Raw genomic sequence first — 115,343 nt, 5'->3', positions numbered from 1 at the left:
ACTTCGAGTCAGCACAGCTGGTACCGCTCTTTACCGGTGCGACCATCCTCTGCTTCTCGTTCCTGGGCTTTGACGGTCTGAGTTCCCTCTCCGAAGAGACTCCGAACGCTGGCAAGGTGATCCCCAAGGCGATCGTGCTGACTGCCCTTATCGGCGGCATCATCTTCGTGGTGGTCTCTTACTGCCTGCAGCTCTACTTCCCGAGCCTCGCCCGCTTCCAGCATCCGGATGCGGTATTGCCGGAGATCGCCCTCTACGTTGGCGGCACCTTCTTCCAGTCCGTGGTTCTGGTCTGCACCACGGTCGCGGTACTGGCCTCCGGCATGGCGGCTCACGCCGGTGTGTCGCGCATCCTCTACGTGATGGGGCGTGACCGCATGATCCCGGAGCGGGTGTTTGGCTACATCCACCCGAAATACCGCACCCCGGCCATCAACGTGCTGATGGTGGGCGGTCTGGCCCTCTCCGCCGTGTCGTTTGATCTGGATACCGCGCTGGCGCTGGTCAACTTCGGCGCACTGGTGGCGTTCAGCTTCGTCAACCTGTCGGTGATCGGTCAGTTCTGGGTGCGCGAGAAGCGCAACAAGACCCTCAAGGATCACGTCATCTACCTGTTGATGCCGCTGCTCGGTGCCGCCACCATCGGCGCTCTGTGGATCAACCTGGAGCAGAGCTCGCTGGAGCTGGGCCTGATCTGGGCGGGCCTCGGCGCAACCTATCTGTTCCTGCGTCTGGCGGTGTTCCGTATCCCGTTCCGTCAGTACGAGGAAGCGGCTGACGCCTGATCCTTTGCGGATAACGGATAGACAGAAGGGGAGCCATGGCTCCCCTTTTGCTATTTGACGGGCTGAATATGGGGCTCGACTATTGCCACTCTCCCGCACTTGCTTGGTCGGCAAGGAACAGACAGGGCGGATGGCGTCACCAGCCATATTTCTCGCCATCCCCATCATCTATTAGCGAGCAAACCACCAAAGCAAGTCATAAAACCATCATAAAAGTGTCACCTTGTCATATTTCTGTCATTAACCACTGATTAAATGCGCGGGTCATCAACAACCCAAGACGGAACGACCGTCTCAAGAGGCTTTATGCAACACCATCACTCCTTGTCACAGCCGCCCGCGACCCGCGCCCTGTTCAACTGGATGAGTGTCATCGTACTGGTCTACCTGATCCTGGTTGCCGTGGGCGCCATCTCCCACGGCTTCAAAGATTTCTCCGGCGGCGCCGAGGGCGCAGCCCAGATCTTCGCCTTTGCCAACAACCCCTTTGTCGCCCTGCTGCTGGGTATTCTCGCTACCGCGCTGGTGCATCCTCCAGCACCGTCACCTCGGTGATCGTTGGTCTGGTGGCTGGCGGCCTGCCCATCGGCATGGCCATCCCCATGGTCATGGGTGCCAACCTCGGCACCACCATCACCAACACCATCGTCTCCATGGGCCATGTACGGGATCGCGCCGAGTTCCGCCGCGCCTTCGCCGCCGCCACCGTGCACGACTTTTTCAACCTGCTGGCGGTGTTCATCTTCCTGCCGCTGGAACTGATGTTCGGTCTGCTGCAACATAGCGCCGAGTGGCTGGCCAACCTGCTGGTAGGCTCCGCCAACATGTCGATGAAGGGCATGGATTTCATGAAGCCGCTGACCGCACCGGCCCAGCAGCTGATTGACAGTGCTGTTGCCTTCCTGCCGGGCAAGGGTGCCGCCATCGCGACCATCGTCATTGGTATCCTGCTGATCCTCGCCTGCGTCACGTATCTCGGCAAAGTGCTGCAACAGGTACTGGTTGGCCGCGCCAAAGAGGTGCTGCACAAGGCGCTGGGCCGTGGCCCGCTGACCGGCATTACCTCCGGTGCGCTGGTGACCATCATGGTGCAATCCTCCTCCACCACCACCAGCCTGATGATCCCGCTGGCCGGCGGCGGCGTGTTCAGCACCCGTCAGCTCTACCCCTTCACCCTGGGGGCCAATATCGGTACCACCATCACCGCCCTGCTGGCTGCCACCGCCATCAGCGGAGCCGGTGCCCAGCTGGCCCTGACCATCGCGCTGGTCCACGTGCTGTTCAACCTCTTTGCCGTGGTCATCATCTATGGCATCCCCTTCCTGCGCGACCTGCCGGTGCGCGCCGCCGAGGGGCTGGCCCGGGTAGGCAGCGAGAACAAGCTGCTGGCTCTGGGTTATGTGACGGGTCTCTTCTTCGCCCTGCCCGCCCTGATGATGGTGGCCGCCAAGTAAGCGCCGCCGCCATGACGAGGGGCGAGTCACCGACTCGCCCCTTTTTCCGTCTGCGTCTCCGAGCTTTGCCTGCCCGCTCACATCCTCCCGCCCTGTGGCTCGCCATCAGGGGCGGTGCGCGATAAGATGGCGCCCTCATTGCACTTTTTACATTTCATGGAACAGGAAAAACCGATGAAATTCATACTGATCGCGCTGCTGGTTGCCGGTGTCGCCTACTACTTCTACTCCAGCAGCAACAACAAGAAGCTGGCCGAAGATAATGTTCGCAAGGGGGCCGAGTTCCTCGCCAGCAACAAGGAGAAACCGCTGGTGACCACCACCGCCTCCGGCCTGCAGTACGAAGTGCTGACTCCGGGTACCGGCACCGTTCACCCCACCGCCACCAGCAAGGTGAAGGTGCACTACGAGGGCAAGCTGCTTGACGGCACCATCTTTGACAGCTCGGTCGCCCGTGGCGAGCCCATCGAGTTTGGCCTTAATCAGGTGATCAAGGGGTGGACCGAAGGGGTTCAGCTGATGGTAGAAGGGGAGAAGACCCGCTTCTATATCCCGGCCAACCTCGCCTACGGTGACCGCGCCGCCGGCAAAATTCCGCCGGGATCCGTACTGATCTTTGATGTGGAGCTGTTGGGTATCCAGTAAGCGCTCCGTCACGCTCCATCAACAACAAGGCCAGCATTATGCTGGCCTTGTTGTTATGGGAACCTTACTCCCCCTTGGCGATCCCTTCCCGGCGCGGATCCGCTGCACCAAACCAGCCGCCAGCGTTGCGCTCAACCCCCTGCAGGCCGGAGGTCTGCTCGTTCAGCACCACCTCATGTCCCCTCGCCTTCAATCCCTCGACCACCGACATGGGGGTGCGTCCCGCTTCCAGCTCGGTGGGGCCGTTGCGGCTGCCAAAGTTGGGCAGGTTGATAGCCTGTTGCAGGTTCAGGCCCCAATCCTGGGTGCCGAGCAGGGTCTTGCCCACGTAGTTGATGATGGCGGAGCCCCCCGGAGAGCCCAGCGTCATGGTTAGCTCGCCGCTTGGCTTGTCAAACACCAGCAGGGGTGACATGGAGGATCGGGGCCGCTTGCCCGGCTCCACCCGATTTGCCACCGGCAGACCGGCAGCATCCACCGAGGTGAAGGAGAAATCGGTGAGCTGGTTGTTGAGCAGGTAGCCGTTGACCATCTGACGCGATCCGAAACCATCCTCGATGGAGCTGGTCATGGAGATGGCCATCCCCGCCTTGTCGACGATCGAGACATGGCTGGTAGAGGGGAGTTCGGGGGTCGCATCCTTGCCGCGTGCCAGCGCCAGTGGCGGCGTACCGGGCTTGGCAATCCCCATGGAGTGCTGACCGACAAGCTTGCCCCGCTCGGCCAGATAGTCCTTGTCCAGCAACCCCAGCACCGGCACGCTGACAAAATCGCTGTCGGCGACGTACTGGTTGCGATCGGCGAAGGCCAGACGCGCCGCTTCACTGTAGAGGTGGATAGCCTCGCTGGAGGCAGCCAGCCCCCCCTCTTTCGTGGTGATCGGCTTGAGGGCCGCCATATCACGGCTCTCCAGCATGCCGAAGATCTGGCCGAGCGCCAGGGTGCCGGACGAGGGAGTGGGAAAGCCGCAGATCTTGCTCTGGCGATAGTCAAAGCAGAGGCCATCACGCACTTTGGCCTGATAGCTGGCCAGATCGGTGGCCGCCAGTACTCCGGGATTGGTGGGATGCTGGCGAACCTTGGCCACCATGGCATCCGCCAGCGGCCCCCGATAGAAGGCATCCGCCCCCTCTGTGGCCAGAGTGCGCAACACCCTGGCCAACGCTGGGTTGGTCAGCCGGGTGCCCGCCGTTTTGGGGCTGCCATCCGCCTGATAGAAGTAGGCACGCGCCTGCGGATCCCGTGCCAGATAGGGATCCTTGGCCAGCAATGTGGCCAGCCGTGGACTTATCACAAATCCTTGTTCTGCCAGCATGATGGCGGGCTCGAACAGCACAGCCCAGGGCAGCTTGCCATAACGCTGATGGGCCAGTGCCAGAGCGCGCAGGGTGCCGGGAACGCCGACCGAGCGGCCCCCCACCACCCCGTCATAAAACGCCAGCGGCTTGCCATCTTGCATAAACAGCTGGTCGGTGGCAGCAGTCGGCGCCGTCTCGCGGCCATCCACCGCACTCACCTTGCGGCCATCCCACACCAGCAGCAGCGTCCCGCCACCGATCCCGGAAGATTGCGGCTCCACCAGCGTCAATACCAGCTGCACCGCAATGGCAGCATCGACGGCACTGCCACCGGCATTGATGATCTGGTAGCCCGCATCCACCGCCAGCGGGTTGGCGGCCGCCACCATGAAGTCATGGCCCTGCCAACCCTGTTTGTCGGTCCAGCCACTGGCGGCTTCCGGCGCGATCAGGGTCTGGGCTGGCGGGGTGTAGTGAAAGCCGTTGTCACTGGCACAACCGGCCAGCAGGGCAAGGGCGACAGCCAGCCCCAGAGGTTTGCGCAACATGACACTCTCCTTGTCTGTTTTATGACCATGAAGAGGGACTATGTCACGATTGGCGCTGACAGCTCAAGTTATTGAACCAGATCAATATCTTACTCATCTATCAATAATGGCAATCCGCAATAGATATAAAAAAACCGCCCGAAGGCGGCTTTTACGATGGGATGGCAGAGGCCAAACAGGCGCAAGTCCGGTTAGATGGACTGCTCTTCGCCACCCAGGGCGGCAAACAGCGCCGGGATAAACTGGGACAGCTCGGCGGTCACCAGCGCGAAATCGGCATCCAGACGGGCGGCCGGATCTTCGCTGGTGACGTCGTCGTTCTGCTCGCGCAGCTCTTCGCTGAATTTCAGACGCTTGATGGAGAGATCATCCCCCAGCACGAAGCTGACGGTCTCGCCCCAGTTGAGGGCCAGCTTGGTCACCAGCTTGTCGTTGGCCAGGTGGTTCTTGATTTCATCCGTCATCAGATCCTGCTGCTTGCAGCGGATGATGCCGCCGTGCTCCATGGCACTGCGCAGCTCGGCTTCATCTTCCAGCGTGAAGGAGGCAGGCAGGTTGCCCTCGTTCAACCACTCGGTCATGGTGATCTCGGGCGGGTTCTTGAGAGCCACCGGCACCACAGGCAGGGAGCCGATGGATTTGCGCAACAGTGCCAGCAGATCATCCGCCTTCTTGGCAGAACCTGCGTCCACCACCATCAAATTGTCGGCCGGATTGATCCAGGCGAAGGTCTGGCTGGTACGACTGAAGGCACGGGGCAGCAGGGTGTGGAGGATCTCCTCTTTCAGCGCTTCCTTCTCTTTCTTCTTGAGGGCGCGACCCTGTTCGAACTCGATCGCCTCTACCTTCTCGGCCAGCATCTCCTTGACCACGGTACCGGGCAGCATCTTCTCCTCTTTGCGGGCGCAGATGAGGATGTGACCGGAGGCAGAGTGAGTCAGGGTTGAGCCGAATTTGCCAAGGGGCTTGACCCACCCGAAACGGGAGATGTCCTGACTGCCGCAAGGGGTGAAGGCACAGGCTTCCAGCTGGGTTTCCAGCAGATCCACGGTCAGGTCAAAGGGGCGGGTAAAGCGATAAATCTGCAGGTTTTTAAACCACATGGCGTCCTCGGTCTCTAGATTGTCCGGCGGGCATTGTACTAGAGAGGCGCTTTGTGATCAGCCAATCATTCTCGCTAAATAAAGGGCGATCGACCTCACAGGGTCTCATTTATGTCACCTGTTTGTTCATCAAGTTCTCCTAGACTGCGAAAGTAAATTGTTAATAAGGATGAAGGTATGTTGCGGCCCAGTCGCCCGGAAGACATGGAAGAGATCGTCGAAATCTGGTTGCTGGCCTCCCTGCAGGCCCACGATTTCGTCGATGCCTCCTGCTGGTGGCAGGCACAGGAGGATCTGCGTACCCGCTATCTCGATCGTGCCGCCATCTGGGTGTTCGAGGAGCGCGGCGATCTGCTCGGTTTCATGGCGATGGTGGACAACTATCTCGCCGCCCTCTTTGTGCGTCCCGACCGTCAGGGTCGCGGTGTCGGCCACGCCCTGCTGCAGGAGGCCAAGCGTCAGGGGGCGTCGCTCTACGCCTGGGTCTTCGTCGAGAACGATCAGGCGGTACGTTTCTATCGTCGCCACGGTTTCGTCATCAAGGGTGAAGAGTCCGATCCCCTCACCGGTCACCCCCAGTACAAGATGTGCTGCGAACCCGCATGAACTGATGACAGACCGCTGTTTTACTTGAAAAAAGCACGGGGCATCCTCATCTTGTCTCCATCGGGTGCCCTAGGCACCGTCCCTGCAACCGGGCTGCTTTCCAATGAAAATCCTCCATACCGCCGACTGGCATCTTGGCCATCAACTCCATGGTCATGACCGCCGTTTTGAACACGATGCCTTCCTCGACTGGCTGAGCGACACCCTCAAGGCGTGCGAGATCGACGCCCTGTTGGTGGCGGGCGATCTGTTTGATACCGCCAATCCGCCCGCCAGCGCCTGGCAACAACTCTACCGTTTTCTGGCGCGGCTGCGCGCCGAGATGCCCCACCTCAACATGGTGCTGATCGGCGGCAACCACGACTCTCCCTCCAAGCTGGATGCCCCCCACGAGCTGCTGCGCGCCTTTGATCTGCATCTGGTGGGCAGCATCAGTCGCGACAGTGAGGGCAAGCTCGAGGCCGACCGCCTGCTGGTACCGCTGCAAGACAAGGAGGGCAACATTGCCGCCTGGTGCGCCGCCGTGCCGTTCCTGCGCAGCAGCGATCTGCGGGTGGAGCCTTTGGAAGAAGGGCAGGACCGGCTGATCGAAGGGGTACGCCAAATCTACGCCGAGGTATTGGCCGAAGGGCGCGCCCGCTGCGGGGAGGGTCTGCCGCTCATCGCCATGGGCCATGCCTATCTGGCGGCGGGCCAGCTCTCGGAGCTGTCGGAGCGGCGGGTGCTCGGCGGCAACCAACACGCACTGCCTGCCGAACTCTTTGCCGGTGCCGACTACACGGCGCTCGGTCACCTCCATCTGGCCCAGAGCCCGGCCGAGGGGGTGCACTACAGCGGCTCGCCGCTGCCGCTTTCGCTGGCCGAAGCCAACTACAACCATCAGGTGCTGGAAGTGACCTTTTCAGAGGGGAAACTGGCCGGGCTGGAGCGGATCCCGGTACCCCGCGCGGTGGAGATGATCCGCCTGCCCCAGAGCAGCCTCGACGACGCACTCAAAGCCATCGCATCGCTCGAGCTGCCTGATTGTCCACAAGAGGCACAGCCTTTCCTCGAAGTACGGCTGCTGCTGCCCAAGCCAGAAGCCCGCATCCGCGAGCGTATTCTGGCGGCCATCGCAGACAAGCCGGTGCGTCTGGCCCGCATCAGCACCCAGTATCAGGGCTCGGGCGAAGGGCTGGCCGATGGTCGCGAGCGGCGCAGGCTCGATGAGCTCTCCCCCACCGAGGTATTTCGCCTCTGCTATCAGCGCCAGTTTGAAGGGGAGCCCGAGGCTGGGCTGGTTGCCTCGTTTGAAGAGATCCTGGAGCAGGTGAAGGAGTCAAACCAATGAAAATCTTGTCTCTGTCAGGTGAGAATCTGGCCAGTCTGACCGGCCCCTTCACCATCGACTTTACCCAGGGGGCGCTCGGCGCTGCAGGCCTGTTTGCCATCACCGGCAATACCGGTGCGGGCAAGAGCACATTGCTCGACGCCATTTGTCTGGCCTTATACGACGAGATGCCGCGCTTTATCGCCAATCGCAAGAACGTGGCCGAAGTGGGCCGCATGGATGACGAGGAAAAGCTCAAGGCCAACGACGTGCGCGGCATCCTCAGCCGCGGTCACGCCAGCGGCTTTGCCGAGGTGCAATTTCGCGGCTGTGATGGCCGCATCTGGCTGGCCCGCTGGGCGGTACGCCGGGCACGCAACCGCTCGGAAGGGCGCTTTCAGGCGCAGGAGCGCACCCTGACCGATGTGGCGTCGGGGCAGGTTTTCTCCGGCAGCAAGCGGGAGCTGCAGGATCGCATCGACGAGCTGGTGGGTCTCTCTTGGGAGCAGTTCCGCCGCGCGGTGATCCTGCCGCAGGGGGAATTTGCCGCCTTTCTCAAATCGGATGCCAACGAGCGCTCCGCCCTGCTCGAACGGATGACCGGCACCGAGCTCTACTCCGCCATCTCCATCCAGACCTATGAGCGGGCGCGGGAAGAGCAGCATAAGCTGGCCACCATAGCCCAGCGCCTCGGCGACGTGGCACAGATGGATGAAGCGACCCGCGAACAGTGGGTAAGCCAGCAGATGAGCCTCTCCACCACCCTCAAGCACGAGCAGCAGCAACAGCAGCTGATGCAGGATCTGCGCGACCTCAACAGCCGCATTGCCGCCCAGCTGCTGGGCTGCGCCGAGGGACAGGCGGCGCTCGATGCCGCCCTGCAGGCCCACAGCGCCGCTGCCCCCGAGCGCGACGAGTTTGCCCGTGCCGAGCAGGCCCAGGTGGCCCGCGCCGATCACGACGAGCTGGCCCGCCTCACTCTGGAAGTGCAGCAGCAGGAGAAGGTGATCGCAGAACTGGGGCCTGAGCTGGCCAAGCTCGAGGAGCAGACCCAGCAGAGTGCGCTGACCGAGCAGCAGCTGCTGGCGGAGAAGATCGCCGCCGAACGGGAATGGGGCGCCCTGCAACCCGAACTCAAGCGGGCGCAGGAGCTCGATACCCGTATCAGGGAGAAAGTGCAGCAGTTGCAGAAGATCCAGCAGGAGGGGGCACAGGAGCGAGAAGTGCAACTCACGCTGGAGCAGGGCTGGCGCGAGCAAAGCCGACAGGTGGAGCTGCTCAAGCAGCAGCACCAGCAGTGGGGCCTTTGGCTCGAAGAGCACAAAGAGCTGGCACCGGTAGCCCGCCAGTGGCAGCCCCTGCTCACCGCCATGCAGGATTGGGCCGAGGATGCCGACAAGCTGCAACAGCTGCTCACCCTGCGGGATCACAAGCTGCGCGCCCTGCAGCAGTTGCAGCGCCAGCTGGAGCAAGGCCAGCAGGAGCGAGACTATTGGCAACATGAACAAGCTCGGCTGCAACAGCAACAGAACGAGTTGCAGGAGCAGCAGTGGGAGAGCCGCCTCGCCAAGGCGCAGGAGCAGTGGCAGCAGCAAACCGAACAGCTGGGTCAGCTGCGCCAGCTGCTGGAGCTGGCCGATTACGGCCGCAACCACGGCGAGCAGCATACCCGCCTGCAACAGGAGATTGCCCAGCTGGAGCAGGCGCTGGGCAAGCTCGCCACCCTAAGCGAAGAGCTGGCCCCCGCCCGCGAGCGGCTCGCCCTGCAGCGGGATGAGGCGCGCCATGCGCTGGAGCAGTCCCGCGCCATCGCCAGCTTCGAGCAGTATCGCCATATCCTGAGCGATGGCGAACCTTGCCCGCTGTGCGGTTCCGGGGAGCACCCCTACAGCCAGAGCCAGCCGCAGGTGGCGGGGCTCCTAGGTCAGCTGGCGGAGCGGGTCAGAAGCCTCGAACTCGAATGGGAGCGGCTCAACCACCAATACATTCAGTGCGAGAGCGAGCGTCAGGAGCTGGCCCGCCAGCTGGCGGTGCGCCAGCAACATCTGCCAGAGCTGGAGGCACGCGCCGAGCAGCTGACCCAGCGCTGGCAACAGCTGGGGGGCGATACCCTGCTCGGCCATCCGCTGCCGCTGCGCCAGAGCCCCATCGAGTGGAACGAGCTGATGAGCACCCTGCTTGGCCGTGGCCAAGCGCTGGAGCAGGGGTTGGCCCAAAGCCAGCAGCAGCTGCGTCAGGCCCAGCTTGGCCAACAACAGCTGCAAGGGGTGCGTCAACAACTGAGCCAACTGGCTGCCCAGCACCAGCAGTTTGACCAGCAGTGGCAAGAGGCCGACCGCCAGCGCATCGCACTGGAAGGGGAAGTGAAGGGGATGGGCGAGCAGGAGGCGACCCTGCGCCAGCGCCTTGAGCAAGGCGCCCACCGCCTCGACGAGCAGATGGGCGGCCAACCGTGGCGCCAATGGCTCGGCAGCCAGCAGTGGCACGAGTGGCAGCGAGCCTGCGAAGCCTGGCTGCACGGCCAGAGCGAGTGGGAGCGTCTGGCCAGCGAGATCGCCAGCCTCACCCCGGCACTAAGTGCGCAGGAGGCACGCCTGCAGACCCAGCGCGAGCTGCTGCACAAACTCGAGCGGGACTACAAGGAGCACGAACAGCAACGGCAGGGGCTGCTCACCAGCCGCAGCGGTTGTCTCGGTGGCGAGGAGATCCCGCTGGTCGAGAGCCGCTGGCAACAGCGTCTGCAACAACTCGCCAGCGAACTGGAGCTGATGCAAAGCGGCGGCCGTGCTCTGCGGGAGCGGCAGACTGAACTCAAGACCCGCCTCACCCATGTGGAGCAGGAAAAGCAGACCAGCAGCCGCCGCAAGCGGGAGGTGCTAGGCCGCTGGGCCGCCCACGCCAGTACCCTTGGCATTGCCGAGTACGACCTTCGCCGCCTGCTCGCCATCAGCCCCGATGAACTCAAGGCTCGCCGCTCTGCCCTGCAAGGGTTGGAAGATGCCCTTGGCGAGGCGCGCACCCGCCTTGCCGAGCGGCAACGGGCGCTGGCACTGGAGGAGAGCAAGCGGGATCGCTATCGCGAGCATCACCCCGAGCTGGCTGCCCTGCCGGATGCAGAGCTGAGCGAGCAGCTGGTGGCGCTCGATGCCCGCTGTCGCGCCCTTGAAGAGCAGCTGTTCGAGTGCAAGAGCAAGCTGGCACAGGCCGAAGCAGCCGCTCTCAAGGCAGGCAGCCTGCAACAGGAGCTGGCCGCCCAGCAGGCGGTGGCCGACCACTGGCAGCAGCTGTGCGATCTGATCGGGCAGGCCAACGGCGCCAAGTTCCGCACCTTCGCCCAGAGCCTCACCCTCGAGCGTCTGCTGCTGGAGGCCAACGCCCAGCTCGCCGAGCTATCGCCGCGCTACCGGCTGGAGCGGGTACCCGGCACCGATCTGGCGCTACAAGTGGTGGATCTCGACATGGGGGACGAGGTGCGTTCGGTGGACTCCCTCTCCGGTGGCGAGAGTTTTCTGGTGTCGCTGGCGCTGGCGCTGGCCCTCTCCAGCCTCTCGTCACGGCAGACCCAGGTCGAGTCGCTGTTTATTGACGAAGGGTTTGGCACGCTCGATCCAGACAGTCTGGATCTGGCGCTTTCCAGCCTCGACTCCCTGCAGGCCGCCGGTCGCCAGATCGGGGTCATCTCCCACGTCCAGACGCTGGTGGAGCGGATCGGCGTGCAGATCAGGATCGAAGCCCTCGGCGGTGGCGAGAGCCGGGTAGTGGTCCCCTGAGTAGCATCAGCTCAATCACCAGTACCATCGGCTAAATCACTACACCGTAAATAACAAGACCCCGCCAATTGGCGGGGTCTTGTTGAGAGGCTATCAGCCGAAGCGGTAGGCGCCCATATAGAGGCTGCCGCCATCCCAGCTCTCGTGCAGCCGGGTCGGTGCCACACCATCGGCCGCCCCCAACGCCACAAAGAGCGGGCGCAGGTGGTCATCGTGGGGATGGGACTCCACTGCTCCGGGAGCCAGCCGACGATAATCGAGCAGCGCCAGCCGATCCTCGTCGGCCATCTTCTGCTCCAGCCAGTCGACAAACTGGCTGGCCCACTCCGGCACTGGCGAGCCTTCCGGTGCCAGCGCCCGCAGGTTGTGGGTAATGGCGCCAGAGGCGAGGATGCCAATCCCCTGACTGCGCAGCGCCCCCAATACCTCTCCCAGTTGCCACAACTGGGCCGGGGTGAAGCTGGCGGGAATGGAGATCTGCACCAGCGGGATCTCGCTGTTTGGGTCGATCAGGGAGAGCGGCGACCAGACCCCGTGATCCAGCTCGCGCCGCACCGGGGTGGAGGTCAGTCCGGCCAGTGCCAGCTGGTCGCTCACCCCTTGTTGCAGCCACTCGGGGCTGCTGGCAGGCCAGCGCATCCGGTAGAGGGGCTCGGGAAAGCCGTAAAAGTCGTACATCAAGGCCGGTTTGGGCTCGACGTTGATCTGCAACTCGCGGCTTAACCAGTGGGCGGAGATGACCACCAGCCCCTTGAGCTCACCCAGACGCAGGGTTCGCAGAAAGCGGGTGGCGGGTTGCTCACGCAGCACCAGATCCGGTGCGCCGTGAGAGATAAACCAGACGGGGGCGAGGGACATAAAGCGGACTCCAACAAAGTATCAAGGGGCGGTACCGGAGGGGATATCGCTGTTGGAATCGATTATCCCCCTGCCATGAAAGGTGGACAATCCAGCAAGATAGATAAGAACTATCAACTAATGGTTGATAATTTCACGCTTTCACGACCGATAAGCAGCAATAGATATCAAGGCTGAGGAGCATCCGGCAGCGATCGGGCTGCACGAAGCGCCATTCGGGTCGCTGCACTGTGATCCTGCCACTCTCGCCACGCCAATCCCTCGGCGGCCACCTCCCCTTTCACTGGGAGGGAGAAAATTGCCAGCAGTCGCGCATTATCAGGCCAGTAGCGGGCTGGCAGTGTCTGAACCAGCAGCAGGGCGGCGCCCAGCAAGAGCAGAGTCCATCCGGTTTCATGGCTGTTTTTCATCCCGACCTCCTTCACCCTTGCGCCAATGAACTAACATTTTTGCGCAAGCCGGTGACAAGACGGTGACAGCGGACGGGTGGTCATTTTACAACATCTGAACCTCAACCCGGCCAAACAACCACAGATGGCAACATTTGTATCCCTTAAGCCCGAACCTGTGGCCGTATGCTCTAAAATGTGACTCACAGGAAAACGTTATCCCTGAAAAGAAAACGTTATCTGGTCAAAACGTTGTTTCTGGATCATAAAAAGATTCCAAAAACTGGTGTATATTGCTCGGCGGAAATTCCTTAACCATGAAGATTGACATGAAAAAGACCAAAATTGTCTGCACCATCGGTCCGAAGACCGAATCCAAAGAAATGCTGGCCAAAATGCTGGACGCCGGCATGAACGTCATGCGCCTGAACTTCTCCCACGGTGACTACGCCGAGCACGGCAGCCGCATCAGCAACCTGCGCGCTGTGATGGCCGAGACCGGCAAGCACGCAGCTATCCTGCTGGACACCAAGGGTCCGGAAATCCGTACCATGAAGCTGGAAGGCGGCAACGACGTCGCGCTGGTCGCTGGCCAGACTTTCACCTTCACCACCGACCAGACCGTGGTTGGCAACAAAGACAAAGTGGCGGTGACCTATGCAGGTTTCGCCAACGATCTGCGCGTCGGCAACCGCATCCTGGTTGATGACGGCCTGATCGGTCTGGACGTTATCGAAATCACCGAGCGCGAAGTTATCTGTAAAGTGCTGAACAACGGTGACCTGGGCGAGAACAAAGGCGTTAACCTGCCGGGCGTCTCCATCAAGCTGCCGGCCCTGGCCGAGAAAGACAAGCGCGACCTGATCTTCGGTTGCGAGCAAGGCGTTGATTTCGTTGCTGCTTCTTTCATCCGTAAGAAAGAAGACGTTCTGGAAATCCGTGAGCACCTGAAAGCCCACGGCGGCGAGAACATCCAGATCATCTCCAAGATCGAAAACCAGGAAGGTCTGGACAACTTCGACGAGATCCTGGCTGTTTCCGACGGCATCATGGTTGCTCGTGGCGACATGGGTGTAGAGATCCCGGTTGAAGAGGTTATCTTCGCCCAGAAGATGATCATCGCCAAGTGCAACAAAGCCCGCAAAGTGGTTATCACTGCCACCCAGATGCTGGACTCCATGATCAAGAACCCGCGTCCGACCCGCGCCGAAGCTGGTGACGTGGCCAACGCCATCCTGGACGGTACCGACGCAGTGATGCTGTCCGGTGAATCCGCCAAGGGTAAGTACCCGCTGGAAGCCGTGACCATCATGGCCACCATCTGCGAGCGTACCGATGCCGTGATGCCGTCCAACCTGTCTGCTGCCAACGACAGCAACAAGCTGCGCATCACCGAAGCCGTATGTAAAGGCGCCGTAGAGACCTCCGAGAAGCTGGACGCCCCGCTGATCGTGGTCGCTACCGAAGGCGGTAAGTCTGCCAAGGCCATTCGCAAGTACTTCCCGAAAGCCTGGATCCTGGCTATCACCACCAACAAGAAAACTGCTGCCCAGCTGGTTCTGACCAAGGGTGTGGTTGCTCACGTGGTTGACAGCATCGCCTCTACCGACGATTTCTATCGCATCGGTAAAGAAGCCGCACTGGAAATCGGCATGGGTCTGAAAGGTGACGTAGTTGTGATGGTCTCCGGTGCTCTGGTACCGAGCGGCACCACCAACACCGCTTCTGTTCACGTTCTTTAATCAGAGCTGAACGAGTTGAAAACGGCGCCTGCGGGCGCCGTTTTTTTTGTCCCTCCCCCCTGCTTACCTGACAAGCCCGGTGTTAGAATCCACGCGAATTTAATCTATGCGGGAAATCTCCCGAATATCGCGTAATAACCCGGAAGTTATATGCCCTCAATACGTTTTAAAAGAGTCTCGGCCACACTGTTGCCGCTGCTCTGTCTCCTCGCCAGCCTCTGCGTCCCGCAAGCCATGGCGCAAGATGTCCCCTCTCGCAACGCAGTTCAGCGAGCGCTGGATGGTCTGGGTAAATCAGAAACCCTGACCGTCAGTCAGCAAGCGGATCAGAAGTTGCTGACCGAAACCCTCGGCCTGCTCGACAGCATCGACAAGGAAGAGGGGAAGGCCAAGACCCAGGCCCAGCGGATCCGCAACCTGCCCACCGAACTCAGAGAGATCAGTGCCAAGCTCGATGCCCTGACCAAGGGCAAGAGTGCCGAGCAGATCAAGAGCGAATACGCCAGCATGAGTCTGGCAGAGCTCGATAGCCGTCAGCCGGAAGTGCTGGCCAACATGCAGGCGGCCCAGGAGGCCCTCGGCGCCATCGGCAGCCAGCTCACCAGCTTGCAGACCCTGCCGGAGAGGGCCCAGGCCAGCATGAGCCGTGCCTACCAGCGCAGTCAGGAGATCCGTACCCGCCTCAACGCCGGTGAAAGCGTCTCCAGCGCCGAGAAGATGAAGCTCGGTGCCGAACTGGCCCTGCTCGACCTGCAACTGGCCCACCTGCAAAAGGAGCTGGATAACCGTACCAGCATGCAGGATCTGGCGATCAAGCAGCGCGACTACCAGAGTGCCCGTCTCGCCAGCGAAGAGCAGAAACTGCAGCTGTTGCAGGATCAGAGCAGCGCCAAGCGCCTCGGCGACACAGAGAAAACCGCCGAGCAGACCGGTGAACTGGTGGCGACCGAAGACAGCCCGCTGGTGCAAAAAGAGCAGGAGCTCAACCACCAGCTCAGCCAGCAGCTCATCGGTGCCACCACCAGCCTCAACTCGCTGGTACAGAAAAACCTGCAAGCCAAGAGCTGGCTGGAGCGCGGCATCCAGACCGAGCGCAACCTCAATGAACAGGTGCAGATGCTCAAGGGCAATCTGCTGCTGTCACGCATCCTCTATCAGCTCTACCAGCAGCTGGAAGCGGCGCCCACCATCGCCGTCAAAAACCTGGAAGAGCAGATCGCCGATCTGCATCTGGCCCAGTTTGAACTGAGCCAGCAGCGTGACCAGCTGTTCCAGAAGAACCTCTATCTGGACAATCTGATCGCCGGCAGCAAGGATCCGGTCAGCGAGGAGGACAAGGAGAGCCTTGCCAAGCTGCTCGACACCCGCATCAATCTGCTCGATCAGCTCAACCGCCAACTCGACAGCCAGCTCACCAACGCCATCAGCCTGCAGCTGACCCAGCAGCAGCTGGCGCGGGTCTATGCCTCTATCGAATTTACCCTGCAGCAACACATCTTCTGGGTAAGCAGCAACAAGCCCATCGACAGCAAGTGGTTTATCAGCTGGCCCGCCCAGGCCTACAAACAGGCCTCCGACTGGGTATTGAAACCGGACTGGAAACGCTGGCGCGAAGAGCTGCTGGGGATCTCTCTGCTCGCCTTCCCGCTGCTGCTGATCGGCGGCCTGCTGGTCTGGAAACGTCCGGCGCTGGTTGAGCGCGAGAAGAAGATCACCAAGGACCTTGGCCGTTTCCGTCAGGACAGCCAGTGGCACACCCCGCGCGCCCTGCTCTATACCGTGCTGCAACGCCTGCCGGGCAGCATGTTCATTCTGGCTGGCGGTCTGCTGCTCACCTACTGCGGTCTGCTCAGTCCCAAGCTGATGTTCCAAATCACCCTGAACCTCGCCCTCGGCTATCTGGTGTTCAGCGTCTATCTGGCGGTGATGCGCCCGGGTGGCATCGCCGAAACCCACTTCCGGATCCCGAAAGCGGAGCTGCAGGCCAAGCGCAACAGCATGCGCTACATCTGGTTGCCACTGCTGCCGCTCATCATGCTCGCGACCAAGGCGGTGGTTGAACCCTCCACCCTGGGCAACGACGTGATCGGCCAGGCCATGACCCTGACCCTGCTGGGGCTGGCCGCCTATCTGGTGTTCCCCATCTCCCGCGCCCGCATCAAGGGCGAGGCGAGCATGCAGAAGTCGCTGATCGCCATCGCCCTGGCGCTGGCGCTGGCGCCGGTGGCGCTGATCGTGCTGGCGGTGCTCGGTTACTACTACACCGCGCTGAAGCTGACCGGTCGCCTGATCGAATCCTTCTACCTCATCATCATCTGGAGCCTGGTCTACCGCACCGCCCTGCGTGGTCTGGAGCTGGCGGCCCGTCGTCTGGCCTACCGCCGTGCGGTGGCCAAGCGTGAGCACAAATCTTCGGAAGATGCGGAAGGGGGCGAGTCCATCGAAGAGCAGCCCATGGATCTGGAGGATGTCAGCCAGCAGTCCCTGCGTCTGACCCGTACCGTGCTGATGCTGATCTTCGGCGTCGCCTTCTACTGGCTCTGGTCCGATCTGGTCGCGGTCTTCTCCTACCTCGACAGCATGGTGCTGTGGCACCGCAGTGAAGGCACCGGCGCCAACGCCGTGCTGTTCCCCATCAGCCTCAGTGACGTGCTGATCGGCTTCCTGCTGCTCGGCGGTGCCTGGTCACTGGCGCGCAACCTGCCGGGCTTGCTGGAGGTGCTGGTGCTCTCCAAGCTCAATCTGGCTCAGGGTACCGCCTACGCTATCACCACCATGCTCAACTACGTGCTGATCGGCTTTGGCTCCCTCACCGCTCTCTCCATGATGGGCGTGCAGTGGGACAAGCTGCAGTGGGTAGCGGGTGGTCTGTCAGTCGGTATCGGTTTCGGCATGAAGGAGATCCTCTCCAACTTCGTCTCCGGCATCATCATCCTGTTCGAGCGTCCGGTGCGGATCGGTGACACCGTCACCATCGGCTCCTTCTCCGGTACCGTCTCTCGGATCCGCATTCGTGCCACCACCCTGACCGACTTCGACCGCAAAGAGGTGATCATCCCCAACCAGCAGCTGATGACAGAACGGCTCATCAACTGGTCGCTGAGTGACACCGTCACCCGGGTGATCGTGAGGGTGGGCGTGGCGTATGGCTCGGATCTGGAGCTGACCCGCACCCTGCTCAAACAGGCGGCCGACGAAAACAGTCGGGTGCTGAAAGACCCGGCCCCCATCGTCTACTTCCTCACCTTTGGCGCCAGCACCCTGGATCACGAGCTGCGCTTCTTCGTGAGCGAACTGGGGGATCGCAACCCGGCGGTGGACGAGCTGAACCGCAAGATCGACCAGCTGTTCCGCGAGAACGGCATCGAGATCGCCTTCAACCAGATGGATGTCTACATCAAGAACATGCAGGGCGAAGAGCAGAAGGTGGAGTCCAACTCCGCCGCTCTGCCGCCGCCCGCAGAAGATGGCAAGCAGCCAGCCTGATAGCGAACTGCATGAATCTGATGGCAACAGCCGCTCACCCTGGTGAGCGGCTTTTTTATGCCCTGTCTATGGCGATAGAGACAGTTATCCATTGCCAGCATCAGTGAAAACCACGCAACAGTGCGACCATCATCCTTGATAAAATATAAAGAGAAATAAAAGTCTAAAAACAAACACTTGCCCCACACCACTACTTACCGCATGGATGAAACCTGCGCCCTTCTCCCCTCACCGCGCCCCCCATACCGCGCTCGCTCCGGCTCCCGGACTTTTATAACTTTTTTTAATTTTATTTGAGTGTCCTCTTCATCCTGACCATTGCAAAGTGGCGCCATTCCAGCGCCGGGCCCTGTGACCACCGTCCGGCTGACACCGACTTGCTCATTTGATAATTGAAAGGATCCGAGAGATGAAACACCCCTTGATGGTAATGGGAATAGCCGCCTGTCTTGCATTGAGTGGCTGCCAGAATATGGATACCAAGAAAGTCCTGATAGGTGCAGCTGCGCTGGGTGCCATCGGCGCCGCTGGCTATTACGCCGGGAAAAAGCACAGCGATAACAAACACGAGCATGATGGCCAGCATGACGATAGCGATGACCAGCATATGGCCACCAGCAAGATGCCCCGTTACAGCTCGGGGGAAGCAGCCAGCAAATTCCATGTCTCCCCGCGCGATATCACCACCGAGTCGGCAGAAGAGAGTGGCCACAGATACAAGGTCTATGGCCAGTACGAGACCGACGATGATGCGGTCGACTTTACCTGCACCTTCAATCACGACGGTCGCTTCCTCTCGGTCGTTCGCAGCTGATTGGCCAGCGGTTACAGCCAATTCACCACCGACTCCCCATACAGGACACTCACGATGAAACAGCAACGCAGCATGATCGCCAGCCTCATTGCGCTGGCCTTGCTTGGCCTCGCTCCATGCGCCTGTGCCACCAGCGGCCACTCCGGGGTGGATCTGGCCAGTATGGATAACAGCGTGCGCGCGGCGGACGATCTGTTTCGCCACGTCAACGGCAACTGGCTGGCACAGACCCGGATACCGGATGACATGCCGGGGCAGACCATCGGCAATCTGCTGGCGGACAAGTCGCTGGAGGATCGCAAGGTGTTGCTGGAGGAGCTGCTCAAGCGCCCGCAACAAGCCGGAACCCCTCGCCAGCAGATAGCCGACCTCTACGCCAGCTATCTGGATCAGGCCGGGCGGGATGCCAAAGGGCTGACCCCCATTCAGCCACTACGTGACGAGATCATGGCCATCCATGATGGCGCCTCGCTGGCCACCTACTTTGCCCGGGTTAACAAGCTGGGGGGCGGCGCTCCCTTTGGTATCGGGTTCATGGCCGACAAGAAACAGCCTGACAGCTACGGGATCTATCTGCAGCAATCCGGTCTCGGTCTGCCGGGTCGGGAGTACTACCTGAAAGCAGATGCCGCCAGCAAGGCTCTGCGGGCCAGCTACGAGCAGTTCATTACCGCCCTGCTCAACCATGCCAGCGTCGAGGGGGCGAGCGAACAGGCCCATCGCATTCTGGCGCTGGAAACCCGCCTCGCCAGCCTGCAGTGGGACAGAGTCAAGCTGCGGGATGACAACCTCACCTACAACAAACTGCCCATCGCCCGCCTCAGTCAGTTGCTGCACACCCTGGATTGGCAACGCTACCTGACAGAGGCCGGTATCGCCGGGGAAACGGAGATCATCGTCAGTGAGCCGGACTATCTGGAGAAGCTGACCGCCGTGATGCAGGAGACCAGCATCGCGCAGTGGCAATCCTACTGCCTGTTCCATCTGCTACGCACTTATGCGCCCTATCTCGACAGCCAGAGCAATGCCCTGCACTTCGCTTTCTACGGCACGACCCTGAGCGGCATCCCCCGTCAGCGGGAGCCCTGGAAGCAGGCCATGGAGGTGCTGGACGACTATCTGGGTCAGGCGGTGGGCAAACTCTACGTGGAGCGCTACTTCCCGGCCGAAGCCAAGGCACAGATGGCGACCATGGTACGCAATCTGATCGCTGCCTATCGCCAGGAGATCGGTGGGCTCGACTGGATGTCTGCCCCGACCAAACAGCAGGCGCTGGCGAAACTGGAGAAGGTACGGGTCAAGATCGGCTATCCCGACCAGTGGCAGGATTACAGCGCAATCGAGATCCGTCCCGATGATCTGGTCGGCAATGTCCAGCGAGCGGCCACGGTGCGTTACAACGAGCACCTTGCCCGCCTCCATCAACCGGTGGATCGGGAGGAGTGGTTCGACAATCCGCAGACGGTGAACGCCTACTACAACCCGAACAACAACGAGATCGTCTTCCCGGCAGCCATACTTCAACCGCCCTACTTCGATCTGAAGGCGGATGATGCGGTCAACTATGGCGCCATCGGCGCGGTCATCGGTCACGAGCTGAGCCATGGTTTCGATGATCAGGGGGCCAAATTCGATGGCAGCGGTGCCTTGCACAACTGGTGGGCTCCGGCCGATCTCAAGGAGTTCACCGCCAGAGCGCAAAAACTGGCGAAACAGTACGACCGTTTCGAGCCAATCAAGGGGGAGCATGTCAACGGCCAGCTGACCCTTGGCGAGAACATCGGCGATCTCGGCGGCCTGACCATCGCCCACAAGGCGTACCGGCTCACCCTGGGCAACCGCCAGCCAGCGGTGCTCGATGGCTTCACCGGCGAGCAGCGTTTCTTTATCGGCTGGGCGCAGGTGTGGAAAGGAAAGTACCGGCCCGAGCTCGCGGCCGTTCTGCTCAAGACAGATCCCCACTCGCCGCTGGAGTACCGGGTCAATGGCGTCGTCGCGAATATGCCGGCCTTCTACAGTGCCTTTGCTATCAAGCCGGGAGACAAGCTCTATCTGCCACCTTCCGAGCGCGTGAAGATTTGGTGACCACCAGCAGGGGCCCTGGCCCGAAAAGCTCCAGCAGATGGACCACCTCCACCTGAGCTGAAGATGAGCGACACAGGGAGTGTCTGTTTTACCCCGCCTGGTTTTTCCCGACCCACATGTGCCTGACCATGTGGGTTTTTTTGACCCTTTTGCTCTGCCCCTTCTCCTCAACCTGCCCAGCTTTCACCCGATACGGCCACGGCAAACAACCCCGCCATTTTCTCGCCTTTGCCATTGGCTGAAAAACCGGCGGCGGAACCGCTATAAATCGGTTTACCACCAAACAGGTCTGACCTATGGTAAAGCATGTAAAAGATGCATCGTGGAGCCGCTTTTCCTATGAATGACCGAGAACTGCAACAGATCCTGTTTCGCTCCTTCGATGTGATCCCGCTGCCTATTCTGGTGTCCGAATCCATTGCCCGTCACGATGGCTGCTCACCCGACATGATCCCGCAGCGGCGCCACCGCTTCTTGAATAAAGCCTTTATTGAGCAGCTGGGCTACAACCTTGACGATCTGCCGGACATGGCCTCCTGGTTTCAGGTCGCCTACCCGGATGAAGGGTATCGCCGCACCATCATCGACTCCTGGCACTCCCAGGTGGAACAGAGCTTGTCTCAAGGGCTGGAGGTTGCCGAAATGCCTGCGCTGATCCGCTGCAAGAGCGGTCAGTCGCGCTGGTTTATCGTCACTGCCCAGCTGGGAGCCGATGCCATCCCGGATGGCCATATCGTCACCTTTCGCGATATCCACGACCTGCAGTGCATGGTGGAAGAGGTGAGCCGCCTCTCCTGCACCGATCCGCTCACCGAACTGACCAACCGGCGTGGCGCCCAGCAACAGTTGCAGGCCCTTTGGTTGCAGGGTGAGCCCCTCTCGGTGGTACTGGGAGATATCGACCATTTCAAGCAGGTCAATGACCGCTACGGTCACCCTGCGGGTGATGCCGCGCTGTGCGCCGTCGCCCACGCCATGGCGGGCCAGCTGTTGCCGGGGGAGAGTCTGGCACGTTGGGGCGGGGAGGAGTTCCTGCTGATCCTGCCTGGTTGCGATATTGAACAGGCAGCACGGCGCGCCGAACAGCTGCGCCAGCATGTCAGTTCCACCCACTTGCCATGGCAGGGGAAGCAGCTATCCCTCACCATCAGTCTGGGGTGTGCCAGCATGAAGGGGCAGGAGAGCATCGACTATCTGCTGATGATGGCCGACCGGGCCCTTTATCAGGCCAAGGATCAGGGCCGTAACCGGGTTGTCATCTCGACGGAATAGAGTGGTAACCAGAACGGAAAGCCGACTCGCAGCCATAAAAAAACCGAAGCACAAGGCTTCGGTTTTTTACTGCGCAACTGGCGTGAGCCAGCCGGGCATTACTTCTTGATACGGATAACCGGGGTCTCGCCTACAGTCACGGCACCAGTCATTTTGATCAGCTCTTTGATCTCGTCCATGTTGGAGATGACAACCGGAGTCAGGGTAGACTTGGCTTTCGCTTCCAGAACGGCCAGATCGAACTCGATGATGGTGTCGCCGCGCTTGACCTGTTGACCTTCCTGAGCGATACGCTTGAAGCCTTCGCCTTTCAGTTCAACGGTGTCGATACCGAAGTGAACGAACAGCTCGATACCGGAGTCGGATTCCAGAGAGAACGCGTGGTTGGTCTCGAAAATCTTGCCGATGGTACCATCGCACGGCGCAACCATCTTGTTGCCAGCCGGCTTGATGGCGATACCGTCACCAACGATCTTCTCGGCGAAGACAACGTCAGGCACATCTTCGATCGGCACGATTTCGCCAGACAGCGGAGCAAAGATTTCGATGCCGCCGGTGTCAGAGCTATCGTCGGAAACCAGTTTCTTCAGTTTATCAAACAGACCCATATAAAGCTCCTAGAGATGATTTGTCGCTGTTTGCAGCCGATCTTAGCAGACTGCTTTCTGCTTAATAAAGTTATCTACGCACGCTTCGATTTCAGCAGCGGTGGCAAAGCTCAGTGCTTGATCAGCCATTGCCTTCACATCTTCGAAGTTGGTGTTGCGGATAAGCTTCTTGATACGCGGTACAGAGATGGCGCTCATGGAGAACTCATCCAGACCCATACCCAGCAGCAGCAGGGTAGCGCGCTCGTCACCAGCCAGTTCACCACACATACCGGTCCACTTGCCTTCGGCGTGGGACGCATCGATAACCATCTTGATCAGGGTCAGGACGGAGGGTGACAGCGGGTTGTACATGGCGGAGATCATCTCGTTACCACGATCGACAGCCAGGGTGTACTGGGTCAGGTCGTTGGTACCGATACTGAAGAAATCCACTTCCTTGGCCAGATGATGAGCCATCACGGCAGCGGCCGGGGTCTCGATCATGATACCCACTTCGATGGATTCATCAAAGGCTTTGCCTTCGGCACGCAGTTCGGCTTTCAGCGTCTCTACGGTAGCTTTCAGGCTACGGAACTCTTCGACAGAGATGATCATCGGGAACATGATGCGCAGTTTGCCGAAGGCAGAGGCGCGCAGAATGGCCCGCAGCTGAGCGTGCATAATGTCTTCGCGGTCGAAGAAAATACGCACGGCACGCCAGCCCAGGAAGGGGTTCATCTCTTTCGGGAAATTCATGTAGGGCAGCTCTTTGTCGCCGCCAATGTCCATGGTACGCACGATGATCGGCTGATCCGGCATCGCTTCGGCCACTTCTTTGTAGGCTTTGAACTGCTCGTCTTCGGTCGGCAGCGCGTCACGGTCCATGAACAGGAACTCGGTACGGTACAGACCCACGCCTTCGGCGCCATTGCGGATGGCACCTTCGGTATCCTTGACGGTACCGATGTTGGCGCACACTTCGACCTGGTGACCATCCAGCGTGATGGCAGGTAGATCTTTCAGCTTGGCCAGCTCATCTTTCTCGGCCTGGAACTGAGCCTGGAACTTCTTGGCTTCGGTCAACTGTTCAGCGGTCGGATTGATGATGATCTGGTTGTTGATCGCATCCAGCACCAGCATGTCACCGTTCTTGACGCGCTCGGTGATGTCGTTGGTGCCTACCACGGCCGGCAGCTCCAGGGAGCGAGCCATGATGGAGGTGTGAGAGGTACGGCCACCGATATCGGTGACGAAACCCAGCACATATTTCAGATTGATTTGAGCGGTTTCAGACGGGGTCAGGTCTTTGGCGACCAGGATCACCTCTTCGTCGATGGTGCTCAGGTTGACAACGGCGATGCCCAGTACGTTCTTGACCAGACGGGTACCGATGTCACGGAAGTCGGTAGCGCGTTCGCGCAGATAAGGGTCATCCAGCTCGGCCATCATCTTGGCGTACTGTTCGATCACCTCATAGATGGCTTTGTCAGCGGAAGCCTTGTTGTCTTTGATGAAGGATTTGATATCCCCTTCCAGCTCCTCATCTTCGAGCAGCATGATGTGGCCTTCGAAGATGGCCTCTTTTTCCTCACCGAAGGTGCGACCGGCCATCTCTTTGATGGCTTCCAGCTGGGTAGCTGACTTGGTACGAGCTTCGAGGAAACGGTTGATCTCGGCATCAATCTGGTCAGCAGAGATTTTGCCCTGATTGATAACGATTTCATCTTCTTTCAGAAGAAGCGCCTTACCGAATGCGATACCGGGGGACGCAAGAATGCCAGATATCATAATCCTTCCTATTAAAACGACTGTGGGGGAGGAATCTAAAGCTGGATTACTCCAGCTCGTCCATCAGGGCAACCAGCTTCTCAACAGCTTGCTGAGCATCCGGGCCGTCAGCCTGGATAGTTACGTTGGTACCCTTGGTCAGGCCCAGGGTCTGCAGCTTGAACAGGCTCTTGGCGCTGGCGGACTTGCCACCGGAGACCACAGTGATCTCGCTTTGGAATTCTTTGGCTTCTTTCACGAACTGAGCTGCCGGACGGGTGTGCAGGCCGTTTTCAGCAGTAATAACAACAGACTTCTCGTACATGGTTTCACCCCATATTATTGATATTTTTTGGTGGATTGGTCGTTTTTGAAGCAACCTGACCCACCGTGTCAGTATGGATATGTTGTAAAGTAACGAAAGCAGACCCGCAATGGTTTAATCCAGGTCAAGTTTCTGTGCAGTAATCGGCGCGCTGGTTGGCAATTTTCAGTTATTGGGCTACAAGCCGCATCAGGACTGGCCTGAAATTATTTTATAACGAAAAATAACACTTTGTTACTTTGTGATACCCAGCCAGCAAACACCGCGTGACGCCGCACAGGATATGAGATTTAGAGCAGAATGTCTGCTTTTTTTCTCACTCCGGAACTTGTTATTTTACCCCAAAAAATAAGGATCAAGTGACACTAACAGGGGTTGAGTCTAGCCCATAAAGAAGCGGCGCTCCTGGGAGCGCCGCTGTTTTGAAAGATTCCGATCAGTTACTGCTGCAGCTCCTGCTCGCTGAACACCCCGGCAAACAGGGCGCTGGAGAGGTAACGCTCCGCCGCACTCGGCAGGATGACCACAATGGTTTTGCCCGCAAATTCCGGCAGCTCGGCCAGACGGCTGGCAGCCACAACCGCAGCACCGGAGCTGATACCGGCCAGGATCCCCTCCTCCTCCATCAGGCGACGGGCCATCTCGATGGCTTCATCGCTGGTCACCTTCTCCACCCGATCGATAAGGGAGAGGTCCAGGTTGCCCGGGATAAAGCCGGCGCCGATCCCCTGGATCTTGTGGGGGCCCGGTTTGATCTCTTCCCCGGCCAGCTTCTGGCTGATGACCGGCGACTCGGCCGGTTCGACCGCAACAGAGACCACCGCCTTGCCTTTCGTCTGCTTCAGATAGCGGGAGACACCGGTAATGGTACCGCCGGTACCGACCCCGGCCACGAACACATCCACTTCGCCGTCAGTGGCATCCCAAATCTCGGGGCCGGTGGTCTTTTCGTGGATCTCCGGGTTGGCCGGGTTTTCAAACTGTTGCAGCAACACATACTTGCCCGGCTCGGACTCGAGGATCTCGTTGGCCTTGGCAATGGCCCCCTTCATGCCAAGCGGCCCTTCGGTCAGCACCAGATTGGCACCGAGCGCCTTGAGCAGCTTGCGGCGCTCCAGGCTCATAGTGGCCGGCATGGTCAGGGTGATGGGATAGCCGCGAGCCGCCGCGACAAAGGCCAGAGCAATACCCGTGTTGCCGCTGGTGGGCTCGATGATCTCCTTACCCTTGGTCAGGATGCCGCGCTTCTCGGCATCCCAGATCAGGTTGGCACCGATCCGGCACTTGACGCTGAAGCTGGGGTTGCGGCTCTCGATCTTGGCCAGCACGCGACCTTTGGTAACACGGTTGAGACGAACCAGCGGGGTGTGACCGATAGTCTGGCTGTTGTCCTCAAAAATTTTGCTCATGGCGCTATCCCTGTGTTTGTTACGACGATGAAACAAGATTACCCTGTGGTTTCTGAATGAGAAGTGACTATTCGTTATAACCATATGGTATTACAACATATAGAGCTTATTCTCTCTGGCCCCTGACTCCAGGCGCCAATCGTCAAAGGAACCGACGTTATGGGATTTTCAGGAAGCAGCCAGTATCTCGCCTCCGATGCATTGAAGATGGCGGTCAATGCCGCCATCACCCTCGAAAAACCGCTGCTGATCAAAGGGGAGCCGGGCACCGGCAAGACGGTGCTGGCAGAAGCGGTCGCCGACCATCTTGGCACCGATCTCATTGCCTGGCATATCAAGTCCACCACCAAGGCTCAACAGGGTCTCTACGAATATGATGCGGTGGCCCGGCTGCGCGACTCCCAGCTCGGCGACCCCAGAGTGGCCGATATCAGCCACTACATTCGCCAGGGCAAACTGTGGCAGGCTTTTAGCGCCGAGCAGCGACCTGTGCTGCTGATCGACGAGATAGACAAAGCCGACATCGAATTCCCCAACGATCTGCTGCTGGAGCTGGACCGGATGGAGTTCGACGTCTACGAGACCGGCGAGCGAGTCAAGGCGCGCCAGCGGCCGGTGGTCATCATCACCTCCAACAACGAAAAAGAGCTGCCGGACGCCTTCCTGCGCCGCTGTTTCTTCCACTATATCCGCTTCCCCGACAAGGCCGAGATGCAGGCCATCGTCAAACTCCACTACCCCGACCTCAAGGAGAGCCTGCTTGGCGAAGCGATGGAGCTCTTCTTCGAGCTGCGCGAGGTAGAGGGGCTGCGCAAGAAACCCTCCACCTCAGAGCTGCTGGACTGGATCCGCCTGCTCTTGGCCGACGATATCGCCCCCGAGGCGATGCGCGCCCGCGAGCCAGGCAAGCTGGTGCCCGCGCTATATGGCGCCCTGCTCAAGACCGAGCAGGATTTGCATCTCTTCGAGAAGCTCGCCTTTCTGGCCCGGCGCGGCAGCTGACCCATGCTGATCGACTTTTTTACCCATCTGCGCCGCCACAAGCTCCCCTGCAGCCTGCGTGAGCTGCTGGACTTGCACGCCGCACTGGCGGCCCGGCTGGTCACCATCGATATGGACGAGTTCTACCAACTCTCCCGCTGCCTGCTGGTAAAAGACGAGGCTCACTACGATCGCTTCGATCGCGCCTTCGCCGAGTACTACGAGGGGCTGGAAGCCATTCTCCTGCTGCCGGAGAACCTGCCGGATGAGTGGCTGCGCAAGGAGTTCGAACGGCTGTTGAGCCCAGAGGAGAAGGCGCTGCTCAAATCCCTCGGCGGACTCGACAAGCTGCTGGAGACCCTCAACCAGCGATTACGCGAGCAGAAAGAGCGCCACGCCGGCGGCAACAAGTGGGTGGGGACTGGTGGCAGCAGCCCGTTTGGCCACGGCGGTTTTCACCCCGAGGGCGTTCGTATGGGTGGAGAGGGGCAGCACGGCAAGGCGGCCAAGGTGTGGGAGGCCCGTCACTATCGCAACTTCAGCGACGACTCACCGCTCGGCCAGCGTGCCATTCAGCTCGCGCTGCGCAAGCTCAGGCGCTGGGTGCGCAAAGGCAATCCCGACGAGCTGGATCTCGACGACACCATAAAAAGTTCGGCCCGCCAGGGCTGGCTCGATGTGAAGCTGCGGCCCGAGCGCCACAACGGGGTCAAACTGTTGGTCTTTTTCGATGTCGGAGGCTCCATGGATGCCCACGTGGCCGAGGTGCAGCGCCTCTTCTCCGCGTTGCGCCACGAGTTCAAGCATCTGGAGTACTTCTATTTTCACAACTGCCTCTACGACTTCGTCTGGAAGGATAACGCCCGCCGCTTTGAGGAGCGGTTCGATACCCTGCGGCTGCTGCGCACCTACGGCAGCGACTACCGGGTGATCCTGGTAGGTGATGCCACCATGGGCCCCTACGAGATCACCTGGCCCGGCGGCAGTGTCGAGCAGTGGAACGAGGAGTCGGGTCAGGTGTGGCTCACCCGATTGCAGCAACACTTTCCCAAACTGGTGTGGATCAACCCCACCCCGCGGCGGGAGTGGCTCTGGCACCCCTCCATCAAGCTAATGAATGACGTGGTTGGCGGGCGGATGCATCCGCTGACCCTGGCGGGTCTTGCTGCGGCGATCGATCAGCTGTAACCCTCTCACCCCTATAAACCGACAAGCCGGGAACGCACCCGGCGAGGAGCAAAGATGACCTCTATCGTGATCAGTGGCTCAGGCCTCTATACCCCACCCTTTGCCGTCAGCAATGAAGAGCTGGTGGCCGCCTTCAACCAGTATGTGGATCTCTACAACGAGGAGAATGCCTCCGCCATCGATGCCGGCCAGCACCCCGCCAAGCAGCACTCCAGCTGCGAATTCATCGAGAAGGCATCCGGCATCAAGAGCCGTTATCTGGTGAGTCGCGAAGGGGTGCTCAACCCCGACATCATGCAGCCGCTGCTGGCGGAACGGCCCGATGAGATGCCCTCCATCATGGTGGAGATGGCGGTGGCTGCCGCCGAGCAGGCACTGATCGCCGCCGGTCGCGAGCCGGGAGAGATCGATCTGGTGATCGTGGCCGCCTCCAACATGCCGCGCCCCTACCCGGCGCTGGCCATCGAGCTGCAGCACTATCTGGGGGCGAGCGGCATGGCCTTTGATATGAACGTGGCCTGCTCCTCCGCCACCTTCGGCATCAAGACAGCCGCAGACATGCTGGCGGCAGACACAGCCAAACTGGCGCTGGTAGTCAATCCGGAGATCTGTTCGGGGCATCTCAATTTTCGCGATCGTGATAGCCACTTTATCTTCGGCGATGCCTGCACCGCGGTGCTGCTGGAGCGGGAGGCCGATTGCAAGGTGGCCAATCCGTGGCAACTGGTAGCCAGCAAGCTGGTGACCCAGTACTCCAACAACATCCGCAACAACTTCGGCTTTTTGAACCGGCTGAGCCCGCGTACCCGCTACGGCGACGACAAGCTGTTTCGCCAGCAGGGGCGCAAGGTGTTCAAGGAGGTATTGCCGCTGGTGTGCGACCAGATAGCCAACCAGCTCGACGAGCAGGGCTGGCCTGCCGAGAGCCTGAACCGGCTCTGGCTCCATCAGGCCAACCTCACCATGAACCAGTTCATCAGTCGCAAGCTGCTGGGCCACGATGCCAGCCAGCAGGAGGCGCCGGTCATTCTTGATAGCTATGGTAATACCAGCTCGGCGGGTTCCATCATCGCGTTTCATCTGTACAATCGCGACCTTCCTGCGGGGGCCCTCGGCGTACTTTGCTCCTTTGGCGCTGGCTACTCCATCGGTAGCTTGCTGCTGCGGCGCCTGTAATGGCGGGCCTCCCGCCGACATAACAATAACCAGCAACATGGGTGGGAATATGCAGAGGATCACGGGGCGCTGCGCCCTGCACTACGGGGTAACCCTGTCACTATTTTGTCTCTATGGCTGGCAGGTTTGCCCGTTTCTCGAGAGTCTCACCCTGCCCCAACTGCTGGGGCCAACCCTGGTGACGTTCGCCATCATGTTCGCCGTGCGCAATTGGCTGCTCTCAAGGCGGCCCTTGGCGCGCAACGGGCTGGACGGGTTTGGACTGGAGGTGGGTTTCTATCTGCTGGGAGCACTGCTGCTCTCGGGCTACAACGCACTGGCTCACGACTTTCCGCTGGAGAGTCACCTCAAGGTGCTGCTGGGGATGACCACCCTCGGCTTTCTGGTGGCGGCCGATCTGACCCTGGAGCGAGATTGGCATCGGGCCAGAGCACGGCAAGCCGAGCAGAGCCTGGCACTGAGCCACCCGCTGGCCATGCCGCTGCCACGCAAGTTCACCCTCTTTACCCTAGCGACCCTCACCCTGCTGGGAGGCGTCTTCTTCTTGCTGTTCAACAAGGATCTGGAGTGGCTGGTGACGGTGGAGCGCAGTCTGCCGAGGGTCGATGCCCAGCACTACATCCTGTGGGAGATCGCCTTCGTGATGACGGTGACCTTCTGTTATCTCGCTCTCATTATTCACGGTTATGGTCGTAATCTCGGCCTCTCCCTGCGCCAGCAGACCCGCACCATGGCCAGAGTGCAGTGTGGTGACTTCGACGCCCGGGTGCCGGTCACCCGGGATGACGAGTTCGGCCTTATCGCCGCCAGCACCAATCAGATGATCGGTGAGCTGAAATCCCGCAGCGACGAGCTCAACCTGACCCGCGACGTGGCTATCCTTGGCCTCGCCTCGCTGGCGGAGACCCGGGACAACGAAACCGGCGCCCATATCATTCGCACCCAGCACTACGTCAAGGCGCTGGCGCAATACCTCAGTCGCAGCGATTGGGATCGCTATCCGCTCGATGACGCCACCATCGACCTGCTGTTCAAGTCGGCTCCCCTGCACGATGTGGGCAAGGTGGGCATTCCCGATGCCATCCTGCTCAAACCGGGCAAGCTGACCGACGAGGAGTTCGCCATCATGAAGCGCCACCCGCAGATCGGCGCCGATGCGCTGGCGAGCGCCGAGGCGCAGCTGGGCTCCAACTCCTTCTTGCGGCTGGCCCGGGAGATCTCCCTCACCCACCACGAAAAGTGGGATGGCAGCGGCTATCCGGCTGGGCTGGCGGGTGAGGACATTCCCCTCTCCGGGCGTTTGATGGCGGTAGCGGATGTCTACGATGCCCTCATCTCGAAACGGGTCTACAAACCTGCTTTCAGCCATGAGGAAGCGAAGGAAATCATCGTGAAGGGGAGCGGCAGCCATTTTGATCCCGGCATTGTCGCGGCGTTTCTCGCCTGTGAAACGCAGTTCAGAGAGATTGCCGCGCAGTTTCAGGATCACCACTGAGCAAGTACATGCCGACCAGCTTGCCCTGATGGCTGACAGGGCAACCGGTGTCATAAATTGTACACAAACAGGTCTGGCCATTGCCGGTTCAGCGCCATGCTGACAGCCTTTGCCACGCCGCGCCCATATTGATATTTCCCTTTATTTACAGCTATTTTTTGTCATTTTGTGATCCGGGTTCGTGCCAATGACGCAACCGGGATCACAAGATGGCAGGAAAAGGCCGCAATTTGCCCTCCGGCGCCAATGATGGCTTTCAATGAAAGCGAGGTTTGCTATCATCCGGAGACATTTTTCATCTGTCGCCGGCTACAAAAGAATACCCTCATGTACACACAGTTCTTCGGCCTCTCGGAACACCCGTTTTCCATCTCGCCCAATCCCAAGTACCTCTATATGAGCGAGCGCCACGGCGAAGCCCTTGCTCATCTCAACTATGGATTGCAGGATGGCGGCGGCTTTGTGCTGCTGACCGGCGAAGTGGGCACCGGCAAGACCACCGTCTCCCGCTGCCTGCTGCAACAGCTCCCCGCCGAGACCGAGATCGCCTATATCCTCAACCCCTCCCTGACCGAACGGGATCTGCTGGCTGCCATCTGCGACGAGTTTCAACTCCCCTATCCCGAAGATGCCGGGATCAAGCGGCTGTTCGACCTTATTCGCGATCACCTGCTGGCCAACCTGGCGGCAGGCAAGCGCAGCGTGGTACTGGTGGATGAGGCGCAGCACCTGCTGCCCGGCGTACTGGAGCAGCTGCGTCTGCTCACCAACCTCGAAACCGACGAACGAAAACTGCTGCAAGTGGTGCTGATCGGTCAGCCCGAGCTGCAACAGATGCTGCGCCAACCCCTGCTGCGTCAGCTGGCCCAGCGCATTACCGCCCGCTATCACCTGCTGCCGCTCTCTCATAGCGATGTGGATGCCTACGTCCGCTTCCGGCTGCAAGTCGCAGGCTGCGTACAACCCATCTTCACCCCGCGCGCCATCAAGACGCTTCATCGCCTGAGTGGCGGCATCCCCCGTTTCATCAACCTCATCTGCGACCGCGCTCTGATCGCCGCTTTCGCCCGTGGCAGCTACAAGATTGTCCACAGCGATATCAGCCAGGCAGCCTTCGAGGTCAATGGCGTGCGGGACGAAGGAAGCTGGGCCTCCGGTCTGATGGTGACGCTGGCGGGCGCCCTGCTGGTGGCCGCAGGCTGGTGGGGCTGGCAATTTTTCGGCGTGTTCCCCACCCGTCCGGTAGTCAAGGTCGAGGTGCCGGTCACCATCGACGAGACCGCCGAGCAGCAGGAGCAGCTGACCGAGGCGATCAATCAGGCCATCGACCCCGACAGCGCCATGCAGAATCTCTATCGGGTCTGGGGTTATGAACCGGAACCGTTCGAGGCAACCTGTGACAACGCACCCCGTGCCGGTCTGCGCTGCCAGGAGGGAGAGGCAAGCCTCGATGAGCTGCGCGCCCTGCAGTATCCCGCCATGATCACGCTCACTGACCAGACTGGCGGCCTCTACTATGCGACCCTGGTCAATCTGGGGCCGAACAAGGCCAGCCTGATGATAGGTGACCAGAGCTGGCAGGTGGATCGCCAGTGGCTCAGCGACAACTGGGGCGGCAGCTACACCCTGCTCTGGCGCATGCCGAAAGGGGGCGTCAGCCTGATCGCCAGCAATGCCGGTCAGACCCAGATCCAGTGGCTCGACAATGCCCTGAGCCGTGCGCTGCAGCAACCCGAGCGCAAGGTGCGCCGTTTCGATGGCGAGCTCAAGAACAAGCTACAGCAGTTCCAGCGAGATCAGGGGCTCACCCCTGATGGCATCGCGGGCAGCAACACCCTGCTGCGTCTCAACGCCCTCTCCGGTGAACCCATGCCCAGACTGGAGGAGGCCTCCTGATGTCTACCCTGCTCAAGGCGCTGCGCCGTGCGCAGCAACCGCAACTCTCCGCCCATATTCCGGCTATGGGCTTGCCCATACCCCGGGAAGAGGAGCGCAGCCCACGCCGCATCGGCTGGCTGCTGGCTCCCCTGGCCTTGCTGCTGGGGGTGGGCGCCAACTATGGCTGGCATCTGATCCACCTGCGCCCCATCGAGGAGAAGGTGGAGGTGAAAGAGGTGATCACCCCGCCCTTCGTGCGGGTCGAACCCAAGGCAATGGCTACCCGTCCGCTCCCCCCGCCCCTGCCGAAGCCGGTGGCCCAACCCAGAGCAGTGGCCAAAAACGAAGGGACCAGTCAGGAGAATGCCCCCGCGCTGAGTCTGGCCGAGCAGCTGATGAAAGCCCTCAATGAAACCCCATTGCAGGAGACGCCACACGCCGCCAGCCAGAACGTGCAACCAGCCCAGTTGATGGCGCTGGGCTCGGCACCCCAGTCGGTGCGCCAGCAGGTGCCGCAATTGAGCTACGGCTCTCATGTGTTCTCCTCCAACCCCGCCAAGCGGGCCGTAGTGCTCAATGGCCGGGAATACCGGGAAGGGAGCGAAATCGCCCCGGGAGTCGTGCTCGCCACCATTGACCAGCAATACATAGTGCTGCAGGTCGCCGGACAGAGCGTGACCCTCAAGGCGCTGCAGGATTGGCGAGAGTGAGTACGCACCGTACCCTGATGTTCACTGGCAAGCAGGATGCACCTCACCTGAGCGCCACTTTTGTTAGCATTCAAAGGTTTACGGTGTGATGAAATATCCATTTTTACGGTTTGGCGCGCCCCGACCCGTTGTGTCACAGCCACCGGCCGTACACAATACGCAGCCGCCCCAGAGCCTGGAATTTGTTGATTAATATGACGCTACGATTCAGGGATGACATTTTGACCATGCTGCTGGCCCAGTGCCGGCGGCTTCCCATGACCAGAGTCACCCAGGTGGCCTTTCTGGCGCTGCTGATCATGCTGGCCCAGCAGAGCGCCGCCCTCACCTGGCGTCTGCTCACCCTGGCAAGTCCGCAAACCAGCCAACCGTGGCAACCCTCCGCCGTGGCGGTCAGCGGCCAGCGCACCCCGCGCCTTGAACTAGGCGAGGTAAGCCGACTGGCGCTGTTTGGCAAAGCGATCCCCAAGGCGCAGGCCAAAGCCGCCGTGGCCGCCAATGCGCCGCGTACCCAACTCAATGCCCAGCTCAACGGGGTGTTGGCGAGCTCGGATCCCGCCAAATCCATCGCCATCATCGCCATGTCCGGCATCCAGAACTCCTACGGGATCGGTGACATGATTGACGGCACCCAGGCGCGGATCCGGCAGGTCTATCCGGATCGGGTGATCATCGAGCGGGATGGCCGCGACGAGACCCTGATGCTGGATGGCGAGGAGTATGGCAAGCCGCTGCCACAGACCAACGCAGCCCCCCTTGGCTCCCTGCGCAGCGAGCTGATGGCCGATCCGGGCAAGATCACCGATTACCTCAATATTTCACCGGTTCAGGTGGATGGCCGCATGACCGGCTATCGCCTCAATCCGGGCAGCAATCCTGAGTTTTTCAACCAGAGCGGGCTGCAGGCCAATGACCTGGCCATCAGCATCAACGGGCTGGATTTACGGGACAACATGCAAGCCATGCAGGCGATGCAGCAGATGGCTGGCGCAACGGAAATGACAGTGACCGTCGAGCGACAGGGCGAACAGTTCGACATCTATGTGCGCTTGTCAGAATAATGATTTGGAGTCGAACCAATAATGACCACTAAAGGGAAAAGCTGGCGTCTGGCCACTATCGCAGCGGCACTGATGATGGCGGGCTCAGCCTGGGCCACCGAATACTCTGCCAGTTTCAAGAACGCCGACATTGAAGAGTTCATCAATACGGTGGGCAAGAACCTCAATAAAACCATCATCATAGAGCCCTCGGTGCGCGGCAAGATCAACGTGCGCAGCTACGACCTGCTCAATGAGGAGCAGTACTACCAGTTCTTCCTGAGCGTGCTCGACGTCTACGGCTTTGCCGTGGTGCCGATGGACAACGGAGTGCTCAAGGTGCTGCGCTCGCGGGATGCCAAGACCTCCGCCATTCCGGTGGTGGATGGCAGCAACCCGGGCATGGGCGACGAGATGGTGACTCGGGTCGTGCCGGTGCGCAACGTCTCGGTCCGTGAACTGGCGCCACTGCTGCGCCAGCTCAACGACAACGCCGGTGGTGGCAACGTGGTGCACTACGAGCCCTCCAACGTGCTGCTGATCACCGGCCGCGCCGCCGTGGTCAACCGCCTGGTGGAGGTGGTGAACCGGGTCGACCGCGCAGGCGATCAGGATGTGGACATCATCAAGCTCAAGTTCGCCTCGGCGGGGGAAATGGTGCGGCTGGTGACCAACCTCAACAAGGATGGCAACCCGCAGGGCGGCACCGCCTCCCTGCTGCTCTCCCCCAAGGTGGTGGCCGACGAGCGCACCAACTCTGTGGTGGTGAGTGGTGAGCCGAAAGCGCGCGCCCGCATCATCCAGATGGTGCGCCAGCTCGACCGCGACCTGCAAAGCCAGGGCAACACCCGGGTCTTCTACCTCAAATATGGCAAGGCCAAAGATATGGTCGAGGTGCTCAAGGGCGTCAGCTCCAGCATCGAGGCCGACAAGAAGGGCGGCGGCGCAACCACAGGTGGCGCAAGCATCGGCGGTGGCAAGCTGGCCATCTCAGCCGACGAGACCACCAATGCGCTGGTCATCACCGCCCAGCCGGACGTGATGTCCGAACTGGAGCAGGTGGTGGCCAAGCTCGATATCCGCCGCGCCCAGGTGCTGGTGGAGGCGATCATCGTCGAAATAGCTGACAGCGATGGTCTGAACCTCGGGGTACAGTGGAATCATGCCGACTATGGTTCGATTCAATATCCAGATACCGGAGTCCCCATTACCTCGAAAGTCACAGCAGACAAACTCAAAGATAACGGGAATCCGGAACCCATTACCAAACTCATGTCGACCGTAAATGGCATGGCCGCCGGTTTCTATCACGGCGACTGGGCCATGCTGACGACAGCGCTGGCTTCCAATACCAAGAACGATATTCTCTCGACCCCGAGTATCGTCACCATGGACAACAAGGAAGCCTCTTTCAATGCAGGCAAGGAAGTACCTGTCCAGACCGGCACTCAAAGTTCGACCAGTAGTGACAGCGTCTTCAATACCATTGAGCGCAAAACGGTCGGAACCAAGTTAACCGTCACCCCTCAGATCAACGAAGGGGATTCGGTGCTGCTGAATATCGAGCAGGAGGTCTCCAGTGTTGGCAAACAGGCTGAAGGTACCTCAGGCCTGGGTCCAACATTTGATACCCGTACAGTGAAAAACTCGGTATTGGTGAAGAGCGGTGAAACAGTCGTGCTTGGCGGTTTGATGGATGAACAGACCAAAGAAGAAATCTCCAAGGTACCGCTGCTCGGTGATATCCCGGTGCTGGGTTATCTGTTCCGCTCTACCTCCAACACCACCTCCAAGCGCAACCTGATGGTCTTTATCCGGCCGACCATCTTGCGCGATGCGGACGTCTATACCGGTGTCTCCAGCAACAAGTACTCCCTGTTCCGCGCCGAGCAGCTCAATGCCGCCTCGCAGGAGGGGTATCTCACCTCCCCCGCCCGTCAGGTATTACCTGCCTATGGCCAGGATGTGATGGTGTCGCCCGAGCTGCAAAAAGAGATCCAGAAGCAGATCAACGAGATGCGGAGCAGACAGCAAAGCACTGTCGAGACCACCACCCCGTTTGTGCAGAGTAAGCCCTGATGAGTGCCTACCATCTGGATGGAAGCGCCGGGCCTGCGCCACTGCCCGAGCTCCCCTTTGTCTTTGCCCGCAATTTCGGGGTGATCCTGATTGAGCGGGAGGGCGCCCCCGTGCTGCAGTGCCGCCCCGGTGTCACCCCGCAGGCCCTGCTGGAGGTGCGGCGGGTCGCGGGTTGCAGCTTCGCGGTGGAGCAGCTCGATAACGAAGCCTTCGAAGAGCTGCTGATGGCCCACTACCAGCGCGACTCCTCCGAGGCGCGCCAGCTGATGGAAGATCTCGGCAACGAGATGGACTTCTTCGCCTTGGCCGAAGAGCTGCCGCAAAGTGAAGATCTGCTGGATGCCGATGACGACGCCCCCATCATTCGCCTCATCAACGCCATGTTGAGCGAGGCGATCAAGGAGGAGGCCTCCGATATCCATATCGAGACCTTCGAGCGGGCGCTGGTGATTCGTTTTCGCATCGACGGGGTACTGCGGGAGATCCTGCGCCCCCATCGCAAGCTGGCATCGCTCCTGGTCTCGCGGATCAAGGTCATGTCACGAATGGATATCGCCGAGAAGCGGGTACCGCAGGATGGCCGTATCTCGTTGCGTATCGGCGGCCGCGCCGTCGACGTGCGGGTCTCCACCATGCCGTCCAGCTACGGCGAGCGGGTGGTACTGCGTCTGCTCGACAAAAACAACGTGCGCCTCGAGCTCAAGCAGCTGGGGATGACCGCGGCCAACCGCACCATCATCAGCGAGCTTATTCGCAAGCCCCACGGCATTATTCTGGTCACCGGCCCGACCGGTTCAGGTAAATCCACCACCCTCTATGCGGCGCTCTCCGAGATCAACTCGCGGGATCGCAACATTTTGACGGTGGAAGATCCCATCGAATATGACCTCGAAGGGGTGGGCCAGACCCAGGTCAACAGCAAGGTAGACATGACCTTCGCCCGCGGCCTGCGCGCCATCCTGCGCCAGGATCCGGATGTGGTGATGGTGGGGGAAATCCGAGATCTGGAAACCGCCCAGATTGCGGTACAGGCATCGCTCACCGGTCATCTGGTGATGTCGACCCTGCACACCAACACCGCCATCGGCGCCATCACCCGGATGCGGGACATGGGGATCGAGCCCTTCCTGCTCTCCTCCTCCCTGCTGGCGGTGCTGGCCCAGCGGCTGGTGCGCACCCTCTGCCCCGATTGCCGCGCCTCGCGTCCGGCCACCGAGCAGGAGCGCCTCTCCATGGGGATCAAACTGGAGCCTGATCAGCATATCTGGCATGCGGTGGGCTGCGAGCAGTGCAACCACACCGGTTATCGCGGTCGGACCGGTATTCATGAGCTGGTAGTGGTCGATGAGGCGGTGCGCGAGGCAATCCACGGCGCCAGCGGCGAGATGGCCATCGAGCGGCTGATCCGCGGCCACACCCCCAGTATTCGCCGCGACGGCATCGACAAGGTGCTCAAGGGGCAGACCAGCCTCGAAGAGGTGCTGCGCGTGACCCGGGAAGATTGAGATGGCGGCATTCGAATACAAGGCCCTCGACGGCAAGGGGCGCAGCAAGAGCGGCGTGATGGAGGGCGATTCGGCCCGTCAGGTACGCCAGCTGCTGCGCGAGCAGGGGCTCACCCCGCTCGAGGTAAACGAGACCACCGAGAAGGCGAAACGGGAGGCGACCCGCTTCGCCCTGTTTCGTCGTGGCGCCTCCACCGCCGAGCTGGCCCTGATCACTCGCCAGCTGGCGACCCTGGTCGGTGCCGGCCTAACCATCGAAGAGGCGCTCAAAGCGGTGGCCGAGCAGTGCGAAAAAGCCCACTTGCGCAGTCTGGTGGCAACCGTGCGCAGCAAGGTAGTGGAGGGTTATTCGCTGGCCGACTCGCTGGGGGCTTTTCCCCATGTGTTCGACCAGTTGTTTCGCTCCATGGTAGCGGCCGGTGAAAAGTCGGGCCATCTGGAGAAGGTGCTCAACCGTCTCGCCGACTACACCGAGCAGCGCCAGCATATGCGCACCAAGCTGCTGCAGGCGATGATCTACCCCATCGTGCTCACCTGCGTCGCCATCGGGGTTATATCGATCCTGCTCACCGCCGTGGTGCCCAAGGTGGTGGCCCAGTTTGAACACATGGGCCAGCAGCTGCCGGGCACCACCCGTTTTCTCATCGGTACCAGCGAGCTGATGCAGGCCTATGGCCTCTGGTTCCTGCTGCTGCTCTTTATCGCCAGCTTTGTCTGGCGCTGGTGGCTCACCGACGAGAAGCGCCGTCGGCGCTGGCATCAGGTGCTGCTCGGCCTGCCGGTGATTGGCCGGGTCAGCCGCGGTCTCAACACCGCCCGCTTCGCCCGTACTTTAAGCATCCTCAACGCCAGTGCGGTGCCGCTGCTGGAGGGGATGAAGATCGCCGGTGAAGTGCTCTCCAACGACTTTGCCAGAATGCGCATTCTCGAGGCCGCCGAACGGGTGCGCGAGGGGACCAGTCTGCGCAAGTCGCTGACCGAGACCAAGATTTTCCCGCCCATGATGCTGCACATGATCGCCTCCGGCGAGCAGAGCGGCGAGCTCGACAGCATGCTGGAGCGGGCGGCAGACAACCAGGATCGGGAGTTTGAATCCCAGGTCAACATCGCCCTCGGGGTGTTCGAACCCATGCTGGTGGTCTCCATGGCCGGGGTGGTGCTGTTTATCGTGATGTCGATCCTGCAGCCGATCCTCGAGCTCAACAATATGGTGAATATGTAAGTTTCCGGTGTTCGGTGGCGCCGCTGGCGGCCCGTCGAACCCACCCAGTGATCACTCTCTGATGGGCCATCCCATCTCATTCGTTACGGAGCAACTCATGAACAAACGTCGTCAATCCGGTTTTACCCTGCTGGAAGTCATGGTGGTCATCGTGATCCTCGGCATTCTGGCCAGTCTGGTGGTGCCCAACCTGATGGGCAACAAGGAGAAAGCTGACCAGCAGAAAGCGGTCTCCGATATCGTGGCGCTGGAAAACGCCCTCGACATGTACAAGCTGGACAACAACCGCTACCCGACCACAGAACAGGGTCTGGACGCGCTGGTGACCAAGCCCTCAATCGATCCGGCGCCGCGCAGCTACCGCGATGGCGGCTACATCAAGCGCCTGCCGCAAGATCCCTGGGGCAACCCGTACCAGCTGCTGAGCCCGGGCCAGTTCGGCAAGATCGACATCTTCTCCATGGGTCTGGATGGCGAAGCCGGTACCGATGACGACATCGGCAACTGGAACCTGAAGGATTTCCAATAAGTGATGTGCCGCCAGCGCATTCACTCCGCCTTGCTGGAGCAGCCTGAATGAGGGCTGCGCCATCTGCTCGTCGCCAAGCCGGCTTTACCCTGCTGGAGGAGCTGCTCGTTGCCATGTTGATGGGTCGGCTTGAGGCTACCGCTATGCAGTTGAGGCTGGCGCCATGAAACAGAGTCGCCAGGCTGGTTTTACTCTGCTGGAAGTGTTGCTGGTCGCCATGCTGATGGGGCTGGTGGCCACCGCCGTCACCCTCAGCATGGGAGGCGCCAGAGGGGATAGGGAGCTGGACAAGCAGGCGCGTCGCCTGATGGCGACCCTGCAGCTGGCGCAGGAGTATGCGGTGATGGATGGTCGGCTGGTGGGCATTCGTATCGAGGATAACGGCTGGCAGTTTATGCAGCGTCAGGCCAAGGATCGCAAGTGGCTGGCCCTGACTGGCGACAAGCAGCTGGGGCCGGTACAACTGGCCGAGAACATGACGCTGGCGCTGGAGCTGGAAGGCTTTGGCTGGCAGCCCGATCCCGACGAGAAAACCGAACAGAAGCGCGACGAGAAGGAGCGCACGCCGCAGTTGCTCATCTTCCCGGGCGGTGAGCTGAGCCCGTTCGTGCTCACCTTCACCCAGCAGGATGAGGATGCCCACTACACCCGCATCGTCAAAGGGGACGAGTTCGGCCGCCTCACCCTGCTCACCGGCGATGAAGATGAAGAGGTGAGCGAATGAACGCTCGGGGCATGACACTACTCGAAGTCATGGTCGCACTGGCGGTCTTTGCCATCGCGGGTCTCGCGGTAATGAAAACCGCCAGCGAACACCTCTCGGCCCTGAACTATCTGGAGCAAAAGACCCTCGCCACCTGGGTGGTAGAGAACCAGCTGGTGCAACAGAAGCTCGAGAACAAGTGGCCAGGTGACAGCTGGATGGAAGGGGATGAGCAGATGGCGGGCAGCACCTGGTACTGGCGCTATCGCGGCGTCGCCACCGCCGACAACAACTTCCGGGCGCTCGATATGGAAGTGCGTACCGAGGCCAAGGCCGAGAACCCGGTCGCCATGATGCGGACCTATATCAGCCGATGACCCAGCACTCCGCCCGCACGCCTCGCCCCGTCCGCCATGCCGGTTTCACCCTGCTCGAAATGCTGGTGGCGATCGCCATCTTCGCCAGCCTCAGCATGGGCGCTTATCAGGTGCTTCAGGGGGTGCTCACCAGCGACGAGGTGGCCAAGCGCAAGGAGGCCCGCCTCAACGAACTGCAACTCGCCTTCACCCTGCTGGAGCGAGACATCACCCAGATGGTGCCGCGCAGCGGTCGCATCGAGGGGGAAAACAACAAGGTGCTGCTAGCGGCTTCCCGGTTCGGCCAGCAGAGCGATGACTGGGGCATGGCCTTTATGCGCAGTGGCTGGCTCAACCCGGACGGCATGCTGCCACGCTCCCATCTGCAGCGGGTCGGCTGGCGCCTCAAGGATCAGAAGCTGGAGCGCCTGAGCTACCTCTATCCAGATCCGGTGATCGGCACCGAGCCACGCATCCAGCCGGTGCTGGCGGGAGTCACGGCGTTTCGCCTCTACTTCTTCGACAAGGGCAACTGGAAGGAGGAGTGGACCCAGCGCAGCGTGCTGCCCCACGGGCTGGCAGTGGAGCTGGATCTCGAGGATTACGGCACCATTCGTCGTCAGTTCCTGATTGGCGCCGGTGGCCAGCGCGCCGAAGAGAACAGCCAGAGCAGCAACCCCGACCAGGGGGGCGGCAACAACAGCAATAACGGGAACAACGGCGGCAACGGCAATACCAATGGCGGTAATGGTGACAGCCAGAACGGAGGGGGCGCCAATGCGGGCTAATCTCGCCGCTCCCGGTCGCCAGCGCGGCATGGCGCTGCTGGTGGTGCTGCTGATCCTCTCGGTGATGGTGATCATCGCCAGCAATATGAGCGGCCGCCTGCAGCTTGAGCTGCGCCGCACCGCCAACATCACCACCGGCAAACAGGCGTGGTGGTATGCCCTCTCGGCAGAAGCGCTGGTGAGCAAGGTGCTGACGCAGGATTTCAAGGACAACCCCGAGGTGGTCAACCTCAGCCAGAACTGGGCCCGCAAGAACACTGTGTTTCCGGTGGACGATGGCCAGCTCAAGGGCGAGGTGACCGACCTGCAATCCTGCTTCAACCTCAACAGCCTGAGCGTGGCCTCCAAGGCGGGGAGCGGCGAGGAGCTGGCGCAGCAACCCTATCCGGTGCAGGTGTTTCGCGAACTGCTCAAGCAGCTGGCGATGGATGATTACGAGGCGGCCCAGCTCACCGATGCCATCCGTGACTGGACCGACAAGGATACTGTGCTGGTCTCCAGCCTTGGCGCAGAGGACGCCTATTACGAGGGGCTCAAGCCACCCTATCTGACCGCCAACCAGTGGATGCTGGGCAAGGATGAGCTGAGGGCGGTGCGCGGGGTGACGGCCAGGGTCTATGCCAAACTGGCCCCCTATGTCTGCACCCTGCCCAGCGACAAGTTGAAGATCAATATCAATACCCTTGCCCCCCAGCGCCCCGAGCTGCTGGTCGCCCTCTATCTGGGCACTATCGGGCTGGATGACGCCAAGCGGGTGCTGAACGAGCGGCCACAGAAGGGGTGGAAAGAGAGCAAGCTGATGACAGACATGCTCGCTCCGGTCGATTCGGTGAAAGGGCTGAAAGAGGCGCTGGTGGTCAAGAGCGACTTCTTCGAAGCCCGAGTCGTGGCAGAGGTCGGCGATAACCGGGCCTGGCTCGAAACCCTGTTCCAGCGGGGCAAGGACAATAAACTGGTGATGCTGCGCCGCCTCAGTAGCGGCGCCGAATAAACAGCGCACCTGCAGGCCATCGCCCGCGGGTACGAGAGATGTTGGATGCAGCCTGCGGGCTGCGCACCGGTTGCCAGGGCGCACAACGCCCTTTGCAAACCGGTATCGCAGGAGAGAGATGCGTGAGCGAAAGTCTGGTCATCCGACTGGGGACCAATAAACAACAACCCGTGGCCTGGCTGGTCTGGTCCGGTCAGGAGCAGGAGATCATCGCCTCCGGCACCCTGCCCTCGGCCGATGCTCTGGGCGAGCTGCAGGAGCGGGCCGGTGGCCGCCCCGTGGTCACCCTGGTGCCGGGCAGCGATCTGATCTTCCGGCGCGTCACCCTGCCGGGTCGCTACAACCGCCAGTCGGCGGCGGCCCTCCCCTACCTGCTGGAGGAGCAGATCGCCTCCGATGTGGACGAGCTCCATCTGGTGGTGCTGGCCCACGAAGGGCAACAGGTCGACCTGATGGCGGTGGATCGGCAGAAGATGGCCGAGTGGCTCGGCTGGCTCGATGCCGCTGGCCTCAAGAGCCTGCAACTGCTGCCCGATGTGCTGGCGCTGCCACAGGCCGCTGATGGCTGGTCTGCCCTGCAGCTCGGCAGCGAGTGGCTGGTACGCCAGGGCCCCTGTCAGGGGATCGTAGCCGACGAGCCGCTGCTGGCCATCTTGCTGGCAACCGAAGTAGAGCCGATCACCATCCACAGCCACACACCGGTGCCCGCCATTGCCGCCGCCAACTGGCAGGCGGCGGAGCCCGAGCTGCCCATGCTGCTGCTGGCCAAGGGGGCCCTCACCTGCCGGGCCAACCTGCTGACCGGCCCCTACCGGCCGCAGACCGAATATGCCCGCTACTGGTTGCAGTGGCGCAAGGTAGCCATCACCGCCGGTCTGTTGCTGCTGGTGGCCCTCGGCCAGCGCGGCGTGCAACTCTATCAGCTCACCGAGCAGGACAAGACGCTGAAAGCGGAGATCCGTGCCGTCTATACCCGCATCTTCCCGGGTGAGAGCCGCATCGTGAACGTGCGCAGCCAGATGAACCAGCATCTGCAACAGATGGGACAGGCCCCGCAAAACGGCGTGCTGCTGATGCTCACCGAGCTGGCCCCCACCTTTGCCGAAGTCCCCGGCCTGAAACCACAGGTGATGCGCTTTGATGCCAGTCGCCGCGAGCTGCGGCTGCAGGTGACCGCTCCCGGCTTCGCCGAGATCGAGCGGTTCCGTGAGCTGGCTGGCAAGCAATTCGAGGTACAGCAAGGCGAGGTGCGCAGCACCGAGGGCAAGGTAGAGGGCGCACTGGTGCTCAAGGGTAAATCATCATGATGGAAAAATTGCAGAGCTGGTGGCACGGCATCACAGCACGGGAACAGCGGCTGGTGGTCGCAGGCGGCGTTCTGCTGCTGGTCGGTCTCTTCTACTGGAGCGTCTGGCAGCCCATCGCCAACCGCATCGCAGAGCGGGAGCGGCAGGTGCAGAACCAGCAGCAGACCCTCGCCTGGCTCAAGGAGAAAGGTGAAGAGGTGCTGGCCATGCAGGGGGGTCAGGGGCGCCAGATAGACACCAGCGGCACCCTGGAAGGGGTGGTCAACCGCACCGCCTTCAACCACAAGATCAAGATTGCCCGGCTGCAACCCCAGGCGCAGGAGCTGCAAGTGTGGATCGACACGGTCCAGTTCGATGACTTGCTGCTCTGGCTCTCCACGCTGGTGGAGCAGCACGGCATTCAGGTTCAAATCATCGAGATCGCCCGCGAGGATCTGGCCCCGGGTCTGGTCAAGGTCAGACGTTTGCAGTTGAGTCGTCCACAATGAAAAAACGCATCCTGATTGCCAGCCTGTTTCTGGCCGCCTATCTGGTCTTCCTGCTGGCCACCCTGCCCGCAGCGCTGGTGGCGCGCCATCTGCCGCTGACTGCCAACGTTGCCAACCTGCTGAAACTGGAAGGGGTGAGCGGCACCCTCTGGAGTGGCCAGATTGCCCGACTGCAATATGCCAGCGAATCGGTGAACCAGCTGCGCTGGGATCTCAACGGCTGGTCGCTGCTGCGCTTCGCCCCCGAAGTGGCCATACGCTTTGGCGATCGCAACGGACTCAATGGTCAGGGTGTTGTCGGCTGGAATGGCGCCGCCTTCGGCCGGGATCTGACCCTCAACGCCCCCGCCCCCTGGTTGCTGAGCCGTGTGCCGATGCGCCTGCCGATCCCGCTCACCGTCAGCGGCCAGCTGCAGCTCAAAGTGGAGCAGTTTGCCCAGGGCAACCCTTGGTGTGACAACCTCTACGGCAACCTCGACTGGTACAACGCCAGCGCCGATACCCCGGCGGGCAAGCTGGATCTGGCCGACCCCGAGCTGAAACTCACCTGCCTCGACTCCAAAATGGTGGCCGAACTCAAGCAGGGCTCGGATGCGGTGCAGACCATGGGTCGCCTCGAGCTGCAACCCAATGGCCAGTACCTGTTCCAGGGCAGTCTGAAACCGGGCCCAGAACTGCCACCGCAGATGCAACAAGGGCTCCCCTTCCTCGGACAGCCCGACAGTCAAGGCCGCTTCCCCCTGCGCTATCAGGGGCGGATCTGACGCCATCCCCCGCCGACCCCGGAGCCACTCCGGGGTCAGCTTGTTTATCCCTTTGTGCCTTCTCCTCTCACTGCACTGACCCCCTCAGCCCTTACTCATTTAACTCTGACGTACAGCCACGTCCCCTGTAAGAGTGTCTGATCCCCCTCTCTTTCAACCCGCTCTGCGCAGCAACAACCAGCCTCACTCGTCAATCCACTTGCCGCAAATGGTCAATGAGCACACACCTTGCTCAAAAAGTGGCAACTCGCCATAGCAAAATTAAATATCAATAAGATTGCATCATTTGATAAATGTGAGCTATCACCCGTTATTGATCTTTTCCAGCCACATTACAGCCGCCCACAAAAGAATAAAAATAACTAACTGAAAAATAACGATTAAAAAAGAAAATCATCCTCTTCACGCCCCATTCAATCTCATTTCCTTTGTGCCACCCCATCAGAAATGTGAGCAACGGCAAAACAACAGGTCAACCAGAGACTATTGATAAAAACATCTAAATACCAGATGGAACCCAGAGACCGATACAATGAAGTCAATTTGAGATGATTGATTTGTCTTGATAACACAACAGGCAACCATCTCGACCGATCTGTTCATTTGGTTTTCAAGCGTTGAGGGAAGGTTTATGGAAAAGAAGCGTATCTACCTGTTTTGCTCTGCCGGGATGTCCACTTCACTGCTGGTTTCAAAGATGAAGGCGCAGGCGGAAAAATATGATGTGCCGGTGCTGATCGATGCCTATCCGGAGACCCTGGCTGGCGAGAAGGGACAGGATGCCGATTTGGTGCTGCTGGGCCCGCAAATCGCCTACATGCTGCCGGAGATCCAGCAGCAACTGCCGGGCAAGCCGGTCGAGGTGATCGACACCCTGCTCTATGGCAAGGTCGATGGCCTCGGCGTACTGAAGGCGGCGGTAGCCTCTATCAAGAAGAGCCTCGCGCAGTAAGGAGATCCCTGTGAGCAACATCATCGCATCGTTGGAGAAGGTCATACTGCCCATAGCCGTCAAGCTGGGCAAACAACCTCATGTCAACGCCATCAAGAACGGTTTTATCAAGCTGATGCCCCTGACGCTGGTCGGGGCCATGTTCGTTCTCATCAACAACGTCTTTCTGAGCTTTGGCGAAGGCTCCTTCTTCTACTCCATCGGCGTGCGGATCGATCCCGCCACCATCGCCACCCTTGATGGCCTCAAGAGCATCGGCGGCAACGTCTATAACGGCACCCTGGGCATCATGTCCCTGATGGCCCCCTTCTTTATTGGTCTGGCTCTGGCAGAAGAGCGCAAGACCGACCCCCTGGCCTCCGGTTTGCTGTCGGTTGCAGCCTTTATGACCGTCACGCCGTTCAGCGTGGGCGAAGCCTATGCGGTCGGCGCCAACTGGCTGGGCGGAGCCAACATCATCTCCGGCATGCTGATCGGTATCGCCGTGGCCGAAATGTTCGCCTTTATCGTCCGTCGCAACTGGGTCATCACCCTGCCAGACAGCGTTCCAACTTCTGTCTCCCGCTCCTTCTCGGCTTTGATCCCGGGCTTTATCATCCTCTCCATTATGGGGGTGATCTCCTACCTGCTGAACAATGCCGGCACCAACTTCCACCAGCTGATCATGGACAGTATCTCCACCCCGCTGGCCAATATGGGGGGTCTGGTGGGCTGGGTCTATGTGATCTTCTCCTCCTTCCTCTGGTTCTTCGGCGTACACGGCATGCTAGCGCTCACTGCGCTGGAGTCAGGCGTACTTTTCCCCTTCGCCCTGGAAAACGTCGCCCTCTACAACCAGTACGGCTCGGTCGAAGCTGCTCTGGAGGCAGGCAAGCAGTTCCACTTCTGGGCCAAGCCGATCACCGACTCCTTCGTCTTCCTTGGCGGCACCGGTGCCACGCTGGGCCTCATCATCGCCATCTTTATGGTCTCCCGTCGCGATGACTACCGTCAGGTCGCCAAGCTGGGTCTGCCCTCCGGCATGTTCCAGATCAACGAGCCCATCCTGTTCGGCTTGCCGGTCATCATGAACCCCATCCTGCTGGTGCCCTTCATCCTGGTGCACCCGGTACTGATGGGGATCACCATGGCGGCCTACTACGCCGGGATCATCCCGCCCATCACCAACATAGCGCCATGGACCATGCCGACCGGCCTGGGAGCCTTCTTCAACACCAACGGCAGCGTGGCCGCCTTCTGTCTGGCGATATTCAACCTGGGTGTCGCGACCATGATGTACATCCCCTTCGTGCTGATTGCCAACAAAGCGCAGAACGTCATCGATGAAGAAGAGGAGAGCGAAGAGGATATCGCTCTGGCTCTGAAGTTCTGATAACAGCCATTCCAATGACAGCAAGGGAGGAGCAAAACTCCTCCCCTAACAGCCTGGAGAAGTAACCCATGCAGTATCGTTTTCCGGATAACTTCTGGTGGGGCAGCGCCAGCTCGGCCCCGCAGATGGAAGGCGCCGCCAACCGCGGCGGCAAATCCGCCAATATCTTTGACTACTGGTTCTCCATCGAACCGCAGCGTTTCCACAACGGGGTCGGCCCGACCGACACTTCTACCTTCTATGACAACTTCGAGAGCGACATCAAGCTGCTCAAGCAGCTGGGGCACAACAGTTTTCGCACCTCCATCTCCTGGTCACGGCTGATCCCGGACGGGGTGGGCGAAATCAACCAGGAGGCGGTCAGCTTCTACAACGCCGTCTTTGACCGGCTGCTGGCCGAGGGGATCACCCCGCTTATCAACCTCTACCACTTCGACATGCCGATGTGCATGCAGGAGCGTGGCGGCTGGGAGAGCCGGGAAGTGGTGGCCGCCTATGTGCGCTACGCCACCCGCTGCTTCGACCTGTTTGGCGGTCGCATCAAGCACTGGTTCACCTTCAACGAGCCGATTGTGCCGGTCGAGTGCGGCTACCTTGGCCACTACCACTACCCCTGCGTGGTCGATTTTGGTAGGGCGGCCACCGTCGCCTACCACACCGCGCTGGCCCATGCCGGTGCCGTGCAGGCCTATCGCGCCTGCCAGCATGATGGCGAGATCGGCATCATCCTCAACCTGAGCCCGACCTATCCCCGCTCGCAGGATCCGGCAGATCTCGCCGCCTCCCGCATCGCGGATCTGCTGCTCAACAAGAGCTTCCTCGATCCGGCCCTGAAGGGGAGCTACGACCCCGAGCTGGTCGCGCTGCTAGAGCAGTATGACTTGCTGCCGCAGATCGAAGAGGGTGACAAGGCGCTGCTCGCCGCCGGCAAGGTGGATATCCTCGGTATCAACTACTACCAGCCGCGCCGGGTCAAGGCCAAAGAGGTGGCGTGGCAGGGTGTACCGCGCACGCCGGAAGATCTGTTCGACTACTCGAGATGCCGGGCCGCAAGATGAACCCCCACCGCGGCTGGGAGATTTACGAAAAAGGGATCTACGACATCCTCACCGACCTGCGAGTCAACTACGGCAACCTGCCCTGCTACATCTCGGAGAACGGCATGGGGGTCGAAGGGGAAGAGCGCTTTATCGGTCCCGAGGGACGGGTGGAGGATGACTACCGCATCCAGTTCATTCGCGAGCACCTCCAGTGGCTGCATCGCGCACTGGAAGAGGGCAGCGCCTGTCGCGGCTATCACCTGTGGACCTTTATCGACAACTGGTCGTGGCTCAACGCCTACAAGAACCGTTACGGCTTCGTCCGCCTCGATCTGGAGAGCCAGCAGCGCACCATCAAGAAGAGCGGCTACTGGTTTGCCGAGGTAGCGCGCAACCATGGTTTTAATTAACGGTTTCAATTAACGCATTTACGTAAGGAACGACACATGTTCGATCTGGACAACATCACTGAAGAGGCCACCACCAGCAACGATCTGGAAGAGGTGGTAATGGGGCTTATCATCAACTCCGGGCAGGCCCGCAGTCTCGCCTACACCGCGCTGAAAAAGGCCAAGGAGGGGGACCTGGCCGCCGCTCACCAGCTGATGGCCCAATCCCGCGAGGCGCTCAATGCCGCCCATCTGGTGCAGACCCAGCTGATCGAGGACGATCAGGGGGAAGGCAAGATCCCGGTCACCCTGGTGCTGGTCCATGCCCAGGATCACCTGATGACCTCCATGCTGGCCCGTGAGCTGATCAGCGAGCTGATCGAGCTGCACGCAAAGCTGCAGAACCAATAACCTCCGGACGGGGCGAGAGGCCCCGTCATCGGCCCGCAGATCAGGAAGCGACTCATGAGCGTTAAAACAATCCGGGAAACCGAACTGTTTAACAACAAACCATTCCACATGTTCATCTACAACAAACAGGTGAGCGGAACCGGTTTGCACCAGCACGACTACTACGAGTTTACCCTAGTACTGACCGGTCGTTACTATCAGGAGGTCAACGGCAAGCGGGTGCTGCTGGAGCGGGGGGACGTGGTGTTTATCCCGCTCGGCTCCCGCCATCAAAGCTTCTACGAGTTCGGCACCACCCGCATCTTCAACGTCGGGATCACCCGTACCTATTTTGACGAGCACTTCAAATACCTGCTGCCGGAACACTTCGTCGCCTCACAGGCCTATGCGCTCAAGAGCGAGTTCCTCAGCTACATCGAGTCGGTGCTGGTCTCCCCGGGCTTTAGGGAAGAGGCACTGACCGAATTTCTCGAAGTGGTGACCTACGCGGTAATGAACCGGCTGCGTCACTACAAGGACACCTCCGCCAGCGATGATCTTCCGCTCTGGCTCCATGAAACCGTGGAGCGGATGCACGATCGCCCCCTCTTTGCCGATGATGCGCTGGCCAACATGGTCTCCCTCTGTGGCAAGAGCCAGGAGTATCTGACCAGGGCCACCCGGCGTTACTACAACAAGACGCCGATGCAGATCATCAACGAGATCCGGATCAACTACGCCAAGATGCAGTTGGAGGTGACCAATAACTCGGTGGCCGATATCGCCTTCGAGACCGGCTACAACGACGTCAGCCTCTTTATCAAAAACTTCAAGAAGCTCACCTCGTTTACCCCGGGCAGTTACCGCAAATATCTCTATCCGAAATTCGAAAGTTCAGCCTGAGACCAGCGAGTTGCTGACCTAAACAACCCGGTTCAAGAGAACCAACCCATTGTCACCAGCCCCTGCCACAGAGGGCTGAGGCCCCTCTCACCCTGATGACAGAGCGGCCACCATCAAACCGATAAAGATCGATGAAGAGGGATTTATGAGCGAGAAGATCAAGGTAGTCACCATAGGCGGCGGCAGCAGCTACACCCCCGAGCTGGTCGATGGTTTCATCAAGCGCTACGCCGAGCTGCCCATCAGCGAGCTGTGGCTGGTGGATATCCCCGCTGGCGAAGAGAAACTGAACATCATCTTCGATCTCTGCCAGCGGATGATCCGCCAGGCGGGCATCCCCATGACCCTGCACAAGACCCTGGATCGCCGCGAGGCACTGGTGGGCGCCCACTTCGTCACTACTCAGCTGCGGGTCGGCCAGTTGCAGGCGCGGGAGAAGGATGAGCGCATCCCCTTGAGCCACGGCATGCTGGGGCAGGAGACCAACGGTGCAGGCGGCCTGTTTAAAGGGCTGCGTACCATTCCGGTCATCTTCGACATCATCCGCGACGTGGAAGCGCTTTGCCCGGATGCCTGGCTGATCAACTTCACCAATCCGGCCGGCATGGTGACCGAAGCGGTGCGCCGTCATACCAACTTCCGCCGCTTTATCGGGGTGTGCAACATTCCGGTCGGCATGCAGATGTTTGTGCGTGATGCCCTCAAACTGACCGAGCAGGATCACCTCTCCATGGATTTGTTCGGCCTCAATCATCTGGTCTTTATCGGCGATGTGCTGGTCAACGGCGAATCACGCTTTGACGAGCTGCTGGAAGGGGTCGCCGATGGCAGCCTGACCCGCGCCAGCTCGGTCAAAAACATTTTCGACCTGCCGTTCGAACCCGGTTTTATCCGCGGCTTGCGCCTGCTTCCCTGCTCCTACCTGCGTTACTACTTCAAGGAGAAAGAGATGCTGGGGATCGAGATGGGCGAGTTCTATAAAGGCGGCGCCCGGGCTCAAGTGGTGCAGCAGGTCGAGAAGAAACTGTTCGAGCTCTACCAGAATCCCGATCTGTGCGAAAAGCCCAAGGAGCTGGAGCTGCGTGGCGGCGCCTACTACTCCGATGCAGCCTGCGAAGTGATCAGCGCCATCTACAACGACAAGCAGAGCGAGCACTACGTCATCGTGCCCCATCAGGGCCATGTCACCAATATCCCGGCCGACTGGACGGTGGAGATGAGCTGCCTGATCGGCCGTGACGGCGCCATTCCCCATCCGCGCCTCACCCGCTTTGACGACAAGGTGAACGGGCTGGTGCACCTCATCAAGAGCTTCGAGATAGCCGCCGCCAAGGCTGCCATCAGTGGCGACTTCGATGACCTGCTGCTGGCGATGAACCTCAACCCGCTGATCCACTCCGACAACGATGCCCGCATCGTCGCCCGCGAGCTGCTGCTGGCCCACCGCGAACACCTGCCCAACTTCGCCGCCGCCATCGACGCCCTCGCCTGAGGCCAACACGCCCCGCCCGAACTGGCGGGGCGCTTAACCGCAAGGGAATCTTCATGAGCAAGAGATTGATCATCAACGCCGACGACTTCGGCCTCTGCCGCGCCCAGAACTACGGCATCGTAGATGCGTTCGAGCAAGGGGTCGTCAGCTCCACCAGCGCCATCGTCACCTCCCCCGCTATCGCACACGCCGCCTGGCTGGCCGAACGCCTCCCCGAATTGCCAGTCGGGCTGCACTTTATTCTCAGCTGGGGGAAGCCGCTCACGCCGCTCACCTCGCTGGTGAACGAACAGGGCGAGCTCAACAAGGGGATCTGGCACAAGAGCGAGGCGGGAGAGCTGGATCTGGCCGAGATATCCGGCGAGCTGGCGAGTCAGTATCAGCGTTTTGTCGCGATCTTCGGCAAGCAGCCGACCCATATCGACAGCCACCACCATGTTCATATGTTGCCGACTATCTACCCGCTGGTGGAGGCTTTCGCCAAAGCGCATGAACTGCCCCTTCGCATCGACCGGGACGAAATAGCCCGCCACGGCCTGACCGTCAACCACCCGCAAAGCTGCGATCGGTTCGACGACCGCTTCTACGGCGCGCAGCTGACCCAAAACAGCCTGCTACAACTGCTCGATGAGGCCAGTAAACAGGGGGCCCATTCGCTCGAGATCATGTGCCACCCCTCCTTTATCGATCTGGAGATGCAAGGCAGCTCCTACTGCCAGCCCCGCCTCAACGAACTGGCGATCCTGACCGACCCGTCCCTGCCCGCCCTTATCGCCGAGCGCGGCTACCGCCTCGCCAGCTATCGGGAGTGGCAATAGCCAGCATGCCATCAGGTGGACCGGTAAAAACCGCAGATACAAAAAAGCCCAAGCGGGTGACCGCTTGGGCTTTCTCTTTGAATATGGCGGAGGAGGTGCCCGCCGCAATCAAGTCCAATCAACTCCACGCAAACCCAACACACCATTTACTATCAGTAAGTTATAGCCAAGCATTGTCCAATCCATCCCAATCACATATTACCACTGCGCATGCTTGGTGGCATACTGCGTGGCATATTCAATTCTCAAGGAGGTTCCCTGATGGCAATCCTCACCGATACCAAAGCTCGTAACATCAAGCCGGAAGATAAACCCCTTGCTCACGGTGGCGTTACAGGCTTGACGCTACACCCTTCTACCGCCAAGGGCAGAGGCAAGTGGGTATTCCGCTATGTCAGCCCACTGACAAAGAAACGGCGGAATGCAGGCCTCGGGACTTACCCCGAGATATCCATCGCTGATGCAGCTCGAGACGCACAGGCAATGCGGGAACAGCTGGCGAATAACCTGGATCCGCTAGAGGTCCGACTGCAGGAGCAGAACAAGCCGAAGATCCCGACGTTGGAAGCATCTGCCAGATTGGTCTACGAAAGCTTGCTACCAGGTTGGAAGAACCCCAAACACGGTAAGCAATGGATCACCACATTGGAGCAATATGCCTTTCCTACCATTGGCGCTATCTCCATTGATGCGATAACCCCAGCTCATATCGCTTCAGTTCTTCAACCGATATGGCTGACGGTCCCGGAAACAGCAAGCCGTGTTAAGCAGCGCCTACACGCAGTGATGGCTTGGGCATGGGCTCACGGCTATACCTCCGCAAACCCGGTGGATGTGGTGGGTCACTTACTACCGGCTCAACCCAGCAAATCAGTGAGGGTTGAACACCAGCCCGCGATGCCTTGGCGTGATATCCCCGCCTTTGTGCAAAAGCATCTGCGAACAGCGCAACAGTACGATGTAACCCGCTCCATGCTGGAGTTCTTGATCCTGACGGCTTGCCGCTCAGGTGAAGTCAGAGCCATGAGGTGGTCAGAAGTAGACTTGGAAGCAAAGATCTGGACCCTACCGGCCGAGCGTATGAAAGCCAAGCAACAACATCGTGTTCCGTTATCTCTTCGTGCTGTCGAGATCCTGAAGGGGTTAAGGGGACTACATGACGAATTGGTATTCCCTTCTCCCAGAGACCAAGTACCACTCTCAGACACAGTGCTGACGATGTTTCTGAGAAGAGCTAAAGCGGAGAGCTGCACTCCTGGCAGAATGGCAACGGCTCATGGCTTTCGTTCCAGCTTTCGAGACTGGTGCAGCGAGCAGGGCTATGCGCGGGATCTCGCTGAACGAGCGTTAGCCCATACAGTGCAGAACAAGGTAGAAGCTGCGTACCACCGAACTGACTTGCTGGATCAGCGACGTCCAATGATGGATGCGTGGGCTAAGTTTGTATCTGGTAATTCACCAACTGAATAGGAAGGAAGCGGCCTTGGTGGGCCGCTTCCTTCTATGTTCTTTTTTTAGCTTTTCTTGGCAGGCGATAACATCTTGCCAAACCAGTGCTCAGAGAGTTTCTGCGCTTGTTTGACTTCTAGCTTGGTCATCACGGCCTCCAGATCATCACGTGCTTGCACGGCCTCCGGCATCCCTTCTGTGGCAGCCGGTGAGAGCCAAGCATAAGCATGCACCCGATTGCGCGGAGCCCCCAGGCCTTCCTCACGCAATGTCCCCATTCGGTATTGGGCTTGGCGGTCACCCTGCTGGGCCGCTAGGCGATACTGCTTGAGAGCCAGTGCGTAATCTTCTTTGCCGCCTTGTCCCAGACGCAGCATTTCACCATAGGTGTACTGCGCGAGAATGTGCCCTTGTTGAGCTGCCTTGGCATAACTGGTTCTGGCCTGCTCCAGTTCACCTTGTTTATGCTGTAGCTCCGCCAGCTCGAACAATGCCTTTGGTACACCACCGTCAGCAGCCCGAGTTAACCAGTGGATCTGCTGCTCGCGGTCCACCTGCTGCAAACTCAGTTGGTACTCGGCTTCATGGGAGCCGTGCCCAGCAGCCAGCTCCAGCCAGTAACGTCCCAAAGCAGGGTCGGCTGATACCTGCTCCCCGGTCAGATACGCCATGCCAAGCCAGAGTTCTGCCTCGGCAGAACCAGCGGTAGCAGCGCGTTGATAAGCATCGAAAGCATTGGTTGAGGCGGCCTGTTTGGCTTGCAGTAACAACGCATCCCGCTGCTGCTGGGCAGCAGCCTTGTCGTTCCAGCGCTGGGCGAGGTCTGGCCGTTTGACTACCCCTTTACCTTGCGCATAGCGTTCACCCAGCAGGTACTGGGCATCACGGTTACCCAGCTCTGCGGACCGCTCAAGCCACTTGATGGCATCCGTATCGGCCCCCGGTTGGGTGCTGTACCAGCGGGCCAGTACCAGCTGAGCGTCAGCATGATCCTGCTTAGCAGCCTGCTCGAACCAATCGAGGCAGTCACTCGCCAGCTTGCCTTGATGTTGCTCCTGGCACATCACCCCCAACCGATAGCTGGCGTTGGTGTTGCCAAGGCGCGCAGAGCGCTGCCACCACTGGTTGGCAAGCAGCGGATTTTTGGGCTCCCCGAGCCCGGCCTGATACCAGTCCCCCACTTGCCAGGCGGCGCTGGCGCGGATCTTTTTATCGGCTGCTAAAGGGCCAGACTGTTCAGCGGCCTGCTGCATCCAGTGCATGGCATTGGGGTAATCGGGCTTGCTCGCCAGGCGTTTGGCCAGCTCATACTGGGCTCGTCCATCCCCCTGCTTTGCCGCTTGGGATAACTCGGTGTCAGTACGTGGGGCAGTGGAAGAACAGGCTGCAAGCATGCTGGCTGCCAGTGCCAGCCATAAGGCTCGATGTGTCATGGGAAATTCTTCGCTGAATGAAAAAGTAACGGATGAGGTACTGCTGTATTACGGGCATAATCCGCTATGCTACGCATCCACCTGATGGGCATAAAGCTGATTCGGCGCCTTCCCTGGCCATTAACCTTGCCTGTCAGGTGGTCTGTTGCAGGTGATCCTGATAGACCTTCTGCCACTTGGTATGCTCAGCCTTATCGCCCTTGGCCTGCCAGAAAGCACAGATGCTCTCGGCCAATTCTGCGGCCATGGCATGGTCGTTATCACGACGACAAATCAGATACTGGGCCAGCCAGTTTTGGTACTGCTTCATTGATACCTCTTAAACCGCAATCCAAATCAATAGACCGGATCTGTATCCGTCTTGGGCTGGGCAGCCCTGTAGGCATCCATGATAGGAGCCCACGCTTCGCATGTTGGGATCGGGGTTTGAAGTCCAACGGAACGAAAACGTACGCTAAGACCAATACTCCAGTTCCGATGGCTGCCTGGGGGTATAGGTGTACGCCAGAACCGCCGCAATTTCCGTCACTCCACATCCAGTCCATCGAACAGCGCATTCCGAACGCCTATAGGGTAACGCGAGAAAAACAGCCGTTATCGACATAATAAATTGATTTTAAACGCGATAACAAGTTTGCGGGCGCGACCCGTCAAAAGGCGTGGTTGCTGCTAATGCTCTTGGCTAGACGTGCCTCTGTCGTGGCTATATGCATGGCTTCCCTATACCGACCTTTTGTGGTTACCCAATCCTGAACATGCAGTTCAAAAACCGTTCATGCTTCTTCGCTACACTGCCCACTCGTTTATCACTATCAGGAGCTAGAAAACAATGATGTTGTACCTCAAGAAGAGCCCCCTTGCCCTCGTCCTGCTTGTCGCCAGTGGCGCACTCAGCGCTGCCGAGATCACCAATAACAATATTACCGAGGCCGAGCTCAAGGCCGCGCAGGATGGCTGGGGCGCGGCGCTTATCAAGATAAGCGATGACTATCGCGCCGGTGGGATTGAACAGGCCAAGGCGACCGCCGAATCGGTCCTCGATAGCGCCTATGGCTACCAGCAGGGGCCGGTGCTCTTCAAACCGACCCTTGCCAGTGGCGAGCAGACCTTCCGCACCAACCGTGAGGGGGCACTGGCCTACTTTGTCGGCAACACCACCACCTACCCGACCGACAAAGGATTCGCCCTGAAAAACTGGCAGAGCTACCGCTATGACAATGCCGCCGTCTATATCAACGGCGACATGGCGCTGACCATGGGCAAGGTGCATCTGGTGGATCGCGACAACAAGGAGACCACGGTTGACAAGACCTGGGGCTTCAAGAAGGGGGATGATGGCAAGGTGCGCATCGTACTGCACCACTCCTCTCTCCCTTACGAGGAGTAATGGCGGCGCGCAGCGTTCTGCGCAACCATCAACACGCTCAACAAACAGCCCTGCCACACCGGCAGGGCCGTGTGTTTTGCACCCGCGCATGGGGTCGATGGCGGTCGTTTTGTGGCGGTGAGGTTCCGGGAGCAATGGAACAGCCAACTCACTTAAGCGGTTCGGGAATAGGTATTGGGGGGTAAGCCGGAACCGCCGAAATTTCCGTCACCTCGCGCACCCTGGCCATGGGGCCCTCTCTGGGACCGCGGTTTCTATGGTTGTGAATTCCAACGCTAATTAGTCCTCAACATTGATAAATTGGATCGGTTGTCCCCGGGTACAAAAGAGCCTTGTTAGATTGGCCCCTTGAAGATCCAGACACTTCGCCCCTCTTAATTTAAGAGGTAGTCTTGGAACTATGTTCAGTACTAGTCGCAACGAGAAGATGGTCGAAGTGTTAACAGGGGCTGAGCGCCGTCGACGCCGGACTCCGCAGGAAAAGATCTCCATCGTGCAGCAGACCTTTGAGCCCGGAATGACCGTCTCTCATGTCGCTCGCTTGCACGACGTCAACGCCAACCAGCTTTTCAAATGGCGTAAGCAATTCCAGGAAGGCTCTCTCAAGGCGATCACCGCCGGTGAGGATGTTGTTCCTGCCTCAGAGTTGGCTGCTGCCATCAAACAGATCCGAGAGCTCCAGCGTCTGCTCGGGAAGAAAACCATGGAGAACGAGATCCTCAAAGAAGCCGTGGAGTATGGTCGAGCAAAAAAATGGATTGCGCATGCGCCCTTGTTGCCGGGGGACGACGATTAAGTGCTGTGAGCCAGGCCCTTAATGTATCGCGTGCGCAGCTATCCGTTCGTGTTCATCGAAAACCAGGTTGGCAAGATGGTCGTCATCATCGCCAGCATGATGATGCTGCCTTACTTGGCCGGATCATGGAGGCGATGGCTGAGCTTCCCTCCTATGGCTATCGCCGAGTCTGCGCTGTTACGGCGTCAGTCAGAGGCAACACGACAGCCTGTGGTAAACGCCAAACGGGTATATCGCGTCATGCGCGATCATGGCCTGCTGCTGGAAAGAAAACCGGCTGCACCATTGACCCAGCGGGCACATAAGGGGCGTGTTGCCGTCAAAGAGAGCAATCGACGTTGGTGCTCAGATGGCTTCGAGTTTCGCTGTGATAACGGTGAAAAACTACGAGTCACGTTCGCCATGGACTGCTGTGACAGGGAAACCCTGGACTGGGCTGCCAGTACCGGGGGCTACGACAGTGACACGGTGCAAGATGTTATGCTGAGGTCTGTCGAACGTCGCTTCGGGGATTCGTTGCCGGCATCACCGGTGGAGTGGCTGACTGATAATGGCTAGGCGTATCGAGCCCATGAGACCCGCGCGTTTGCACGAGAAATCGGGTTGGAGCCCAGAACGACTGCGGTGAGAAGCCCACAGAGCAACGGTATAGCGGAGAGCTTCGTCAAGACGATGAAGCGAGACTATATCGAGATGATGCCGAAACCAGATAGCCGAACAACGGTAGGCAATTTGGCCATCGCGTTTGAGCATTATAACGAGCACCACCCGCACAGCGCCTTGGGATACCGTTCACCCCGAGAATTTCTGCGCAGTTGGGCATCACAACCCTAAGCGGGAAAAAGTGTCTGGATCTATGGGGTCAAATCCACCGACTGGAATAATGACCCCGTACTCGGCAAGTAATGCCCGTAGTTGGTTAGCCAGAGTGTATGGAGATGGTATTCACCTGACAGTTGCCCACAAAAGGGAGTGGTCATACGGCTTCAAACCGGATAACAAAACGGTACCCCTACCGTGTTATCCGGAGTCACCGTATGACCACCAACGAGAAAGTAGCACGTCGCAAACTCAGCCTGCTAGAGCTCGCCAAAGAGCTCAATAATGTCAGCAAAGCCTGCAAGCTCATCGGCTACAGCCGTCAGCAGTTCTACGAAATTCGCCGTAACTACCAGACCTATGGCGCAGAGGGATTGCTCGACAAATTGCCCGGGTGTAAAGGGGCTCATCCCAATCGGGTCGCTCCTGAGATTGAACAGGCCATCCTCAATTACTCCCTCACCAGACCAACTCATGGCCCGCTGCGGGTCGCCCAAGAACTGGCTCTGCAAGGCATCAATGTCAGTGCGGGTGGTGTGCGTGGCGTGTGGCAACGTCACGACTTGCTCTCCAAACACGACCGCTTGTTGCGCCTCGAGAAAACCCACCGGGAGCAGACCATTGAGCTCAATGACGAGCAGATCCGCCTGCTCGAGCGCTTCAGCCCCGAGTTTCGCGAACGCCAGATTGAGGTCCACTACACCGGAGAACTGGTGGCGGTTGACACCTTCTTCGTCGGCGCGCTCAAGGGGGTTGGCAAGGTGTATCTGCAAACCGTGCTGGACTGCTACAGTCGCCATGCCTGGGGACGGCTCTACACCAGCAAGCTGCCGGTGACCTCGGTTCATGTTCTCAATGAAACGGTACTGCCGTTCTTCGAAGCCCATGAGGCTCGGGTCTATACCATCCTGTCAGATAACGGGCGCGAGTTCTGTGGGCGCCCAGACCATCATCCCTACGAGCTGTTTCTGCAACTGGAGGGAATTGAACATCGGACAACCAAGGTACGCAGGCCGCAGAGCAACGGTTTTATCGAGCGACTGCATCGCACACTGCTGGAAGAACACTTCCGTATCAAGGGGAGAACGACCTGGTATGAGTCGGTAGAACAGATGCAGACAGACCTGGATAGCTACCTGGAACACTACAACACCCAGCGGCCACATCAGGGCAGGATGATGGAGGGTCAGACCCCCTACAGCATGTTCAAGAAGGGTCTGAAATTGATACCGAAGGAAGTGCGCACTAAAGTAGCGTAAACAAGACACCGGTTTGAGGCCGGTGTCAGGTGATAACTAGATCTGTACATCGCTCTGTAGTTTTAACTGATACGAAGTGGATCCATAGTCGGCAAGCTGTTTCACAAATAGCTAATGCATCGTTGGCATCATTCTTCTGGTGTCTTGCAAAGGCTTTGACATGCTGTGTAGGAATGAGTTTTACGTCATAGCCCATCGATATCAGTGTTCGTCCCCAGAAGTGAGATGTTGAGCAAGCTTCCATAGCAATCAGTGTTTGCGGTGGAAACTGGCGCAACGTGTGGAGCAGTTTCTGGCGAGATATTTTACGATTCCAGGCAACAGAACCATCAGCCATCCATACACACACCTGAAAAACAGACTTGGCAATATCGATACCAACTACTTTGATTGTGCTCATGTGGTGCTCTCCCAAGTTGAACGCAGTCAGCCTAAGTATGAAACTGACCGCGCTGGGTGGGGGCATCCATCTCATCACTACAATATGGATCTATGGGGTCAAATCCAGCGAAGGTGTAGCACTATTGGGATCAGTTATTTAGAAAACCAGGGGAGATTCAATTGTGCAAGATTCCATTTTTTGAATAAAAAGCGCCACCTGCTGGTGGCACTTTGATCGTCACGCTTAATTTTATTAATTATTGAGATGAGCAGACAGGTTTGAAATATGCTCCGGGCCTCTCTCAGGGACAGGTAGTTTAAGTTCAGCCAAACGTGATAGACCTTTTGAGCTGATACCACCGTTGTATAAGTAACCACCTGGATATACAGTCTTGACCTCACCCGGATTCCACGCCTTGAAGAAGCCTGACAAGTCATACCCGCTTAGGTAAGAACTGCAGACCATCAACAGATCACTACCTTGTAAATCCGTATCACGGCTAGAGCAATAGTTGGTACCATTGTGGTCACCAGTACCATCGCCACGGGCTTTACGATGCATAAGCTTAAACAGGTTCCAACCTTGGTCATCCCCAAAGATATTTGGCTTATCTTCAGGCCGATACCACTCATCGATAGAGAAGTGTTGCTCTGCCCATAATTTGAGCTGACCAAACATAACAAGACGCACTCCTGCATCTCCTTCGCTCCACAGATGGCCATTATAGGCAGACAGTAGCAGAGGCATTTTTTGAATTTCTAATTCAATACGACTCATCTTATTGCGGGGCTCTGGGCGCAACTCTTGCATATATAGAGCAAGCACGTTATTCGTTACCTCGGTTGCCCCCTCCATGATCAGTGGCAAAGATGCGAAGTTGTGACCAATTTCATGCCACAACAACCAGTCGTTATCCGGCTCCGTCGGAATCGTAGTTCTATCCACTTGGAAGCTAGTGTTTTGTACCGGGTAGCCAGAATGAGCAGAGCCAATGCTGACCTGAATATCATTGACGAAACGATGACGGTGGCCTGGCAAGGCATCATTTGTGAAGCGGCGGTGGTAGCCATACGCTTCAGTTTCATCACGTCCATAGAAGTTATTTATTTCTTCAGCGAAAAAATTCATCTTACGGACAAAATCAGGAATATCTGTGTTAGTGACGTTACTGACCGGGGTAGTGTAGATCAGATGACCTGTATCTATCTCAGCTAGCGGCACATCAATGTTGATAGGATGTTTCCAGCCACCATCCTGCCAGAATGACGCTTTCATCACACCACTGAAGCTATATTCACTAGTTGCGGCTATATCGTTAGAGGCTCGTGGTGAGATATAAATCAACCCGCCAAATGGCACCTTGAAACGAGTGTTTCCGCCATCGTGCTTAAAGCTTGTGCTGACCCGAGGTGGACGCCGTAGAGCTACTTCATGCTTGGCACGACCAGTGAGATCATCTACTAACGCCACAGTGATGGTCGCGGGCACACCGCCTGAGATGGTGGATTTGACCCCATAGATCCAGACACTTTTTCCCGCTTAGGGTTGTGATACCCGACTGCGCAGAAATTCCCGAGGTGAACGGTATCCCAAGGCGCTGTGCGGGTGGTGTTCGTTATAATGCTCAAACGCGATGGCCAAGTTGCCTACCGCTGTTCGGCTATCTGGTTTCGGCATCATCTCGATATAGTCTCGCTTCATCGTCTTGACGAAGCTCTCCGCTATACCGTTGCTCTGTGGGCTTCTCACCGCAGTCGTTCTGGGCTCCAACCCGATTTCTCGTGCAAACGCGCGGGTCTCATGGGCGCGATACGCCGAGCCATTATCAGTCAGCCACTCCACCGGTGATGCCGGCAACGCATCCCCGAAGCGTCGTTCGACAGACCTCAGCATGACATCTTGCACTGTGTCACTGTCGTAACCCCCGGTACTGGCAGCCCAGTCCAAGGTTTCCCTGTCACAGCAGTCCATGGCGAACGTGACTCGTAGTTTTTCACCGTTATCGCAGCGAAACTCGAAGCCATCTGAGCACCAACGTCGATTGCTCTCTTTGACGGCAACACGCCCCTTATGTGCCTGCTGGGCCAATGGTGCCGCCGGTTTTCTTTCCAGCAGCAGGCCATGATCGCGCATAACGCGATATACCCGTTTGGCGTTTACCACAGGCTGTCGTGTTGCCTCTGACTGACGCCGTAACAGCGCCCAGACTCGGCGATACCCATAGGAGGGAAGCTCAGCCATCGCTTCCATGATCCGGCCAAGTAAGGCAGCATCATCATGCTGGCGATGATGACGACCATCTTGCCAACCTGGTTTTCGATGAACACGAACGGATAGCTGCGCACGCGATACATTAAGGGCCTGGCTCACAGCACTTAATCGTCGTCCCCCGGCAACAAGGGCGCATGCGCAATCCATTTTTTTGCTCGACCATACTCCACGGCTTCTTTGAGGATCTCGTTCTCCATGGTCTTCTTCCCGAGCAGACGCTGGAGCTCTCGGATCTGCTTGATGGCAGCAGCCAACTCGGAGGCTGGAACAACATCCTCACCGGCGGTGATCGCCGTGAGAGACCCTTCCTGGAATTGCTTACGCCATTTGAAAAGCTGGTTGGCGTTGACGTCGTGCAAGCGAGCGACATGAGAGACGGTCATTCCGGGCTCAAAGGTCTGCTGCACGATGGAGATCTTTTCCTGCGGAGTCCGGCGTCGACGGCGCTCAGCCCCTGTTAACACTTCGACCATCTTCTCGTTGCGACTAGTACTGAACATAGTTCCAAGACTACCTCTTAAGTTAAGAGGGGCGAAGTGTCTGGATCTTCAAGGGGCCAATCTAGATGGTTACCTCACCATGTTGTGGTGCCCATAGTCCAGTTGATTGCATATTACCTGCAAGCCCGCTGACGGGGTTGTGATAAGTGTGCACGCTAACCGATGTGGATTCAGCATTGCTAGCTATAGGACGACCAGGATAGGTGGTCGTATCAACCTTGATATTGTGATCCCAATAGGCACGACCCAACATGATCCTCGTTAACGGTTTCTCTTGATAGTTAAGAGGATAGCTTGGATTTAACTCACCGTTTTCATGCAGCATCTTGTTGGTGATCAGCGATTTTTTAAGAGCCTCACCACAAGAAAAGTTCCCGCCATGTTGATCGTTAGTGTAGCAATTCAGATACTCAACTAGGGTTTTAAAACCCAATTCATCATTGATGTTGGCTTCATAACGATAAGGTTCATCATTCCACATCCAGACTGAGACGTTATCGTAGGTCTGTTGCAGGTCAGGTGCAGATAGACGAGTCCCTACTTTTCCCTTACTACGGTAGTATATTTCATGCTGATGCAACTTGTTGAGATTAGTCCCAAGATCGGCAGCTTTGACCATAGCATTGATCACCTCTTCACCAAGGGAATAACGAGTGAAAGTTGGGCGCTGATAATTACCGACTGAGGTTATGCCATGACCATCACGGACATCGATACAGCCGATCTCATATTGATAGCTATCACTACAGACCTTGGCATTGGGGAATGCGGATTGCAGTTCAGAAATAGCAGCTTTTTTTCGGCACTATCCTTTACTTGAATAAAAGCGTCTTTTGTAATGATGGAGGTTGAACCATCATCGTTATTTTTAATGACTTCATACTTTGCAACCGTCACCTTCGGGATCTTGTGCCATGTCAGACTACCATCTTGATTGACAGTGACATATTCACTGGTAAGTTCTTTAGGATCAATCAGCTCCAAGGTTACCAAATCATGTGTAGTAGAGCCTCTCGCATTGGGTGTAATGTTACCTTGGCAATAATAACTATTTCCACAATAAGCTTGGAGGGTAATACCCTTTGCCACGTTGTGGCCACCTAATGCGATACCTGCGCTATCTGCCAATTTAGCGATTGGCTCCGGGTTGAGCTCAGAGATTGCATCCATAAATACAATGCTACCACCACGATTAACATAACTAATTAAGTCGTCTACATCATCTGCAGTCAAAGTTGGACGTTGAATATCAGACAATGTTCTGACTTCTTGGCCATCACCTATACCTATAATATCATAAGACTGTAATAATAGTACGGGTAAACTAATGGGATCCAGCATTGCATAACCACCACTGCTTAACTGTGTGGTGGTTATATTAAATCGAGGGTCCACAAAGAAGGGGTACATCAATGAAGAGAGATCTATTGATTGATGGCCATGGTCAAATTTGAGGGCGCGTGCAATATTGGTGCCCAGTTTTAATGGTTGCCCTCCTCTTTGATAGTCAGAATGAAGAAAGGTAAAAAGGTTACGCATAAAGCGTTCCATATTTCCTTTATCATGCATCGGCGATTGAGTTGGATCGCTGATTGCAGTTGAACTACTGTCGTTATAGTAACATTGATTATTTTTGATACGGAGAGACTTTGATGCCCAATAACTATCAGGGCAGGATAGTACAGAAGGGTACATGACGTTCCCCATAAAGACCACTTTACCCTTACCTATCTCACCCGTACTGATCCCTGGTAAATCAAAGCTTATATTATCGGCGCTGACCAAAGAAGGCCGACTCAGTGGCAAGCGGGCCGACATACGCGGTTCTTTCAATAAATTTCCATCAAGAAGGTAAGGGGCTGCATTTGCCTGCCAAGCTTGCTCTTCACCCGCTTTAATCCAGAAATTTTTATCGCTTCGAGGCATCAATAAGGGGGAGGCTCGGTTAGAGAGCGGTAGATTACGCATCAATTGCGCATAACCGGATGCCCCATAAAAAGAGCCAATATTATGAAAGATGTGGAATTCGTCTACACCGGAATAGATCGCTGCCAACTCGGTCGTAGCTCTTGAGATCCATTCAAAGTGACAGGAGTTCGATAGAAACGGAAGCTTGTTGGTTGAGCAAGCTCTTTATCGATTTGCGCTGCCAAACCGTACTCAAACTGCGAGGTAAATTCATTTGGTGTGCTAAAGTTGGTATCTTCAAGCTTTGCACCATTGGGTAAGCCGATATTTATAATTTCATTAATGGAATTTGGATAGAGAGCAAATACTTTATGGACCTTGTCTGTAAATACCCAGCCATCTCCAGTAAAAGTGGCATAGCGTTCAGTCAGAGCCTGTATATTCTGTTTAATCAGTTTATTATCACTGACATCAGTAAGTTTATGAGTTAATTGATTACCCTGAACCTCACCAAAGACAAAGGTATCGATACCAAAGGTAATGGTTTCCCCCCACAGATGCTCCATTGCACCATCAACACCAGTCACTCCCCGTGATGATGCAGTAAAATAGGCTACACCAGAAATCGGATGGCCATTAGCGTCAGTCAAATGACTGGTGATCGATGTTTGCGCCTCAGCGGATGGCTGATAACGATAGGTAGTCTCGGCATTGGCTGAAATAAAACTGCCAGGCTTATTGAGATTGTTGCTAGCACCTGGGGTCACAGCCGGAACAACAGAGGTATCAACGTGAGAGCTCGGTCCTTTATCAACCTTATTAGTTTGTTCTTCTTGCGAGCCTGCGAGATAGATTTGGATATCCTTGTCATCAATAGGCTTGCCATAGAGAGGTTCGATCAGACTGCTGTAAGCCGCCAACAGAGTGATTTTGTTGTCCCCAGGTAACACATCAACGCTAGCAAGCAATGCTATCGCTCCTTGACGTGTTTTGTCAGTACTTAGACTCGGATTATTGATTACATCAAAGACTGTTAGCCCTTCATTTTCGCTCAACAAGTCTGGTTCAGTTGTTGCGGGAATTCAGATAATAAGTGCGACACTCATGGATGAATGGCGAGAGGTGGCCAACTGCTGATTGGTGGTACCCTTCTGCTCGCCAAAGTAAAAGCAGTATCACCATGAGCTATCAGCAGTTGACCGAGGGGCAACGATACCAGTTATCGGTGCTTCGCGCACAGGGGATGTCCATCCTTGCCACCGCACGCGCCATTGGCGTTCATCGCTCCACCCTCTACCGGGAGCTGCGTCGTAACGCCGGGCCGCAGGGCTACCAGCCAGACAATGCGCATCAGCACGCCACCCACCGACGGGCCAGTGCGGCCAAATCTCGGCTATCTGCCGATGTCATCCAGTTTGTCGAGCTGACACTCGCCTGGTGGTGGAGCCCGGAGCAGATAAGCGCGGTGGGCAAGCAGATAGGCCTCATGGTGAGTCACGAGTGGATATACCGCCATGTGGCCGCCGACAAAGCCCGGGGTGGCCAGTTGTACCGCCATCTGCGCCAGGGCCACAAGCGCTACCGCAAGGGGGCGAGCAGCCTGCGTTCTCCCATCAAGGAAGCCCGCTCTATTGATGAACGGCCGGCTATCGTCGATAGCCGGGAGCGGCTCGGTGATTGGGAGGCGGACACGGTGCTGGGCAAGCAAGGCACAGGTGCACTGGTCACCCTGGTGGAGCGCAAGAGCCGGCTCTATCTGGTCAAGCGGGTCGCGAGCAAACAGGCTGGGGTGGTGCGGGATGCGATAATCGAGATGTTAACGCCCTACATCGAGCAGGTGCATACCATCACCTTTGACAACGGCGGCGAGTTTGCCGAACACAAGGCGATAGAGGAAGCGCTGGGTGCCGAGACTTACTTTGCGCACCCTTACTCTTCGTGGGAGCGCGGTCTGAACGAGAACAGCAATGGGCTGTTGAGGCAGTTTATCCCAAAGGGAACAGACCTGAGAGAGGTCACGGACGAGGATGTCAGGAGAGCGGAGCAGTGGCTCAACCTACGACCTCGGAAATGTCTCGGATTCAGGCAGCCTGTCAAGGTATTCGAAGAGTACCGTCAGGCGGCATAGGCGAGTGTCGCACTTCGAAGTTGAATTCGCGTTGTACTGATATTAAGCAACTGTACCGCACCAAAATCACAGGTGATTGTTTCACCTAGACGATAACTAAATTGGCCAAATTCATCCAATTGTTGACCAACGCAGGTCACGTCACCCAGTACAGGCAGAGAGCCCGCACTAATACTACCTCGCAGCATGGTTGGAAATGGAACAGGATCGGGACCTTCTCCATCTCCGGTGGAGTTATCTGGCGTTGATTCTAACCCTGGTATGATCACCCCATCCGGGCCTTCTCCAGGGGTTGCTGGTTGCTCCTGCGCTACAGGTGGAAAAGTAACGCTATCCATTTCACCACGACAACCTATTAACAATAGGAACGTGAGAGATACTAATTTTAATTTACAATTCACATTAATGCCTTTAAATATATCCAAGTTTATATTTGATTGTTTTTTGAAGTTAATAACTCTTCAAGCAAACCCACTCTCATTGGCATGTATAATCCGTAACCTTGCATTAGTTTTATGTCTATTGACTTCAAATAAGCTATCTCATTTTCATGCTCAACCCCCTCCGCAACAATTTTAATGCCTATATCATCACAATATCTTTTCACTGCTAGTAGCAATGATTGCTTTTTTTTATTTGAATTTATTCCAGAGATAAGCCTTCTATCTATCTTTATACAATCAAACTCACCTGCATTAAGTGCCTCAAAAAATGAAAACCCAGCACCAAAGTCATCTAAGCTTAGTTTTATTCCCATTTTTTTTAGGTGTTCAACTGTGTTATTGAAAATTGTCGGTTCAGTAATAGGCTCACTCTCCGTCACTTCTATAATAATATAGTTAAAATATTTTTTATTATTTATAGACTCCAATGTTGCTATCAGTTGATTTCCACTCATAAGTTGTGATGGTACGACATTCAATGCAACAGGAATACTAAACCGATCTATAACTAAAGTTGACAGTGCTAGCATCCTACTAAACAAAGCATCCCATTGTTGATGGTATGCACATGCATTGATAACAAATTTTGTATCAATAGCTGGGTGACGAACTAAAGCTTCCACATATTTAATACAACTATTTTCCACATCGATTACTGGTTGATATACAGCATAGCACTGATCTAATAAATCACGTAATTCTGTTATTGAAAATTGGGGAGGCTTAAATTCTGACATGTGACATGAATAATGCATGGGCTTCCGACTGCCAAGTTTTTTTGCTGTAAACATAGCCGAGTCTGCCATTTGGAATAAGTTGTCTTTCACATCAGAATCTTGAGGATATCGACAGCATCCAATCGATAATGAAAGCGGCAGTTCATGCTTACCGATTATGACTTCTTGTTGATTCAGTAAAGACAATCGAATACAGATATCTTCATAATCGCTTTGAAATGTAATGAATGAAAACTCATCGCCACCAATTCTCCCAATAAGTGAATTTTCCCCAAGTGTTATAGAAATTTTTTCCCCCACTTTGCACAAGAAAGTATCTCCAACTATATGCCCTAATGTGTCATTAATCATTTTAAACTTATTAACATCAACATAGCCTAATAAAAATTCCTTTTTACTAAAAATCGCCGCATCACATGCATTTAGAAAACCACGTCGATTAAGCAACCCTGTCAAATGGTCTGTTTCACTATCATGTAAAAGTTGTTTTACTTTTACTGCTAGAGCAGATTCCATCTTGAATTTTATTTGAATTAATATACTTAGCGCATTAAAAACAACGAGGAGCATTACCAATATATACTGTTCTGACAATGGCACTTTTCTCGTAAAAAATGAAAATGTAAATAAAGTAACACAAATTAAGTTGCACGTAAAACTTGTTTTATCGGACGGCTTAATTAATATCAAAACAGCACAAAATATTAATGCCCAATGAGTTAAATCTCTAATATCGTAAAGACTGAACCAGTTGGTAATAGTCATCAGGAATGAGGAGAATATGCTAACTGCAATTGTTGTCTTGATACAGTATAGGGAGAATTTTTTTTGTTTATCCTTTTCCGATATTAAGCGTGACCCAAAGTAGACCATAACCCAAGCGATGAGATTACAAGTGATAAACTCAATTATTAATTTTGAACTAAATAATCCTAGCAGCACAGGAATAAAAATAGCTAAAGCATCCATTATTATAGCTATAACAACACTCAACCAAAAAAAATTGATATTTCCATAATTATCTTTCTCTTTAAAAGAGAATTTATGTGATATCAAGAGATGGGCCCACCAGGATCCCCAACAAAAACAATGCTGTTTACTATATATCCTAATGTATGTAAAAAATTGCCTTTTTCGTAGGCGTAAATTATTAAGTTTACACCTGTTGTTGATAATAAAAAAACAAACCATGAGGAGGTTTTATTTTGACTATATGCTAAAATAAAGAGCAATGAGAACGCATTTGGCAACCACACCACACTATAAGTATCATTGACACTAGCCCAGAGCTGAAAAAAAATTGTACAAAAGCAAGCATACGCAAATAGCCACAATATCACCCCCCCCCCCTTTCTGGTGAAGAGAATGTAGTGGAAAAAAAACTGATTTTTTCATTTACGTTTACTCATGCGTATTAATTGGGGGCGCTCAAGATAATATCCTTTAAGAGCATAATATGGTGTTTTTTTTGAAAGTTCATACTGAGAACGGCTTTGAATTTTATCGACAATTATATTAGCACCAAATTTTTCAACCATCTCAAAGCACACATCCAAAAATCTATTGGCGTCATTAAGGTACATTGGGGGGTTTGCTAGACGAATATAGCGATATAGTCCTGAAGTGACATGGCATCGTCGAATATCTTCATATTCCCATTCATATCCGCCTAGACACGAATAAACACCATTTTCACTGAGTTGATGAATTGCATCAGTGACTCGATTGCTCGACAAAAGAAGACGTTCATGAACATCTATTATCAATTCAGAATTATGAACCCTTAAACTTTTTGCAGTTTCAATAATTGAAGGAACAATTTCATTTAATATTCTAGCCTCAACTTTAAAGAATAAAAAAGTTGGCTTTATAGCCCCATTAGAAATTAATGTTTCTATTGTTATCAATTGCTCTCGAGTAAGATTGCACAACACTTCTTGATTACATTCCGAATAAAAATGCAATGGGGAGGATGTACTAGGATGGAATGTAATTTCAGCTCCATTCTTTTCTACTCCATTAAATAATGATTGTGAATAAATTCGGTGTGAGTGAGACAGGTAAAAATTAGATCTTGGTATTTCTCCAGATAAAACATGTAGCTCCTGAGTCCTGGCCGTGTTAGTTTTCATAGTTCTACTCCATATCATTATTATATTTCATTATATATAAAATAAAGCCATCAATAAACCACAGAAAAGCACATGAACTCATATCATCTATGTGATATATTCTATTGCGGAGTCACTCAAAACCAGAAGGCGGACGTATGAAGTCATTTAACATCAATAACTTAAGAGTAATAAAGCGCATTGCTCAAGAGCAAAACATAAGTGCTGCCGCAACTAAAATGGGAAGCTCACAAGCTAACTTTAGTCGAATTTTAAGTCATTTCGAAGAACAGTTGGGACTCAAAATATTCCATCGCTCAACTCGTTCATTAACTAAGACCGACTTTGGTAAGGTTTTATTACACCGTATAGATAATTTATTGCAATCTCATGATGATATTGTTGATTTTATTGAGAGTTATAAAAGAAATCCTTATGGGAATATAAAACTAGCAGCACCAGCAATTGCGATCTCATTTTTTACTCGACACATAATGCCATCAATTGCGATTGAACATCCAGACATATCAATATCTTTTATTACAGTAAATTCCGCTTCATTATTATTTAATGATTCTTGTGGACTTATGCCTTCAGACTGGGACATTTATTTCTCGCTACATCAGCCAAAAGACGAAACCCTTGTCGCCCGCCCAGTCTCAATGTTTAGCATGGGAATGTTTGCTAGCCCTAAATATCTTGCATCACATCCAATTGAACATCCACAAGACCTGATATCACATAAATGTATATTATTGGAAATATTAGGGCGCCAAGAAAACATCTGGAGATATAGAGACCCACTTACCAATGATATTCTAAGTATATTAGTGACAGGGAGTTATACTTGTGATCAGATACAACCTGCAATTGAGTTGGCACGTAACGGACTTGGTGTTTTACATGCACCATTATATTCAGTCATGGATGAACTTGATGCTGGAGCATTAATTCCATGTTTTAGTGGGAGATATCATGTTGAGCATCCTCATTACTTAATTTACCGTAAGAGAAACTACCAACCGCATAGAATCAATGTAGTTATTGACTCTATTATCAATTTTTTTGATAAAAAAACTTCTTATTAAGATAACTTCGTTATTGTCGGCCGTTGAAATTAGCACCGCGGCGGTTTGAGAGCCGGCGCCAAATTACTCGCGCAGACGCCGGGCATGTTGATGGGCCAAGGGATCCAACATTCCATAGAGCTTTTCAACTTCGTCTGCCGATAGCAACCAGCGCTTGACCAGCAGGCACAAGGTCGTTGTTAAGGTATGCAGGAGTTCAGTAATACCCAAGACCTTTCTCGTACGTATCCCTTTGCACAGTCAGCGGGCTTGCTTTTCCAGAGTCATTCACGAATATCCTGGGGGGTATGCTCTGAGTTGATTCATTGCCAGCGCGTTGGCTTTGACGGGGCGTTAATGGGATGGTCGCCCCTACCAAAACGACATCTGAAATGCCAAAGTGGCGAATGTAAGTTCCCACTGATGAGAGAGGCGACCACCATGAAGGCTACGACTATCGGCATCGATCTGGCAAAACATATCTTCCAATTACATAGCGTTGATCAACATGGTAAGACGGTCCTCAAGCGACAGTTGAAGCGGGATCAGATTCTCTCATTCTTTAGCAATCTTCCTCCTAGCCTGATCGGCATGGAGGCAGTGCCCATTACTGGACCAATAAACTTCAAGGAATTGGGCATACCGTCAAACTGATGACGCCGCAGTTCGTGAAGACCAAAAAGAACGATGCTGCGGATGCAGTAACTATCTGCGAAGCCGTGACCCGACCCAATATGCGGTTTGTGCCAATAAAAATGGCGAGCAGTTAGCCGTGTTGTCGCTACATCGCACAAGGCAAGGGTTCGTCAAAGCCAGAACGGCACAAGCAAATCAGGGGGCTGCTGGCTGAACAAGGCATTATTGTCCCTAAAGGTATTGCACACATTAACCCGCGATTAGCCGAGATCCTGGAGGACGCAGAGAACGACCTACCCGGAACTTATCGTCAATTAATTGAGCGTTTAGGGGAACACCTCAAAGAACTCACCAAGCAGGTGAATGAACTGGAAGAACAGATCTGGTGTTGGCGCAAAGGAAAACTCGGCAAGCTAGAAGCTGGCTAAAATGCCGGGTATCGGTCCGCTCACCGCCAGCGCGCTGGTTGCTACCATCGGCGATGCCAAACAGTTTCAGAACGGCCGGCAGTTGGCAGCCTGGCTGGGGGGGGGGCCCAAGCAACATTCCAGCGGTGGCAAGCCAACACTGCTGGGGATCAGCAAGCGCGGCGATACTTATCTGCGCACCCTACTAATCCATGGCGCCCGCGCGGTGCTGCGGGTGGTGAAGAGCAAGGCACAACACGCAGGTAGTTGGCTGGAGGGGGTTATGGCGCGGCGCAATCATAATGTGGCGGCGGTAGCACAGGCCAATAAGACGGCCCGCATCGTCTGGACTCTACTAGCCAATGATCGAGAATTTGATGCGCAATACGGCACAGGTACAATCCTAGGCTGTGTTCTTAAAGTGATGAATATATAATCTCAAATATTCTCAACAGCTTAAGACCTATGCAGTGTCCCGTCGTTACTAGTTGACCGATGCACAATGGGGGCTTATCGAGCCCCTTTTTCTATGCCGCGCATAAGCGGACGCCCTACTCGTGAGCCATGCCAAGTGCTTGATGGCATTCTCTGGATTCTTCATACCGGCGCACCTTGGCGAGATCTGCCAGAACGTTTCGGCCCATGGAGCTCGGTCTACAACACCTTTCGACGTTGGCTGAGTACAGGTCGTATCGATGCCATCCTTGCTGCGTTGCAACTGCATCTCAATGATGCGTATTCCGGCGAAGTTGAACAGCCATTCCGGCCAACGTGAACACCCTGATCCTTAACGCGCTCACGTCATCCCGTTTCTAACTCGACTGTTCAGATTGGGTCAACTCACTTCTCCTCTTTCTCATCGATTCTCCCTTCAGTGACAGCCGGTGAGCGTTGTGCATCAGCCGGTCCAGGATCGCATCTGCCAAGGTGTTGTCACCCAAGCTCGCGTACCACTCTTCAGTTGGCAGCTGACTGACTACTACCGTCGAGTATTTCCCGTACCGATCATCCATGATCTCCAGCAGGGCGTTGCGCTGCTCGGCATTCACCGCTTCCAGTCCCCAGTCATCGAGGACCAGTAGCTCTATCCTGGCCAGTTGACCCAGCAGTCTGGCGTAACTGCCATCTACCTTGGCCTGGCTCAGTTCAAGCAGCAGACGTGGCAGCCGGTAGTAACGAGTGCTATGCCCTTGCTGACAGGCTTGGTAGCCCAGCGCACAAGCCAGGTAGGTTTTTCCACAGCCACAGGGGCCGGTAATGAGCAGGTTCTGGCCTCGGCGCTGCCACTCTCCTTGGGCCAGGTTTGCAACCTGTGACCGCTCCAGGTTGCGTGCAGACTGGTAGTCCACCTCTTGCACCGTGGCTTGGAGTTTGAGCCGCGCCTGCTTGACTAGCCGAGCTTGTTTACGTTGCTCCCGGCTCAGTTGTTCGTGTTCGACCAGCAGGCTTAGACGCTCGATGAAGGGCAGCCCTTCGTAGGTACTGGCCTGTTCCAGTTGTTGTTGCACTGCATCCGCCATGCCGGTCAGTTTCAGGTTTCTCAGGCGGGTCAGGGTTTGTTGGGTCATGGGGCGTATCCTCTTTAGTGGAAGCTCTGGGGGCCACGGATGTTCTCGTGCTCTTGCGGTAACTCTGGGTAGCTCAGCGGGCTTTCGGGCAGTTGGTCGCGGCCACTGGTCAGCACCGACTTGAGCTGTTTGAGTCGCACCAGTCCTTCCCGATTAGCCAACTGACAGCAGGCCTCGACCCGTGATGGCGGATACTCCCGGCTAAGACTCAGTAGCCCCAGGCAGAGTCGGTATGCCTGCTCGACATGGGCTTTCTCTTCCAGCCGTTCGCTCACCCAGCACAAGGTGCCCGGTCCGATATCAGCAGCCCACTGCTTGAGACGGCCTGGCGTCCAGCGTTGCTGCTTGCTGTGGCGTTCCGGCATGTGCTCCGGGATCGTGCTCATCCCCGGGATGGTTTTACGCGGATGGCTCGCGACCAGCTGTTGCTGGTGATAGACCTGAAGCAAAGTGTCGCCAGCATGGAGCTCCAGTTGCTGGCCCACATACTGGTGTGGCACCGAGTAGTGGTGCTGCTCATAGCTGACGTGATAGTCGATGTTGACCTTGACCGTTTTGATGGCGACATAGCGATAGGGATGCACCGGCAGTGGTCCCAGCGCCGGGCGGTCCAACTGCTCAAACGCCTCGCGCCGGTTACCGGGCAGTTGCTTGAACGGGCGCTCGTTGAGTTCGTCCAGCAAGGCCCGGATGCACTGGTTGAGCTCGGCCAGCGAGAAAAAGGTCTGGTGGCGCAAGCGGGCGAGGATCCAGCGCTCGACGATCTGCACACCCACCTCAGCCTTGGCTTTATCCTTGGGCTTGTAAGGGCGAGCTGGCATCACTGCCACCTGATAGTGCTCGGCCAACTGCTGGTAGCTGGGGTTGAGCTCGGGATCGTATCGGCAAGCCTTGCTGACACCGCTTTTGAGGTTGTCGGGGATCAGCAGTGCCGGTGTACCGCCGAAAAACTCAAAGGCACGGACATGGCTTTGCAACCAGTCCGGCAGTGACTGTGACCAGGTAGCCTCGGCAAAGGTGTAGTTGGACGCACCAAGCACGGCGACAAAGATCTGGGCCTGACGGACCTCCCCCGTGGAGGGCGAGGCGATGGGCACCGTGGGCCCGCAGTAGTCGATAAAGAGCTTTTCCCCCGCCTTGTGGATCTGGCGCATGGAGCGCTTTTGCAACTGACACCAGGATTTGTAACGGTCGCAGAACTGGGAGTAGCTGTAACAGCTGTTGGGATAGCGCTGGGTGTACTCCTCCCAGAGCAGTTGTTTGGAGACCCCCTTACGCTTGAGCTCCTGATGGACAGAGGGCCAATCCGGTACAACATGGCGGGCCGAGATGGTGGTATCGGCCTGCGGATAGAACAGGGCCGCCAGTTGGCCATCATCAAGCTGGCTAGGTAAGGGCCAGGTCAGGCCGAGCGTCTGGGCACTTTTGAGGAGTTTCTGGATGGAGCCAACGCTGACCTTGGTGCAGCAACTTATCTGGCGAACAGAGAGGTCAGCTTCCAGCCGCAGTCGCAGCACTTCACGAATTTTACGCATTGCAATCCTCTTGGCAGACATAGGCTCTTCCCTGGCAAAAGGGAGAGCGTATCAAAGGTTGTTAAATCAATGCGTTAAGGATGATTCCGGTGAATGTGAACAGTGATTCCGGGATGTTGAACACTGTTTCCGGAAAGGAGGAGCAAAGTGTTCAGGTTGAGCCGGAATGAGCGTTCACATTGGTCCGGAAATGGTGTTCACGTTGAACCGGAATCGGTGTTCATGATCGGCCGGAATATGCACAACCCCCATCAAGCTCAATCTGATTGGAGAATTTCCTATTCATGTACTCGATGAACAGCTGCAAGGCGTCATGCGTCAGATCCAACAGCAGACGCAAGCTCCCCTTGGGCTGATTGCCTCGTCCGTACTCAGTGCAATGGGACTGGCTTGCCAAGATCTGGTGGATGTCAGTCCTAAAGCAGGCCTTATTCACCCAGTCTCCCTGTTTTTTATTACAAAGGCTGACTCGGGTGAACGAAAAACAGCGGTTGACGAGCTGGTGATGAAGCCTTTTCGCAAACTGGAACTAATGGCAGAACAGCAATATCGTGATGCGCATTCACAATACACGATCGAGCTTAGTGTTTGGGAAGAAGAGCAAAAGGCATGCAAGAAGGCGTTGCATAAAGCGATTCTGGCGAAAGAAGACGCCTCGCTTGAAAAACAGGCATTAAGAGATGTGGAGGCGGCAAAGCCTTCACTTCCATCGAATAAGAAGTGGCTTCTGAATGATGTGACGAGTGCAGCCATCAAACATGCCATTAGCGCCTATGGTCACACTATTGGTGTCTTCTCGGATGAGTCCGCACATCTTTTTGCCAGTGATTTCATGCGCGAGACCTCTGTACTGAACTCTTTGTGGGGGGCAAAACCAATTTCGGCTCTGCGAGTATCTACTCAGGGGGAGACAACGATCGGGGATTACCGATTTAGCCTTTCCCTGATGGTCCAGGGGCCGCTCTTTGAACGGTTCCTTGAGCGTCAAGGTGAGCAGGCTCGCGGGTCGGGTTTTTTCGCGCGTTGTTTGTTGTCTGAGCCCCATTCAACCCAGGGATCTCGATTTATCGGTGATGAGTTGTCGCCAGGTGGTGTCAATGCCATCTATCTGAACAACTTCATACCTGACTGTAGAAAAACTGCTGAAGGCATCCCAGATGCGTCGTGAATTGAGTAAGCCCAGAGTGTGCTTGACACTTTCGCCAGAAGCTCGTGCTCGCTGGTTCGCAATGGCAAATAACGTTGAAAGCAACATTGGTCCCTTCGGTGAATGGCGTGAGTACCGGGATTTTGCTTCTAAATTCATGGAGCATGCTTCAAGAATTGCCGCAGTCTTGCACTGCTTTACTGAACGTAGTCGAGTCATCTCTGATGTGAGCATGCATGCAGCAATAGTTATTGTTGATTGGTACTTCCAACATTTCATTCAACAATTTAAAGAACGTACAGTTCCAGATGACATGCGCGAGGCGAATGAGCTGGATCGTTGGCTGGAAAGCAATCTGCATCGTAGCAATAATGGTACATTCAAGAAAAATGATATTCGCAAGTTTGGTCCGAACTGTATCCGTAACAAAGGAAAGTTGGAACGGGCACTGAATGCACTTGTTAATCGCATGGCAGTGACCCTGTACCAATTTAATTGCACGAGTTATGTCAACTATTACCTGCCAGGGCAAAGACGGTTACTTGTGTAACAGCAAGTATTTTAATACGTGGCATCTGACACATTTCATATGTAGCTATAGAGTTGCTTATATAGCAATAAGCATATTCATAGCCAGCGGAGACAATGTCAAGCGTCTACATAGCTAGCAGTGACTCACAAGAACCACTCTGGGTTAGATGATTGCGTGAGTGCAGAGAAGGGGGTGATAGACACTAACTATACAAATCAAAAATAACTCTCACAGAGCATTTTCTCTGGTGAAATTAAGGTGTATTTGAATGTTTTATTCAAAATAATCTGGCGCCATTGAATCATGAATATTGGTTTTTAATGTTATTTGTTTCTACCCTAACTCATTGCTTAATAGAAATATAAACAACCACCTGACTGGTTATCCAATCATTAATGATAGTTTCGAGTACAGGCGTAATCAACAAGATGAAGCCTGTAACCAGATTTACGAGTAGGACATGACTACATGTCCTCGCTCATCAGTAACATCAAAATATGGAACTAGGAATTAGCATGCCTAAGTATAACCACATTGATATCGATGCTATCCCAATACAGCATAAAACAGCGAAGGGATTATGTGTGAAAAACGCAATTCCTATAACAAGAGCGTTGCGTGAAATGCTGGCTCAATCTGTTCATTATCAGCAGTTATTCAAATTTATCGACAAACTGGAACAGATGGATATCTACCCTACTCTATTTTCAGCTGAAATTCTGGGGTGGATGTACCCTCTGACTAATGAGGGGAGAGAACTATCAGACATAGTCACGCTTGCTATGCAGATATACAAGCATCAGGAGTGTTTTAATTTGCATCCCAAGTTGGCTTGCTTGTGTAATTTCGTCGTTAAGCATCAACTTCGTGAGATGATCATGAATGGTGGTGCCTGCCCAGATACGCAAGATAGTCTGGACTTCAGGTATCAGCAGTTGATGTCGGAATTGAAGTCAGAAGCCATTCAGGGCAAGTGCTACGCCTTCATGAAGGGAGCGCAAAGGAATACATCATCACTACGTCGCTACGTGAATGGGTTGTTTGTGCGATATGCTCGTCTTTTGGTACTGCGGGTTGATTTGTACTACCAAGCGGAGTTCTTGGATGAGCTTTCTATTGAAGAGATCATCAAGCACAAAAATGCGCTGTTTAAAAATCGTCGCAAGGGGGCATTGGCTGCCAATTGGGTGGGGTATGTTTGTCGTTTGGAGTTTGCACCTCAAACAGGCTTTCATTTTCACTTGGCAATTTTTATGAACGGTGCTCACTTCCAGCGTGATGTTTACTACGCAGCGGCCATCATTAAGGAATGGTTGCGTATCACGGGTAACCGGGGCAGAGGGCATAATTGCAATCAGAAAAAGGCTGAGTATCGGGAGTGCGGGATTGGCATGGTTGGGCATGCCGACAAGACGAAACGAGGCTATTTACAAAAAGCCCTTGCTTATCTGACCAAATCAGAGCCTGCCGCCAGGCTGAAGCTCAAGGAGCACCGCACCTTCTTCAAAGGCAACTTGCCCAAGCACGTTACAGCACGAGGTAGGCCTCGATTGAAAAAGCAAGAGTGCTAGACCCATCACCTAGCGTACAAATCAACCCATACACCTTTTTAGGTCATACAGTCGACACCATGGTATGAGGTGTTCAATAATAATATTACATCTGGACACAGTGTGTTCAGCTTTTGGTAAGCTGGTAAGCCTAACATGGCTGATGTATCGACCATCAGTTACTCTGCAAACCATCCTCCAGAAGGAACAAACAACACCGTGAATCAAATGTCCTACCTACTAATGCTCCTCTGCCTAATGACCACTCCAGCTTTTGCTGCCTCTACATTTAGCTTTGAACGGTATGATGTGAAAAGCAACCAGCTTTATATGTATCTAGTGAGTCCGACCACGCAGGCGGATGTTTTGTTGCAGGTTGGTGAAGAGATACGCAGCCTGAAGAACGCCAAGTTGGAAGGCCTATTCATGCTCAATGTTCAGGTTCCTTGTGAGCAATTGGCTGCTGGCGCGACGCTTTATTGGGCGACCGGACGTTCGTTGTTACATGCCCCAATTCCTCCCCAGAGCTGCCAACTTCCCCGTGAGGTTATCCCTATCACCGTCTTTGACAAACAAGGCGAGTGTTGGCTGGATATCGGTGGTAATACCTTGTGGCGAGCCGCGATCGAGATGAGTAAGCTAAACAAAGCGACCGTTTACCAGAATATGTATGCCCTTTTTCTGGCTAATCGCACAGCCTTCTCCGGTGAAGACATCAACCGCCTTAAAAACCCTTTGCTGCGATGCCCACCAGATCAACTGATTGAGCAAATTTCCCCTCAAGATGCCCATCGCTTGTTTAAGGAGATGTTGGAGTTTAAAAAGCAATCCTAGGTAGAGGATACATTTGTGGGATGATCCTTGGCTGTCTGTGTAGCCTGATAAATCGCAATGTACATGCCAATGTAAATGGGACCCACCTGGGGTAAAACTGGTAGCTACAACGGCCAAGTGGGAGAAGTGATGGCGTATGTTAGCGCCATAAACAAGCTGAATACCCTTGGTCTACCTGTCAGAAAGCCCCGAGTCTAGCGGTAACCAGGAGCTGGGGAAGTCATGACTTGTTCGTTGATTTGGGCAATAATGTCGCATTCATTACAACTTTGATATATTTCATATGCATTAAAAAGGATGCAATTACTCATTAATTTATGATTAAATAGCGATGAGTTTATTTGCTTCCATATGAGAAATGGACGGCAAATAGTTACCTAAATAAAGATAAAGGTGAGCAAAAAAGGTTTATATGATGAAAAAAACTTCTAAATAGCTGTTCAGAATAGTATAACAGTGCACTCGTACAGCTTCTACAAATGACATGGAACACGCATCGGGCGCTAAGCCTTGTCACTTCAGGCTTGCTCCCCAGATTGCACAAATACCTTACGCCACAAGGCTTCCGGCCAGATGTAGCACTATTAGGAACAGTTGTTTATATAGTAACAGGTGATTTATGAAGAAGGTTATTTTTAATTTTATTCTATTTTTCTCTGCAAACGGTTTTGCGACAGAGTTTTCAAATAGTCAGACGCTCGATACAGGCGCTCTTGTTGGGCCTGATTCTCGCATGAATTGTGATGTCATGGAGGTTCCAGCCTGTAAACCGCCAGCTCCACATGAAGGTATGTATGATACAACTTCGAATGCGTTGCCGACTAAGTTGATTATGAAGAATAAAGGCGCATATAACGTACGATACACGGTTGTATATCGTGATTATAATGGGGGGCCTCGGAGGGAGTTTAAGAGCGCTTCTTTACCTATAGGTCAGACCTATAGTATTACAATGCCAGGCAGAGCATATTACGCCTATATTAGGGCAGAATATCACAATGGATTTTGGTGGTCAAAATTGTACCAACGTGGGGTGTGCTATTTCAACAATAAATGGACATCTTATGATGATACAATGAACATTTTTCAAATTGACAACTGGGGCGCAACCATTAGTCCGAAATGGAACGCCATACAACCCCAAAATACATATTATAATGGGGTTGCTGAATATTTAGGTTGCGCTGGTAGTAATTAAAAGTAAGTCTGTGGGGGTTTAACTAAATAGCGGCGTTGTTTCCCAAATAAACCATCAAGCCTTAACCATCCCCTCATATGAGCGAGGCGTGGCGCGGCTTCTGAGGTATGATCGCCATCCTTGACCAGCTAATACCCAACAGACTATCCCCATGTTTAACCACGAACTAATCCTCAACCACATCGACGATATATTTGGACAGGACATGCATGCTAAGCGTGTTCTTTCCCTCGCCAATGCTACCCTCGGGGTTATCGAGTCAGGTTCACTGGCCATCCACGCCATCGGTAGTGGCCTCTCCTTGGCCAACGGTCTCGAACGTAAACATGCGGTTAAACAGGTGGATCGCCTGCTCACTAACACCAAGCTCAATGTCTGGAGCCTCTTTGACGATTGGGTGCCCTATGTGGTCGGTGAACGTACCGAGATCGTAGTCTCCATGGACTGGACCGAATTCGATGCCGATGATCACAGTACCTTGGTTATCAGCCTGCAAACCAACCACGGTCGCAGTACTCCGCTGCTGTGGAAAACCCATCGGAAATCGTTGCTCAAAGGGCAACGCAATGCCCATGAGAAAGAGCTGCTCACCAAGCTCAAGCAGACGTTGCCAGAGGGTATCTTCGTGACGGTAGTAGCTGACCGCGGCTTTGGTTACATGGAGCTGTTCGAACGCCTGGAGCAAGAGCTAGGCTTTGCTTATCTCATTAGATTTAAAGGAAATGTTTTGGTTGGTTACCCTGGTGTAGAGCAGGTTCCAGCTCGGGACTGGCTAACGCCGACCGGGCGCACCCGAACCCTCAAAGCGGTGGAGCTAACTGGGCAGCGACAGCCTGTCGAACGGGTCTATTGTTGTCATAAGAGTGGCATGAAAGACGCGTGGTTTCTGGCCAGTAACCGGACCGACCTGAGCGCCGCCAAGGCGTTGCAACTATACGGCCAGCGCTGGGGTATCGAGACCAGTTTTCGTGATATCAAAGATTACAAATTCGGCATGGGTATGGGAGATGTGCACATCAGTAATCCGGTCCGGCGCGACCGACTGTTTTTATTCAGTGCCCTGGCCATCGTCTTGCTGACGCTGCTGGGTAAGGCTGGAGACAGTGTCGGTCTAGAGAGAACGATCAAGGTCAATACCAGCAAGAGCCGAACCTATTCGTTCTTTCGGCAAGGGGTCATCTATTACCAGTTGCTACCTAAAATGAAAGAAGCCAATGCGGTCTTGTTGATGGATAAATTTATCTACTACCTGAAGCAACACCGCTTATATACCCGCACACTTGGAATTATTTGAGTCTCTAAAAATGAGGGGATCTCTGAGCCATCAAGCAGCAACTGCCCCAGCCCCTGGTGACCGCTACACTCGGGGCTTTCTGACAGGTAGACCAAGGGTATTCAGCTTGTTTATGGCGCTAACATACGCCATGACTTCTCCCACTTGGCCGTTGTAGTTACGCAGACTGATTTTCCCCGCCAGCAATTGCTTGAGCCGATACATCGCCGTCTCTGCCAGCGAGCGACGGTGATACCCCGATATCTTCTTCCAGTGCGCCAGCCCTTCCTTGCCTATTACCAGCACAGCCTCATTTCTTGGATGCCCCTTTTTCCACAGCCCAGCGTTCTTGCGGGGCGGGATACAGGCTGTCGCCCCTTTGCGCGAGATAAGCCGATGGCTGGCTTTGCTGTCATAGGCACCATCAGCATAAACATGTCCCAGCTTACGCCGCAGAGGGTTGAGCAAGGTGGGCAACACCTCGGCATCATGGACATTTTCCAGTGAGACTTCCGCCGCCACGATATCGTGGGTCACCGGGTCTACCGCCAGATGCAACTTGCGCCACACTCGCCGCTTCTCCGAACCGTGTTTTCTGACCTTCCACTCGCCTTCCCCAAACACCTTCAGCCCGGTTGAGTCGATAACCAAGTCGGTAATACGTTCCTTTGGGGGCTGTCGATAAGCCACAGTCACCGAGCGTGCTCGCTTGCTGACGCAGCTATAGTCCGGTGCGCACAACGGTACATTCATCAACTCGAACAGGGAGTCTAGTAGTCCCTGAGTGGCCCGTAGAGTGAGGTTGAAAATCCCCTTGAGCATCAGGAAGGTACAGATGGTCTGGTCGGTGTAAAGCTGGCTGCGACCTCGGCGCCCATGATGGTCGTGGTGAAACCAGCTGTTCATGGCTTCGGCATCAACCGAGAAGGTGAGTGAACCACGGTTAATCAAAGACTTGTTGTATGTAGGCCAGTTGGTGATGGGGTGAAGCGACGTGCCCATGATGCAAACTTGAAGAGGATGGCGGTGATCAGATCTCCGAGTCCTCAGTAAGTTCCCTTCAAACTGCATCGATTTAGGCAACAACGCCGTGTATGAGTTATCGTGATAGTATCATCATAGTGAGCATCAACGTCCTCGTACTCTATTTGTAGTGGTCAACTAAATCCGGACACTTGGTTAGGCCGTTCTTCTGCTTTTGCTGGCGGTATCCCATTATTGTGGTGATGTGGACGCCGCCAGTTGTAGTAATCCATCAGGTAATAACTGATCTCTCGCTTCGCTTCTCGCAAGCTCATATATCCCAGAGCCGGGAGCCACTCTGACTTCAGGCTCCTGAACAGTCGCTCCATCGGGGCGTTGACGCTCCTATGTCAACAAGCTCGCGCTGAGTCAGCTAAATCGGCCCAGAGCAAAGGGTAGAGTTCCCTGACGATATAGCGCTTCAAACAACGCTGGATCTCTTTCGAAGATAAGCCTTGGGCACTACGTCGTGCGACGTAAGATTGGGTTTGTGGATCTCCCCGCATCCGGACCATTGCAATCGTCCATAACGCATTGTTTGCTGCACGGTTACCACCTCGGTTTAAGCGATGTCGTACGGTCTTTCCCGAGGATGCGGGTAAAGGATTAACCCCACAAAGTGCCGCGAGCGATGCTTCATTTCTTAACCGTTCCGGGTTATCGCCAGCCGTTGACAGCAGCACTGCTGCGGTTTGAGGGCCGACGCCAAATTGCTCGCGCAGACGGCGAGCATGTTGATGGGTCAAGGCATCCAACATGGCATCAAGTTTTTCAACTTCGTCTGCCAATAGCAACCAACGCTTGGCCAGCAGGCACAGGGTAGTAGTTAACGTATGCAGGAATTCTGTGCTACCCAATGACCTCACTCGTGCACATCCCTTTGCACAGTCAGCGGGTTTGCTCTTCCAGAGCCGTTCACGAACATCCTGGGGGGCACTGACAAGCAGCGCTCTTAGTTGATTCATTGCCTGCGTTTTGGCTTTGACAGCGCTGCGTCTGGCCACTGATACCACACGCATCATTTCTGCCGCACCTGACTGGGTCTTTGCTATCGCGGTAGCACTACCAGAAAGCACTGATCGCGCAGCATTTTCAGCATCGGTAGGATCCGATTTCCCCTGGAGCCTGCGTTTGGAGCGGTCAGGGCGATTAACTTCGAAGACCTCAACACCATGCTTACGCAGTACACAGGCCAAGCCAGCCCCGTACGTGCCTGTGCCTTCAACGCCTGCTCTCTTCAAGCATCCGAAAGAGTTTGCCCAAGTCACGAGTCTCTCATATCCGCTGATATTGGTCGTGACCATCAAGCATCCCAACTGGTGTCCTTGTGCGTTAAGCAAAACCCCAACATGGGTATCCAGATGGGTGTCTACACCAAGGATAACTTCAGCTTTGTTTCTGGAATTGTTCATGGCTCATTCCTCCAAGGAATATGCACTACCAACCCCATACGCAGGACAGGACACTCAAGATGCAGCACAAGGCTCCTATTAGGTCACAGACGCTGGGCCCAGCAATGCCAGGGAACATCAGCATCCAATCGACAGGTCAACGCAAAGGCATTATGTTCGCCAATCCCAGCACGGGTCAGATTGGGCTGATGTTCTTGAGCATAATGAACTGAGTATCCCAGCAGTTACCACGACGGCTCATGCTCTGGGTCATACGATAGCTGCCACAATCGTAGCCGAAATGCCCGGCTGCCATATTGGCTGCCCTGGACGCCCTTGTGACTGCTCCCCGCCGCAAGCGGCGAGGCTTCCCACTTCTTAGGCCGCTACTGCCGAATTGGCAGATTTACGCTGGCCTCCATGGGTAGAAACGACGTGTCCCGCCGCTTTTAATTCCAATATGCCTTGCTGTCGGATGTTCATGGCCGCGTTGATATCCCGGTCATGCTCCGCATTACATGCTGGGCAAGCCCAACTGCGCTGATGCAATGGCATTTCAGGCATCTTGTGCCCGCAGCAGCTGCACAGTTTCGAGCTGGCAAACCATTGGTCTAGCTTGACCACGTGTCTCCCCTGCGCCTCTGCTTTGTACTCCAGCTTCATGATAAATCCATGCCAGCCCGCATCTCCTATGGCTCTGGCTAGGTTGTGATTCTTCATCATGTTCGCTGATTTCAATGTCTCTACGATGACCGCTTGGTTTTCGTCAACCATCGTTCGGGAGAGTTTGTGCTGAAAATCGGCGCGGGCGTTGGCTACACGTTCGTGCAGGGCGGCCAGCTGTATCCGTGCCTTCGCTCGGTTGGCGCTGCCTCTTTTTTTGCGAGATAACGATTTTTGCTTGCGCCGCAGATTGCGGCTGGCATTGATAAGGTGACGCGGGTTGTCGATCTTCTTGCCGTTGGACGCGATGAGATAGTGAGACAGCCCCATGTCGCAGCCTGTCACATCTGTGATGAGTGTCGGCTTGGCGGGCGCTTCGCAGCCATCATCACTGAGAATTGACGCGTAGTATTTCCCTGTCGGGCCACGGCTGATCGTGATGCTAGAGATTGTTCCTTTGATGTCCCTGTGGAGCACTGCTTTGATCGGCGTCATCTTCGGTAGCTGGATAGCATCGGCCAGTACCTTCCCGTTGGGGTGGTAGCTCGATTGCCTGCCCCGTTTGCTCTTGAAAGTCGGCATCCGAGCCTTGAGCTTAGGGTTGAAAAAGTTGGCAAATGCTTTGTCCAGATTGATCACTGCCTGTTGCAAGGCGAGGGAATCGTACTCTTTGAGCCAGGCATATTTGCGCGATTTTTTTGCCACCGCTAGTAGCGGTTTCAAGTCACGCTTGGGCTTCAGGGATACACCACGGCGCTTGAACATGTGCCGTTGAATACGAAGAGCCTTGTTGTACGCAAACCGCACAGCTCCGAACTGGGCATTTAAAAATGTAGCCTGTTCGTTTGTTGGGTAAAGGCGTACTTTAGTAGCTCTTTTCACGGTCACTGCTCACTGATAAAGTTCAGGCACTATATGCTTTAATTCGAGACATTTCAAATGAGTGAGCACAACATTGATTTCACTGGCTATCTGCGCAAACGTCATTCCGTCAGCAAGCTGGTTGTGCATTTAATCTTCACCACAAAGTACCGCCGCAAACTGCTCGACGGCACCATGATCGAACAGATGCGCCACGCGTTTTTGTCCGCAGCCGAGAAGTTGGAGGTGGAGATTTTGGAGATGGATGGAGAAGCCGATCACGTTCATCTTCTCGTTGCTTATCCGCCCAAGCTGTCCATCAGCGTGCTGGTCAACAATTTAAAGTCAATCAGCAGCCGCCATGTGCGGATTTTGAATACGCATCTACGGAAACAGAGCAATAGTGGGATGCTGTGGTCACGCTCTTACTTTGCCTGTAGCGCAGGAGGGGCCACTATCGAAACGCTGAAGGCGTATGTGGCATCGCAGAAAACACCAGATTAGCTCCCCTTATATCCCCGCCCGATTGGGCGAGGGTTTACGGGGCATTTGCTAAGAGTCAAGTCGTTATTTGAGTGCTGTTGATCAACCGGTTTTGATTTCGTAGGAGCGTATAGACCTCACGCGAGATATAACGTTTTAAGCAACGTAGCGCTTCCATTTTTGAGTGACCCTCAGCTACCCGTTTGGCCACATATTCTTGTGTTTTCGTATCGGTACGCAATCGCCCTATTGCGATAATATGCAGAGCACTATTGGCGGCACGATCACCACCACGATTAAGTCTGTGACGGTTTGTTTTACCGGAAGATACGGGGACTGGGCTGACGCCACATAAAGCCGCGAAGCCAGACTCAGAGGTCAGGCGCTGAGGATTATCACCAGCAGTGATCAACAGTTGCGAAGCACATTCGTACCCTACAGCTTTGCGCCTGATAAGCTCTGGTGCCAGCTCATCGACAATCGACGTTATCATAACGTCCAGATCGGCTATTTCGTCATGTAATTCCAGATATCTTCGAGCCAGTGATTTCAGTGCAATACGATAGGCATCCTGAACATTGCGGTAGGCGGTAACATCGGGTCGCCACGAGGCCAGTGTGCGGATCAAATGCATCCTCGTGAGGTGACGGATCTGGTCACGTAACTCATCAGGAGCTGACACGATATTCATCTGGATCATTTGTAGTGCAATGCGTCGGGCAGCGACAGCTGTTTTACGGCAGACTTTCAGGACGCGAAGCGCTTCAATCATTCCGCTACGTGTTTTGGGCGTGACGGTGCGTATGCGGGAGAAAGCGGCGTGGGCAGCACTTTCGGCATCGATCGTATCGCTTTTACCACGTTTACGACGTTCCATTTTATCCGGTACGGTGACCTCCAGTACCTCGATCTCTGAACTCTGGAGGTAACGCAGCAAGCCTGCGCCATAGGAACCAGTACATTCAACGCCGATGCGCTCAATCGTACCAAAAGATGCCATCCAGGCCAGCATTTGTCGGTATCCTTGGCGTGTTGCCGCGAAGAACTCACTCCCCAAAACGCGGTTGTTTTGATCAACTACAGCCGCGACATGTAAATCTTTATGCGTATCAACGCCCCCAACAACGGACGGTGATTGAGCGGATTTTGTCTTTGCCATAAGTCATTTCCTGCTTCGGAAACTATCCGTCATTTCTCCTGACGATAACCCGGACAGGACAGTAAAGAGACAAGCCGTCAGGCCCTTCTTGAGTCACGCGCATCGGTGAGGAGATGCCTCGCATGAAATACTTCCCGGTAACCGACGGGTCCAGGGAAAGACACATTTCTGGTCGTTCAGAGTGAGAGTCAGGAAACCGGGTAGTCTTCACTGCATCAGTGATCTTACCAGTCAGGCAAAACAGCAAGCATGGTGATGAAAACTGACAGTGACATTATTACTGTCAGAGTGAAATAGCACGCCGGATGGGCAACCCCGCTGCTGATAGGCTATCTCCAGTGCTTTGATGGCCAGCTCGGCATCTGGTTTATCTGACATCGCCCAGCCCACGACCCGCCGGGTGTGCAGGTCAAGCACTGCTGCCAGGTAATGCCAACGACCACCTGCCCAGACGTAGGTAATATCGCCACACCACACCTGATTAGGTTGCCGGACATCAAATTCTCGGGCCAGCAGATTGGGAATGTCCGGTCGTTCAGACCGAGCGACCTGATAGCGATGAGCACCCGGTTGCTTGGATACCAGACCGGCTTCCTTCATCAGGTTACGTACTTTGAATCGACCAATCTGATACCCCAACTCCCTCATCATCGACATCAAGGCGCGGCTGCCCGCAGAGTTCCGGCTTTCTTTGAACAAACGGCGCAACTCACAGCGCTGTTGCATACGTTCACGGTTAATCGTCCGCCTGCGAGCCAGATAATCGTAAAAAAGAGGTGGGAACATCGAAGGCGCAGCAGACCAGAGTGATGGGGGCTTGATCCCTTAATCGGTCTATCAGCGCGTACGTGTGAACTCGTCCGCCATCAAGAGAGCAGTAGCCTTCCTAAGAAACACCCTCGATTGCCTGTAGGGTAAAACCAAATTCGGCGGCCCGACGGTGCAATCCCTTGACCACCCGATGGCGGTACTGCTGCTCGTAGTGATCGGCGCCAGGATCCTGATATTCCATACCAAAACGCATGGCGTTATAGAACAAGACCGCAATCTTGCGGGCCGTGGCGGTGACCGCCTTCGCTTTGCCGATGCGCGCTGACAACCGTCGGTAGAATACCCCCAGCGCTGTATTTGTTCTGCCGATGGTTATCGCTGCCAGTCGTAGGTGGGTGGTGACTCGATTCTTGGTCTTGCGAGTATGAGCTGACATCACCTTGCCACCACTGATCCGGCAGCCCGGAGCCAGTGTCAGCCATGAGGTGAAGTGTTGGGCCGTTCGCCAGCGACTCAGATCCGTTCCACACTCGGCCACCAGACGCAGTGCCAGGTAAGGGCCAATGCCATGGATCTGGGTCAGATCGATACCGACCAGTTGATAGAGCAAGGTGCGGACATCAAAGTTGAGTGCGTTCGGCTGCCGGGTACGGTGGCGAGGCTTGGGTAGCGCTTCGCTGGGACGGGGCTTGCCACGAGAGAGTTGTTGCAAGCTTTGGGCAATCTGCTCATCACAGAGAGAAATCTGGGCCTGGTAGGCGTCATACATGGCCAGTGCCTGACTCAAGGCAAACACATGCTCGGGCTGGTAATTGCCAACCAGCGCACGTTGGATGGTTTCGACACTCGACTGACATCGCAGGTCTCGCATGGCGGCGAGCATCGTGGCATTTCGCTCTCCAGCGACAATGGCACGGATGATCCGCATACCGGTGGCGCCGGTGATGTCACTCACCACATGCTGCAATTGCAGGTTCATGTGAGTTAGCGCCTTCTGCATGTGCTGGATATGGGCCGCAGCGTAATCGAGGTGACGTTCACGCAGCCGCAGATAACTGCGCAGCGCGGCGAGCTCCCGCTCAGGATGGAAGCTGGCGCGCAGTAGACCGCAAGCATGCAGGCGCTGGATCCATTGCGCATCGTTGACGTCGTTTTTGCGTCCAGGTACGGCCCGGGCATCCCGGGCGTTAGCCAAGATGACCTGTAAGCCATGGGTCTCCAGGATCTCGTACACGGGTATCCAGTACACGCCAGATGATCCGAGTTAACTTATTTGCCATGGCGACAGTGGCTTTCAAGAAGCCACGCCAAGCAGAAAGCTCACGGCCGCTGGAAAACTGGGTGGCATCAACCTCACTGACCACCGCAGCGGCAATCAGTGGCCCGACACCAGGAATGGTCAATAAGTGGTGATAGGCAACCTGCTGGCTGGACAGTTCAGCTAGTTCCTTATCCAAGACATCAATCCGTTCAGTGAGCATCTGCATATCTTCTCGTAACAGGCTCAGTAGTCGGCGAAGCGTGAAGGTTATCGTATTGTCTCCGTCTTCAAGCACCTCTGGCAGTTGTTGTTGCAGGCGTTGTAACCCGGCTGGAATAATGACCCCGTACTCGGCAAGTAATGCCCGTAGTTGGTTAGCCAGAGCGGTTCGCTGCTCAACTATGAGCTGGCGAGCACTACGTAACGCCTTGATATCTTGTCGCTCTGTAGTTTTAACTGATACGAAGTGGATCCATAGTCGGCAAGCTGTTTCACAAATAGCTAATGCATCGTTGGCATCATTCTTCTGGTGTCTTGCAAAGGCTTTGACATGCTGTGTAGGAATGAGTTTTACGTCATAGCCCATCGATATCAGTGTTCGTCCCCAGAAGTGAGATGTTGAGCAAGCTTCCATAGCAATCAGTGTTTGCGGTGGAAACTGGCGCAACGTGTGGAGCAGTTTCTGGCGAGATATTTTACGATTCCAGGCAACAGAACCATCAGCCATCCATACACACACCTGAAAAACAGACTTAGCAATATCGATTCCAACTACTTTGATCGTGTTCATGTGGTGCTCCCCCAAGTTGAACGCTGTGAGCCTAAGTATGAAACTGACAGTGCTGGGTGGGGGCGTCCATCACGTCACTACATCATAACGCTTTTTATATGTATGTTATTTGTTTTTTTTGGTGGGGGGTTAATCGTAAAGCGATTAGCATCTGGGTGAAAGTTATTTACAGTTAGGTAGAGGAGAACTGTCGCTCAAGTAAAAAGTGGGTTAATAATTATCGTTTATATCACGGAGGGGGATATTCTTGCTGCAGAACTAGTAATGATGTCAGAGATTGCGATGGTAAATCTTTTAACATTCTCTTTCAAGTAGGAAATCCTAAGAGCGGACTTGTCAGGAGTCATCGGGGAAAATCCAGTCAAAGTAGAAATGCCGCATCCATAAAAGTCATTTTTTGATTCGGAAAAACTGTAACTAACAACTATATGAAGAGGGTTTAATTGTCATGAAAAAAAGAATTATCTGTACTGCAACTCTACTGGCTTTGCTCTCTTATGGCACAGCTTACGCCAACAGTGAAAGTTATCTTCGAGCTGGCACCCAGGAACTCAACATCCAAGGCTTGGTTGACTTTGATGCAGAGGACAGCTACGCCGTGGACCTTAATGCTAAATACGGCTACTTTGTCAAAGACAACTGGGAGCTCGGTACAAATATCATCACAGACTTAAGTAAGAGCTATAAGTCTGTTGGCATTGGACTGTTTACAGAATACAACTTTACCAATGGCACTAATTTTGTCCCCTATGTAGGTCTTGCGACAGAACTAATTCGAGCAGATTACAACAAGGATGACAATCTAAATACCAAATCATTTGATGCCACAGCAGTGAACTTCAAAGCAGCTCTTGGTATGAAGTACTTTGTCAGCAGAAACGTTGCACTCTCTGCAGAAGCCAACTACAACATAGCCACAGACAATCTCAAAGTCTCTGGTGGGGATGCAAAGGATTCTTTTTCTAGGTTTCTTATTGGAACCAGCTTTTACTTCTAAATGGCTGTACAGATCTAGTTATCACCTGACACCGGCCTCAAACCGGTGTCTTGTTTACGCTACTTTAGAGCGCACTTCCTTCGGTATCAATTTCAGACCCTTTTTGAACATGCTGTAAGGGGTCTGCCCCTCCATCATCCTGCCCTGATGTGGCCGCTGGGTGTTGTAGTGCTCCAGGTAGCTATCCAGGTCTGTCTGCATCTGCTCTACCGACTCATACCAGGTCGTCCTCCCCTTGATACGGAAGTGTTCATCCAGCAAGGTTCGATGCAGCCGCTCGATAAAGCCGTTGCTCTGCGGCCTGCGCACCTTGGTGGTTCGGTGCTCAATCCCCTCCAGTTGCAGGAACAGCTCGTAGGGATGGTGGTCAGGTCGTCTACAGAACTCGCGCCCGTTGTCCGACAGGATGATATAGACCCGTGCCTCGTGGGCCTCGAAAAACGGCAGCACCGTTTCATTGAGCACATGAACCGAGGTTACCGGCAGCTTGCTCGTGTAGAGCCGTCCCCAGGCGTGGCTGCTATAGCAGTCCAGTACGGTTTGTAGATACACCTTGCCAACCCCCTTGAGCGCGCCGACGAAGAAGGTGTCGACCGCCACCAGTTCCCCGGTGTAGTGGACCTCAATCTGACGTTCGCGAAACTCGGGGCTGAAGCGCTCGAGCAGGCGAATTTGCTCGTTATTGAGCTCAATGGTCTGCTCACTGTGAGTTTTCTCGAGGCGCAGCAAGCGGTCGTGTTTGGAGAGCAAGTCGTGACGTTGCCACACGCCACGCACGCCGCCGGCACTGACATTGATGCCTTGCAGAGCCAGTTCTTGGGCGACCCGCAGCGGGCCATGAGTTGGTCTGGTGAGGGAGTAATCGAGTATGGCCTGTTCAATCTCGGGAGCGACCCGATTGGGATGAGCCCCTTTACAGCCGGGCAATTTGTCGAGCAATCCCTCGGCGCCATAGGTCTGGTAATTACGGCTAATTTCGTAGAACTGCTGACGGCTGTAGCCTATGAGCTTGCAGGCTTTGCTGACGTTATTGAGCTCTTTGGCGAGCTCTAGCAGGCTGAGTTTGCGACGTGCTACTTTCTCGTTGGTGGTCATATGGTGACTCCAGATAACACGGTAGGGGTACCGTTTTGTTATCCGGTTTGAAGCCGTATGACCACTCCCTTTTGTGGGCACTGTCAGGTGAATGCCATCTCCATACACATGAAAAAATCTTGGATCACGTTGACGGCCATCCTGCTGTGCAATAACTCGCGAGCCTATGGCGAGGCCGGTCGCTGGAGCAGTGGCTGGGGTCAGGGCACCAGCGAATACACGGCGGTGGTCAATGAGCAGAACCATCTCTATATCGCCTGTAGTGACACCCGCAAGGTCAGCATGGCGGCTACCGTTCAGGGCAAGGAGTATGGCTCTTATGCTGGGCAGGCTTTCTCCATCATCGTCGATGGCAGCCAATACGACGCGCCCTATGAGACTGCTTGTGGGGGAAGCTGCGTAAGGCCAAGTCGATCCGCATTTTGACTGCTGACGGTAAGCAGCTCGCACTGCCGAACAAAGAGGTGGCCTCTGTGCTGCCCGCCACCAATACCCCCGAGTTTGACTGCTTGATGTGGGACCAATAGTTCACACCCATTCCATCCCAGAGGAGGCATTTGCCTCCTCTTTTCATTTCCGCCATTCACCCACCCGTGAAGGAGACACACTATGCCACCCTGCATTCCCCCCGAATGCGAGCCATTCGATCACTCTGGCTTTTGGCACAAACTCTGGGCCTTTGCCAAACGGGCCGGTCGGCCTTTTATCGAGACCTGTCTGTTGCTCTACTACACCAGCCAGAAGGATGATCTGCCGCTTTGGGCCAAGCTCCTGATTTACAGTGCGCTGGCCTACTTTATCTCGCCCATTGATGCCATCCCGGATGTGTTGCCGATGGGGCTCACCGATGACATCGCGGTACTAAGTGCAGCACTCGCCAGCATTACCGCCTTTATTGACGCCCAGATCCGTGCCCGTGCAGCCAGAAAAATGCGCGAGCTGTTCGGCGACGCTTAACCCCTTCAAGGAGAACGCCATGACCATTCCCTTTTTCCGGGACGGCTTTGCCCTGCCCGTTGCCCAAGCGCTGCTCACGTTACTCAGTCAGGAGGTAGCCCATCTCGGCCTCAACCTCGAGCGCCTGACCCAACTCACCTTCAACTTTCATAATCCCGGCTTCAGCGTCGAACAAGGCGGTGTGCATCCAGTTGAGATCCGTCTAATCCGTGGGCTCGATGGCTGGCTGTTCGATTACGTCACCGACTTCAGCGACCAGGGGCAGGGCCAAGATGTCGAGCTCTGCAAGGAGCTCGATTTCAATTTCCTCGATGAAGAGCACACCATGGTTGGCTGGGGTCCGCTACAGCTGGCTGAGGCGCGGGAGCTGTTCGACATCTGGCAGAGCAACTTCATTGCCTACTGCCGGTTGGAATGCTTCAGCGTCACTGTCGCAGGAGAGTAGGGGTTATAGATGAGTTTCACCTCGGGGTCGTCACGCCTCTATCTCACACTTCCAGTAGAGTAAAACCGGCCTGGTGACTCTGTTTCATGATGCCAGCCTCAACTGCATAGCTGTGGCCTCAAGCCACCCCATCAACATGGCAACCAGCAGCACTTCCAGCAGGGTAAAGCCGGATTGGCGATGAAATGAGAGAGACCGCTTCATGGAGTCAGCTCACAAGGAGTGCGGTGGCGACATATCACTTATTGGAAATCCTTCAGGTTCCAGTTGCCGATGTCGTCATCGGTACCGGCTTCGCCATCCAGACCCATGGAGAAGATATCGATCTTGCCGAACTGGCCCGGGCTCAGCAGCTGGTACGGGTTGCCCCAGGGATCTTGCGGCAGGCGCTTGATGTAGCCGCCATCGCGGTAGCTGCGCGGCGCCGGATCGATGGAGGGCTTGGTCACCAGTGCATCCAGACCCTGTTCGGTGGTCGGGTAGCGGTTGTTGTCCAGCTTGTACATGTCGAGGGCGTTTTCCAGCGCCACGATATCGGAGACCGCTTTCTGCTGGTCAGCTTTCTCCTTGTTGCCCATCAGGTTGGGCACCACCAGACTGGCCAGAATGCCGAGGATCACGATGACCACCATGACTTCCAGCAGGGTAAAACCGGATTGACGACGTTTGTTCATGAGTTGCTCCGTAACGAATGAGATGGGATGGCCCATCAGAGAGTGATCACTGGGTGGGTTCGACGGGCCGCCAGCGGCGCCACCAAACACCGGAAACTTACATATTCACCATATTGTTGAGCTCGAGGATCGGCTGCAGGATCGACATCACGATAAACAGCACCACCCCGGCCATGGAGACCACCAGCATGGGTTCGAACACCCCGAGGGCGATATTGACCTGAGATTCAAACTCCCGATCCTGGTTGTCTGCCGCCCGCTCCAGCATGCTGTCGAGCTCACCGCTCTGCTCGCCGGAGGCGATCATGTGCAGCATCATGGGCGGGAAAATCTTGGTCTCGGTCAGCGACTTGCGCAGACTGGTCCCCTCGCGCACCCGTTCGGCGGCCTCGAGAATGCGCATTCTGGCAAAGTCGTTGGAGAGCACTTCGCCGGAGATCTTCATCCCCTCCAGCAGCGGCACCGCGCTGGCGTTGAGGATGCTTAAAGTACGGGCGAAGCGGGCGGTGTTGAGACCGCGACTGACCCGGCCAATCACCGGCAGACCGAGCAGTACCTGATGCCAGCGTCGGCGACGCTTTTCATCGGTGAGCCACCAGCGCCAGACAAAGCTGCCAAGGAAGATCAGCAGCAGAAACCAGAGGCCGTAGGCTTGCATCAGCTCGCTGGTACCGATGAGAAAACGGGTGGTGCCCGGCAGTTGCTGGCCCATGTGTTCAAACTGGGCCACCACCTTGGGTACCACGGCGGTAAGCAGGATCGAGATAACCCCGATGGCGACACAGGTGAGCACTATGGGGTAGATCATCGCCTGCAGCAGCTTGGTGCGCATGTGCTGGCGCTGCTCGGTGTAGTCGGCGAGGCGGTTGAGCACTTTTTCCAGATGGCCCGATTTTTCACCGGCCGCCACCATGGAGCGAAACAGCTGGTCGAACACATCGGGAAAAGCCCCCAGCGAGTCGGCCAGCGAATAACCTTCCACTACCTTGCTGCGCACGGTTGCCACCAGAGAGCGCAAGTGGGCCTTTTCGCACTGCTCGGCCACCGCCTTGAGCGCCTCTTCGATGGTGAGACCGGCGCCCACCAGAGTGGCCAGCTGGCGAGTGATCAGGGCCAGCTCGGCAGTGCTGGCACCACGACGAAACAGGGCGAAGCGGGTCGCTTCCCGTTTCGCCTTCTCGGTGGTCTCGTTCACCTCGAGGGGGGTGAGCCCCTGTTCACGCAGCAGCTGGCGTACCTGACGGGCCGAGTCACCCTCCATCACGCCGCTCTTGCTACGCCCCTTGTTGTCGAGGGCCTTGTATTCGAATGCCGCCATCTCAATCTTCCCGGGTCACGCGCAGTACCTCTTCGAGGCTGGTCTGCCCTTTGAGCACCTTGTCGATACCGTCGCGGCGGATGCTGGGGGTGTGGCCGCGGATCAGCCGCTCGATGGCGAGCTCGCCGCTGGCACTGTGAATGGCTTCACGCACCGCTTCGTCGATCACCACCAGCTCGTGGATGCCGGTCCGGCCACGGTAGCCGGTGTGGTTGCACAGCTCGCAGCCGACCGGGCGCCACACCTGCTGATCGGGGGCGCACTTCCGCTCAATCAGGATCACCCCGAAGTTGCGGGCAAAGACAAAGGGGAGCTCGTACAATGGCGCAGGCCCGACACTTCCATCCAGATGGTAGGCACTCATCAGGGCTTACTCTGCACAAACGGGGTGGTGGTCTCGACAGTGTTCTGCTGTCTGCTCCGCATCTCGTTGATCTGCTTCTGGGTCTCTTTTTGCAGCTCGGGCGACACCATCACATCCTGGCCATAGCCAGGCAATACCTGACGGGCGGGGGAGGTGAGATACCCCTCCTGCGAGGCGGCATTGAGCTGCTCGGCGCGGAACAGGGAGTACTTGTTGCTGGAGATACCGGTATAGACGTCCGCATCACGCAAGATGGTTGGCCGGATAAAGACCATCAGGTTGCGCTTGGAGGTAGTGTTGGAGGTAGAGCGGAACAGATAACCCAGCACCGGGATATCGCCCAACAAGGGCACCTTGGAGACCTGCTCCTTGGTCTGTTCGTCCATCAAACCGCCCAGCACCACGGTTTCGCCGCTTTTGACCAGTACCGCGTTCTTGACGGTACGGGTGTCGAAGGTGGGGCCAAGGTTGGCAGTACCGGTCGCCTGGGTCTGGGCGACGCTGGAGACCTCCTGCTCGATATTGAGCAGCACCGAATCCCCTTCGTTGATCTGCGGGGTCACCACCAGCTTGGTGCCCACCGTCTTGCGTTCGATGGTGTTGAACACCTGATCGCTGGTGGTGGAGCTTTGCGAACCGCTCTGGACCGGGACCTCCTGGCAGACGTTGAAGGAGGCCTCCTTGTTATCCATGGTGACGATACTCGGAGTGGAGAGGATATCGTTCTTGGTATTGGAGGCCAGCGCTGTGGCCAGCATGGCCCAGTCGCCGTGATAGAAACCGGCGGTTATGCCGTTGAACTCATTCAGCAGACCGGCAGCGGTGTCGGTCTTGCCATTCTGGTAATCCTTGCCCACCGCGATGGCACTGCCGAGGGGTAGACCTGAGTTGCTGAACTGGGTGCCGCCGCCGTTGGCATTGCCCCACTGGACGCCAAGGGTAAGGCCGTCGCCATCCTGCATCTCGACGATGATCGCCTCCACCAGCACCTGGGCGCGGCGGATATCGAGCTTGGCCACCACCTGCTCCAGTTCCACCATCACATCCGGCTGGGCGGTGATGACCAGCGCATTGGTGGCCTCGTCGGCAGAGATGGCCAGCTTGCCACCGCCGATGCTGGCGCCACCTGTGGTTGCGCCGCCGCCCTTCTTGTCGGCCTCGATGCTGGAGCTGACCCCCTTGAGCACGTCCACCATGTCCTTGGCCTTGCCATATTTGAGGTAGAAGACTCGGGTATTGCTCTGACTCTGCAGGTCGCGGTCGAGCTGGCGCACCATCTGGATGATGCGGGCGCGCGCTTTCGGCTCACCGCTCACCACCACAGAGTTGGTACGCTCGTCTGCCACCACCTTGGGCGACAGCAACAGGGACGCGGTGCCGCCCTGGGGGTTGCCATCCTTGTTGAGGTTGGTCACCAGCCGCACCATTTCACCCGCCGAGGCAAACTTGAGCTTGATGATGTCCACATCCTGATCGCCTGCGCGGTCGACCCGGTTCACCACCTCTACCAGACGATTGACCACGGCGGCGCGGCCGGTGATGAGCAGCACATTGGAGGGCTCGTAGTGCACCACGTTGCCACCACCGGCGTTGTCGTTGAGCTGGCGCAGCAACGGCGCCAGTTCACGGACCGAGACGTTGCGCACCGGCACGACCCGGGTCACCATCTCGTCGCCCATGCCCGGGTTGCTGCCATCCACCACCGGAATGGCGGAGGTCTTGGCATCCCGCGATGCGCAGCACCTTGAGCACTCCGTTGTCCATCGGCACCACGGCAAAGCCGTAGACGTCGAGCACGCTCAGGAAGAACTGGTAGTACTGCTCCTCATTGAGTAGGTCGTAGCTGCGCACATTGATCTTGCCGCGCACCGAGGGCTCTATGATGATGGTTTTATTGAGGTTCTTGCCCACCGTATTGATGAACTCTTCAATGTCGGCGTTCTTGAAACTGGCAGAGTATTCGGTGGCCCAGGCTGAGCCCGCCATCATCAGTGCCGCTGCGATAGTGGCCAGACGCCAGCTTTTCCCTTTAGTGGTCATTATTGGTACGACTCCAAATCATTATTCTGACAAGCGCACATAGATGTCGAACTGTTCGCCCTGTCGCTCGACGGTCACTGTCATTTCCGTTGCGCCAGCCATCTGCTGCATCGCCTGCATGGCTTGCATGTTGTCCCGTAAATCCAGCCCGTTGATGCTGATGGCCAGGTCATTGGCCTGCAGCCCGCTCTGGTTGAAAAACTCAGGATTGCTGCCCGGATTGAGGCGATAGCCGGTCATGCGGCCATCCACCTGAACCGGTGAAATATTGAGGTAATCGGTGATCTTGCCCGGATCGGCCATCAGCTCGCTGCGCAGGGAGCCAAGGGGGGTGGTGTTGGTCTGCGGCAGCGGCTTGCCATACTCCTCGCCATCCAGCATCAGGGTCTCGTCGCGGCCATCCCGCTCGATGATCACCCGATCCGGATAGACCTGCCGGATCCGCGCCTGGGTGCCGTCAATCATGTCACCGACCCCGTAGGAGTTCTGGATGCCGGACATGGCGATGATAGCGATGGATTTGGCGGGATCCGAGCTTGCCAACACCCCGTTGAGCTGGGCATTGAGCTGGGTACGCGGCGCATTGGCGGCCACGGCGGCTTTGGCCTGTGCCTTGGGGATCGCCTTGCCAAACAGCGCCAGTCGGCTTACCTCGCCCAGTTCAAGGCGCGGGTTGCTCTGGCCGCTGACCGCCACTGCGGAGGGTTGCCACGGTTGGCTGGTTTGCGGGCTTGCCAGGGTGAGCAGACGCCAGGTGAGGGCGGCGCTCTGCTGGGCCAGCATGATCAGCAGCGCCAGAAAGGCCACCTGGGTGACTCTGGTCATGGGAAGCCGCCGGCACTGGGCCAGCAGCATGGTCAAGATGTCATCCCTGAATCGTAGCGTCATATTAACCAACAAATTCCAGGCGCTGGAGCGGCGGCGTATAGTGTACGGCTGCGTGCTGTGACACAACGGGTCGGGGCCCACAAAAGCGTAAAGATGGATATTTCATCGCACCACAAACCTTTGAATGCTCATAAAAGTGGCACTCAGGCGAGGTGCATCCTGCTTGCCAGCGATCTTCAGACTGGGCTTGCTTGGCTCCAAATTGACCATGTTCGCATAGCAGAGGCCACCAGTCTGGTCAGTGAGCGTGATCATGGCGGGACACTGCAGGGCACGCAGCTCGTCAAGGCTTATCTCTCCCTCCTGACAGCGCAGACCGGCACGGGGGGCGTTATCGCAGGTTGCTTCGAACGGTTCCGGTTCATAACCCCAGACCCGATAGAGATTCTGCATGGCGCTGTCGGGGTCGATGGCCTGATTGATCGCCTCGGTCAGCTGCTCCTGCGGCTCAGTGGTTTCGTCGATGGTGACCGGTACCTCGACCTTGACTACCGGACGGGTGGGGAACACGCCGAAAAATTGCCAGCCCCACCAGCCTGCGACCACCAGCAGGGCGCCCGCCAGCGTCACCATCATACCGGAGGCCCAGCTCCCTTCGTCCCGAACGCCATTGACCTCGAAGGCGGTCTGGCTGATATCGCTGTGGACAATCTTGTAGCTGCCACAGGCGAAAGCGGCGATCAGGGCGCGGTCACAGATGAGGTTGATGAAACGGGGGATGCCGCCACTCAGGCGATGGAACGTCTTGATGGCACATGGGGTGCAGATGGGTTGTACGCAGCCTGTAACTTGCAGCCGGAAGCGGGCGTAGGCATCTACATCGCTGTGGGAGAGCGGCAACAGGAGCACCATCTGCAGCAGTTTTCGTTCGCCAGTTTCGGGGTTGGTGAGCAGACGCAGCTGCTCAAGTACGCCGGGCAGTTACACAAAGCCGCCGTCATCCTGCAATCCATATTTGAGAAGAGCGCTTCACCGTTACGCTCGCTCATATAGAGGTACTTGGGATTGGGCGAAATGGATAAAGGTGGTTTCGATAGGCTCAAGAACTGTGTACGCACATAAGGGGATTATTTTTTGACTGATACCACAAATCAACATATTAAAGATATGCCTCTTGAAACCGTTCATCATTAGCTAACCTAGACAATGGCAACGTCACTATTGCCAGCCTGTGGATATGCTTGCTTGAAAATAGAATTGAAGGGGTATTTTCTCTTGTGTTTTTCCACTAATTAACTTTGATGTATCTAACGTAACTAAAACACGCACCGACACACACTGTGGTTATAAACAAGGTTCAATTAAAATTACCGAACAGAATAAATGATAACAAATGTGAGCACCATAAAAACACAAAACTTTGCCTACCGATAATAAATCCCCAGGAGCAATGTTCCCCCAGGGATGAGGCACTGATGGAACAAGGAAATAAAGTGCCTAAATATGAAGCAGACTACGTTGGATAGGTTATTATGAAATCACATTGCAATAGTTCCACAAGTTAATTACAGAACTATTTCCGCAATAAGGTTAATATAATCACGGTATCTGCCAGATGTGAGTGATTGATTATTTTCGCTCACTTTATAGTCGATAACTAAATAACCATTGATGTTGCTATCTCTTATCGGGTTGAGCACTATTGGTGTCATAACACCATTTCTCACTAAAACAGTTTCAGTCCCACCGTAACCAACTTTTATTTGGTAGGGTATTGAGCTGATAACCGCTCCCCCAGAAGAGGATATCTCTTGCATAGAAAAATCACCACTAAGAGAAGATGCTGATATAGAAATCTTAGTGCTAGGAGTAAATTTTCCAACTAAAGAAAATATCACTCTACTCACTCCCACAAAATAATTACTACCGTTCTCTTCTATTTTTCTAGAATCTAGGGTGTAACTATTTCCAGAAGGAAAATCAATGCCACTAAAATAAGGATGGACATTGAACGCCAACTCAATAGTAGTATTGGGTGTAAAACGGTTACCTACGCGAGCCTGCCAAGTTATTGGCGCTGTGGTTACCTGCCCTTTATAGAGGTCTGCTGGGACGGCCCCGTTAAATATAGGGGTCATGTCTATAATAAATCTCCTCTTCTCACCAATGAAAGGTACTGTGTTATTAAAAAAATCTACGTCATCCGTCTGGCCAGTACAATTTTTATTTATCACATTGTCAGAAGACATGACTAATTTTACTGGGTCCTGCACTACAAAATTGCTAGGAGTTATTACGCATCCATTCTGACTATGTAGTTTCCAATAACCTTTATTTGATTGATTAGAATTTATTATTACATCTGTAATCTTTCCATTCAATATGATTTTTTTCTTATATTTCTCTCCCACCATTTCAATAGAGAATAGGTTGCCATTTACGACCATTCTCCCTTGCTGATTCCCAACGCTAGACATTACGAAGTTGTGAAATTCAGGGAAATCATCATTATATACAATACTTTTTAATGACTGATTGTAAATAGGCACAGAGCCAGATAGAGTGACATTATTATCTATTATGTCAGCATAAATACTAACCCTGTGATCACCAGCAGCATAAGCATAGAAACTAAGGAAGTGAAAAATACTAAATATCAGAATTTGTTTTAGCCTCATGCTCATCCCTTAGAAACTAGTATGGTTATGTTACCCTGACATGTACCTCCCACTCTTCTCACTTGAGGGAGAAATTCGCTCTTTATGAAGGGGGAAGTTGCAATGATATTAACATCTGCTGAAAACCAATCTTTTGTTACCATATACCAATGATTTAATGGCAATTGGTACGCTCCATTTATTTCATTACCATTTACTCTGTAGATATATTCTGTCATTTGAAGCATGTGAGCATTGAAGTTTTTATCTACAATCATGCCATCAAAATCGCAGTAAAAAAAATCATCTATAACACTAACATTCACATCTGTTGGCTTATCCGCAGTCAGTCTTAAGCCTATAGGTATATTATTAAGGCGATACCATGATTCATTCCACGATATAAGCTGATTTAATGGCGTAATATTATTAACTTCGATAGGCGTCGACAATGGGTGATCTAAATCAATTATAGTTTCAATGCCTATGGAATCACTTGTGATCTTCTTTCTATCTGAACTAATTGTTGCTGAGTTCACAACAAAAGAACAACAAAGCAGAAAGAGCATTAATAGATTATCTATTTTCACATGAGACCTCCGATAACTTACCTAAATTGGAGCTCCTGAACTCTTCACTTAAATCCATGCACTTTCCACCTGCATACTCAAGAGTTACAACCCCTTCATTGAAGGCTCTCAACTTATAAAGATTTCTATCTAATTTATCCAGAGCAATACACGCATCACCTACACACTTCAATTCACTTTCGAACGCATCAACGTAAATGAAATTTTGACTAACTTTCTTTGCTGAAGCTGTTACACGAATAGCTTTTCCAGGTATCAAATCAGAAGTTTTTTTGTACTTATCTAACTCATCAGAGAATACATAATCACCTGAGTTCATCTTACCACTCACTATATAACGATCAAAGCTACTTACAGGTATTACGTTGTTATCTGGCTCTATAAATACAAGCCGGCCATTGGATAGAGATTTATAATTCATGCTGACATTCTTCAAAACTTCATTATCTAGAATAATAAAGCTATCTCCGTAGGATTTCATCGGATTAATCAAGTTGATGCTGTTAGTGGATAGTACCTGTGTCGAATTGAACTGTGCGCCATAGCCAATCGAACGAGAACCATCATTTTCGTAAAGACTGGTTCTAAAAATCGAGTTAAATGCCGAACCAGTGTAGTTAATTCCACTATTGATACTTCTGTTGTTTTCTTGATCTACTGAGGCGTCAAGATTGTAAGATACACTTTTTGTAACATTTCCATTGTGGCTCAGAGATAACCTAGAGGCCCATTTTTCATTACTGTAAGATGAATGTAGAGAAGTACCGACACGCATTCCCAATTGAACGCTTAGTCCAATTGTAAAAATGTCATCTTGGCCTCTTCTATCGTATCCAGTAGTAAAATACATATTATTATATATAGGTGCACTATATCTAACCCCATATGATTCATTTCTTCCATAAGACGATGAATAATTATTGGCATAAGTATAAGTTAGAATATTAGTGTCACCTATAACATGGTTGTATCCAACATTGATCGATCTTGATATTTCATCTTCTCTTTGTTCTATGCTATTTACATTACCATTCTCTTCGAGGAATTGAGCGTTAAAACCTCCCGCACTAACAGAAATTTTTTTCCTTTCTACTCCCGCCCCTTTTGAATATTCTGGAGAGAAACTAAACCAATCCCTTCTGTATTCGGAACCAATACTAATAATTTCTTTTTCATCAATCCCATCAAAAGAACCATAAGCTACCAAATTTTCGGCCAACGGAATAGATATGCCAACCCCGTAAGCTTTTTTTCTTTCATCTTTAGCTTCACCAAAATTTGCATATATCTCGATCTCATCCCCAAAATCTGCAGAGTCATTAAAGATCAGCGTAGTGACATCATGTATAGTCCCACCGCTATCATCTTGAATTAGAATCTCTGCTTGATAGGCCCCTCTTGGAAGGTCCTGATAATTAATTTTATTTACTCCTGCGGAGACATAGCGCTTCAAAATTTCCTTTCCATCTCTTGTTATAGTGATCATCGATGGTACCGGAGTAAAAAAAGAATAGCTCTTGTCACTTTTAGCTAAACTAAGCTCTTCCGAAGTGCCTAAAATAACGCCTTGAAAAAGGGCATCAGCAAAGAATGACTTTGAGTGAGCATAGTTAAAATACTGACCGTAGCCAGTTCTACCAACTTGAACTTTCTTGTTTTCATAATACCAATTATAGTTAGCATCATTCAGTTTATTTAAACCGTTCTGCATATCGAAATTATAATAAAAGAACCCATTTCCGAATCCAGCATTACCTTCATTTTTAAAAAGATAGTTATCGTATGTGGGATTTTTGTTGTAAAAAAAGGACATGGTATTTTTTATAACATTTTCACCATGAATGGAAAGATATTCACCTTTAGATTGTAAAGAGTCTATCCATTCTGCATTAACAAAAAGCCTCACACGTTTTTGATAAAAATCGATCACAATAGAAAATTCTTCCGTTCTGATTATACATTCAGAACGGAAACCGATACAGTCTGGATCAGACTCCATCCCAGAAGATAGTCTATCCGCTATTTTTTCTGGGTTCTTGATGCTATTCAGTCTAAGGAATTGTACAAAATCATCTCGATTTGAAAGCTTAAATGAACTTCGGTTAAGACGACCATAGAAAATACCTTCAGCGACAGCAGGTATTTCCAATGAGACCTTAGTTTCCTCTTGACTCACTTGACTTGCATATACTGATTTGGATAGAGCAATTCCACTAGCCAAGTACTGTTGCGCATAAACTTCATCAAATCTCTCACCATGAATATTAGCTACCGAAATTGGAACTATATCCGTATCTTTTGCTAAGCTTATGAAAGAAAATAAAGGCAACAGCCCAAAAAAAATAACCAAGCTAATGTATGATCTTTTCAATTCCATAACCTATTAAACTCAGAAAGTTATTTCTTTACGCTCTTTTTGAAGAGAGTTTGAATATTTAACATTAACAATTCCTTTCGACACACTAGGTATGTCAATTTCCTTAGTTAACCCTGACAATATAAACATGCTAGCCTTGCAGTTATCATCTCCAGATTGACACCATTCTATATCAACAGAAAGATGTTTATTGGTATTATTTGAGAGAGATATTTTTTTCTCAGATACCCTTTTTCCTGTCAACACGCCAACCATATCATCTTCACCTGGAAGTAAATACCACACTTTATAACCGACACTAATCTTAACCTGTTTATTGAAAGTTGCCATTGTATCGGGGATGAAAGAAATACCAACCAAAACATCGTTCTTGTTCGATTGTAATAACTTGACTACCGAAACTCTTTCCGCCCCCTTAGGGTCTATGATTATATTTGCTGGTGTGGTATATATTGGCCAACTCATAAAATCTTTCGGTTCTAATGCACGTTCAGAGGCCATGCCATTCTTGACTTCCATGACGGATAGCCTAGTAGATATGAATGACATTTCATCTGATGGATTTTTTAGTGTAATATAACTTTCCCTTTCGTTATGGACCTTAAACATACTGTCAACGGTGAATGACGTAGCATCGAAGGAGGAAAGAAACAATAAACCTAACAATATTTTTTTTTTCATATAGTTTTAACCTCCCCGCCCCTTTATTTCTGGGGGCGGGGTGAAAATAAGATTAAGTCAAATCAACACCAAACATTACTTGAGTACTGAAGCCAATCTGATTACCCTCAACAAAAGATCCAGCACCTATCTTCGCAGCCATGGATACGTTAACAGAAGTCTGCTTCTGGTCAGCACTTGTGAAACCAGTTTTAATATCGGCTGCATTTGCTGCACCAGCTAACATAGCTTTGTTATTTACGATAATAGCAATCTGATCTACAGCCGGAGTTGTGTTATAGGACAGGGTGAGCTGCTTGGAAGCAACGAGACCAGAGCTATTCGGGGTGGCAACCAACCATGCTTCAACTCCATTCAGTGTACTAGAGTCGAGAGTTGGAACGATGTAGAAAGATACATCCTTAGTGGATGTTACGGTTAGATCACCACTGCTGGAGTCCAAACTGAAGCCCAGCGGAACTGGTGTAGAGCTAGGTACATAATCAGCCCCGGTACCATCAATAAACTTGAAGTCACCTGGAGTAGGAGGAGTGACAACAGGGATTTGACCAGACCAAGAGAAGTTTAAAGGGTTTGCCATCGCAATACCTGACGTCATTACCAGCGCTGCAGCTAGAAGAGTTTTTTTCATGATATAAACCTTTTTATTAGTTCACTTATACCTTTGTTTGAGTAACAATTTGAAGTTCATTTCTCATATGACAACAAACATACTCCACATACATTTAATCCTAAACCGATGAGCAATGGCATCCCTTTAAATGTATATGACATATATCAAAGCTGTAATGAATAGCATTTTTAAACTGGATTTCCCCCAGTTCGGCGTTGTTGCCCAAATCAGCCAGTAAGTCATGACTTACCCAGCCCCTGGTGACCGCTACACTCGAGGCTTTCTGACAGGTAGACCAATGGTATTCATAGATGGTCGCCCCGGTTTGCCAAGCCTTCAATCGATGACGGTGAGTTAGGTTGAGATTGCAGCCATAGATCCGGACTGTGATCGAGGCTAGTGCCTCTGTCCCTGATGGAATTCGCTGACTGGCTCCTCTATCAGCTTGTCGCTCTCGAAAGGGCTTTGAATACCTCGGGTTTTGCCAGTCAAAGTCTGACCTGTCTCGCCATCACGTCATGATTGCCTGTGCAATCGGTGGTTCATTTTCTGCCTTTGCTATTGTCCTGTCATTACGCCGCTAGGCTGTGTTCTCAAAATGCTGGTTTTCTGTCCACTAATAGTTCCCGTAAGTAACGAACGCAGAAAGCCAGCTTGATAAAAGCAGCAAAACTTCCCGCCAGCTTTTCATACCTCGTTGAGAATCGGCGAAACTTCTTCAGCCATCCGAAGCACCGTTCGATCACATTTCTCCTACGATAACGAGCTTTGTCTAACACCAGTGGACGTCCCTTATGGTGTCGTTGCTGGTCGCTGCGTTGCGGGATAACCGCTTTTATCTTTCTGCGCCGAAGTTCTGCCCGCAGAGCCCTGCTGCTATAGGCCTTATCTGCGGCAAGATGCGTTGGCCGAGTGCGATAATGGCCTGATGAAGTCGGGATCCTTACCATGGCCAACGCACTTGTCGCATATCTGATTTCCGCTGATTGCCCCGGCGAAAGGCAGAACCCCAGCGGTAAACCATTACCATCAGTGACCAAGTGAATTTTGCTGCCAAAACCACCACGAGAGCGACCAAGAGCTTGATTCACCGGAGTCTTTTTTTACGAGCTCTGGCTGCATCTTTGGATGCCCTGACATTGGAGCCGTCAATGCACCACAGGTCGAAGTCGATAAGCCCTTCTTCATTTGCATATTCCGGCCGATCATGAACACCGATTCCGGTTCAACGTGAACACCATTTCCGGACCAATGTGAACGCTCATTCCGGCTCAACCTGAACACTTTGCTCCTCCTTTCCGGAAACAGTGTTCAACATCCCGGAATCACTGTTCACATTCACCGGAATCATCCTTAACGCATTGATTTAACAACCTTTGATACGCTCTCCCTTTTGCCAGGGAAGAGCCTATGTCTGCCAAGAGGATTGCAATGCGTAAAATTCGTGAAGTGCTGCGACTGCGGCTGGAAGCTGACCTCTCTGTTCGCCAGATAAGTTGCTGCACCAAGGTCAGCGTTGGCTCCATCCAGAAACTCCTCAAAAGTGCCCAGACGCTCGGTCTGACCTGGCCCTTACCTATCGAGCTTGATGATGGCCGACTGGCGGCCCTGTTCTATCCGCAGGCCGATACCACCATCTCGGCCCGCCATGTTGTGCCGGATTGGCCCTCTGTCCATCAGGAGCTCAAGCGCAAGGGGGTCTCCAAACAGCTGCTCTGGGAGGAGTACACCCAGCGCTATCCCAATAGCTGTTACAGCTACTCCCAGTTCTGTGACCGTTACAAGTCCTGGTGTCAGTTGCAAAAGCGCTCCATGCGCCAGTTCCACAAGGCGGGGGAAAAGCTCTTTATCGACTACTGCGGGCCCACGGTGCCCATCGTGTCGCCGACTACGGGTGAGGTCCGTCAGGCACAAGTCTTTGTCGCCGTGCTCGGTGCGTCCAACTACACCTTTGCCGAGGCCACCTGGTCACAGTCACTGCCGGACTGGCTGCAAAGCCATGTCCGTGCCTTTGAGTTTTTCGGCGGGACACCGGCACTGCTGATCCCCGACAACCTCAAGAGCGGTGTCAGCAAGGCTTGCCGATACGATCCCGAGCTCAACCCCAGCTACCAGCAGTTGGCCGAGCACTATCAGGTGGCGGTGATGCCAGCTCGTCCTTACAAGCCCAAGGACAAGGCCAAGGCGGAGGTGGGTGTGCAGATCGTCGAGCGCTGGATCCTGGCCCGTCTACGCCATCAGACCTTCTTCTCGCTTGCCGATCTCAACCAGTGCATCCGTGCCTTGCTGGACGAACTCAACGAGCGCCCGTTCAAGCAACTGCCCGGTAACCGGCGCGAGGCGTTTGAGCAGTTGGACCGCCCGGCGCTGGGACCACTGCCGGTGCATCCCTATCGCTATGTCGCCATCAAAACGGTCAAGGTCAACATCGACTATCACGTCAGCTATGAGCAGCACCACTACTCGGTGCCACACCAGTATGTGGGCCAGCAACTGGAGCTCCATGCTGGCGACACTTTGCTTCAGGTCTATCACCAGCAACAGCTGGTCGCGAGCCATCCGCGTAAAACCATCCCGGGGATGAGCACGATCCCGGAGCACATGCCGGAACGCCACAGCAAGCAGCAACGCTGGACGCCAGGCCGTCTCAAGCAGTGGGCTGCTGATATCGGACCGGGCACCTTGTGCTGGGTGAGCGAACGGCTGGAAGAGAAAGCCCATGTCGAGCAGGCATACCGACTCTGCCTGGGGCTACTGAGTCTTAGCCGGGAGTATCCGCCATCACGGGTCGAGGCCTGCTGTCAGTTGGCTAATCGGGAAGGACTGGTGCGACTCAAACAGCTCAAGTCGGTGCTGACCAGTGGCCGCGACCAACTGCCCGAAAGCCCGCTGAGCTACCCAGAGTTACCGCAAGAGCACGAGAACATCCGTGGCCCCCAGAGCTTCCACTAAAGAGGATACGCCCCATGACCCAACAAACCCTGACCCGCCTGAGAAACCTGAAACTGACCGGCATGGCGGATGCAGTGCAACAACAACTGGAACAGGCCAGTACCTACGAAGGGCTGCCCTTCATCGAGCGTCTAAGCCTGCTGGTCGAACACGAACAACTGAGCCGGGAGCAACGTAAACAAGCTCGGCTAGTCAAGCAGGCGCGGCTCAAACTCCAAGCCACGGTGCAAGAGGTGGACTACCAGTCTGCACGCAACCTGGAGCGGTCACAGGTTGCAAACCTGGCCCAAGGAGAGTGGCAGCGCCGAGGCCAGAACCTGCTCATTACCGGCCCCTGTGGCTGTGGAAAAACCTACCTGGCTTGTGCGCTGGGCTACCAAGCCTGTCAGCAAGGGCATAGCACTCGTTACTACCGGCTGCCACGTCTGCTGCTTGAACTGAGCCAGGCCAAGGTAGATGGCAGTTACGCCAGACTGCTGGGTCAACTGGCCAGGATAGAGCTACTGGTCCTCGATGACTGGGGACTGGAAGCGGTGAATGCCGAGCAGCGCAACGCCCTGCTGGAGATCATGGATGATCGGTACGGGAAATACTCGACGGTAGTAGTCAGTCAGCTGCCAACTGAAGAGTGGTACGCGAGCTTGGGTGACAACACCTTGGCAGATGCGATCCTGGACCGGCTGATGCACAACGCTCACCGGCTGTCACTGAAGGGAGAATCGATGAGAAAGAGGAGAAGTGAGTTGACCCAATCTGAACAGTCGAGTTAGAAACGGGATGACGTGAGCGCGTTAAGGATCAGGGTGTTCACGTTGGCCGGAATGGCTGTTCAACTTCGCCGGAATACGCACAAGGGGCCGGATTTAGTGGACTACCACAGCTTTACATCTTGCGGACAATCACTGTAAAGTTTATTCAAATATTAAACAATGGATTAATTTATTGCTGCACCATATGTAGCCAGCTTGTTTTGTAATTGATGATAATGAGGAGTTTTGATGTTTTTTTTAGGTTGTTAGGTTTTTTTGTGTGTGCAGTATTCCTGACTGCATGTGGTGATGGGAATGGTTCAGACAGTCCATCTCGACCTGAGTTATCGACACTCGAACGCATCGATATAGTGGCCTCTCCAGTTGTTACAAAGGGAACAAGCGCGCTGATGCTTGCAAAAGGGAACAGACAGCCGTTTATCGCGACAGGCCATTATTCAGATGGTTCTGCACAGGAAATAACTTCATCGGTAGCTTGGACGACAAGCACGCCAATGGCTGCGATCATTAGCTCAGCTGGCCTACTGCTCGGTATTGACGTTGGATCGACTACTGTGACAGCTAACAAAAATGGCATCACGAGCAATCCGATCACCGTTACGGTGACTGACGCAACAATTATTGCTATTCAGGTAACATCGGCTTCCGCCTCGGTAGCAAGAGGGCAAACCCAACAACTGACCGCCACCGCCACATACAGCGATTATACCTCCGCAGATATCAGTGACACGGTAGACTGGTTTCCCGTTGATGCTACTACTGCCAGTGTTACACCTGCCGGTCTGCTGACCGGTATAGAGTCTGGGGCAACCACAGTGACAGCCGGCCAAGATGGCATCACCAGTAATCCTGTTACAGTGACGGTGACCGGCGCGGTAATGACCTCTATTCAGGTAACACCTGATCCCATATCAGTTGCAAATGGGCAAACCCAGCAACTGACCGCGACAGCCACTTACAGTGATAATACCCATGGGGATATCAGCAAGAGTGTAACCTGGTGGTTAGGCTCCGCATTGGTCACTCCTGCCAGCGTCACTCCTGCAGGTCTGCTGACCGGTATAGAGTCTGGGGTAACCACAGTTATAGCCAGCCAAGATGGCATCACAAGTAATCCCGTTACAGCCACAGTGACTGGTGCGGTTGTTACCTCGATTGATGCATCGATTAGAAATATTGCTGATGTGATACCACTAGGAGAAAACCATCAACTGAGCGCCATCGCTACTTACAGTGATAATACCCGCGGCGATATTAGCAATGACGTATCTTGGTTGATCGCTGATGCGGCCATCGCAACGGTCACGCCTACAGGTATGCTTAGGGGCATAAAGAAGGGAAGTACCACCTTTACCGCCAGCTTTAGTGGCATCACTAGTACGCCGTTTAGTTTTGTAGTAGGTGATGCATCCATAACAGATATTCAGGTAACGCCTAATCCCATATCAGTTGCAAATGGGCAAACCCAGCAACTGACCGCGACAGCCACTTACAGTGATAATACTCATGGTGATATCAGCAACGACGTATCTTGGTCTTCTGCTGATGTTTCCATCGCAACGGTCACGCCTACAGGTCTACTGATGGGTATTAAACTTGGTGGTACCACGACGGTGAAAGCATCCAGAGATACCATCGAGAGCAATAGCGTAAGCGTGATGGTTGGGCACCCTTCACTCATCGTACCTGGTGTCGGGGAGTTTTCCATTCCGGTGGTTCCGAGTAGTTTAAATATGAACTTTAGCGATGCAGTTTCTTATTGTTCTAATTTTTCAATTGATGGGAAGGCTTGGCGTGTACCAACTGCAGATGAGTTAACTGCACTAGGCGCGGCCCACCTAGACGAAATGAATAAAAATTGGAAAACAGACGTCTATTATTGGTCATCTACCGACACAAACGATCCAAGGTGGCCCGGTTATAAACTTGGAGCTTACTTCTTAATCTCCACTCCAGATGATATATGCTTTGATCCGAGATCCCCTATTGAACGGGATGGAGTGACCTGTATTCGGTAATGATTTTACTATTTTTATCTTAAATTTTTATGGGCGATCTACAAGCGCTTGCTGAACTCCTTCATCGGGACAGGTCGCCCATAGAAATATCCTTGCAGGTAGTCAACATTGCGCACTTTCAGATAATCCGCTTGAGCCTGATTTTCGACACCCTCCGCCACTAGTTGTAAGTCCAGCCTGCTCGCTAGATCAATCACGTTTTCAACAATGTGGCTGGAGAGTGCATCAGTGCTTATCATGCCGACAAAACTCTGATCAATCTTGAGTACATCAACTTGGAACTGCTGCAGATAGGTGAGGCTGGAGTGACCGGTACCAAAGTCGTCGATGGCGATCATCACTCCCAATTGGTGCAATTCGGTAAACAGTTGTTCAGTTACCTCATTCGCTACAATTAGATTCCGCTCAGTCAGCTCCAGCACTAACTTGATGGGATTATCCTTGAATGCTTGGATAAAAGCTCTGCAATCGGCCACCAGACTGAGATCCTTACAGTGACTAGCGCAAATATTGAAACTGAAATGAAAGCCAACAGGTAGTTTACTGACTTGGGGGGAAAAATAGTCACGAACCTGGGCCATCAACTGGCTGGTCATGGGCACAATCAGGCCGCTGTCTTCTGCCAACGAGATGAAACGATCCGGTGAGATCATCCCCTGCCTTGGGTGTTGCCAGCGCATTAACACCTCGCAGCCATGCAACCGCTCATCATCACAGGTCACCACAGGTTGCAGGTATGGAATAAATTCCTGCTGCGACAGAGCCCGTTTCAACTCTTCTGTGGGGGTAGTACTGCGACCCATCAGCCAGAAGGTGCCAAATCCAACCAAGAATGCCAACAATGGGAAAAGGATTATCATATTTCTGGAATATCGCCAGGCGTGGTTTAGATAGTCATTATTCGTTACGATTGTGGCTACTTTATAAGGGTAATTGGCTGAAGATAGAGCCATGTATCCTAACGTTGCAGGAGAGGGTGCTGCCTCTACCTTGCCAGAACCAAGCAGAGCCCTATCCCCTATAACCAAGACAATTAGTGAGCTTGTTCTGGCAATATCTAGAACGTTGCGCAAGTAATAGCCGTCAACACCAACCAGCACACTCCCCTTGCCCGTCTTATGGTGCAAAAGAATTAGCGGGCGATCTGGTGTCGTCACATTACCACTGAGTAATCTCAGCTTGCCGTCTACATAGTTGTCAGGTTCGAAGGGTCCATCATACTCGCCATGTAGGGAAGTACAGTAGATACGACGATCGATGGCCAGATTGGCTGAACGAATGTCGGGAATCTTCAGCACCTGTTCTCGCAGCAGCATGGCAGTCTCCGGCGAGCAGGGATAACCGCTTAAGCCTTCTACATTGGCGGCAGCCTGGCTAGCATGACCCAAGATGCGATCAAACATCAGCTTGGCTTGCTGCAAATGTGACTCAGAATCCTGCCGTAGCTCAGAAACGGTTTGCCAGGTAATGGTAACCCCCCCCCATAGCAGGAGTGTGATGCCTACCAACAGTGCCGCAAAAATCCTTTTGTAGAGCTGGCGAAGTTTCAAATAACGAAATGGCATTGATCTCTCTTTAGATACGAAGATAAGTCGTAAGATTAGTCAGCTCGCGAAACGGACATTACAATCTGGTGCTGACAACGTTTCCAGACTCAATACTGAGTGAATCGTCTCTGGTTTTCTAGACTTTCTTAGATGGTTGCCCGGTTTGCCAAGCCCTCAATCCATATGTAGTGATGTGATGGCCCCCCACTCAGTGCGGTCAGTCTCATACTTAGGCTGACTGCGTTCGACTGGGGAGAGCACCACATGAACACAATCAAAATAGCTGGAACACAAAAAGGCCACACCCTATTGGTATGACCTTATCGATTCAGATGAGAAAGTCATCCAATTGACGACCTTGCGCCAGTTGCTGGACCAGGAACTTGGGTGTACGGCCCTGACCGGTCCAGGTTTTTTCGACGCCATTTTCAACGTAACGGTATTTCGGGGGACGGGGTGCTCGTTTAGCTTTGGCTGCATTCGCAGCAACTGGAGTGCTGCCCACCAACTCAGTCGGGTCAATGCCAGCTTGAGCCAACATCGCTTGGAACTCTGCCAGCTTTTGTCGGTGCTCAGCATTGGCTGCTTGCTCTTTTTCTGCCTGCTCTAAACGCTCCAGATAAATCGCTTCAATCTTCTCGTGGGCTTCTTTGACTTGTTCCAAGGCTCAGAGATCCCCTCATTTTTAGAGACTCAAATAATTCCAAGTGTGCGGGTATATAAGCGGTGTTGCTTCAGGTAGTAGATAAATTTATCCATCAACAAGACCGCATTGGCTTCTTTCATTTTAGGTAGCAACTGGTAATAGATGACCCCTTGCCGAAAGAACGAATAGGTTCGGCTCTTGCTGGTATTGACCTTGATCGTTCTCTCTAGACCGACACTGTCTCCAGCCTTACCCAGCAGCGTCAGCAAGACGATGGCCAGGGCACTGAATAAAAACAGTCGGTCGCGCCGGACCGGATTACTGATGTGCACATCTCCCATACCCATGCCGAATTTGTAATCTTTGATATCACGAAAACTGGTCTCGATACCCCAGCGCTGGCCGTATAGTTGCAACGCCTTGGCGGCGCTCAGGTCGGTCCGGTTACTGGCCAGAAACCACGCGTCTTTCATGCCACTCTTATGACAACAATAGACCCGTTCGACAGGCTGTCGCTGCCCAGTTAGCTCCACCGCTTTGAGGGTTCGGGTGCGCCCGGTCGGCGTTAGCCAGTCCCGAGCTGGAACCTGCTCTACACCAGGGTAACCAACCAAAACATTTCCTTTAAATCTAATGAGATAAGCAAAGCCTAGCTCTTGCTCCAGGCGTTCGAACAGCTCCATGTAACCAAAGCCGCGGTCAGCTACTACCGTCACGAAGATACCCTCTGGCAACGTCTGCTTGAGCTTGGTGAGCAGCTCTTTCTCATGGGCATTGCGTTGCCCTTTGAGCAACGATTTCCGATGGGTTTTCCACAGCAGCGGAGTACTGCGACCGTGGTTGGTTTGCAGGCTGATAACCAAGGTACTGTGATCATCGGCATCGAATTCGGTCCAGTCCATGGAGACTACGATCTCGGTACGTTCACCGACCACATAGGGCACCCAATCGTCAAAGAGGCTCCAGACATTGAGCTTGGTGTTAGTGAGCAGGCGATCCACCTGTTTAACCGCATGTTTACGTTCGAGACCGTTGGCCAAGGAGAGGCCACTACCGATGGCGTGGATGGCCAGTGAACCTGACTCGATAACCCCGAGGGTAGCATTGGCGAGGGAAAGAACACGCTTAGCATGCATGTCCTGTCCAAATATATCGTCGATGTGGTTGAGGATTAGTTCGTGGTTAAACATG

General features: G+C 54.8%; 90 protein-coding genes and 16 pseudogenes (1 of these 106 only partly in view). 59 read left to right on the top strand and 47 right to left on the bottom strand.

All coding sequences use genetic code 11. From position 1 onward, the window contains the following. The 3 genes and pseudogenes from ACTG1K_RS09675 to ACTG1K_RS09665 form a co-directional block, all read left to right on the top strand. Positions 1-785 carry the 3' portion of an APC family permease gene (locus tag ACTG1K_RS09675; protein ID WP_021230506.1) on the top strand. The gene continues 562 nt to the left of window position 1, outside the view, so only the last 785 of its 1,347 coding nucleotides appear in the window; its start codon lies beyond the left edge, outside the window; its stop codon occupies positions 783-785. Between the two features lie 266 nt (positions 786-1,051). Further along, positions 1,052-2,239 (top strand): annotated as a pseudogene (locus ACTG1K_RS09670) (Na/Pi cotransporter family protein). 174 nt (positions 2,240-2,413) lie between these two features. After that, complete coding sequence (locus tag ACTG1K_RS09665) at positions 2,414-2,884, top strand: FKBP-type peptidyl-prolyl cis-trans isomerase (RefSeq protein WP_111901522.1); 471 nt, start codon at positions 2,414-2,416, stop codon at positions 2,882-2,884. Positions 2,885-2,948: 64 nt separating this feature from the next. Here the strand turns inward: ACTG1K_RS09665 and ggt are convergent, their stop codons facing one another. Together ggt and rdgC are read right to left on the bottom strand one after the other, a co-directional pair. Continuing rightward, entirely contained in the window at positions 2,949-4,730 is a 1,782-nt protein-coding gene (ggt, locus tag ACTG1K_RS09660) for a gamma-glutamyltransferase (protein ID WP_440005183.1), read from the bottom strand. A gap of 191 nt (positions 4,731-4,921) precedes the next feature. Next, the gene (gene rdgC / locus ACTG1K_RS09655) at positions 4,922-5,833 is read right to left on the bottom strand and encodes a recombination-associated protein RdgC (protein WP_440005182.1); all 912 of its coding nucleotides are present in this window, start codon (positions 5,831-5,833) and stop codon (positions 4,922-4,924) included. 177 nt (positions 5,834-6,010) lie between these two features. Here rdgC and ACTG1K_RS09650 point away from each other — a divergent pair, with 177 nt between their 5' ends. From ACTG1K_RS09650 to ACTG1K_RS09640, 3 genes are all read left to right on the top strand, one after another. Next, positions 6,011-6,439 (top strand): GNAT family N-acetyltransferase, encoded by a 429-nt coding sequence (locus ACTG1K_RS09650; RefSeq protein WP_440005181.1) that lies wholly within the window; start codon positions 6,011-6,013, stop codon positions 6,437-6,439. Between the two features lie 103 nt (positions 6,440-6,542). Continuing rightward, positions 6,543-7,769: an exonuclease SbcCD subunit D C-terminal domain-containing protein gene (locus tag ACTG1K_RS09645; protein WP_421244340.1), complete on the top strand. Its 1,227-nt coding sequence runs from the start codon at positions 6,543-6,545 to the stop codon at positions 7,767-7,769. Beyond that, positions 7,766-11,518 carry an AAA family ATPase gene (locus ACTG1K_RS09640; RefSeq protein ID WP_440005180.1) on the top strand — a complete coding sequence of 1,251 codons (3,753 nt, stop codon included), beginning with the start codon at positions 7,766-7,768 and terminating at the stop codon, positions 11,516-11,518. Before ACTG1K_RS09645 ends, ACTG1K_RS09640 begins: the two co-directional genes overlap by 4 nt. 93 nt (positions 11,519-11,611) lie before the next feature. Here ACTG1K_RS09640 and ACTG1K_RS09635 read toward each other — a convergent pair whose 3' ends face one another. Then, a complete protein-coding gene (locus ACTG1K_RS09635; protein ID WP_440005179.1) occupies positions 11,612-12,376 on the bottom strand; it encodes a DODA-type extradiol aromatic ring-opening family dioxygenase in 765 nt (254 codons plus the stop codon). 167 nt (positions 12,377-12,543) lie between these two features. Continuing rightward, positions 12,544-12,786, bottom strand: coding sequence for a hypothetical protein (locus ACTG1K_RS09630; RefSeq protein WP_101529803.1), 243 nt, complete (start codon positions 12,784-12,786; stop codon positions 12,544-12,546). A gap of 308 nt (positions 12,787-13,094) precedes the next feature. On the opposite strand from ACTG1K_RS09630, the gene pykF reads away from it, so the two are divergent. The 5 genes from pykF to ACTG1K_RS09605 all read left to right on the top strand — a co-directional run bounded on the left by pykF (position 13,095) and on the right by ACTG1K_RS09605 (position 22,164). After that, positions 13,095-14,507: a pyruvate kinase PykF gene (gene pykF / locus ACTG1K_RS09625; protein WP_031227651.1), complete on the top strand. Its 1,413-nt coding sequence runs from the start codon at positions 13,095-13,097 to the stop codon at positions 14,505-14,507. 150 nt (positions 14,508-14,657) lie between these two features. After that, a complete protein-coding gene (gene mscK, locus ACTG1K_RS09620; protein WP_440005178.1) occupies positions 14,658-17,993 on the top strand; it encodes a mechanosensitive channel MscK in 3,336 nt (1,111 codons plus the stop codon). Positions 17,994-18,402: 409 nt separating this feature from the next. Further along, positions 18,403-18,807, top strand: a complete 405-nt coding sequence (locus tag ACTG1K_RS09615; RefSeq protein ID WP_440005177.1) for a hypothetical protein — start codon at positions 18,403-18,405, stop codon at positions 18,805-18,807. Positions 18,808-18,861: 54 nt separating this feature from the next. After that, positions 18,862-20,892, top strand: coding sequence for a M13 family metallopeptidase (locus ACTG1K_RS09610; protein WP_425854248.1), 2,031 nt, complete (start codon positions 18,862-18,864; stop codon positions 20,890-20,892). 339 nt (positions 20,893-21,231) lie between these two features. Next, positions 21,232-22,164, top strand: a complete 933-nt coding sequence (locus tag ACTG1K_RS09605; protein ID WP_429157145.1) for a GGDEF domain-containing protein — start codon at positions 21,232-21,234, stop codon at positions 22,162-22,164. Between the two features lie 98 nt (positions 22,165-22,262). Here the strand turns inward: ACTG1K_RS09605 and crr are convergent, their stop codons facing one another. The 4 genes from crr to cysK form a co-directional block, all read right to left on the bottom strand. After that, positions 22,263-22,772 (bottom strand): PTS glucose transporter subunit IIA, encoded by a 510-nt coding sequence (crr, locus tag ACTG1K_RS09600; RefSeq protein WP_005338264.1) that lies wholly within the window; start codon positions 22,770-22,772, stop codon positions 22,263-22,265. A 42-nt stretch (positions 22,773-22,814) separates the two neighbouring features. Continuing rightward, positions 22,815-24,542: a phosphoenolpyruvate-protein phosphotransferase PtsI gene (gene ptsI / locus ACTG1K_RS09595; protein ID WP_139733861.1), complete on the bottom strand. Its 1,728-nt coding sequence runs from the start codon at positions 24,540-24,542 to the stop codon at positions 22,815-22,817. Between the two features lie 46 nt (positions 24,543-24,588). Next, a complete protein-coding gene (locus tag ACTG1K_RS09590) occupies positions 24,589-24,846 on the bottom strand; it encodes an HPr family phosphocarrier protein (protein ID WP_005338266.1) in 258 nt (85 codons plus the stop codon). Between the two features lie 440 nt (positions 24,847-25,286). Beyond that, on the bottom strand, positions 25,287-26,255 hold the full coding sequence (gene cysK, locus ACTG1K_RS09585) for a cysteine synthase A (RefSeq protein ID WP_005338267.1): 969 nt from the start codon (positions 26,253-26,255) through the stop codon (positions 25,287-25,289). 159 nt (positions 26,256-26,414) lie between these two features. Between cysK and ACTG1K_RS09580 the strand changes: the two genes are divergently transcribed. The 26 genes and pseudogenes from ACTG1K_RS09580 (at position 26,415) to ACTG1K_RS09455 (ending at position 54,281) form a co-directional block, all read left to right on the top strand. After that, a complete protein-coding gene (locus ACTG1K_RS09580) occupies positions 26,415-27,257 on the top strand; it encodes an AAA family ATPase (protein WP_005359032.1) in 843 nt (280 codons plus the stop codon). 3 nt (positions 27,258-27,260) lie between these two features. After that, the gene (locus ACTG1K_RS09575) at positions 27,261-28,424 is read left to right on the top strand and encodes a vWA domain-containing protein (protein ID WP_440005176.1); all 1,164 of its coding nucleotides are present in this window, start codon (positions 27,261-27,263) and stop codon (positions 28,422-28,424) included. Between the two features lie 54 nt (positions 28,425-28,478). After that, positions 28,479-29,600: a beta-ketoacyl-ACP synthase III gene (locus tag ACTG1K_RS09570; RefSeq protein WP_101529810.1), complete on the top strand. Its 1,122-nt coding sequence runs from the start codon at positions 28,479-28,481 to the stop codon at positions 29,598-29,600. 49 nt (positions 29,601-29,649) lie between these two features. Then, complete coding sequence (locus tag ACTG1K_RS09565) at positions 29,650-31,095, top strand: HD domain-containing phosphohydrolase (RefSeq protein WP_440005175.1); 1,446 nt, start codon at positions 29,650-29,652, stop codon at positions 31,093-31,095. A 327-nt stretch (positions 31,096-31,422) separates the two neighbouring features. Further along, on the top strand, positions 31,423-32,991 hold the full coding sequence (locus ACTG1K_RS09560; RefSeq protein WP_040065846.1) for an ExeA family protein: 1,569 nt from the start codon (positions 31,423-31,425) through the stop codon (positions 32,989-32,991). Continuing rightward, the gene (gspB, locus tag ACTG1K_RS09555; protein ID WP_103251309.1) at positions 32,991-33,683 is read left to right on the top strand and encodes a type II secretion system assembly factor GspB; all 693 of its coding nucleotides are present in this window, start codon (positions 32,991-32,993) and stop codon (positions 33,681-33,683) included. The genes ACTG1K_RS09560 and gspB overlap by 1 nt, the downstream gene beginning before the upstream one ends. Before the next feature lie 227 nt (positions 33,684-33,910). Further along, a complete protein-coding gene (gene exeC, locus ACTG1K_RS09550) occupies positions 33,911-34,744 on the top strand; it encodes a GspC family type II secretion system variant ExeC (RefSeq protein WP_429150102.1) in 834 nt (277 codons plus the stop codon). Positions 34,745-34,765: 21 nt separating this feature from the next. Beyond that, positions 34,766-36,802 carry a GspD family T2SS secretin variant ExeD gene (gene exeD, locus ACTG1K_RS09545; RefSeq protein WP_429150090.1) on the top strand — a complete coding sequence of 679 codons (2,037 nt, stop codon included), beginning with the start codon at positions 34,766-34,768 and terminating at the stop codon, positions 36,800-36,802. Beyond that, complete coding sequence (gene gspE, locus ACTG1K_RS09540; RefSeq protein WP_440005174.1) at positions 36,802-38,307, top strand: type II secretion system ATPase GspE; 1,506 nt, start codon at positions 36,802-36,804, stop codon at positions 38,305-38,307. Before exeD (ACTG1K_RS09545) ends, gspE begins: the two co-directional genes overlap by 1 nt. A gap of 1 nt (position 38,308) precedes the next feature. Continuing rightward, positions 38,309-39,529 carry a GspF family T2SS innner membrane protein variant ExeF gene (gene exeF, locus ACTG1K_RS09535; protein WP_042033052.1) on the top strand — a complete coding sequence of 407 codons (1,221 nt, stop codon included), beginning with the start codon at positions 38,309-38,311 and terminating at the stop codon, positions 39,527-39,529. A 97-nt stretch (positions 39,530-39,626) separates the two neighbouring features. Beyond that, the gene (gene exeG / locus ACTG1K_RS09530) at positions 39,627-40,058 is read left to right on the top strand and encodes a GspG family T2SS major pseudopilin variant ExeG (RefSeq protein ID WP_005338297.1); all 432 of its coding nucleotides are present in this window, start codon (positions 39,627-39,629) and stop codon (positions 40,056-40,058) included. A gap of 163 nt (positions 40,059-40,221) precedes the next feature. Beyond that, a complete protein-coding gene (exeH, locus tag ACTG1K_RS09525; protein WP_421320929.1) occupies positions 40,222-40,782 on the top strand; it encodes a GspH family T2SS minor pseudopilin variant ExeH in 561 nt (186 codons plus the stop codon). Beyond that, positions 40,779-41,138: a GspI family T2SS minor pseudopilin variant ExeI gene (exeI, locus tag ACTG1K_RS09520; protein WP_425854235.1), complete on the top strand. Its 360-nt coding sequence runs from the start codon at positions 40,779-40,781 to the stop codon at positions 41,136-41,138. The genes exeH and exeI overlap by 4 nt, the downstream gene beginning before the upstream one ends. Next, positions 41,135-41,782 (top strand): annotated as a pseudogene (gene gspJ / locus ACTG1K_RS09515) (type II secretion system minor pseudopilin GspJ); the annotation flags it as partial. The gene exeI and the pseudogene gspJ, both read left to right, overlap by 4 nt. A 112-nt stretch (positions 41,783-41,894) precedes the next feature. Then, positions 41,895-42,896 carry a GspK family T2SS minor pseudopilin variant ExeK gene (gene exeK, locus ACTG1K_RS09510; RefSeq protein ID WP_236367996.1) on the top strand — a complete coding sequence of 334 codons (1,002 nt, stop codon included), beginning with the start codon at positions 41,895-41,897 and terminating at the stop codon, positions 42,894-42,896. Between the two features lie 122 nt (positions 42,897-43,018). Beyond that, positions 43,019-44,203, top strand: coding sequence for a GspL family type II secretion system protein ExeL (gene exeL / locus ACTG1K_RS09505; protein ID WP_421342740.1), 1,185 nt, complete (start codon positions 43,019-43,021; stop codon positions 44,201-44,203). Beyond that, positions 44,200-44,691 (top strand): GspM family type II secretion system protein ExeM, encoded by a 492-nt coding sequence (gene exeM / locus ACTG1K_RS09500; RefSeq protein WP_323913857.1) that lies wholly within the window; start codon positions 44,200-44,202, stop codon positions 44,689-44,691. The genes exeL and exeM overlap by 4 nt, the downstream gene beginning before the upstream one ends. Further along, the gene (gene exeN / locus ACTG1K_RS09495) at positions 44,688-45,455 is read left to right on the top strand and encodes a GspN family type II secretion system protein ExeN (protein WP_323913855.1); all 768 of its coding nucleotides are present in this window, start codon (positions 44,688-44,690) and stop codon (positions 45,453-45,455) included. Before exeM ends, exeN begins: the two co-directional genes overlap by 4 nt. A 631-nt stretch (positions 45,456-46,086) precedes the next feature. Beyond that, complete coding sequence (locus tag ACTG1K_RS09490) at positions 46,087-46,407, top strand: PTS sugar transporter subunit IIB (protein ID WP_005350034.1); 321 nt, start codon at positions 46,087-46,089, stop codon at positions 46,405-46,407. Between the two features lie 10 nt (positions 46,408-46,417). Next, on the top strand, positions 46,418-47,779 hold the full coding sequence (chbC, locus tag ACTG1K_RS09485) for a PTS N,N'-diacetylchitobiose transporter subunit IIC (protein ID WP_005350031.1): 1,362 nt from the start codon (positions 46,418-46,420) through the stop codon (positions 47,777-47,779). A gap of 68 nt (positions 47,780-47,847) precedes the next feature. Continuing rightward, positions 47,848-49,229: pseudogene (locus tag ACTG1K_RS09480) on the top strand (glycoside hydrolase family 1 protein). Positions 49,230-49,265: 36 nt separating this feature from the next. Then, entirely contained in the window at positions 49,266-49,619 is a 354-nt protein-coding gene (gene chbA, locus ACTG1K_RS09475; RefSeq protein ID WP_421277104.1) for a PTS N,N'-diacetylchitobiose transporter subunit IIA, read from the top strand. Positions 49,620-49,673: 54 nt separating this feature from the next. Continuing rightward, on the top strand, positions 49,674-50,501 hold the full coding sequence (gene chbR / locus ACTG1K_RS09470) for a transcriptional regulator ChbR (protein WP_005350023.1): 828 nt from the start codon (positions 49,674-49,676) through the stop codon (positions 50,499-50,501). Between the two features lie 145 nt (positions 50,502-50,646). After that, a complete protein-coding gene (locus ACTG1K_RS09465) occupies positions 50,647-51,993 on the top strand; it encodes a 6-phospho-beta-glucosidase (RefSeq protein WP_440005173.1) in 1,347 nt (448 codons plus the stop codon). Between the two features lie 53 nt (positions 51,994-52,046). Beyond that, positions 52,047-52,811, top strand: a complete 765-nt coding sequence (chbG, locus tag ACTG1K_RS09460) for a chitin disaccharide deacetylase (protein ID WP_440005172.1) — start codon at positions 52,047-52,049, stop codon at positions 52,809-52,811. A 261-nt stretch (positions 52,812-53,072) separates the two neighbouring features. Further along, complete coding sequence (locus ACTG1K_RS09455; RefSeq protein WP_440005171.1) at positions 53,073-54,281, top strand: tyrosine-type recombinase/integrase; 1,209 nt, start codon at positions 53,073-53,075, stop codon at positions 54,279-54,281. Between the two features lie 44 nt (positions 54,282-54,325). Here ACTG1K_RS09455 and ACTG1K_RS09450 read toward each other — a convergent pair whose 3' ends face one another. The 3 genes and pseudogenes from ACTG1K_RS09450 to ACTG1K_RS09440 form a co-directional block, all read right to left on the bottom strand. Then, a complete protein-coding gene (locus tag ACTG1K_RS09450; protein WP_440005170.1) occupies positions 54,326-55,693 on the bottom strand; it encodes a tetratricopeptide repeat protein in 1,368 nt (455 codons plus the stop codon). 133 nt (positions 55,694-55,826) lie between these two features. Next, a complete protein-coding gene (locus tag ACTG1K_RS09445) occupies positions 55,827-56,003 on the bottom strand; it encodes a hypothetical protein (RefSeq protein WP_231719607.1) in 177 nt (58 codons plus the stop codon). A 26-nt stretch (positions 56,004-56,029) separates the two neighbouring features. Next, positions 56,030-56,110, bottom strand: a pseudogene (locus ACTG1K_RS09440) (DUF2931 family protein); the annotation flags it as partial. Between the two features lie 412 nt (positions 56,111-56,522). Between ACTG1K_RS09440 and ACTG1K_RS09435 the strand changes: the two are divergent. From ACTG1K_RS09435 to ACTG1K_RS09425, 3 genes and pseudogenes are all read left to right on the top strand, one after another. Further along, on the top strand, positions 56,523-57,080 hold the full coding sequence (locus ACTG1K_RS09435; RefSeq protein WP_440005169.1) for a hypothetical protein: 558 nt from the start codon (positions 56,523-56,525) through the stop codon (positions 57,078-57,080). Between the two features lie 427 nt (positions 57,081-57,507). After that, a pseudogene (locus tag ACTG1K_RS09430) lies at positions 57,508-58,710 on the top strand (IS3 family transposase). 203 nt (positions 58,711-58,913) lie between these two features. Further along, positions 58,914-59,954, top strand: coding sequence for an IS481-like element ISAs19 family transposase (locus ACTG1K_RS09425; protein ID WP_440005168.1), 1,041 nt, complete (start codon positions 58,914-58,916; stop codon positions 59,952-59,954). Between the two features lie 49 nt (positions 59,955-60,003). Here ACTG1K_RS09425 and ACTG1K_RS09420 read toward each other — a convergent pair. From ACTG1K_RS09420 to ACTG1K_RS09395, 6 genes and pseudogenes are all read right to left on the bottom strand, one after another. Further along, positions 60,004-60,354 (bottom strand): annotated as a pseudogene (locus ACTG1K_RS09420) (IS110 family transposase); the annotation flags it as partial. A 234-nt stretch (positions 60,355-60,588) separates the two neighbouring features. Further along, complete coding sequence (locus ACTG1K_RS09415) at positions 60,589-61,806, bottom strand: M60 family metallopeptidase (RefSeq protein WP_440005167.1); 1,218 nt, start codon at positions 61,804-61,806, stop codon at positions 60,589-60,591. 69 nt (positions 61,807-61,875) lie between these two features. Beyond that, positions 61,876-63,080, bottom strand: a protein-coding gene (locus tag ACTG1K_RS09410) for an IS3 family transposase (protein ID WP_139731354.1) whose coding sequence is annotated in 2 segments (ribosomal slippage) — positions 61,876-62,762 and positions 62,762-63,080 — 1,206 coding nt in all. Because the reading frame shifts where the segments join, the coding sequence is not laid out codon by codon here. 88 nt (positions 63,081-63,168) lie between these two features. Further along, complete coding sequence (locus ACTG1K_RS09405; protein WP_440005166.1) at positions 63,169-63,726, bottom strand: hypothetical protein; 558 nt, start codon at positions 63,724-63,726, stop codon at positions 63,169-63,171. 68 nt (positions 63,727-63,794) lie between these two features. Beyond that, the gene (locus ACTG1K_RS09400; protein ID WP_440005165.1) at positions 63,795-65,162 is read right to left on the bottom strand and encodes a DUF4092 domain-containing protein; all 1,368 of its coding nucleotides are present in this window, start codon (positions 65,160-65,162) and stop codon (positions 63,795-63,797) included. Next, positions 65,138-66,070, bottom strand: coding sequence for a hypothetical protein (locus tag ACTG1K_RS09395; protein WP_440005164.1), 933 nt, complete (start codon positions 66,068-66,070; stop codon positions 65,138-65,140). Before ACTG1K_RS09395 ends, ACTG1K_RS09400 begins: the two co-directional genes overlap by 25 nt. A gap of 125 nt (positions 66,071-66,195) precedes the next feature. On the opposite strand from ACTG1K_RS09395, the gene ACTG1K_RS09390 reads away from it, so the two are divergent. Then, a complete protein-coding gene (locus tag ACTG1K_RS09390) occupies positions 66,196-67,143 on the top strand; it encodes an IS30-like element ISAs2 family transposase (RefSeq protein ID WP_019706001.1) in 948 nt (315 codons plus the stop codon). Here ACTG1K_RS09390 and ACTG1K_RS09385 read toward each other — a convergent pair. The 3 genes from ACTG1K_RS09385 to ACTG1K_RS09375 form a co-directional block, all read right to left on the bottom strand. Continuing rightward, on the bottom strand, positions 67,131-67,568 hold the full coding sequence (locus ACTG1K_RS09385; protein WP_440005163.1) for a hypothetical protein: 438 nt from the start codon (positions 67,566-67,568) through the stop codon (positions 67,131-67,133). The genes ACTG1K_RS09390 and ACTG1K_RS09385 overlap by 13 nt on opposite strands. 2 nt (positions 67,569-67,570) lie before the next feature. Next, positions 67,571-69,379: an EAL domain-containing protein gene (locus ACTG1K_RS09380; RefSeq protein WP_440005162.1), complete on the bottom strand. Its 1,809-nt coding sequence runs from the start codon at positions 69,377-69,379 to the stop codon at positions 67,571-67,573. Between the two features lie 335 nt (positions 69,380-69,714). Continuing rightward, positions 69,715-70,455, bottom strand: coding sequence for a hypothetical protein (locus ACTG1K_RS09375; protein WP_440005161.1), 741 nt, complete (start codon positions 70,453-70,455; stop codon positions 69,715-69,717). Between the two features lie 137 nt (positions 70,456-70,592). On the opposite strand from ACTG1K_RS09375, the gene ACTG1K_RS09370 reads away from it, so the two are divergent. The 3 genes and pseudogenes from ACTG1K_RS09370 to ACTG1K_RS09360 all read left to right on the top strand — a co-directional run. After that, entirely contained in the window at positions 70,593-71,522 is a 930-nt protein-coding gene (locus ACTG1K_RS09370) for a LysR family transcriptional regulator (protein WP_440005160.1), read from the top strand. Positions 71,523-71,942: 420 nt separating this feature from the next. Then, positions 71,943-72,980, top strand: a pseudogene (locus ACTG1K_RS09365) (IS110 family transposase). Positions 72,981-73,032: 52 nt separating this feature from the next. Beyond that, positions 73,033-73,280 (top strand): annotated as a pseudogene (locus ACTG1K_RS09360) (transposase); the annotation flags it as partial. 76 nt (positions 73,281-73,356) lie between these two features. On the opposite strand, the gene istB (ACTG1K_RS09355) reads toward ACTG1K_RS09360, so the two are convergent. Both istB (ACTG1K_RS09355) and istA (ACTG1K_RS09350) read right to left on the bottom strand, forming a co-directional pair. Then, positions 73,357-74,112, bottom strand: coding sequence for an IS21-like element ISAs29 family helper ATPase IstB (gene istB, locus ACTG1K_RS09355; RefSeq protein ID WP_440005136.1), 756 nt, complete (start codon positions 74,110-74,112; stop codon positions 73,357-73,359). A 14-nt stretch (positions 74,113-74,126) separates the two neighbouring features. Continuing rightward, positions 74,127-75,668 (bottom strand): IS21 family transposase, encoded by a 1,542-nt coding sequence (gene istA / locus ACTG1K_RS09350; protein WP_059296349.1) that lies wholly within the window; start codon positions 75,666-75,668, stop codon positions 74,127-74,129. 292 nt (positions 75,669-75,960) lie between these two features. Here istA (ACTG1K_RS09350) and ACTG1K_RS09345 point away from each other — a divergent pair, with 292 nt between their 5' ends. The 7 genes and pseudogenes from ACTG1K_RS09345 to ACTG1K_RS09315 all read left to right on the top strand — a co-directional run bounded on the left by ACTG1K_RS09345 (position 75,961) and on the right by ACTG1K_RS09315 (position 82,202). Then, positions 75,961-76,815, top strand: coding sequence for a DUF3987 domain-containing protein (locus ACTG1K_RS09345; protein WP_440005159.1), 855 nt, complete (start codon positions 75,961-75,963; stop codon positions 76,813-76,815). Continuing rightward, a complete protein-coding gene (locus tag ACTG1K_RS09340; protein ID WP_440005158.1) occupies positions 76,805-77,344 on the top strand; it encodes a DUF3987 domain-containing protein in 540 nt (179 codons plus the stop codon). Before ACTG1K_RS09345 ends, ACTG1K_RS09340 begins: the two co-directional genes overlap by 11 nt. 497 nt (positions 77,345-77,841) lie before the next feature. Then, positions 77,842-78,897, top strand: a complete 1,056-nt coding sequence (locus ACTG1K_RS09335; protein WP_440005157.1) for a hypothetical protein — start codon at positions 77,842-77,844, stop codon at positions 78,895-78,897. Positions 78,898-79,032: 135 nt separating this feature from the next. Next, positions 79,033-79,710: a hypothetical protein gene (locus ACTG1K_RS09330; RefSeq protein WP_440005156.1), complete on the top strand. Its 678-nt coding sequence runs from the start codon at positions 79,033-79,035 to the stop codon at positions 79,708-79,710. Between the two features lie 102 nt (positions 79,711-79,812). Next, positions 79,813-79,908 (top strand): annotated as a pseudogene (locus ACTG1K_RS09325) (IS5/IS1182 family transposase); the annotation flags it as partial. A 421-nt stretch (positions 79,909-80,329) separates the two neighbouring features. Continuing rightward, on the top strand, positions 80,330-80,908 hold the full coding sequence (locus ACTG1K_RS09320) for a hypothetical protein (protein ID WP_440005155.1): 579 nt from the start codon (positions 80,330-80,332) through the stop codon (positions 80,906-80,908). Between the two features lie 151 nt (positions 80,909-81,059). Then, positions 81,060-82,202: an IS4-like element ISAs18 family transposase gene (locus ACTG1K_RS09315; RefSeq protein WP_041204923.1), complete on the top strand. Its 1,143-nt coding sequence runs from the start codon at positions 81,060-81,062 to the stop codon at positions 82,200-82,202. 63 nt (positions 82,203-82,265) lie between these two features. On the opposite strand, the gene ACTG1K_RS09310 is transcribed toward ACTG1K_RS09315, so the two are convergent. From ACTG1K_RS09310 to ACTG1K_RS09295, 4 genes and pseudogenes are all read right to left on the bottom strand, one after another. Continuing rightward, entirely contained in the window at positions 82,266-83,183 is a 918-nt protein-coding gene (locus ACTG1K_RS09310) for an IS5 family transposase (protein WP_440005154.1), read from the bottom strand. 155 nt (positions 83,184-83,338) lie between these two features. Further along, a pseudogene (locus tag ACTG1K_RS09305) lies at positions 83,339-83,542 on the bottom strand (integrase core domain-containing protein); the annotation flags it as partial. Positions 83,543-83,554: 12 nt separating this feature from the next. Further along, a complete protein-coding gene (locus ACTG1K_RS09300) occupies positions 83,555-84,616 on the bottom strand; it encodes an IS110 family transposase (protein WP_440005153.1) in 1,062 nt (353 codons plus the stop codon). Positions 84,617-84,973: 357 nt separating this feature from the next. After that, positions 84,974-86,146, bottom strand: a complete 1,173-nt coding sequence (locus ACTG1K_RS09295) for an RNA-guided endonuclease TnpB family protein (protein WP_440005152.1) — start codon at positions 86,144-86,146, stop codon at positions 84,974-84,976. A 51-nt stretch (positions 86,147-86,197) separates the two neighbouring features. Here ACTG1K_RS09295 and tnpA point away from each other — a divergent pair, with 51 nt between their 5' ends. Further along, positions 86,198-86,623: an IS200/IS605 family transposase gene (gene tnpA, locus ACTG1K_RS09290; protein ID WP_440005151.1), complete on the top strand. Its 426-nt coding sequence runs from the start codon at positions 86,198-86,200 to the stop codon at positions 86,621-86,623. Between the two features lie 55 nt (positions 86,624-86,678). Here the strand turns inward: tnpA and ACTG1K_RS09285 are convergent, their stop codons facing one another. From ACTG1K_RS09285 to ACTG1K_RS09270, 4 genes and pseudogenes are all read right to left on the bottom strand, one after another. Then, positions 86,679-87,761 (bottom strand): IS110 family transposase, encoded by a 1,083-nt coding sequence (locus tag ACTG1K_RS09285; protein WP_440005150.1) that lies wholly within the window; start codon positions 87,759-87,761, stop codon positions 86,679-86,681. Between the two features lie 273 nt (positions 87,762-88,034). Then, positions 88,035-88,647, bottom strand: a pseudogene (locus ACTG1K_RS09280) (IS3 family transposase); the annotation flags it as partial. Continuing rightward, positions 88,648-89,766, bottom strand: coding sequence for an IS110 family transposase (locus ACTG1K_RS09275; RefSeq protein WP_440005149.1), 1,119 nt, complete (start codon positions 89,764-89,766; stop codon positions 88,648-88,650). Next, the gene (locus ACTG1K_RS09270) at positions 89,720-90,583 is read right to left on the bottom strand and encodes an IS110 family transposase (RefSeq protein WP_440005148.1); all 864 of its coding nucleotides are present in this window, start codon (positions 90,581-90,583) and stop codon (positions 89,720-89,722) included. Before ACTG1K_RS09270 ends, ACTG1K_RS09275 begins: the two co-directional genes overlap by 47 nt. A 448-nt stretch (positions 90,584-91,031) precedes the next feature. Between ACTG1K_RS09270 and ACTG1K_RS09265 the strand changes: the two genes are divergently transcribed. Further along, positions 91,032-91,580 (top strand): outer membrane beta-barrel protein, encoded by a 549-nt coding sequence (locus ACTG1K_RS09265; protein WP_440005147.1) that lies wholly within the window; start codon positions 91,032-91,034, stop codon positions 91,578-91,580. A 54-nt stretch (positions 91,581-91,634) separates the two neighbouring features. On the opposite strand, the gene ACTG1K_RS09260 is transcribed toward ACTG1K_RS09265, so the two are convergent. Continuing rightward, positions 91,635-92,675, bottom strand: a complete 1,041-nt coding sequence (locus ACTG1K_RS09260) for an IS481 family transposase (protein ID WP_440005146.1) — start codon at positions 92,673-92,675, stop codon at positions 91,635-91,637. Positions 92,676-92,783: 108 nt separating this feature from the next. Between ACTG1K_RS09260 and ACTG1K_RS09255 the strand changes: the two genes are divergently transcribed. From ACTG1K_RS09255 to ACTG1K_RS09245, 3 genes are all read left to right on the top strand, one after another. Beyond that, positions 92,784-93,101, top strand: coding sequence for a hypothetical protein (locus tag ACTG1K_RS09255; protein WP_440005145.1), 318 nt, complete (start codon positions 92,784-92,786; stop codon positions 93,099-93,101). 183 nt (positions 93,102-93,284) lie between these two features. Then, positions 93,285-93,632, top strand: a complete 348-nt coding sequence (locus tag ACTG1K_RS09250; RefSeq protein WP_330544138.1) for a YkvA family protein — start codon at positions 93,285-93,287, stop codon at positions 93,630-93,632. A 19-nt stretch (positions 93,633-93,651) separates the two neighbouring features. Continuing rightward, positions 93,652-94,077 carry a DUF2787 domain-containing protein gene (locus ACTG1K_RS09245; protein ID WP_440005144.1) on the top strand — a complete coding sequence of 142 codons (426 nt, stop codon included), beginning with the start codon at positions 93,652-93,654 and terminating at the stop codon, positions 94,075-94,077. A gap of 93 nt (positions 94,078-94,170) precedes the next feature. Here ACTG1K_RS09245 and ACTG1K_RS09240 read toward each other — a convergent pair. The 13 genes and pseudogenes from ACTG1K_RS09240 to ACTG1K_RS09180 all read right to left on the bottom strand — a co-directional run. Next, positions 94,171-94,281: pseudogene (locus ACTG1K_RS09240) on the bottom strand (prepilin-type N-terminal cleavage/methylation domain-containing protein); the annotation flags it as partial. 38 nt (positions 94,282-94,319) lie between these two features. Beyond that, positions 94,320-94,751, bottom strand: coding sequence for a GspG family T2SS major pseudopilin variant ExeG (gene exeG, locus ACTG1K_RS09235; protein WP_005338297.1), 432 nt, complete (start codon positions 94,749-94,751; stop codon positions 94,320-94,322). 97 nt (positions 94,752-94,848) lie between these two features. Then, positions 94,849-96,069: a GspF family T2SS innner membrane protein variant ExeF gene (exeF, locus tag ACTG1K_RS09230; protein ID WP_440005143.1), complete on the bottom strand. Its 1,221-nt coding sequence runs from the start codon at positions 96,067-96,069 to the stop codon at positions 94,849-94,851. A gap of 1 nt (position 96,070) precedes the next feature. Continuing rightward, positions 96,071-96,328: pseudogene (locus tag ACTG1K_RS09225) on the bottom strand (ATPase, T2SS/T4P/T4SS family); the annotation flags it as partial. 104 nt (positions 96,329-96,432) lie between these two features. Beyond that, a pseudogene (exeD, locus tag ACTG1K_RS09220) lies at positions 96,433-98,473 on the bottom strand (GspD family T2SS secretin variant ExeD). A 21-nt stretch (positions 98,474-98,494) separates the two neighbouring features. Continuing rightward, positions 98,495-99,328 carry a GspC family type II secretion system variant ExeC gene (exeC, locus tag ACTG1K_RS09215; RefSeq protein WP_440006812.1) on the bottom strand — a complete coding sequence of 278 codons (834 nt, stop codon included), beginning with the start codon at positions 99,326-99,328 and terminating at the stop codon, positions 98,495-98,497. A 195-nt stretch (positions 99,329-99,523) separates the two neighbouring features. Beyond that, positions 99,524-100,419: pseudogene (locus ACTG1K_RS09210) on the bottom strand (AAA family ATPase); the annotation flags it as partial. A gap of 447 nt (positions 100,420-100,866) precedes the next feature. After that, on the bottom strand, positions 100,867-101,979 hold the full coding sequence (locus tag ACTG1K_RS09205; RefSeq protein WP_440005142.1) for a hypothetical protein: 1,113 nt from the start codon (positions 101,977-101,979) through the stop codon (positions 100,867-100,869). 2 nt (positions 101,980-101,981) lie between these two features. Further along, complete coding sequence (locus tag ACTG1K_RS09200; RefSeq protein WP_440005141.1) at positions 101,982-102,548, bottom strand: hypothetical protein; 567 nt, start codon at positions 102,546-102,548, stop codon at positions 101,982-101,984. After that, a complete protein-coding gene (locus ACTG1K_RS09195) occupies positions 102,535-104,925 on the bottom strand; it encodes a TcfC E-set like domain-containing protein (protein ID WP_440005140.1) in 2,391 nt (796 codons plus the stop codon). The genes ACTG1K_RS09200 and ACTG1K_RS09195 overlap by 14 nt, the downstream gene beginning before the upstream one ends. 12 nt (positions 104,926-104,937) lie before the next feature. Further along, positions 104,938-105,606 carry a hypothetical protein gene (locus ACTG1K_RS09190; RefSeq protein ID WP_440005139.1) on the bottom strand — a complete coding sequence of 223 codons (669 nt, stop codon included), beginning with the start codon at positions 105,604-105,606 and terminating at the stop codon, positions 104,938-104,940. Between the two features lie 52 nt (positions 105,607-105,658). Continuing rightward, a complete protein-coding gene (locus ACTG1K_RS09185; protein WP_440005138.1) occupies positions 105,659-106,237 on the bottom strand; it encodes a hypothetical protein in 579 nt (192 codons plus the stop codon). A 575-nt stretch (positions 106,238-106,812) separates the two neighbouring features. Further along, positions 106,813-107,414: pseudogene (locus ACTG1K_RS09180) on the bottom strand (IS5 family transposase); the annotation flags it as partial. A 215-nt stretch (positions 107,415-107,629) separates the two neighbouring features. Between ACTG1K_RS09180 and istA (ACTG1K_RS09175) the strand changes: the two are divergent. The 3 genes from istA (ACTG1K_RS09175) (at position 107,630) to ACTG1K_RS09165 (ending at position 111,959) form a co-directional block, all read left to right on the top strand. Continuing rightward, the gene (gene istA / locus ACTG1K_RS09175; RefSeq protein ID WP_440005137.1) at positions 107,630-109,171 is read left to right on the top strand and encodes an IS21-like element ISAs29 family transposase; all 1,542 of its coding nucleotides are present in this window, start codon (positions 107,630-107,632) and stop codon (positions 109,169-109,171) included. 14 nt (positions 109,172-109,185) lie between these two features. Then, positions 109,186-109,941 carry an IS21-like element ISAs29 family helper ATPase IstB gene (gene istB, locus ACTG1K_RS09170; protein WP_440005136.1) on the top strand — a complete coding sequence of 252 codons (756 nt, stop codon included), beginning with the start codon at positions 109,186-109,188 and terminating at the stop codon, positions 109,939-109,941. Between the two features lie 215 nt (positions 109,942-110,156). Beyond that, entirely contained in the window at positions 110,157-111,959 is a 1,803-nt protein-coding gene (locus tag ACTG1K_RS09165; RefSeq protein ID WP_440005135.1) for an Ig-like domain-containing protein, read from the top strand. 38 nt (positions 111,960-111,997) lie between these two features. Here the strand turns inward: ACTG1K_RS09165 and ACTG1K_RS09160 are convergent, their stop codons facing one another. The 3 genes from ACTG1K_RS09160 to ACTG1K_RS09150 form a co-directional block, all read right to left on the bottom strand. Then, positions 111,998-113,524 (bottom strand): EAL domain-containing protein, encoded by a 1,527-nt coding sequence (locus tag ACTG1K_RS09160; RefSeq protein ID WP_440005134.1) that lies wholly within the window; start codon positions 113,522-113,524, stop codon positions 111,998-112,000. A 310-nt stretch (positions 113,525-113,834) separates the two neighbouring features. After that, positions 113,835-114,170 carry an H-NS family nucleoid-associated regulatory protein gene (locus ACTG1K_RS09155; protein ID WP_440005133.1) on the bottom strand — a complete coding sequence of 112 codons (336 nt, stop codon included), beginning with the start codon at positions 114,168-114,170 and terminating at the stop codon, positions 113,835-113,837. A 29-nt stretch (positions 114,171-114,199) separates the two neighbouring features. Beyond that, positions 114,200-115,342 (bottom strand): IS4-like element ISAs18 family transposase, encoded by a 1,143-nt coding sequence (locus ACTG1K_RS09150; RefSeq protein ID WP_041204923.1) that lies wholly within the window; start codon positions 115,340-115,342, stop codon positions 114,200-114,202. Position 115,343 lies beyond the last annotated feature (1 nt).

This window comes from Aeromonas sp. 102P (assembly GCF_051920345.1).
GTDB lineage: Bacteria > Pseudomonadota > Gammaproteobacteria > Enterobacterales > Aeromonadaceae > Aeromonas > Aeromonas veronii.
The sequence above is the reverse complement of the archived record's forward strand: the minus strand, read 5'-3'. Positions and strand labels throughout refer to the sequence as shown.

Coding starts and splice junctions, on each gene's coding strand:
- exeF (WP_042033052.1), top strand. CDS start 38,309: ATGGCGGCATTCGAATACAAGGCCCTCGACGGCAAGGGGCGCAGCAAG.
- ACTG1K_RS09315 (WP_041204923.1), top strand. CDS start 81,060: ATGTTTAACCACGAACTAATCCTCAACCACATCGACGATATATTTGGA.
- ACTG1K_RS09665 (WP_111901522.1), top strand. CDS start 2,414: ATGAAATTCATACTGATCGCGCTGCTGGTTGCCGGTGTCGCCTACTAC.
- exeD (WP_429150090.1), top strand. CDS start 34,766: ATGACCACTAAAGGGAAAAGCTGGCGTCTGGCCACTATCGCAGCGGCA.
- chbA (WP_421277104.1), top strand. CDS start 49,266: ATGTTCGATCTGGACAACATCACTGAAGAGGCCACCACCAGCAACGAT.
- ACTG1K_RS09245 (WP_440005144.1), top strand. CDS start 93,652: ATGACCATTCCCTTTTTCCGGGACGGCTTTGCCCTGCCCGTTGCCCAA.
- ACTG1K_RS09205 (WP_440005142.1), bottom strand. CDS start 101,979: ATGAGGCTAAAACAAATTCTGATATTTAGTATTTTTCACTTCCTTAGT.
- istA (WP_059296349.1), bottom strand. CDS start 75,668: ATGTCTGCCAAGAGGATTGCAATGCGTAAAATTCGTGAAGTGCTGCGA.
- ACTG1K_RS09340 (WP_440005158.1), top strand. CDS start 76,805: ATGCGTCGTGAATTGAGTAAGCCCAGAGTGTGCTTGACACTTTCGCCA.
- ACTG1K_RS09565 (WP_440005175.1), top strand. CDS start 29,650: ATGCAGAGGATCACGGGGCGCTGCGCCCTGCACTACGGGGTAACCCTG.
- exeN (WP_323913855.1), top strand. CDS start 44,688: ATGAAAAAACGCATCCTGATTGCCAGCCTGTTTCTGGCCGCCTATCTG.
- ACTG1K_RS09190 (WP_440005139.1), bottom strand. CDS start 105,606: ATGAAAAAAAAAATATTGTTAGGTTTATTGTTTCTTTCCTCCTTCGAT.
- ACTG1K_RS09635 (WP_440005179.1), bottom strand. CDS start 12,376: ATGTCCCTCGCCCCCGTCTGGTTTATCTCTCACGGCGCACCGGATCTG.
- ACTG1K_RS09575 (WP_440005176.1), top strand. CDS start 27,261: ATGCTGATCGACTTTTTTACCCATCTGCGCCGCCACAAGCTCCCCTGC.
- ACTG1K_RS09435 (WP_440005169.1), top strand. CDS start 56,523: ATGATGTTGTACCTCAAGAAGAGCCCCCTTGCCCTCGTCCTGCTTGTC.
- mscK (WP_440005178.1), top strand. CDS start 14,658: ATGCCCTCAATACGTTTTAAAAGAGTCTCGGCCACACTGTTGCCGCTG.
- ACTG1K_RS09455 (WP_440005171.1), top strand. CDS start 53,073: ATGGCAATCCTCACCGATACCAAAGCTCGTAACATCAAGCCGGAAGAT.
- exeG (WP_005338297.1), bottom strand. CDS start 94,751: ATGAACAAACGTCGTCAATCCGGTTTTACCCTGCTGGAAGTCATGGTG.
- ACTG1K_RS09645 (WP_421244340.1), top strand. CDS start 6,543: ATGAAAATCCTCCATACCGCCGACTGGCATCTTGGCCATCAACTCCAT.
- ACTG1K_RS09615 (WP_440005177.1), top strand. CDS start 18,403: ATGAAACACCCCTTGATGGTAATGGGAATAGCCGCCTGTCTTGCATTG.
- ACTG1K_RS09370 (WP_440005160.1), top strand. CDS start 70,593: ATGAAGTCATTTAACATCAATAACTTAAGAGTAATAAAGCGCATTGCT.
- istA (WP_440005137.1), top strand. CDS start 107,630: ATGTCTGCCAAGAGGATTGCAATGCGTAAAATTCGTGAAGTGCTGCGA.
- crr (WP_005338264.1), bottom strand. CDS start 22,772: ATGGGTCTGTTTGATAAACTGAAGAAACTGGTTTCCGACGATAGCTCT.
- ACTG1K_RS09375 (WP_440005161.1), bottom strand. CDS start 70,455: ATGAAAACTAACACGGCCAGGACTCAGGAGCTACATGTTTTATCTGGA.
- ACTG1K_RS09390 (WP_019706001.1), top strand. CDS start 66,196: ATGAGCTATCAGCAGTTGACCGAGGGGCAACGATACCAGTTATCGGTG.
- exeC (WP_440006812.1), bottom strand. CDS start 99,328: ATGCTGCTGGCCCAGTGCCGGCGGCTTCCCATGACCAGAGTCACCCAG.
- ACTG1K_RS09610 (WP_425854248.1), top strand. CDS start 18,862: ATGAAACAGCAACGCAGCATGATCGCCAGCCTCATTGCGCTGGCCTTG.
- ACTG1K_RS09445 (WP_231719607.1), bottom strand. CDS start 56,003: ATGAAGCAGTACCAAAACTGGCTGGCCCAGTATCTGATTTGTCGTCGT.
- ACTG1K_RS09335 (WP_440005157.1), top strand. CDS start 77,842: ATGCCTAAGTATAACCACATTGATATCGATGCTATCCCAATACAGCAT.
- pykF (WP_031227651.1), top strand. CDS start 13,095: ATGAAAAAGACCAAAATTGTCTGCACCATCGGTCCGAAGACCGAATCC.
- istB (WP_440005136.1), top strand. CDS start 109,186: ATGACCCAACAAACCCTGACCCGCCTGAGAAACCTGAAACTGACCGGC.
- exeH (WP_421320929.1), top strand. CDS start 40,222: ATGAAACAGAGTCGCCAGGCTGGTTTTACTCTGCTGGAAGTGTTGCTG.
- chbG (WP_440005172.1), top strand. CDS start 52,047: ATGAGCAAGAGATTGATCATCAACGCCGACGACTTCGGCCTCTGCCGC.
- chbR (WP_005350023.1), top strand. CDS start 49,674: ATGAGCGTTAAAACAATCCGGGAAACCGAACTGTTTAACAACAAACCA.
- ACTG1K_RS09330 (WP_440005156.1), top strand. CDS start 79,033: ATGGCTGATGTATCGACCATCAGTTACTCTGCAAACCATCCTCCAGAA.
- gspB (WP_103251309.1), top strand. CDS start 32,991: ATGTCTACCCTGCTCAAGGCGCTGCGCCGTGCGCAGCAACCGCAACTC.
- ACTG1K_RS09265 (WP_440005147.1), top strand. CDS start 91,032: ATGAAAAAAAGAATTATCTGTACTGCAACTCTACTGGCTTTGCTCTCT.
- ACTG1K_RS09650 (WP_440005181.1), top strand. CDS start 6,011: ATGTTGCGGCCCAGTCGCCCGGAAGACATGGAAGAGATCGTCGAAATC.
- ACTG1K_RS09270 (WP_440005148.1), bottom strand. CDS start 90,583: ATGAACACGATCAAAGTAGTTGGAATCGATATTGCTAAGTCTGTTTTT.
- ACTG1K_RS09320 (WP_440005155.1), top strand. CDS start 80,330: ATGAAGAAGGTTATTTTTAATTTTATTCTATTTTTCTCTGCAAACGGT.
- exeC (WP_429150102.1), top strand. CDS start 33,911: ATGCTGCTGGCCCAGTGCCGGCGGCTTCCCATGACCAGAGTCACCCAG.
- ACTG1K_RS09630 (WP_101529803.1), bottom strand. CDS start 12,786: ATGAAAAACAGCCATGAAACCGGATGGACTCTGCTCTTGCTGGGCGCC.
- ACTG1K_RS09570 (WP_101529810.1), top strand. CDS start 28,479: ATGACCTCTATCGTGATCAGTGGCTCAGGCCTCTATACCCCACCCTTT.
- exeI (WP_425854235.1), top strand. CDS start 40,779: ATGAACGCTCGGGGCATGACACTACTCGAAGTCATGGTCGCACTGGCG.
- ACTG1K_RS09640 (WP_440005180.1), top strand. CDS start 7,766: ATGAAAATCTTGTCTCTGTCAGGTGAGAATCTGGCCAGTCTGACCGGC.
- ACTG1K_RS09450 (WP_440005170.1), bottom strand. CDS start 55,693: ATGACACATCGAGCCTTATGGCTGGCACTGGCAGCCAGCATGCTTGCA.
- tnpA (WP_440005151.1), top strand. CDS start 86,198: ATGAGTGAGCACAACATTGATTTCACTGGCTATCTGCGCAAACGTCAT.
- ACTG1K_RS09250 (WP_330544138.1), top strand. CDS start 93,285: ATGCCACCCTGCATTCCCCCCGAATGCGAGCCATTCGATCACTCTGGC.
- ACTG1K_RS09165 (WP_440005135.1), top strand. CDS start 110,157: ATGAGGAGTTTTGATGTTTTTTTTAGGTTGTTAGGTTTTTTTGTGTGT.
- ptsI (WP_139733861.1), bottom strand. CDS start 24,542: ATGATATCTGGCATTCTTGCGTCCCCCGGTATCGCATTCGGTAAGGCG.
- ACTG1K_RS09580 (WP_005359032.1), top strand. CDS start 26,415: ATGGGATTTTCAGGAAGCAGCCAGTATCTCGCCTCCGATGCATTGAAG.
- ACTG1K_RS09345 (WP_440005159.1), top strand. CDS start 75,961: ATGCGTCAGATCCAACAGCAGACGCAAGCTCCCCTTGGGCTGATTGCC.
- rdgC (WP_440005182.1), bottom strand. CDS start 5,833: ATGTGGTTTAAAAACCTGCAGATTTATCGCTTTACCCGCCCCTTTGAC.
- ACTG1K_RS09605 (WP_429157145.1), top strand. CDS start 21,232: ATGAATGACCGAGAACTGCAACAGATCCTGTTTCGCTCCTTCGATGTG.
- ACTG1K_RS09560 (WP_040065846.1), top strand. CDS start 31,423: ATGTACACACAGTTCTTCGGCCTCTCGGAACACCCGTTTTCCATCTCG.
- istB (WP_440005136.1), bottom strand. CDS start 74,112: ATGACCCAACAAACCCTGACCCGCCTGAGAAACCTGAAACTGACCGGC.
- ggt (WP_440005183.1), bottom strand. CDS start 4,730: ATGTTGCGCAAACCTCTGGGGCTGGCTGTCGCCCTTGCCCTGCTGGCC.
- exeG (WP_005338297.1), top strand. CDS start 39,627: ATGAACAAACGTCGTCAATCCGGTTTTACCCTGCTGGAAGTCATGGTG.
- ACTG1K_RS09260 (WP_440005146.1), bottom strand. CDS start 92,675: ATGACCACCAACGAGAAAGTAGCACGTCGCAAACTCAGCCTGCTAGAG.
- ACTG1K_RS09300 (WP_440005153.1), bottom strand. CDS start 84,616: ATGAACAATTCCAGAAACAAAGCTGAAGTTATCCTTGGTGTAGACACC.
- ACTG1K_RS09590 (WP_005338266.1), bottom strand. CDS start 24,846: ATGTACGAGAAGTCTGTTGTTATTACTGCTGAAAACGGCCTGCACACC.
- exeF (WP_440005143.1), bottom strand. CDS start 96,069: ATGGCGGCATTCGAATACAAGGCCCTCGACAACAAGGGGCGTAGCAAG.
- ACTG1K_RS09160 (WP_440005134.1), bottom strand. CDS start 113,524: ATGCCATTTCGTTATTTGAAACTTCGCCAGCTCTACAAAAGGATTTTT.
- cysK (WP_005338267.1), bottom strand. CDS start 26,255: ATGAGCAAAATTTTTGAGGACAACAGCCAGACTATCGGTCACACCCCG.
- ACTG1K_RS09195 (WP_440005140.1), bottom strand. CDS start 104,925: ATGGAATTGAAAAGATCATACATTAGCTTGGTTATTTTTTTTGGGCTG.
- ACTG1K_RS09185 (WP_440005138.1), bottom strand. CDS start 106,237: ATGAAAAAAACTCTTCTAGCTGCAGCGCTGGTAATGACGTCAGGTATT.
- ACTG1K_RS09255 (WP_440005145.1), top strand. CDS start 92,784: ATGAAAAAATCTTGGATCACGTTGACGGCCATCCTGCTGTGCAATAAC.
- exeK (WP_236367996.1), top strand. CDS start 41,895: ATGCGGGCTAATCTCGCCGCTCCCGGTCGCCAGCGCGGCATGGCGCTG.
- ACTG1K_RS09490 (WP_005350034.1), top strand. CDS start 46,087: ATGGAAAAGAAGCGTATCTACCTGTTTTGCTCTGCCGGGATGTCCACT.
- ACTG1K_RS09465 (WP_440005173.1), top strand. CDS start 50,647: ATGAGCGAGAAGATCAAGGTAGTCACCATAGGCGGCGGCAGCAGCTAC.
- ACTG1K_RS09310 (WP_440005154.1), bottom strand. CDS start 83,183: ATGGGCACGTCGCTTCACCCCATCACCAACTGGCCTACATACAACAAG.
- exeM (WP_323913857.1), top strand. CDS start 44,200: ATGATGGAAAAATTGCAGAGCTGGTGGCACGGCATCACAGCACGGGAA.
- ACTG1K_RS09425 (WP_440005168.1), top strand. CDS start 58,914: ATGACCACCAACGAGAAAGTAGCACGTCGCAAACTCAGCCTGCTAGAG.
- ACTG1K_RS09405 (WP_440005166.1), bottom strand. CDS start 63,726: ATGGTCAAAGCTGCCGATCTTGGGACTAATCTCAACAAGTTGCATCAG.
- gspE (WP_440005174.1), top strand. CDS start 36,802: ATGAGTGCCTACCATCTGGATGGAAGCGCCGGGCCTGCGCCACTGCCC.
- ACTG1K_RS09285 (WP_440005150.1), bottom strand. CDS start 87,761: ATGGCAAAGACAAAATCCGCTCAATCACCGTCCGTTGTTGGGGGCGTT.
- ACTG1K_RS09150 (WP_041204923.1), bottom strand. CDS start 115,342: ATGTTTAACCACGAACTAATCCTCAACCACATCGACGATATATTTGGA.